At 72.5% G+C, this 113,748-nt stretch carries 94 protein-coding genes, 1 tRNA gene, 1 pseudogene and 2 riboswitches (2 of these 98 only partly in view); of the genes and pseudogenes, 46 read left to right on the plus strand and 50 right to left on the minus strand.

Translation table 11 applies throughout. The features are described 5' to 3' along the window. The 4 genes from J5Y04_RS08175 to J5Y04_RS08190 form a co-directional block, all read left to right on the plus strand. Positions 1–1,001, plus strand: the 3' portion of a protein-coding gene (locus tag J5Y04_RS08175) for an NAD-dependent epimerase/dehydratase family protein (protein ID WP_374105968.1). Its footprint begins 148 nt before the window's first position; only the last 1,001 of its 1,149 coding nucleotides appear in the window; its start codon lies off the left edge, out of view; its stop codon occupies positions 999–1,001. A 190-nt stretch (positions 1,002–1,191) separates the two neighbouring features. Next, on the plus strand, positions 1,192–1,632 hold the full coding sequence (locus J5Y04_RS08180) for a molybdenum cofactor biosynthesis protein MoaE (protein ID WP_241002573.1): 441 nt from the start codon (positions 1,192–1,194) through the stop codon (positions 1,630–1,632). Positions 1,633–1,814: 182 nt separating this feature from the next. Beyond that, entirely contained in the window at positions 1,815–1,997 is a 183-nt protein-coding gene (locus J5Y04_RS08185) for a hypothetical protein (RefSeq protein ID WP_209411189.1), read from the plus strand. Positions 1,998–2,039: 42 nt separating this feature from the next. Continuing rightward, a complete protein-coding gene (locus J5Y04_RS08190) occupies positions 2,040–3,122 on the plus strand; it encodes a PDZ domain-containing protein (protein ID WP_209411190.1) in 1,083 nt (360 codons plus the stop codon). A 62-nt stretch (positions 3,123–3,184) separates the two neighbouring features. Here the strand turns inward: J5Y04_RS08190 and J5Y04_RS08195 are convergent, their stop codons facing one another. After that, positions 3,185–3,748 carry a PPA1309 family protein gene (locus J5Y04_RS08195; RefSeq protein ID WP_209411191.1) on the minus strand — a complete coding sequence of 188 codons (564 nt, stop codon included), beginning with the start codon at positions 3,746–3,748 and terminating at the stop codon, positions 3,185–3,187. A gap of 187 nt (positions 3,749–3,935) precedes the next feature. Between J5Y04_RS08195 and J5Y04_RS08200 the strand changes: the two genes are divergently transcribed. The 3 genes from J5Y04_RS08200 (at position 3,936) to J5Y04_RS08210 (ending at position 9,402) form a co-directional block, all read left to right on the plus strand. Continuing rightward, the gene (locus J5Y04_RS08200; RefSeq protein WP_209411192.1) at positions 3,936–6,917 is read left to right on the plus strand and encodes a UPF0182 family protein; all 2,982 of its coding nucleotides are present in this window, start codon (positions 3,936–3,938) and stop codon (positions 6,915–6,917) included. 56 nt (positions 6,918–6,973) lie between these two features. Continuing rightward, positions 6,974–7,047: transfer RNA gene (locus tag J5Y04_RS08205), tRNA-Met, on the plus strand. Positions 7,048–7,626: 579 nt separating this feature from the next. Next, a complete protein-coding gene (locus tag J5Y04_RS08210) occupies positions 7,627–9,402 on the plus strand; it encodes a tetratricopeptide repeat protein (protein WP_209411502.1) in 1,776 nt (591 codons plus the stop codon). 19 nt (positions 9,403–9,421) lie between these two features. Here J5Y04_RS08210 and J5Y04_RS08215 read toward each other — a convergent pair whose 3' ends face one another. Continuing rightward, positions 9,422–9,841, minus strand: coding sequence for a Fur family transcriptional regulator (locus tag J5Y04_RS08215; RefSeq protein ID WP_209411193.1), 420 nt, complete (start codon positions 9,839–9,841; stop codon positions 9,422–9,424). 106 nt (positions 9,842–9,947) lie between these two features. Between J5Y04_RS08215 and J5Y04_RS08220 the strand changes: the two genes are divergently transcribed. After that, on the plus strand, positions 9,948–11,426 hold the full coding sequence (locus J5Y04_RS08220) for a catalase (RefSeq protein ID WP_209411194.1): 1,479 nt from the start codon (positions 9,948–9,950) through the stop codon (positions 11,424–11,426). A 96-nt stretch (positions 11,427–11,522) separates the two neighbouring features. Here J5Y04_RS08220 and hisN read toward each other — a convergent pair whose 3' ends face one another. The 5 genes from hisN to J5Y04_RS08245 form a co-directional block, all read right to left on the minus strand. Continuing rightward, on the minus strand, positions 11,523–12,320 hold the full coding sequence (gene hisN, locus J5Y04_RS08225) for a histidinol-phosphatase (RefSeq protein WP_209411195.1): 798 nt from the start codon (positions 12,318–12,320) through the stop codon (positions 11,523–11,525). Between the two features lie 166 nt (positions 12,321–12,486). After that, positions 12,487–12,810: a multidrug efflux SMR transporter gene (locus J5Y04_RS08230; RefSeq protein WP_209411196.1), complete on the minus strand. Its 324-nt coding sequence runs from the start codon at positions 12,808–12,810 to the stop codon at positions 12,487–12,489. A 119-nt stretch (positions 12,811–12,929) separates the two neighbouring features. Further along, positions 12,930–13,985 carry a ribosome small subunit-dependent GTPase A gene (gene rsgA / locus J5Y04_RS08235; protein WP_209411197.1) on the minus strand — a complete coding sequence of 352 codons (1,056 nt, stop codon included), beginning with the start codon at positions 13,983–13,985 and terminating at the stop codon, positions 12,930–12,932. Between the two features lie 16 nt (positions 13,986–14,001). Beyond that, positions 14,002–15,333 (minus strand): 3-phosphoshikimate 1-carboxyvinyltransferase, encoded by a 1,332-nt coding sequence (gene aroA / locus J5Y04_RS08240; protein ID WP_209411198.1) that lies wholly within the window; start codon positions 15,331–15,333, stop codon positions 14,002–14,004. A 184-nt stretch (positions 15,334–15,517) separates the two neighbouring features. Beyond that, entirely contained in the window at positions 15,518–16,234 is a 717-nt protein-coding gene (locus J5Y04_RS08245; protein WP_209411199.1) for a M50 family metallopeptidase, read from the minus strand. A 156-nt stretch (positions 16,235–16,390) separates the two neighbouring features. Here J5Y04_RS08245 and J5Y04_RS08250 point away from each other — a divergent pair, with 156 nt between their 5' ends. From J5Y04_RS08250 to def, 8 genes are all read left to right on the plus strand, one after another. Continuing rightward, positions 16,391–17,143 carry an SOS response-associated peptidase gene (locus J5Y04_RS08250; protein WP_209411200.1) on the plus strand — a complete coding sequence of 251 codons (753 nt, stop codon included), beginning with the start codon at positions 16,391–16,393 and terminating at the stop codon, positions 17,141–17,143. 28 nt (positions 17,144–17,171) lie between these two features. After that, on the plus strand, positions 17,172–17,807 hold the full coding sequence (locus J5Y04_RS08255; protein ID WP_209411201.1) for an alpha/beta family hydrolase: 636 nt from the start codon (positions 17,172–17,174) through the stop codon (positions 17,805–17,807). Between the two features lie 335 nt (positions 17,808–18,142). Further along, positions 18,143–18,886, plus strand: coding sequence for a sigma-70 family RNA polymerase sigma factor (locus J5Y04_RS08260; RefSeq protein ID WP_374105976.1), 744 nt, complete (start codon positions 18,143–18,145; stop codon positions 18,884–18,886). Beyond that, positions 18,883–19,290, plus strand: a complete 408-nt coding sequence (gene rsrA, locus J5Y04_RS08265; RefSeq protein WP_209411202.1) for a mycothiol system anti-sigma-R factor — start codon at positions 18,883–18,885, stop codon at positions 19,288–19,290. Before J5Y04_RS08260 ends, rsrA begins: the two co-directional genes overlap by 4 nt. Positions 19,291–19,601: 311 nt before the next feature. Further along, positions 19,602–21,032, plus strand: a complete 1,431-nt coding sequence (locus J5Y04_RS08270) for an HD-GYP domain-containing protein (RefSeq protein ID WP_307853000.1) — start codon at positions 19,602–19,604, stop codon at positions 21,030–21,032. Positions 21,033–21,130: 98 nt separating this feature from the next. Continuing rightward, on the plus strand, positions 21,131–22,429 hold the full coding sequence (locus tag J5Y04_RS08275; protein WP_307853001.1) for an HD domain-containing phosphohydrolase: 1,299 nt from the start codon (positions 21,131–21,133) through the stop codon (positions 22,427–22,429). Positions 22,430–22,675: 246 nt separating this feature from the next. Continuing rightward, positions 22,676–23,665 carry a hypothetical protein gene (locus J5Y04_RS08280; protein ID WP_209411203.1) on the plus strand — a complete coding sequence of 330 codons (990 nt, stop codon included), beginning with the start codon at positions 22,676–22,678 and terminating at the stop codon, positions 23,663–23,665. A gap of 88 nt (positions 23,666–23,753) precedes the next feature. Further along, positions 23,754–24,395 (plus strand): peptide deformylase, encoded by a 642-nt coding sequence (gene def, locus J5Y04_RS08285; RefSeq protein ID WP_148642991.1) that lies wholly within the window; start codon positions 23,754–23,756, stop codon positions 24,393–24,395. Positions 24,396–24,464: 69 nt separating this feature from the next. On the opposite strand, the gene J5Y04_RS08290 is transcribed toward def, so the two are convergent. Next, positions 24,465–25,520, minus strand: coding sequence for a ferritin-like protein (locus tag J5Y04_RS08290; protein ID WP_209411204.1), 1,056 nt, complete (start codon positions 25,518–25,520; stop codon positions 24,465–24,467). A 190-nt stretch (positions 25,521–25,710) separates the two neighbouring features. Then, positions 25,711–26,595: a prohibitin family protein gene (locus J5Y04_RS08295; RefSeq protein WP_209411205.1), complete on the minus strand. Its 885-nt coding sequence runs from the start codon at positions 26,593–26,595 to the stop codon at positions 25,711–25,713. Positions 26,596–26,916: 321 nt separating this feature from the next. Here J5Y04_RS08295 and J5Y04_RS43480 point away from each other — a divergent pair. Next, positions 26,917–27,000 (plus strand): annotated as a pseudogene (locus tag J5Y04_RS43480) (DUF397 domain-containing protein); the annotation flags it as partial. A 53-nt stretch (positions 27,001–27,053) separates the two neighbouring features. Here J5Y04_RS43480 and J5Y04_RS08305 read toward each other — a convergent pair. The 6 genes from J5Y04_RS08305 to J5Y04_RS08330 all read right to left on the minus strand — a co-directional run bounded on the left by J5Y04_RS08305 (position 27,054) and on the right by J5Y04_RS08330 (position 36,164). Then, positions 27,054–27,530, minus strand: coding sequence for a hypothetical protein (locus J5Y04_RS08305; RefSeq protein ID WP_209411206.1), 477 nt, complete (start codon positions 27,528–27,530; stop codon positions 27,054–27,056). Between the two features lie 82 nt (positions 27,531–27,612). Continuing rightward, on the minus strand, positions 27,613–28,608 hold the full coding sequence (locus tag J5Y04_RS08310) for a ribonucleotide-diphosphate reductase subunit beta (protein ID WP_148644778.1): 996 nt from the start codon (positions 28,606–28,608) through the stop codon (positions 27,613–27,615). Positions 28,609–28,628: 20 nt separating this feature from the next. Beyond that, a complete protein-coding gene (locus J5Y04_RS08315; protein ID WP_209411507.1) occupies positions 28,629–31,034 on the minus strand; it encodes a ribonucleoside-diphosphate reductase subunit alpha in 2,406 nt (801 codons plus the stop codon). Between the two features lie 187 nt (positions 31,035–31,221). Further along, a riboswitch (cobalamin riboswitch) is annotated at positions 31,222–31,363 on the minus strand. 63 nt (positions 31,364–31,426) lie between these two features. Beyond that, positions 31,427–33,664: a glycosyltransferase family 39 protein gene (locus J5Y04_RS08320; protein ID WP_209411207.1), complete on the minus strand. Its 2,238-nt coding sequence runs from the start codon at positions 33,662–33,664 to the stop codon at positions 31,427–31,429. Then, positions 33,661–34,749, minus strand: coding sequence for a glycosyl hydrolase (locus tag J5Y04_RS08325; protein ID WP_307853002.1), 1,089 nt, complete (start codon positions 34,747–34,749; stop codon positions 33,661–33,663). The genes J5Y04_RS08320 and J5Y04_RS08325 overlap by 4 nt, the downstream gene beginning before the upstream one ends. Further along, positions 34,746–36,164: a glycosyltransferase family 2 protein gene (locus J5Y04_RS08330; RefSeq protein WP_245204518.1), complete on the minus strand. Its 1,419-nt coding sequence runs from the start codon at positions 36,162–36,164 to the stop codon at positions 34,746–34,748. The genes J5Y04_RS08325 and J5Y04_RS08330 overlap by 4 nt, the downstream gene beginning before the upstream one ends. A 488-nt stretch (positions 36,165–36,652) precedes the next feature. Between J5Y04_RS08330 and J5Y04_RS08335 the strand changes: the two genes are divergently transcribed. After that, positions 36,653–37,834, plus strand: a complete 1,182-nt coding sequence (locus J5Y04_RS08335) for a ricin-type beta-trefoil lectin domain protein (protein WP_209411209.1) — start codon at positions 36,653–36,655, stop codon at positions 37,832–37,834. Positions 37,835–38,138: 304 nt separating this feature from the next. Here J5Y04_RS08335 and J5Y04_RS08340 read toward each other — a convergent pair whose 3' ends face one another. Then, the gene (locus tag J5Y04_RS08340; RefSeq protein WP_209411210.1) at positions 38,139–38,408 is read right to left on the minus strand and encodes a hypothetical protein; all 270 of its coding nucleotides are present in this window, start codon (positions 38,406–38,408) and stop codon (positions 38,139–38,141) included. Between J5Y04_RS08340 and J5Y04_RS08345 the strand changes: the two genes are divergently transcribed. Beyond that, entirely contained in the window at positions 38,398–39,429 is a 1,032-nt protein-coding gene (locus J5Y04_RS08345; RefSeq protein WP_209411211.1) for a LamG domain-containing protein, read from the plus strand. The genes J5Y04_RS08340 and J5Y04_RS08345 overlap by 11 nt on opposite strands. 144 nt (positions 39,430–39,573) lie before the next feature. After that, the gene (locus tag J5Y04_RS08350) at positions 39,574–41,292 is read left to right on the plus strand and encodes a hypothetical protein (protein WP_209411212.1); all 1,719 of its coding nucleotides are present in this window, start codon (positions 39,574–39,576) and stop codon (positions 41,290–41,292) included. 67 nt (positions 41,293–41,359) lie between these two features. Here the strand turns inward: J5Y04_RS08350 and J5Y04_RS08355 are convergent, their stop codons facing one another. After that, positions 41,360–41,854 (minus strand): GNAT family N-acetyltransferase, encoded by a 495-nt coding sequence (locus tag J5Y04_RS08355; protein WP_209411213.1) that lies wholly within the window; start codon positions 41,852–41,854, stop codon positions 41,360–41,362. Between the two features lie 419 nt (positions 41,855–42,273). Between J5Y04_RS08355 and J5Y04_RS08360 the strand changes: the two genes are divergently transcribed. Then, positions 42,274–43,230, plus strand: coding sequence for a helix-turn-helix domain-containing protein (locus J5Y04_RS08360; protein ID WP_148642978.1), 957 nt, complete (start codon positions 42,274–42,276; stop codon positions 43,228–43,230). Between the two features lie 93 nt (positions 43,231–43,323). Here the strand turns inward: J5Y04_RS08360 and J5Y04_RS08365 are convergent, their stop codons facing one another. The 4 genes from J5Y04_RS08365 to J5Y04_RS08380 all read right to left on the minus strand — a co-directional run bounded on the left by J5Y04_RS08365 (position 43,324) and on the right by J5Y04_RS08380 (position 47,263). Further along, positions 43,324–44,130, minus strand: a complete 807-nt coding sequence (locus J5Y04_RS08365) for a histidine phosphatase family protein (RefSeq protein WP_209411214.1) — start codon at positions 44,128–44,130, stop codon at positions 43,324–43,326. A gap of 166 nt (positions 44,131–44,296) precedes the next feature. Continuing rightward, on the minus strand, positions 44,297–45,910 hold the full coding sequence (mctP, locus tag J5Y04_RS08370; protein WP_209411215.1) for a monocarboxylate uptake permease MctP: 1,614 nt from the start codon (positions 45,908–45,910) through the stop codon (positions 44,297–44,299). Beyond that, entirely contained in the window at positions 45,907–46,176 is a 270-nt protein-coding gene (locus tag J5Y04_RS08375; RefSeq protein WP_209411216.1) for a DUF3311 domain-containing protein, read from the minus strand. Before J5Y04_RS08375 ends, mctP begins: the two co-directional genes overlap by 4 nt. 295 nt (positions 46,177–46,471) lie before the next feature. After that, positions 46,472–47,263: a GntR family transcriptional regulator gene (locus J5Y04_RS08380; RefSeq protein ID WP_241002571.1), complete on the minus strand. Its 792-nt coding sequence runs from the start codon at positions 47,261–47,263 to the stop codon at positions 46,472–46,474. Positions 47,264–47,599: 336 nt separating this feature from the next. Here J5Y04_RS08380 and J5Y04_RS08385 point away from each other — a divergent pair, with 336 nt between their 5' ends. From J5Y04_RS08385 to J5Y04_RS08415, 7 genes are all read left to right on the plus strand, one after another. After that, positions 47,600–48,883, plus strand: coding sequence for an extracellular solute-binding protein (locus J5Y04_RS08385; protein WP_209411217.1), 1,284 nt, complete (start codon positions 47,600–47,602; stop codon positions 48,881–48,883). A gap of 89 nt (positions 48,884–48,972) precedes the next feature. Further along, the gene (locus J5Y04_RS08390) at positions 48,973–49,995 is read left to right on the plus strand and encodes a carbohydrate ABC transporter permease (RefSeq protein WP_209411218.1); all 1,023 of its coding nucleotides are present in this window, start codon (positions 48,973–48,975) and stop codon (positions 49,993–49,995) included. Beyond that, positions 49,992–50,822 carry a carbohydrate ABC transporter permease gene (locus J5Y04_RS08395; RefSeq protein ID WP_209411219.1) on the plus strand — a complete coding sequence of 277 codons (831 nt, stop codon included), beginning with the start codon at positions 49,992–49,994 and terminating at the stop codon, positions 50,820–50,822. The genes J5Y04_RS08390 and J5Y04_RS08395 overlap by 4 nt, the downstream gene beginning before the upstream one ends. Before the next feature lie 6 nt (positions 50,823–50,828). Beyond that, positions 50,829–52,382 (plus strand): glycoside hydrolase family 3 protein, encoded by a 1,554-nt coding sequence (locus J5Y04_RS08400; protein WP_209411220.1) that lies wholly within the window; start codon positions 50,829–50,831, stop codon positions 52,380–52,382. A 434-nt stretch (positions 52,383–52,816) separates the two neighbouring features. Next, positions 52,817–54,115, plus strand: coding sequence for an extracellular solute-binding protein (locus tag J5Y04_RS08405; RefSeq protein WP_209411510.1), 1,299 nt, complete (start codon positions 52,817–52,819; stop codon positions 54,113–54,115). A gap of 203 nt (positions 54,116–54,318) precedes the next feature. After that, positions 54,319–55,377, plus strand: coding sequence for an SIS domain-containing protein (locus J5Y04_RS08410; protein WP_209411221.1), 1,059 nt, complete (start codon positions 54,319–54,321; stop codon positions 55,375–55,377). Positions 55,378–55,825: 448 nt separating this feature from the next. Then, on the plus strand, positions 55,826–57,346 hold the full coding sequence (locus tag J5Y04_RS08415; protein ID WP_307853004.1) for a PAS domain-containing sensor histidine kinase: 1,521 nt from the start codon (positions 55,826–55,828) through the stop codon (positions 57,344–57,346). Between the two features lie 506 nt (positions 57,347–57,852). Here J5Y04_RS08415 and J5Y04_RS08420 read toward each other — a convergent pair. Both J5Y04_RS08420 and J5Y04_RS08425 read right to left on the minus strand, forming a co-directional pair. Further along, positions 57,853–58,104 carry a WhiB family transcriptional regulator gene (locus J5Y04_RS08420; RefSeq protein WP_014138019.1) on the minus strand — a complete coding sequence of 84 codons (252 nt, stop codon included), beginning with the start codon at positions 58,102–58,104 and terminating at the stop codon, positions 57,853–57,855. Positions 58,105–58,472: 368 nt separating this feature from the next. Further along, positions 58,473–59,444, minus strand: coding sequence for a diacylglycerol kinase family protein (locus tag J5Y04_RS08425; protein ID WP_209411222.1), 972 nt, complete (start codon positions 59,442–59,444; stop codon positions 58,473–58,475). Between the two features lie 50 nt (positions 59,445–59,494). On the opposite strand from J5Y04_RS08425, the gene J5Y04_RS08430 reads away from it, so the two are divergent. After that, on the plus strand, positions 59,495–59,923 hold the full coding sequence (locus tag J5Y04_RS08430; protein ID WP_209411223.1) for a hypothetical protein: 429 nt from the start codon (positions 59,495–59,497) through the stop codon (positions 59,921–59,923). Positions 59,924–59,970: 47 nt separating this feature from the next. Here the strand turns inward: J5Y04_RS08430 and J5Y04_RS08435 are convergent, their stop codons facing one another. The 8 genes from J5Y04_RS08435 to sodN all read right to left on the minus strand — a co-directional run bounded on the left by J5Y04_RS08435 (position 59,971) and on the right by sodN (position 66,527). Beyond that, entirely contained in the window at positions 59,971–60,975 is a 1,005-nt protein-coding gene (locus J5Y04_RS08435; protein ID WP_209411224.1) for an RNA polymerase sigma factor SigF, read from the minus strand. 152 nt (positions 60,976–61,127) lie between these two features. Beyond that, positions 61,128–61,538, minus strand: a complete 411-nt coding sequence (locus J5Y04_RS08440; RefSeq protein ID WP_209411225.1) for an anti-sigma regulatory factor — start codon at positions 61,536–61,538, stop codon at positions 61,128–61,130. Positions 61,539–61,832: 294 nt separating this feature from the next. Beyond that, positions 61,833–62,309 carry a GNAT family N-acetyltransferase gene (locus J5Y04_RS08445; protein ID WP_209411226.1) on the minus strand — a complete coding sequence of 159 codons (477 nt, stop codon included), beginning with the start codon at positions 62,307–62,309 and terminating at the stop codon, positions 61,833–61,835. A gap of 9 nt (positions 62,310–62,318) precedes the next feature. Then, complete coding sequence (locus J5Y04_RS08450; protein WP_209411227.1) at positions 62,319–62,702, minus strand: nuclear transport factor 2 family protein; 384 nt, start codon at positions 62,700–62,702, stop codon at positions 62,319–62,321. Positions 62,703–62,791: 89 nt separating this feature from the next. Next, positions 62,792–63,802 (minus strand): ABC transporter substrate-binding protein, encoded by a 1,011-nt coding sequence (locus tag J5Y04_RS08455; RefSeq protein WP_209411228.1) that lies wholly within the window; start codon positions 63,800–63,802, stop codon positions 62,792–62,794. Positions 63,803–63,823: 21 nt separating this feature from the next. Then, positions 63,824–64,591, minus strand: a complete 768-nt coding sequence (locus J5Y04_RS08460; RefSeq protein WP_209411229.1) for an ABC transporter ATP-binding protein — start codon at positions 64,589–64,591, stop codon at positions 63,824–63,826. Next, positions 64,591–65,619: an iron ABC transporter permease gene (locus J5Y04_RS08465; RefSeq protein ID WP_307853027.1), complete on the minus strand. Its 1,029-nt coding sequence runs from the start codon at positions 65,617–65,619 to the stop codon at positions 64,591–64,593. Before J5Y04_RS08465 ends, J5Y04_RS08460 begins: the two co-directional genes overlap by 1 nt. A 260-nt stretch (positions 65,620–65,879) precedes the next feature. Continuing rightward, positions 65,880–65,998, minus strand: a riboswitch (cobalamin riboswitch). A gap of 133 nt (positions 65,999–66,131) precedes the next feature. After that, a complete protein-coding gene (sodN, locus tag J5Y04_RS08470; protein ID WP_063347853.1) occupies positions 66,132–66,527 on the minus strand; it encodes a superoxide dismutase, Ni in 396 nt (131 codons plus the stop codon). Between the two features lie 185 nt (positions 66,528–66,712). Between sodN and sodX the strand changes: the two genes are divergently transcribed. Continuing rightward, the gene (gene sodX / locus J5Y04_RS08475) at positions 66,713–67,153 is read left to right on the plus strand and encodes a nickel-type superoxide dismutase maturation protease (protein ID WP_209411231.1); all 441 of its coding nucleotides are present in this window, start codon (positions 66,713–66,715) and stop codon (positions 67,151–67,153) included. A 19-nt stretch (positions 67,154–67,172) separates the two neighbouring features. Here the strand turns inward: sodX and J5Y04_RS08480 are convergent, their stop codons facing one another. From J5Y04_RS08480 to J5Y04_RS08500, 5 genes are all read right to left on the minus strand, one after another. Continuing rightward, entirely contained in the window at positions 67,173–67,766 is a 594-nt protein-coding gene (locus J5Y04_RS08480; protein ID WP_209411232.1) for an ABATE domain-containing protein, read from the minus strand. A 112-nt stretch (positions 67,767–67,878) separates the two neighbouring features. Next, positions 67,879–68,670, minus strand: coding sequence for an amino acid ABC transporter ATP-binding protein (locus tag J5Y04_RS08485; protein WP_305852822.1), 792 nt, complete (start codon positions 68,668–68,670; stop codon positions 67,879–67,881). After that, the gene (locus J5Y04_RS08490; protein WP_307853005.1) at positions 68,667–69,635 is read right to left on the minus strand and encodes an amino acid ABC transporter permease; all 969 of its coding nucleotides are present in this window, start codon (positions 69,633–69,635) and stop codon (positions 68,667–68,669) included. Before J5Y04_RS08490 ends, J5Y04_RS08485 begins: the two co-directional genes overlap by 4 nt. Positions 69,636–69,693: 58 nt before the next feature. Then, on the minus strand, positions 69,694–70,620 hold the full coding sequence (locus J5Y04_RS08495; RefSeq protein ID WP_209411233.1) for an ABC transporter substrate-binding protein: 927 nt from the start codon (positions 70,618–70,620) through the stop codon (positions 69,694–69,696). Between the two features lie 489 nt (positions 70,621–71,109). Continuing rightward, positions 71,110–72,042, minus strand: a complete 933-nt coding sequence (locus J5Y04_RS08500) for an ABC transporter substrate-binding protein (protein ID WP_209411234.1) — start codon at positions 72,040–72,042, stop codon at positions 71,110–71,112. 584 nt (positions 72,043–72,626) lie between these two features. On the opposite strand from J5Y04_RS08500, the gene J5Y04_RS08505 reads away from it, so the two are divergent. After that, on the plus strand, positions 72,627–73,823 hold the full coding sequence (locus J5Y04_RS08505) for an NADP-dependent malic enzyme (protein ID WP_209411235.1): 1,197 nt from the start codon (positions 72,627–72,629) through the stop codon (positions 73,821–73,823). 84 nt (positions 73,824–73,907) lie between these two features. Continuing rightward, entirely contained in the window at positions 73,908–74,870 is a 963-nt protein-coding gene (locus tag J5Y04_RS08510) for a zinc-binding dehydrogenase (RefSeq protein WP_209411236.1), read from the plus strand. Positions 74,871–74,954: 84 nt separating this feature from the next. Here the strand turns inward: J5Y04_RS08510 and J5Y04_RS08515 are convergent, their stop codons facing one another. From J5Y04_RS08515 to J5Y04_RS08545, 7 genes are all read right to left on the minus strand, one after another. Then, a complete protein-coding gene (locus tag J5Y04_RS08515) occupies positions 74,955–76,004 on the minus strand; it encodes a PadR family transcriptional regulator (RefSeq protein WP_209411237.1) in 1,050 nt (349 codons plus the stop codon). A gap of 1 nt (position 76,005) precedes the next feature. Then, positions 76,006–76,923: a DUF4097 family beta strand repeat-containing protein gene (locus J5Y04_RS08520; protein ID WP_209411238.1), complete on the minus strand. Its 918-nt coding sequence runs from the start codon at positions 76,921–76,923 to the stop codon at positions 76,006–76,008. 201 nt (positions 76,924–77,124) lie between these two features. Beyond that, positions 77,125–77,304 carry a DUF6104 family protein gene (locus J5Y04_RS08525; protein WP_030235677.1) on the minus strand — a complete coding sequence of 60 codons (180 nt, stop codon included), beginning with the start codon at positions 77,302–77,304 and terminating at the stop codon, positions 77,125–77,127. Positions 77,305–77,356: 52 nt separating this feature from the next. Next, positions 77,357–79,309, minus strand: coding sequence for a protein kinase (locus J5Y04_RS41480; protein WP_245204471.1), 1,953 nt, complete (start codon positions 79,307–79,309; stop codon positions 77,357–77,359). A gap of 265 nt (positions 79,310–79,574) precedes the next feature. Continuing rightward, positions 79,575–83,324: a multifunctional oxoglutarate decarboxylase/oxoglutarate dehydrogenase thiamine pyrophosphate-binding subunit/dihydrolipoyllysine-residue succinyltransferase subunit gene (locus tag J5Y04_RS08535; protein WP_209411239.1), complete on the minus strand. Its 3,750-nt coding sequence runs from the start codon at positions 83,322–83,324 to the stop codon at positions 79,575–79,577. 280 nt (positions 83,325–83,604) lie between these two features. After that, the gene (locus J5Y04_RS08540; protein WP_209411240.1) at positions 83,605–84,735 is read right to left on the minus strand and encodes an ATP-binding protein; all 1,131 of its coding nucleotides are present in this window, start codon (positions 84,733–84,735) and stop codon (positions 83,605–83,607) included. A gap of 114 nt (positions 84,736–84,849) precedes the next feature. Next, positions 84,850–85,587: a response regulator transcription factor gene (locus J5Y04_RS08545; protein WP_209411241.1), complete on the minus strand. Its 738-nt coding sequence runs from the start codon at positions 85,585–85,587 to the stop codon at positions 84,850–84,852. A 562-nt stretch (positions 85,588–86,149) separates the two neighbouring features. Here J5Y04_RS08545 and J5Y04_RS08550 point away from each other — a divergent pair. From J5Y04_RS08550 to J5Y04_RS08570, 5 genes are all read left to right on the plus strand, one after another. Continuing rightward, positions 86,150–86,953, plus strand: coding sequence for a rhomboid-like protein (locus J5Y04_RS08550; protein ID WP_209411242.1), 804 nt, complete (start codon positions 86,150–86,152; stop codon positions 86,951–86,953). A 154-nt stretch (positions 86,954–87,107) separates the two neighbouring features. Beyond that, positions 87,108–89,501: an endopeptidase La gene (gene lon / locus J5Y04_RS08555; RefSeq protein ID WP_209411243.1), complete on the plus strand. Its 2,394-nt coding sequence runs from the start codon at positions 87,108–87,110 to the stop codon at positions 89,499–89,501. Positions 89,502–89,792: 291 nt separating this feature from the next. After that, positions 89,793–91,238 carry a hypothetical protein gene (locus J5Y04_RS08560; RefSeq protein ID WP_209411244.1) on the plus strand — a complete coding sequence of 482 codons (1,446 nt, stop codon included), beginning with the start codon at positions 89,793–89,795 and terminating at the stop codon, positions 91,236–91,238. Between the two features lie 66 nt (positions 91,239–91,304). Then, positions 91,305–91,826: a GtrA family protein gene (locus J5Y04_RS08565; RefSeq protein ID WP_209411245.1), complete on the plus strand. Its 522-nt coding sequence runs from the start codon at positions 91,305–91,307 to the stop codon at positions 91,824–91,826. A 112-nt stretch (positions 91,827–91,938) separates the two neighbouring features. Further along, complete coding sequence (locus J5Y04_RS08570; RefSeq protein WP_209411246.1) at positions 91,939–93,153, plus strand: ROK family transcriptional regulator; 1,215 nt, start codon at positions 91,939–91,941, stop codon at positions 93,151–93,153. A gap of 64 nt (positions 93,154–93,217) precedes the next feature. Here the strand turns inward: J5Y04_RS08570 and J5Y04_RS08575 are convergent, their stop codons facing one another. Continuing rightward, positions 93,218–94,261: an ABC transporter permease gene (locus J5Y04_RS08575; RefSeq protein WP_209411247.1), complete on the minus strand. Its 1,044-nt coding sequence runs from the start codon at positions 94,259–94,261 to the stop codon at positions 93,218–93,220. Positions 94,262–94,380: 119 nt separating this feature from the next. On the opposite strand from J5Y04_RS08575, the gene J5Y04_RS08580 reads away from it, so the two are divergent. Both J5Y04_RS08580 and J5Y04_RS08585 read left to right on the plus strand, forming a co-directional pair. Next, a complete protein-coding gene (locus J5Y04_RS08580; protein WP_307853006.1) occupies positions 94,381–94,839 on the plus strand; it encodes a MarR family transcriptional regulator in 459 nt (152 codons plus the stop codon). 157 nt (positions 94,840–94,996) lie between these two features. Further along, positions 94,997–96,547, plus strand: a complete 1,551-nt coding sequence (locus J5Y04_RS08585) for an MDR family MFS transporter (RefSeq protein ID WP_209411248.1) — start codon at positions 94,997–94,999, stop codon at positions 96,545–96,547. 88 nt (positions 96,548–96,635) lie between these two features. Here J5Y04_RS08585 and J5Y04_RS08590 read toward each other — a convergent pair whose 3' ends face one another. Together J5Y04_RS08590 and J5Y04_RS08595 are read right to left on the minus strand one after the other, a co-directional pair. After that, complete coding sequence (locus tag J5Y04_RS08590) at positions 96,636–96,893, minus strand: hypothetical protein (protein WP_209411249.1); 258 nt, start codon at positions 96,891–96,893, stop codon at positions 96,636–96,638. Between the two features lie 26 nt (positions 96,894–96,919). Beyond that, positions 96,920–98,110, minus strand: coding sequence for an inorganic phosphate transporter (locus tag J5Y04_RS08595; protein WP_209411250.1), 1,191 nt, complete (start codon positions 98,108–98,110; stop codon positions 96,920–96,922). 345 nt (positions 98,111–98,455) lie between these two features. On the opposite strand from J5Y04_RS08595, the gene J5Y04_RS08600 reads away from it, so the two are divergent. Next, a complete protein-coding gene (locus tag J5Y04_RS08600) occupies positions 98,456–100,072 on the plus strand; it encodes an NlpC/P60 family protein (protein WP_209411251.1) in 1,617 nt (538 codons plus the stop codon). A 64-nt stretch (positions 100,073–100,136) separates the two neighbouring features. Here J5Y04_RS08600 and J5Y04_RS08605 read toward each other — a convergent pair whose 3' ends face one another. Beyond that, positions 100,137–102,419 (minus strand): FdhF/YdeP family oxidoreductase, encoded by a 2,283-nt coding sequence (locus J5Y04_RS08605; protein WP_209411252.1) that lies wholly within the window; start codon positions 102,417–102,419, stop codon positions 100,137–100,139. Between the two features lie 153 nt (positions 102,420–102,572). On the opposite strand from J5Y04_RS08605, the gene J5Y04_RS43170 reads away from it, so the two are divergent. Then, the gene (locus J5Y04_RS43170; protein ID WP_209411253.1) at positions 102,573–104,489 is read left to right on the plus strand and encodes a serine/threonine-protein kinase; all 1,917 of its coding nucleotides are present in this window, start codon (positions 102,573–102,575) and stop codon (positions 104,487–104,489) included. A 77-nt stretch (positions 104,490–104,566) separates the two neighbouring features. Here the strand turns inward: J5Y04_RS43170 and J5Y04_RS08615 are convergent, their stop codons facing one another. Beyond that, positions 104,567–106,486: an FAD/NAD(P)-binding domain-containing protein gene (locus J5Y04_RS08615; RefSeq protein ID WP_209411254.1), complete on the minus strand. Its 1,920-nt coding sequence runs from the start codon at positions 106,484–106,486 to the stop codon at positions 104,567–104,569. Positions 106,487–106,637: 151 nt separating this feature from the next. Beyond that, positions 106,638–107,645 (minus strand): amino acid ABC transporter permease, encoded by a 1,008-nt coding sequence (locus J5Y04_RS08620; protein WP_209411255.1) that lies wholly within the window; start codon positions 107,643–107,645, stop codon positions 106,638–106,640. Positions 107,646–108,311: 666 nt separating this feature from the next. On the opposite strand from J5Y04_RS08620, the gene J5Y04_RS08625 reads away from it, so the two are divergent. The 5 genes from J5Y04_RS08625 (at position 108,312) to J5Y04_RS43175 (ending at position 113,424) form a co-directional block, all read left to right on the plus strand. Beyond that, complete coding sequence (locus J5Y04_RS08625; RefSeq protein WP_209411256.1) at positions 108,312–109,259, plus strand: ABC transporter substrate-binding protein; 948 nt, start codon at positions 108,312–108,314, stop codon at positions 109,257–109,259. Positions 109,260–109,299: 40 nt separating this feature from the next. Continuing rightward, a complete protein-coding gene (locus J5Y04_RS08630) occupies positions 109,300–110,331 on the plus strand; it encodes an amino acid ABC transporter permease (RefSeq protein WP_209411257.1) in 1,032 nt (343 codons plus the stop codon). A 26-nt stretch (positions 110,332–110,357) separates the two neighbouring features. Then, a complete protein-coding gene (locus J5Y04_RS08635; protein WP_209411518.1) occupies positions 110,358–111,110 on the plus strand; it encodes an amino acid ABC transporter ATP-binding protein in 753 nt (250 codons plus the stop codon). 46 nt (positions 111,111–111,156) lie between these two features. Beyond that, complete coding sequence (locus J5Y04_RS08640; RefSeq protein ID WP_209411258.1) at positions 111,157–112,143, plus strand: ABC transporter substrate-binding protein; 987 nt, start codon at positions 111,157–111,159, stop codon at positions 112,141–112,143. A gap of 93 nt (positions 112,144–112,236) precedes the next feature. Next, positions 112,237–113,424: a serine/threonine-protein kinase gene (locus J5Y04_RS43175; RefSeq protein WP_209411259.1), complete on the plus strand. Its 1,188-nt coding sequence runs from the start codon at positions 112,237–112,239 to the stop codon at positions 113,422–113,424. Here the strand turns inward: J5Y04_RS43175 and J5Y04_RS08650 are convergent. Next, positions 113,395–113,748, minus strand: partial view of an MBL fold metallo-hydrolase gene (locus tag J5Y04_RS08650; RefSeq protein WP_209411260.1) — the final stretch only. 363 nt of this gene lie beyond the right edge of the window; 354 of the gene's 717 nt are visible here — the last part of the coding sequence; the start codon falls outside the window, past its right edge — the gene reads right to left on this strand; it ends in the stop codon at positions 113,395–113,397. The two genes, J5Y04_RS43175 and J5Y04_RS08650, sit on opposite strands and share 30 nt — an antisense overlap.

Below are 113,748 nucleotides of genomic sequence, written 5' to 3' on the forward strand. Positions count from 1 at the left end.
CGGCCCGCCTGGTGGCCTCGCCGGGGGTGAAGAAGGTCCTCGCGGTCGACGACCGCCGGGGCGAGGTGCCGGGCGTGCAGTGGCGCGTCCTGGACGTCCGCGATCCGGCGGTGGCCGAGCGGCTGGCCGGGGTGGACGTGGTCGTCCACCTCGCGATGGACCTCGGCATGGAGTCCGACCCGCGGGCCCGCAGCGCCTACAACGTGCGCGGCGCGCAGACCGTGCTGACCGCGGCCGCGGCGGCCGGCGTGCACCGGGTGGTGCTCTGCACCTCGGCGATGGTCTACGGAGCGCTGGCCGACAACGAGGTGCCGCTGGCCGAGGACTCGGAGCTGCGGGCCACCGAGGAGGCCTCGCTGGTCGGGGACCTCCTGGAGATCGAGCGCCTGGCCCGGCGGGCCCCGCGCGCCCACCCCGGGCTCCAGGTGACGGTGCTGCGCCCGGCCGTGGTGGTCGGTCCCGGCGTCGACACCGTGCTGACCCGGCACTTCGAGGCGCCCCGGCTGCTGGTGGTGGCCGGCTCCCGGCCGTGCTGGCAGTTCTGCCACGTGGACGACCTCGCGGCGGCGCTGGAGTACGCGGCGCTGGGCCTGGTCGAGGGAGAGGTGACGGTCGGCTGCGACGGCTGGCTGGAGCAGGAGGACGTGGAGCGGCTGTCGGGGATCCGGCGGATGGAGCTGCCGGCCGCGCTGGCGCTGGGCACCGCGGCCCGGCTGCACCGCCTCGGCCTGACCCCGGCCCCGGCAGGGGACCTCGCCTACACGATGTACCCGTGGGTGGTCTCCGGCAGCCGGCTGCACGAGGCCGGGTGGCGGCCGGCCCACACCAACGAGCAGGTGCTGGGCGAGCTGCTGTCGCAGGTCTCCGGCAAGCACGCGGTGGCGGGGCGGCGGCTGGGCGGCAAGGAGGCCGCCACCAGCCTGGGCGCGGCCGGGGCGACGGTGGCGCTGGTCGGTACCGCGGCGCTGGTCCGGCGGGCGCGCAAGCGGCGCCGCTTCTGACGGGCCGGGGTTTTGGGTGCCGAGCGCCCGGGTTCTGAAGCCCCGGGGTCCTGAGCGCCCGGGTTCCGAGGTCCCGGGCTCTGAGGGCCTGGCGCGTCGAACCCCCTCTCATTCTCACGATGCGAAATTTCGCAATCGTGATGCGGAAGCCCCTTGCCCGAAACCACTCGGGATGGGGAATCATGGGGTCATGTCCGAGAACCACGACCCCATCCGCCTGCTCGCCATCCGCGACACCCCGCTCTCGCTCGACGAGGTGTACGAGGCGGTCGGCGACGACGCGGCCGGCGGTACGACCGTCTTCGTCGGGACGGTCCGTGACCACGACGGTGGCAAGTCGGTCGCCGCGCTGGAGTACAGCTGCCACCCCACGGCCGAGGCGGAGATGCGCCGGATCGCCGAGAAGATCGTCGCGGACTTCCCCGTCCGCGCGCTCGCGGCCGTCCACCGGATCGGCCGGCTGGAGATCACCGACAAGGCCGTGATCGTCGCGGTCTCCTGCGCCCACCGCGGTGAGGCGTTCACCGCCGCCCGCCGACTGATCGACGACCTCAAGCACGAGGTGCCGATCTGGAAGCACCAGGTGTTCGCCGACGGCGAGGAGGAGTGGGTGGGCGCGGGCAACTGCTGACCTGCTACAACTCTCCTGACACGCAGGCGCGCCGGGTCCTCACTCGAACGGGTGCGGGCCGGTACGCCGAATACTCCCTGGCAGTGAGCCGATCGGCCGTCCCGTAACCCGGACAGCGCCACCCGCGTTGTCCGCCGGGGTGGTTAATCTGCTCATAGACACGACGAGCTGGGAGTACTGACATGGCTGCGCTCGCCTGGTTGATCATTCCGGTTGTCGCCGCCCTGCTCGCCACGGTGTGGGCGGGCTGGGCCCAGCGGGCCCCGAGAGCCACGGGGGACCCCGCCTCGCTCGCCGAGCACCGCCGCTTCATGGCCGCGATGGAACGGACCACCGCGGGCCCCGGCGAGGGCTCCGGCCGGTAGCCCGGGCGGCGCCCCGTCACCGGCGTCCCGTACTGTCGAGGCATGCCACGCCGCTCTGCGACGATGCTCGCCGCCACCCTGCTGCTCATAGCGCTGCTCTGCGCCTCGGTGCTGATGAAGGTGCCGTACACCGAGATGAGCCCGGGGCCGACGTACAACACGCTCGGCGTGCAGGACAAGACGGGCACGCCGGTGATCACCATCACCGGCCACGAGTCGTACCCGGTCAGCGGGCACCTCAACATGACGACCGTCCAGGTCACCGGGGCCCGGTACGAGCCGAGCCTGGTCAACGCGGTGGTCGGCTGGCTCCGCGACGACGTCCTGGTGGTGCCGCACGACAACGTGTACCCGCGGGGGCAGAGCGACGCGGAGGCCAAGAAGCAGAACGCCGAGGAGTTCACCCTCTCCGAGGACCACGCGCGGACGGCGGCGCTCACCCAGCTCGGCATCCCGATCGGCAGCGAGCTGATCGTCCAGTCGGTCACCGCCGGCGCCCCGGCCGAGGGCCGGCTGCACGCGGGCGACCGGATCATCGCGGTCGACGGCACCCCGGTCACCGACGCGGACGGTGTGGCCAAGGCGGTCACCAAGCACCAGCCGGGCGAGTCGGCGGTCTTCACCGTGCTGCCGATGGTCAAGGACGGCGGCAAGGCCGACCCGGCGGCGGCCCGGACCGACATCACCGTCCCGACCGTGAAGTCGCCGGACACCGGCAGTGCCATGGTCGGCATCCGCCCCGGCGTCCGGCACACCTACCCGTTCCAGATCGACATCGGCCTGCAGGACGTCGGCGGGCCGAGCGCCGGGCTGATGTTCTCGCTCGGCATCATCGACAAGCTGACGCCCGAGGACCTCACCGGCGGCAGGTTCGTGGCCGGGACCGGCACCATCGACGACGGCGGCAAGGTCGGCCCGATCGGCGGGATATCGATGAAGCTGATCGCCGCCCGGGACGCCGGCGCCGAGTTCTTCCTCACCCCGGCCGCCAACTGCGCCGAGGCGGGGAAGAACACCCCGTCCGGGCTGAGGCTGGTCAAGACCGAGACGCTGGACGGCGCGCTGAAGTCGTTGGAGCAGATCCGCTCCGGGCAGACCTCCGCGCTGCCGTCCTGCGCCGGGTAGCACCGCCCCGCGCCGGGTAGCACCGCCCCGCGCCACGGAGGGGCGGGGCGGGGGGCGAGCGGCTAGGAGAAGGTCGCGAGCAGGGCGTCGGTCAGGCCCGGGACGAGGTCGGGGCCGGTCAGCACCTCGCGCGCGACGTCCTTGGAACGCAGCCGCAGGGCGATCTCCTTCTTGCCGTTGCGCAGCACGGCGGCGGTGATCCGCACCTCCTCGCGCTTGGGGTGGTTGGCCACCCACTCGGCGAGCTGGGCGTCGGAGGCGTTGCGCGGGCGGGACTGCTCGGAGCCCGGCGGCAGCATCAGCCGCTCGACCACCAGGGCGCAGCCGGCCACGGCGTCGGGCCAGGCGATCGTGCCGAGGAACTTGTCCAGCTCCATGCCGGCCGGCAGTTCGTCCTGCTCGACCGGGGTGAGGCCGGGCTCCTCGCTGTCGCCGAGGCCGAGCTGCTCGGCGATCCGGGGGTCGGCCTTGCGCAGCGCGGCGCTGTCCACCAGGGCGAACAGCCGGGCCGGGAGGTCCCAGCCGAGGGTGGCGGCGTACTCGTCGATCTCCAGGGCGGCCCGGGTCAGCGGGGTCGCGGCCGGGAGCTTGGAGACGTCGTCGGGGGAATTGGTGGCATCGGACATGCCTCAATCCTCACACGCCGGGCGCCCCGGGCGGTGCCACCGGCGGGCGCGGGCGGCGGGCCGGTGCGCCGGGGGAAGGTTGTCGTAACCGTCTGCTAACGGCGGGAACTCGGCTAAAGCCTGGTTAAGTTGCACTGACGACCGACCGATTCCAGACGACACAGCTGAGGTGCCCGTGGTATTCCAGATGCCGGAACGCTCAGGGCCGGGATTCCGGCGCAGGGTAGGCCCGCCCTCCCGGCGCGCGCGGGTGCTCCTGCTGACCCTGGGCGTACTCGCGGTGCTCTTCCTGCTGTTCGTCATGTTCGCCGGGTTCTGGACGGACTGGCTCTGGTTCAAGTCGGTCCACTACTCCTCGGTGTTCACCACCCAGCTCTGGACGAAGATCGGCCTGTTCGCCGTCTTCGGCCTGCTGATGGCGGTGATCGTCGGCTTCAACGTCTGGCTGGCGCACCGGCTCAGGCCGCCGCTGTCGGCGATGTCGGTGGAGCAGCAGAGCCTGGACCGCTACCGGGCCGGGCTCGCGCCGTTCAAGCGCTGGGCGCTGGTCGGCGTCTCGCTGGTGATCGGTCTGGTCGCGGGCGCCGCGGCGTCCGGCCAGTGGCGGACGTGGCTGCTCTGGACCAACGAGACGTCCTTCGGCGTCAAGGACGCGCAGTTCGGCCTGGACGTCTCGTTCTACGCCTTCGAGCTGCCGTTCTACGAGTTCCTGCTCGGCTTCGCGTTCAGCGCGGTGATCGTCTCGCTGCTGGCCTCGGTGCTGGTGCACTACCTGTACGGGGGCCTGCGGCTGCAGGGCCCGGGCCGCCGGGCCAGCGCCGGTGCGCAGGGCCACCTGGCGGTGCTGCTCGGCGTGTTCGTGCTGCTGAAGGCGGTGGCGTACTGGCTGGACCGGTACGCGCTGGCGGTGAAGACCGGCTCGTACAAGGGCGTCACCGGCTGGACCGGCCTGCGCTACGTGGACGCCAACGCGTTCCTGCCGGCCAAGACCATCCTGTTCTTCGTCGCGATCATCTGCGCGGTGCTGTTCTTCCTGACCCCGGTCCGCCGCACCTGGGCCCCGGCCCTGATCGGCCTCGGGCTGATGGTGCTCTCGGCGGTGCTGATCGGCGGGGTGTACCCGGCGATCGTGCAGCAGTTCCAGGTCAAGCCGAACGAGCAGGCCAAGGAGACGCCGTACATCCAGAAGAACATCGACGCGACGCGGAAGGCGTACGGGATCGCGGACAGCGAGGTCACCACCTACGAGCCGGGGAACGCGACCAACGCGGACGCGTTGAAGCCGGACGCCCAGACCATCGCGGACATCCGCCTGCTGGACCCGAACGTGGTCGGCCCGACCTTCCAGCAGAACCAGGCGCTGCGGAAGTACTACGCCTTCCCCAAGTCGCTGGACGTGGACCGGTACGGCTCGCAGGACACCGTGCTGGGCGTGCGCGAGCTGGACCTCAACGGCATCCAGCGGAACTGGATCAACGACCACTTCAACTACACCCACGGCTACGGCCTGATCGCCGCCAAGGGCAACCAGGTCGACGCCAACGGCAACCCGGTCTACACCGAGTCCGCGCTGCCGACCAAGGGCGCGTTCGGCCCGTACGAGCAGCGCGTCTACTACGGCGAGAAGACGTCGACGTACTCGATCGTCGGCGGCGGGTACCAGGACATCGACTACACGGCGGAGGACGGCACCCCGGTGCACTTCTCCTACACCGGCGACAGCGGTGTCTCGCTGGGCAACCCGCTCACCCGGGCCGCGTACGCGGTGAAGTTCGCCGAGCCGCAGATCCTCTACTCGGACGCCATCAAGGACGGCGCCAAGGTCATCTACGACCGCACCCCCAAGGAGCGGGTCGAGAAGGTCGCCCCCTGGCTGTCCATCGACGCCGACCCGTACCCGGTGGTGCAGGACAACAAGCTGGTCTGGGTGCTGGACGGCTACACCACCTCGGACGGCTACCCGTTCTCGTCCAAGACGACCCTGGGCGACGTCACCAAGGACTCGCTGACCAACCAGCGCGGTGAGCTGCTGACCGCCGCCAACAAGGTCAACTACATCCGCAACTCGGTCAAGGCGACCGTGGACGCGTACACCGGTGAGGTGACGCTCTACCAGTGGGACGAGAGCGACCCGGTCCTGAAGACCTGGATGAAGGCGTTCCCCGGCACCGTCAAGGCGAAGGCCGAGATCCCGTCCACGCTGATGCCGCACCTGCGGTACCCGCAGGACATGTTCAAGGTGCAGCGCGACCTGCTCGCCGAGTACCACATGACCGACGCCGGCGGCTTCTTCAACGGCACCGACATCTGGCAGGTGCCGGCCGACCCGACCACCAACACCAACGAGGTGCAGCCGCCGTACTACCTGACGGTGCGGATGCCCGAGGCGCAGGCGGCGACCTTCTCGCTCACCACCAGCTTCGCGCCGAGCGGGCGTGACAACCTGGCCGCCTTCATGTCGGCCAGTGCGGACCCGGGCCCGGACTACGGGAAGATCCGGATCGCCAAGATGCCGACCGGCTCCGGGGCGCTCGGCCCGAAGCAGGTGCAGGCGAAGTTCAACTCGGACCCGACGGTCGCCAACCAGCTCACGCTGCTGAAGACCGGCACCGACTCCGACATCGAGTACGGCAACCTGCTGACCCTGCCGGTCGGCGGGGGCCTGCTCAACGTCGAGCCGGTCTACCTGATCGGCCGCAGCGCCAAGGTGCCGGTGCTGAAGAAGGTGCTGGCGACGTACGGGAACGAGAACGCCGTCGTGGCCGTGGAGGACAACCTGGAGAAGGCGCTGGCCAAGGTCCTCGGCGGCGCGGTGACCGGTGCACCGGTCACGCCCACCGTTCCCGGCACCTCGCCGACCACGCCCGTCACGCCGACGACCCCGGTCACGCCGACCACGCCGACCACGCCGGGCGCCGGCGTCCCGACGGACCTGCAGAAGGCGATCGCGGACGTGCTGAAGGCGCAGAACGACGTCGACAACGCCCTCAAGGCCGGCGACTGGGTGGCCCTCGGCCAGGCGCAGAAGGCGCAGAGCGAGGCGGCCAAGGCGCTGGCCGCGGCCCAGCAGAAGGCGGGCCTCGCCCCGGCGGCCACGCCGTCGCCGTCGGCGGCCGCGACCGGCTCGCCGGGTGCCACGCCGTCGCCTGGGGCGAGCACCGGCCCCTGAGCTGCGGTAACCGATTGCTGTTCCGCCCCGCGACCGTGCTATGGTTCAACTACCGACGCGGGGTGGAGCAGCTCGGTAGCTCGCTGGGCTCATAACCCAGAGGTCGCAGGTTCAAATCCTGTCCCCGCTACTTAGTAGCAACCAGAGGCCCGGAGGATCATCCTCCGGGCCTCTGGCGTTTTCCCCGGGGGTGTGTGGGTCCGCTCCGGTACTATCGACCGTCGCCAATGACGCCGGCATTGGGGTTTGTGGTGCCGAAGTGTCGGGAAATCGACAAAGCGTCGAAGCAATTTCGTCGGCTTCGGATCCGCCTCGCCGAAATCGGCCGGGGCAGGTGTACGCGGGTTGCGGGTGATGCGACGATGGGACACATGGGGGACGCCGACCGGCTGCTGACCGGTCGTCCGATCCGACGCGTCCCCTGGGGGTCCCCCCGGCCGAAGGCTGGGGGCAAATGCCGCGACACTCTGGGGGAGCGGGAGTCGGCATGAGGCTGATCGGCAGGAACGGACCAGGGGCCAAGCCCGCTGCGGCCGCCGAGGCGGACACCGACGCCTGGGCGGAGAGCCCCGAGAACCACCCCGGCGCGCTTCCCGCCCAGCGCACCAGCGGCCTGACGGAGCGCCGCCCCTCCGGCGGCTACGGCCCCGACAGCCTGGTGCACGTCTCCGCCCGCCAGTTCGCCGCCTCCATCGGCCCCTACGGCGCCATGACGGAGGTCGCCGACGGGGAGGACGGGCGCGACCCCGCCCGCCGCTACGACGACGGCGACGAGGCCGGCTTCGACTCCGCCAGCTTCGAGACCGCGCTCGCCGCCCGGGAGCAGGCCGCCCTGGAGTCCCGGCACCGCCAGGCCGCCGACGACGGCGACCCGGACGCCGCCGGCCGGCTCGGCACCCTGCTGCTGCGCCGCGGCGACCTGGAGGACGCCGAACCGTACCTGCGCAGCGCCGCGGCCGCCGGGCTGCGCTCCGCCGCCAACAACCTCGGGGTCCTGCTGCACCAGCAGGGCCACCGGGCCGAGGCCGCCCAGTGGTGGCGGCAGGCGGCGGTCGCCGGCAGCGCGCCCGCCGCGCACGCGCTCGGCCTCCAACTGCGCGACCAGGGCGAGGAGGAGGCCGCCGAGTACTGGCTGCACTTCGCCGCCGACCACGGCCACCCGCTCGGCGCCTACGCGCTGGGCGACCTGATGGAGCACAGGCGCGACGTCCGCGCCGAGCGCTGGTTCAAGGTGTCCGCCGACGCCGGGCACCGGGAGGCCGCCTACCGGCTGGCCCGGATGCGCGAGGCCGCCGGGGACAAGGAGACCGCCGAGACCTGGTACCGCACCGCCGCCGCCCGCAGCCACGCCCGCGCCGCGCTGCGGCTGGGCGTGCTGCTGGAGGAGCGCGCCCGCACCGACCAGTCGCTGCTGGACGAGGCCGCCCGCTGGTACCGGCAGTCGGCGCAGAACGGCGAACCGCGCGCCGCCTGCGCGCTGGGCTTCCTGCTGCGCGACTCCGGGGACGTCACGGCCGCCGCCGAGTGGTGGCAGGAGGCCGCCGAGGCCGGCGACGGCAATGCCGCCAACGCCCTCGGCGCACTGCACGCCTCCCGCGGCGAGGCCGCCGAGGCCGAGCGCTGGTACCGCGGCGCGCTGGACGCCGGCGACCAGAACGGCGCCTTCAACCTGGGCCTGCTCTGCGCCGGCACCGGCCGCGACCAGCAGGCCGAGCAGTGGTACCGCCGGGCCGCGTACGCCGGGCACCGGGAGGCCTGCAACGCGCTGGCCGTGGTCCTGCTCCAGCGCGGGGACGAGTCCGGCGCCGAGCCGTGGTTCTCCAAGGCGGCCGAGGCCGGCAGCGTGGACGGCGCCTTCAACCTGGGCGTCCTGCACGCCGGGCGCGGCGAGAACCGCCAGGCGCAGGAGTGGTACGCGCGCGCCGCCGCGGAGGGGCACGGCGAGGCGGCGCTCCAGCTGGCCGTCGTCCAGGAGCAGCGCGGCAACCTGGCGGGCGCGCTGGAGCGCTACCGGCAGGCGGCCGCGGGCGGTTCGGCGGAGGGCGCCTTCCGGCTGGCCTCGGTGCTGGACCGGCGCGGCGACGCCGACGCGGAGGCCGAGCACTGGTACGCCCTCGCGGCCGACGCCGGCCACCGGCGGGCGCAGGTGCGGATGGGCGTGCGGGCGGCGGAGCGCGGGGCGCTGGAGATCGCGGAGAGCTGGTACCGGCGGGCTGCCGAGGCGGGCAGCCGCAGTGCGGCGTTCAACCTGGGCCTGCTGCTGGCCCGGCAGGACAGCGAGGCGGAGGCGATGCTCTGGTACACCCGGGCCGCCGATGCCGGCCACGGCCGGGCCGCGCTGCGACTGGCCCTGCTGGCGCTGCGCCGGGGCGAGCCGGTGCAGGCGGAGAACTGGTGCCGGCGGGCCGCGGACTACGGGCCGGCGGAGGTCGCGGAGCGCGCCGGGCGCCTGCTGGGCGCGCTGCACGCGGAGTTGAGCGCGTAGACGGGCGTCGGCGGCCCGGTCAGGGTCTGTTGGTACAGGCCGGACAGAGGCCCCGGTAGGTGATCTCGGCGCCGGAGACGGTGAAGCCGAAGCGCTCGGAGGCGGGCAGGGCGGCTAGTGGGTCGCCCTGCGGGTGGACGTCGCGGATCGCGCCGCAGCCGGAGCAGACCAGGTGCTGGTGGGCGTGGTGCGCGTTGGGGTCGTACCGCTTGGCCCGGCCGTCGGTGGCGACCTCCAGGACCTCGCCGAGGCCGACCAGTTCGCCGAGCGTGTTGTAGACCGTCGCGCGGCTGATCTCGGGCAGCAGGGCCACGGCGCGGGCGTGCACCTCGTCGGCCGTGAGGTGGACGTGTTCACCGTCGAGGACCTCGGCGACGACCCGGCGCTGCGAGGTCAGCCGCCACCCACGTCCGCGAAGTCGTTCCAGCAGGTCACTCATGCGTACAGGGTAGGTGAGACTCCGAGTCTGGTTCCAGTGTTGACTTAGACAAAGTCCAAGTTAGGATCGAGTCCGTCACGATCGGAACCCGCGGAGGCACCCTCTTATGACTACCCAGGACGAGCTGCGCCCCACCCTCACCACGGAGGCGGGTGCCCCCGTCGCCGACAACCAGAACACCGAGACCGCCGGCCTCGGCGGTCCGGCGCTGATCCAGGACCAGCAGCTGTTCGAGAAGCTCGCGCACTTCAACCGGGAGCGCATCCCGGAGCGCGTGGTGCACGCCCGCGGCGCGGCGGCGTACGGCACCTTCACGGTGACCGCCGACGTCACCGCCTACACCCGGGCGGCCTTCCTCGGCGAGGTCGGGAAGCAGACCGAGACCTTCCTGCGGTTCTCCACCGTGGCCGGCAACCTCGGCTCCGCCGACGCCGTCCGCGACCCGCGCGGTTTCGCGCTGAAGTTCTACACCGAGGAGGGCAACTACGACCTCGTCGGCAACAACACCCCGGTGTTCTTCATCAAGGACGCCACCAAGTTCCCCGACTTCATCCACACCCAGAAGCGGGACCCCTACACCGGCTCGCAGGAGGCGGACAACGTCTGGGACTTCTGGGGCCTGTCGCCCGAGTCGACCCACCAGGTGACCTGGCTCTTCGGTGACCGCGGCATCCCGGCCACCTACCGCCACCTCAACGGCTACGGCTCGCACACCTACCAGTGGCAGAACGAGGCCGGCGAGCACTTCTGGGTCAAGTACCACTTCAAGACCGACCAGGGCATCAGGAACCTGACGGCCGAGGAGGCGGCGAAGCTCGCGGGCGAGGACCCGGACAGCCACCAGCGCGACCTGCGCGAGGCGATCGAGCGCGGCGAGTTCCCGACCTGGACGGTGCAGGTCCAGATCATGCCGGCGGCGGACGCGGCCCAGTACCGCTTCAACCCGTTCGACCTGACCAAGGTCTGGCCGCACGAGGACTACCCGCCGATCGAGATCGGCAAGCTGGAGCTGAACCGCAACCCCGACAACATCTTCGCCGAGGTCGAGCAGTCGATCTTCTCCCCGGCGCACTTCGTGCCCGGCATCGGCCCGTCCCCGGACAAGATGCTGCAGGGCCGCCTGTTCGCCTACGCGGACGCCCACCGCTACCGCGTCGGCATCAACGCCGACCACCTGCCGGTGAACCGCCCGCACGCCACCGAGGCGCGCAACAACAGCCGCGACGGCTACCTGTACGACGGCCGCCACGGCCGCCAGAAGAACTACGAGCCCAACAGCTTCGGCGGCCCGGTGCAGACCGGCCGTCCGCTCTGGGCCCCGACCGCCGTCACCGGCGCCACCGGCACCCACGAGGCGCCCTCGCACAGCGAGGACAACGACTTCGTGCAGGCCGGCAACCTGTACCGGCTGTTCTCCGAGGACGAGAAGCAGCGGTTGATCGCCAACCTGGCCGGCTTCATCGCCAAGGTCTCGGCCGACCGTGACGACATCGTCGAGCGGGCGGTCGAGAACTTCCGCAAGGCCGACGCCGACTACGGCCGGCGGCTGGACGCGGCGGTGCGGGAGCTGCGCAAGCAGCAGTAGCGGCACCCCCGATGAGCAGCGGGCCCGTCCCGGCCGGAAGACCGGTCGGAACGGGCCCGCACCCATGTCCGGACGAGACGCCCGGGGCCCTGCGGCTCAGACGCTGAGACGGCGCAGGGTCTCCTCGTGCAGCAGGCCGTTGGAGGCGACCGCGTCGGCGCCGCCCGGGCCCGGGATGCCGTCCAGGCCGGTGAAGCGGCCGCCGGCCTCCTCGACGATGACGCAGTTGGCGGCCATGTCCCAGAGGGAGAGCTCGGGCTCGGCGGCGATGTCCACCGCGCCCTCGGCGACCATCATGTACGACCAGAAGTCGCCGTAGGCGCGGGTGCGCCAGCAGGCCCGGGTGAGGTCCAGGAACGGGTCGAGCCGGCCGCGGTCCTCCCACCCGGTGAGCGAGGAGTACGAGAACGAGGCGTCCTCGATCCGGGAGACGCCGGAGACGTGGATCCGGCTCGCTTTTGCCAGGCTGCGGCCGGCGAAGGCGCCGAGGTCCTTGGCCGCCCACCAGCGGCGGTTCAGCGCGGGGGCGGAGACGATGCCGACCACCGGGCGCTCGACGCCGTCCGGGCCGTCCTCCAGCAACGCGATCAGGGTGGCCCAGACCGGCACGCCGCGGATGTAGTTCTTGGTGCCGTCGATCGGGTCGATCACCCAGCGGCGCGGGCCGGAGCCCTGGAGGCCGAACTCCTCGCCGAGCACCGCGTCGCGCGGCCGGGCGCGCTGGAGCACGCTGCGCACCAGCTCCTCGGCGGCCTTGTCGGCGTCGCTGACGGGGGTGAGGTCGGGCTTGGTCTCGACCTTCAGGTCGAGGGCCCGGAAGCGCTCCAGGGTGACCGAGTCGGCCGAGTCGGCGAGGACGTGGGCGAGTCGGAGATCGTCGTGGTAATCGGCCATGGCCAAGACCCTAGCGAGCCCGCCCTGATCGGGACAGTCGGGCTCGCGGAGCGGACAGGAACGTTCCGGCCGGTGTGCAGCCCCCTCGGGCCGGCCCGGGGCGGGCCCGGCGCGTGCGGGCTCAGTGCGTGCGGGCCCGGCGCGTGCGGGCCCGGCGCGTGCGGGCTCAGTGGGCGGAGCCGCTGAGCTGGAGGCCGATCACCCCGGCGATCACCAGGGAGATCGACACCAGCTTGAGCACCGAGGTGGCCTCTTCCAGGAAGAGCATGCCGTAGATCGCGGTGCCGGCCGCGCCGATGCCGGTCCAGACCGCGTACGCGGGGCCGACCGGCAGGCTCTTGAGGGAGAGGGTCAGCAGGCCGAAGCTGCTGAGCGCGAAGACGCAGAAGCTGATGGTGGGCCAGAGCTTGGTGAAACCTTCACTGAGCTTGAGGTTGATCGCGAAGCCGGTCTCCAGGAGGCCGGCCAGGATCACCAGGGCCCATGCCATCGCGTGCTCTCCCTGTCGATCGACGGGTCGGGCGGTGATCCGGCCCGACTTTCCTATGATCACCAGGCAGGGGCGCTCCGACACCTCGAATGCCCGAAATCGGCCGGGGCCGCCCGTCGTCAGTCGTCCTCGCGGGCCTCCTTGCTGGAGAGCAGGCGGCGCAGCGAGTAGAGCCGGGCGGGATCGGCGTGGCCGTCCGCGACCCACGCGTCCAGCGCGCAGTCCTGCTCGTCGTGGCTGCACGCGCGCGGGCAGCCCTCGGTTCCCGGCTCCAGGTCGGGGAAGGCGTGGATCACCCGGGACGGGTCGATGTGCGAGAGGCCGAAGGAGCGGAAGCCCGGGGTGTCGATCACCCAGCCCGGGTCGAGCGCCTTCTTCGAGCCCGGCTTGGCCCCCGGGGGCGGCGGGAGCCGCAGCGCCAGCGCCGAGACGGTGGTGTGCCGCCCGCGGCCGGTCACCGCGTTGACGTGCCCGGTGGTCCGCTGGTGCAGCGGCACCAGGGCGTTGACCAGCGTGGTCTTGCCGACGCCGGAGTGGCCGATGAAGACCGTCGAGCGGCCGCGCAGGTGCGCCCGGACCGCCTCGGCGCCCTCGGTGGCCAGCTCGTCCCGCCGGGTCACCACGTAGTTGATGCCGAGTGGGGCGTAGGACTCCAGCAGCGGTTCGGCCGGGGCCAGGTCGGACTTGGTGAGCACCAGCAGCGGCTCCATGCCGGCGTCGTACGCGGCCACCAGGCAGCGGTCGATCAGCCGGGGCCGGGGCTCCGGGTCGGCCAGCGCGGTGACGATGGCGAGCTGCTGCGCGTTGGCGACGACGATCCGCTCGTACGGGTCGTCGTCGTCCGCGGTGCGGCGCAGCACCGAGGTGCGCTCCTCGACCCGGACGATCCTGGCCAGGGTGTCGGCGTCCCCGGAGAGGTCGCCGACGATGTTGACGACGTCACCGACGACGACGCCCTTGCGGCCCAGCTCACGGGCCTTCATGGCGACGATCTCGCGCTCGTGCTTAGTCCCCGCGTCGAGCAGGCAGGTCAGCCGGCCGCGGTCGACGGTGAGCACCATCGCCTCGGCCGCGTCCTCGTGCTTGGGGCGGATCCGGGTCCGCGGCCGGGAGCCCCGGCGCGCGGGGCGGTTGCGGATGTCGTCCTCGTCGGCGTCCTTGCCGTAGCGGCGCATGTGCCCAGTCTCCCGCTCAGCCGCCCGCCACTGTCCCGGTGAGGAGCTCGTCCCACATCTTCGGGAAGTCCGGCAGGGTCTTGGCCGTGGTGGCCACGTTCTCCACCTGGACGCCCTCGACGGCAAGGCCGATCACCGCGGCGGCGGTGGCCAGGCGGTGGTCCTCGTAGGTGTGGAAGACGCCGCCGTGCAGCGTGCGGGGGCGGATCCGCAGGCCGTCCTCGGTCTCGGTGACGTCGCCGCCGAGGTCGTTGATCTCCTTGGCGAGTGCGGCCAGCCGGTCGGTCTCGTGCAGCCGCAGGTGGGCGATGCCGTAGAGGTGGGACTCGGAGTCGGCGAGCGCGGCGACGGCCGCGATCACCGGGGTCAGCTCGCCCACGTCGTGCAGGTCGGCCTCGATGCCGTGGATCCGGCCGGTGCCGGTGAACTGCAGGCCCTCGTCCGTGAACTCGCAGGCGCCGCCCATCCGCGTGTAGATCTCGCGGAGCTGGTCGCCGGGCTGGGTGGTGTGCTTCGGCCAGTCGCGGACGGTGACCCGGCCGCCGGTGACCAGGGCGGCGGCGAAGAACGGCGCGGCGTTGGAGAGGTCCGGCTCGACCACCATGTCGCGGCCGATCAGGGCGCCGGGGGTGACCCGCCAGACGTCCTTCTCGCCGCCGTCCTCGGGGGCGTCGACCTGGACGCCGGCCAGTCGCAGCATCTCGACCGTCATCCGGATGTGCGGCAGCGAGGGGACCGGGCCGCCGACGTGGCGGACCTCCACGCCCTGGTTGTAGCGGGCGCCGGAGAGCAGCAGGGCGGAGACGAACTGGGAGGAGGACGAGGCGTCCAGCTCGACCGGGCCGCCGTCCAGCCCGCCGGTGCCGTGCACGGTGAGCGGGAATGCGCCGCGGCCGTCGTCGTCGATCCGGGCGCCGAGCGCGCGCAGGGCGTTGATCACGCCGTGCTGCGGGCGCTCGTAGCTGCGCGGGTCGCCGTCGAAGTGCACCGGGCCGTCGGCGAGGACGGCCAGCGGGGGCAGGAAGCGCATGACCGTGCCGGCATTGCCGACATCGACCGAGGCCGGGCCGCGCAGCGCGGGCGCGGGGATGATCCGCCAGGCCTCGCCGCCGCCGGTGCCACCGGCGTCGTTGTTGACCTGCTCCTCGATGCCGACACCGAGTGCGCGCAGGCCGTCGGCCATCAGCTGGGAGTCGCGGCTGCGCAGCGGGCGCCGCACCCAGCCGGGCTCGGTGGCGAGTGCCGCCAGCACCAGGGCCCGGTTGGTGACCGACTTGGAGCCGGGGATGGTGACGGTGGCGTCAACGGGGGTGGTCGCGACGGGGGCGGGCCACAGGGTCTCGGTCATGGGGCAAGTTTAGGGGCCGTACGGGAACCGCCCGCGCGGTGGCCGGATGGCGGAACGGGGCTGTGACCCGCCCGCTCGCCTCCGGGCGCTCGGGCCCGGCGCCGACGCTCTTCGTTGCGGCGCTCGTTCCTCGCTCGTCGCGCATCACTTTCGGCACCGGCGCGCCCTTCGGCTCGGGTCGGGCCTAGCCCGCGGGCAGCAGCCAGCTCGCGCCGAGGGCCAGACAGGCGAGTGCGGTGATCAGGAAGAGGGCGATCCAGGCGAGGCCGGGGATGCCGGTGAGCCGGGCCAGCTGGTCGGCGTCGGAGTCCTGGGCCTGGCCGCGGCGGCGCTGGTGCTGGAGCTCCAGGACCGGCCGGACGGCGCCGAGCAGCAGGAACCAGGTGCCGAGGTAGGCGAAGCCGGCCTGCACCTCGGGGGTGCCGAACCAGGAGACCAGGAAGAACGCGCCGCCGGCCAGCAGGACGGACAGGAGGCCGAAGGCGTTGCGGATCCGGACCAGCAGGGCCAGCAGCAGGGCGATGGACAGCCAGAGCAGCAGGGTGATCCGGTCGGCGGCGAGCAGCGCGGCGCCGCCGAGGCCGAGCAGGGCCGGGGTGGTGTAGCCGGCGGCGGCGGTGAGCACCATGCCGGGCCCGGTGGGGCGGCCGTAGGAGAGGGTGAGGCCGGAGGTGTCGGAGTGCAGCCGGATCCCGGCCAGTCTGCGCCGGGTGGCGCGCGCGGCGAGGCCGTGGCCGCCCTCGTGGGCGATGGTCACGGCGTTGCGTCCGATCCGCCAGAGCGGCCGCACGAGGACCAGGAGCAGGGCGGTCGCGCCGGTGGCCAGGACGAGCCAGCCGGGCGGTGCGGGCTGGGTGCCGGTGACCCGGTCCCAGACCTCGCCGATGTTCTGTGCGTCCATGTCCGTCTCCGCCTCCGTCCGGCCGTGCCCCGGCCGGGCGCGGGTCGCGGCCGCCGGGGTGGCAGCCTCCCATGCGGGGACGGCCGGGCGGGAGGCGGTGGTTCGTTCCGTGGAATGAGGAAGTGGTGAGAACGGCGGCCGTGGCAAGCTGACGGCATGTGTGGTCGCTTCGCCGCCGGCACCAGGCCGGAGGACATCGTGGAGCTCTTCGGCGTCCGGCAGTGGGACCCGGCCGAGACGCTGGCCCCCAGCTGGAACGTCGCCCCCACCGACAGCGCCTTCGTGGTGCTGGACCGGGTGCCCAAGGGGGAGTCGGCGCCGGTGCGGCAGCTGCGGGTGCTGCGCTGGGGCCTGGTGCCGGCCTGGGCGAAGTCGCCGGAGACGGCGGTGAAGATGATCAACGCCCGCTCGGACACGGTGCACGAGAAGCCCTCGTACCGGCAGGCCTTCGCGTCCCGCCGGTGCATCCTGCCGGTCGACGGCTACTACGAGTGGCAGACGCTGCCCGGCGAGCGGGGCAGGGCGAGGAAGAAGCCGTTCTTCGTCTCCAGGGCGGACGGCGGCCCGCTGGCGCTGGCCGGGCTGTACGAGTTCTGGCGCAACCGGACGGTGCCCGCCGGCCACCCCGAGGCCTGGCTGGTGACCTTCACGATCGTCACCACCGAGGCCGAGGAGCTCCTCGCCCCGATCCACGAGCGGATGCCGCTCTTCCTGGACCGGGAGTCGTACGACGACTGGCTGGACCCGGGGCAGGCCGACCCGGACGAGCTGCGCCGGCTGCTGATACCCCCGCCGCCCGGCGCCCTGCGGGCCACCCCGGTCTCGCCCGCGGTGGGCAGCATCCGCAACAACGGCCCCGAGCTGACCCGGCCGTGGGACGAGGCCGAGTACGAGACCACGCTGTTCTGACCCCCCTTTCCCCTGGAGCCCCTGCACGATGACCACCGAACTCGTCCCGACGCCCGCCGGGGACGCCCGGATCACCTGGCACCGCGCGGCCGCCCCGAAGGCGGTGCTGGCGCTCGGGCACGGCGCCGGCGGCGGGACCGCGGCGCGCGACCTGGTCGCGCTGGCCGCCGCCCTGCCGGCCCGGGGGGTCACCGTGGCGCTGGTCGAGCAGCCCTGGCGGGTGGCCGGGAAGCGGCTCGGGCCGGCGCCGAAGACCCTGGACGCGGGCTGGACCCCGGTCGCCGAGCTGCTGGCGGGCGGGGGCCTGCCGCTGGTGGTCGGCGGGCGCAGCGCCGGGGCCCGGGTGGCCTGCCGGACGGGCGCGGCGACCGGCGCCGCCGGGGTGGTGGCGCTGGCGTTCCCGCTGCACCCGCCGGGCAGGCCGGAGAAGAGCCGGGCGGCGGAGCTGCTGGAGTCCGGGCTGCCGACGCTGGTGGTGCAGAGCGCGGCGGATCCGTTCGGGGGCCCGGCGGAGTTCCCGGAGCTCCCGGCCGGGCACACGCTGGTGCCGGTGCCGTACGGGAGCCACGGCTTCGAGGTGCCGAAGCGGGCGCCGATGGGGCAGGACGAGGTGCTGGAGCTGATCACCGGGGCGGTCGGGGACTGGGTGCTCGGGCTGCTCTGAGCGGGCTGCCGCGGGGTGGGCGGTGCCGCTCCCGGCCGTTCCCGGCCGCCGTGGACGGGCTGTCGCCGCCCGCTCACCCGTGCGGGTGAAAAGCCGCCCGGGGCCGGGAATGCGGGCGCCGTCGGCGTGGTTGGAACCCCTGTCAGCTTGAGTCCCGGTGGAAGGCAGCACAGATGGGTTCGATCGCGTGCCCCGAGCGGCCGGAGGAGCGCGAGGCCGCCGCGGCCTTCGCCCCTGCGTGGTCCGACTGGATTGTCGCGGGCGAGAAGCCCGTCAGCCCGATATCCTCCATTTCGGGGCGGCCCGCGGTGGGTCGTGCCCGCCATGGCGAGGAGGTGGGTCCGGTCGTCGGGACCGAGCACGAGGCCGAGCCGGGCCGGGGCCCGGAGGAGAGCCTGCCCGCGGGGGAGGCGCTCACCGGTGAGGAGCTGGCCGAGGCGATCGGTGAGGACACCTTCCGAGTGTCGGCGGAGGAGAGCGAGGAGGCCCGGCGGGAGCGTTTCGAGCGCGACGCCCTGGGCTACCTGGATCCGATGTACTCGGCGGCGCTGCGGATGACCCGCAACCCGGCCGACGCGGAGGACCTCCTCCAGGAGGCGTTCGCCAAGGCGTACGCGTCCTTCCACCAGTTCCGCGAGGGCACCAACCTCAAGGCCTGGCTGTACCGGATCCTCACCAACACGTTCATCAACTCGTACCGCAAGAAGCAGCGGGAGCCCCAGCGCACCGCCGCCGAGGAGATCGAGGACTGGCAGCTGGCCCGGGCCGAGTCGCACATGTCGACCGGTCTGCGTTCGGCCGAGACCCAGGCGCTCGACCACCTCCCGGACAGCGATGTGAAGGACGCCCTCCAGGCCATCCCGGAGGAATTCCGCATCGCCGTCTATCTCGCGGACGTCGAGGGCTTTGCGTACAAGGAGATCGCGGACATCATGGGTACTCCCATCGGTACGGTGATGTCCCGACTGCACCGCGGCCGCCGGCAGCTGCGCGGCATGTTGGAGGACTACGCCCGTGAGCGCGGGCTGGTCCCGGCCGGCAGCGGGGCAGGGCAGGAAGCGAAGGGCTCGGGTTCATGAGCTGCGGCGATCCGCACGACACCGAGTGTGGCGAGGTCCTCGACCACCTCTATGAATTCCTCGACAACGAGATGGCCGAGGGTGACTACGCCAAGTTGCGGGTGCACTTCGAGGAGTGCTCGCCGTGCCTGGAGAAGTACGGGCTGGAGCAGGCCATCAAGGCACTGATCAAGCGCTGCTGCGGGTGTGACGACACCCCGGCCGACCTCCGCGGCAAGGTGCTGGCCCGGATCGACTCGATCCGGGCCGGGCAGCGGTCCGGCGAGGCGGTGGTCGCCGTCGACCCCACGGCCGAGGGGCACGGCGAGGTCGCCGTGCAGGGCCGCACGGCCCCGGCCGGTGAGGCCGTCGAGGCCGCGGCCAGGCCGGGTACCCCGGTCGAGGCGGGCGCCCCGGCGGAGTGAGCGGGCCGGCCCGCCGTACGGCGGACGGTCCGGCGCGAGGACGAGGCGGCCCCCGGAGCAGGTGCTCCGGGGGCCGCCCCCTTTTTGCTTGCGTGCGCCGTCACTCGTTCGAGTGAGTTGGCGGTGCGCCAACTGCGGCATTCCGCGATCATGCGTCCCCGTGCCGGAACGGCGGCCTATCCTCCTGACGGACGCTCACCGCCGGTCGCCCCGGCGCGCCGAGCGCGAGACCGGGCCAGGACGGCGGGGAGGTCGAGATCGCTACCGACAGTGGAGACCCGGACCTGCCACCGGGCGCGGCGCGCTACCTCGTGGCCGTCCCCGTGGCGGCGCTCTGCTGCCTGCTGCCGCTGCTGGCGGCGCCGCTCCCGCTGGGCGTGCCGCGCTGGCTCGGCGCACCCGTCGACTGGCCCAAGGTCGGACTGCTGGCCTTCCTGCACGGGTGCTGGGGATCGCTCGCCCAGGGGATGCCGACGCCCTGCCTGCGACTTGTCCGCGCCCTGCTGCGCCGTCCGCTGCCCGACCGGGCACCGGCCCGGCCCTGCGCCAACGCCTTCTTCCCGGTGCTCTTCGCCGGGGTGCTGATGCTGCCGCCGGCCGCCGCCGCCCTGGTCGCGGTGGTGCCCGCGCTGCTCGGCCCCGGCGAGCCGGAGGGCCGGCGGCGGCAGCTGTGGAACGGCGCCCAGCTCGCGCTCTCCGCGTTCGCCTCCTCCGTGGTCTTCCACCTGCTCGCCGGGCCGCAGCTGCTGCTCGGCTCCCGGTTCCCGGCCGCGCTGCTTCCCGGCTTCGCCTCCCTCGCCGTGTTCTGCCTGGTCAACGGCGTGCTGGTGAGCGCCATGCTGCTGCTGGCCGAGGGCCGGCGCCCGACCCTGCTGCGGCGCGGCCAGGCCGCCGCGGTCGGACTGCCGGTCCTGGTGCACGCGGCCGGCGGGCTGATGGTCGCGGTGCTCTGGCAGGGGCCGTACGGGGCCTTCGCGGCGCTGCTGGCGCTGCTGCCGCTCTCCATCTCGGCCTGGGTGTTCGCCCAGGGCCACCGCGAGCGGGACGCCCACCAGGCCACCGTCCAGGCGCTGGTGCAGGCCGTGGAGATCAAGGACGCCTACACCCGCGGGCACAGCGAACGGGTCGGCAAGGCCGCGGTGCTGATCGCAGGTCAGCTCGGCATGGAGTACGAGCGGCTGCGCACCCTGCGGTTCGCCGGCATCCTGCACGACGTCGGCAAGCTCGGCGTCGCCACCGAGCTGCTGCGCAGAAACGGTCCCCTCACCAACGCCGAACGGCGGGCCGTCGAGGTGCACCCGGTGCACGGGTACGAGCTGGTGCGCGGGATCGCCTTCCTCGGCGAGGCGCACGCGGGGATCCTGCACCACCACGAGCGGATGGACGGCCGCGGCTACCCGAGCGGGCTGGTGGGCGAGCAGATCCCCGAGTTCGCCCGGATCATCTCGGTCGCCGACGCCTTCGACTCGATGACCTCCACCCGCTCGTACCGGCGCGGCCGGCCGGTCGCCGAGGCGGTGGCCGAGCTGGAGCGCTGCTCGGGCAGCCAGTTCGACCCGGTGATGGTCCGGGCCCTGGTCGACGCGCTGGCCGTGCACGACTGGCAACCGGTGCTGCCGCCGCCCGGCGACTGCATCCGGGCGGTGCCGGACATCCCGCTCGGCGTCCCCGAGCCGGCCCGGGCGGCCCCCCGCCGGGTGCCCGCCCAGGGCGGCACCGCGCCGACGGCCGGTCCGTCGTGATCGCGGCGACCGGGGGCGCGCGGCCGCACCGGCGGGCCCACCGGCGACCGGGCGCGCACCGGCCGTCGCGGCCCGGCGGGCCCCGGCCGGGGGCGGCGGTGCACGGGGGCACGCTGGCGGTGCACGGAGGGGCGCTCGCGCTGCTGGCCCTCGCGTTCGGCGCGGTGGCGGTCCGGGGGATCGCCGAGCCCGGGGTCGCCCTGGCCTTCACGGTGCTGGTCGCGCTCGGCGAGTGCGTCCGGATCACCCTCCCGGGCGACCGCGAGCAGGCGCCGATCGGAGCGGCCGGCGCGCTCGCCTACGCGCTGCTCGGGCCGCTGCGCGGGCTGCCGACGGGGCACGGGGTGCTCCAGACGGTCGCGGTGACCGGTGTCGGCCTGCTGCTCTCCCTGCTTCCGGCCCTCGTCCTGCCGCACCGCGTCCGGCACCACCGGCGGGCGCCCTGGCGCGACCGGGCCCGGCGCGACGGCGCCGCCCGGCGGCTGCTCGGCGCGGGCTTCGCCGCCGCCGTCTTCCAGCCGCTCTACAACAGCGGACTGGTGGACCGGATCTCGGCGGACGGCCCGGCGTACGGGGTGTTCCTGGCCCTGGTGGCCGCACTGGCCGCGCTCTGCGACGCCACCCTGGCGGCGGTGCTGCGCCGAGACCGGAGCGGGCTGCGGTTCCCGGCGGCGCTGGAGGACGAGCTGCGGTCGCTGTTCGGGATCGGCACGGCGATCACGGCGACGGGGCTGCTGGTCAGCCTGGCCGCGGGCGAGGTCGGGCTCTGGGCCCTGCCGCTGTTCTGCACGCCGCTGCTGCTGGCCCAGGTCTCGTTCCGGCGGGCCGCCGCCGTCCGGGCCACCACCGGGCAGACCATCGCCAGCCTGGCCCGGGCCACCGAGGTGGCCGGCTACACCCCGCCCGGCCACGCCCGGCGGGTCGCCGACACGGCGTGCGCGGTCGGGCGCGAGCTGGGGCTGGGCACCCGTGAGCTCGCCCTGCTGGAGTACGCGGCGCTGATGCACGACATCGGACAGCTGTCACTGGTCGAACCGGTGCCGGACGGGGCGACGGCGCTGCTGCCGGAGGAGGAGCAGCAGCGGATCGCCCGGCTGGGGAGCGAGGTGATCAGGCGGACGGGGGTGCCGCGGCAGGTGGCCGAGCAGGTCGCCCGGCTGGCGGATCCGCCGGGCGGGCGGCCGGACGGCGGGCCGGACGGGGGCGGGCCCCAGGTGCCGCTGGCGGCGCGGATCATCCGGGTGGCCAACGCCCACGACGACCTCCTGACGGCGGCGCGCGGCCGTGGGGTGGGCGAGGCGGTGGGGCGGCTGGAGGTGCTGGAGGTGCTGCGGCTCGGGCGGGGGCGGGTCTACGACCCCCGGGTGGTCGACGCGTTGGTCCGCGTCCGGGGCTAGCCCCGGACGGGGCGGGGTGGAGGGGACGGGGAGTTCGGCCCGCTGGGGTTGAGGTGGGGCGGCGGGGCGGGCAGGCTGGGTAGGGGCAGGAGCCCGATGGCTGCGGCAACCGTGGGCGGTGGGGAGCGCGGGCGGTGGCGGGCGTGGTTGGATGCGGTCGTAGCGTGGAACACCGACCCGGGGTACCGGGCCCGTGACGCGGGAGCGGATGCGGGACTTGAGCGGACGACGACGGCAGGGACGAACGTGAGGATCTTCCACCGGGCACGGCACCGGCCGTCCGCCACCTGGCGGCAGACGACCGACCGGGCTTTCACGCTGATCGGCGACGGCCGGTTCGAGGACGCGGGTGCCCTGCTGGTGATGGCGGCCGATCTGGAGCCGTGGCTGTCCGACTCCTGGTTCAACCTGGCGCTGCTGCACAAGTTCCGCCGGGACTGGGAGCAGGCGCGTGCGGCCGGGCTGCGCGCGGTGGCGCTGCTGGACCGCGAGCACGGTGCCCCCGACTGGTGGAACCTCGGGATCACCGCGACGGCGCTCCAGGACTGGCCGCTGGCGCGGCGGGCCTGGCAGGCGTACGGGCTGCGGCTGCCGGGCGGGCCCGGGGCGCAGCCGGAGGGTCCGGTGAGCCTGGACCTGGGGACGACACCGGTGCGGCTCTCGCCGGAGGGCGAGTCCGAGGTGGTCTGGGGCCGGCGGCTGGACCCGGCCCGGATCGAGGTGCTGTCGATCCCGCTGCCGTCGTCGGGCCGCCGCTGGGGCGAGGTGGTGCTGCACGACGGCGCCCCGCACGGCGAGCGGGTCGCGGACGGGGTCGCGTACCCGGTGTTCGACGAGATCGAACTGTGGGCGCCGTCCCCGGTGCCGACGTACGTGGTGCTGCTGCAGGCGGCCACCGCGGCGGACCGGGACGCGCTGGAGCGGCTGGTCGCCGAGGCGGGGTACGCGGCGGAGGACTGGACGTCCTCGGTGCGGCTGCTCTGCCGGGCCTGTTCGGAGAGCCGGATGGCCTCGGACGACGGGCACACCGCGCACCACGATCCGCACGACGACGGGGACGCGGCCCACCCGGGGCACCTGAGCCATCTGAGCCAGGGCGCGGGCGGGATGTCCTGGCTGGTGGAGCGCGAGTGCGGGATCGCTGCCCCGGCCGCCCTGGTGCGGACGCTGCTGGACCGCTGGGTGGCGGCCTCCCCGGGGAGCCGCGCATATCGTGATCTTGAGGAGGTCTGCTGAGCGAATCCTGAGGAGTCTGCTGAGCGAGCCGCTTACCCTTGAGCGGTACACCTCGACAGTTCTCGGATTCGGAAGCGAAAAGGCAGCGATGGCGGAGCAGCACGACCACCAGCACGACCACGACCACGAGCCCGCTGGGGACGCGGCCCAGCCGGTGAAGGTGGTCGGCGAGGAGCCGGACCTCTCGAAGGGCACCGCACGGCCGATCACCGTGTTCGGCAACCCGGTGCTGCACCGGGAGGTCAAGGACGTCACCGCGTTCGACGGTGAGCTGTCCGCGCTGATCGACGACATGTTCCAGTCGATGTACGCCGCCGAGGGCGTCGGCCTGGCCGCCAACCAGATCGGCGTGGACCTCAAGGTCTTCGTCTACGACTGCCCGGACGACGAGGGCGTGCGCCACATCGGCCACGTCATCAACCCGGTGCTGGAGGAGCTGCCGGCCGGGAGCAGGCGGGTGCTGGACGACGGCAACGAGGGCTGCCTCTCGGTGCCGACCGCCTACGCCGAGCTGCCCCGCCCGGACTACGCCGCGGTGACCGGCGTCGACAAGGACGGCAACCCGATCCGCGTCGAGGGCACCGGCTTCTTCGCCCGCTGCCTCCAGCACGAGACCGACCACCTGTACGGGTTCCTCTACATCGACAAGCTGTCGAAGCGGGACCGCAAGGACGCGCTGCGGCAGATGGCCGAGGGCACGCCGCGCTACGCGACCGTGCCGAACGCGTAACGGCCGAAGGCCTGTTGAAGGCCGGTGCGGGGGCTCCGTACCGGCCTTCGGGCTGTTCGGGGCTACGGGCTACGGGAGGAAGAGCCATTCCGGGCCGTAGGTGAAGCGGTGGTCGAGGGGGAGCTCGACGGCGTTGATCTTCTGGGCGGCCTTGCGCATCTTCCCCATCAGAGTGGGGGCCGAGCCGACCGTGCCGTCCCCGGCATCGCTCCAGGCGGTTTCGAGGTCGCGCAGCATCTGGCTGTAGAGCTGGTTGAAGTCGTGCAGCAGCCCGGCGGTGTTCGCGTCGGGCTCGTTGCCGGGGGAGTTGATCCAGCCGCCCCCGGGGATCCGGGCGATCGAGGAGGTGTCCGGCAGCGGGATGTCAGGACCGACGAAGTCGAAACCTCCGTTCTGGCCGACGGGGACGAACTTCTTGCCGACCGCGATCTCCTTGAAGGCGTAGTAGTGGGCGAGTTCGTCCGGGACACCGGGAAAGGGGTTGTCCGGGGAGGCGTCGGTGCCCTCGCCCTGGGTCTGGATGATGTGGATGGCGGTGAGCACGTCGTCGATGTGGTTCATCTTGACGATGTCGTTGCCGGCGCCGTGGCTGGTGAGCGTGGCCTCCACCTGGCGCTGCCCGTTGATGAGGCCGGCGAACCTGGGGAAGACGTTGGCGATGCGCTGGTAGAACGCGCCGATGGTGTTGCCGTCGGCCGCGAAGCCGAGCGGGTGCTCGGGCTTCTCGATGGCGGCGAACAGGGCGGCCGACTCGCGGCTCAGCCCGCTGAGATACACCTCCAGGTCGGGGTTGACGCCGCCGGGCAGCTGGCCGGGGTACTTCGGCACGGTGGCGGGGTCGGTGAGGACGACCGTGCCGCCGATGGTGGTGAGCATGTTGCAGACCAGCCCGAAGTGCGACATCTCGTCGAAGATGATCTCGCGGATGGTGTGGCGGACCGGCTTGTTGTTGTCCGGGTCGGTGATCGACCAGAGGGCGGTGGCGTAGGGCGGGATGGTGGAGAGCTCCAGCATGATCGCGCGCTGGAGCGCGTCCTTGAGCTCCTGTTCGGTCCAGTCCTCCTCCGCGACGTTCATGAGCTGGACGATCGCGTCGCTCTGGTAGTCGAGGATTCCGGTCGTCACGGTGGGCCCCTTTCGTTCGGCTGTGCGCCGGACCGTAACCGGGGGCGGATCGTGTGCGGAGGTCCGGCGCCGGTGCGGCCCGGGAGTTCATCCGGACGGGCGGTGTGAAGTCCTTCCCTGCCACGCCCGGCGGGGCAGGGGCCTTCGGGCGGGTGCGCGAGTGCTGCCGCCGGGCGGTCGCCGTCCGGACTCAGCGCTTGGTGCCGTCCACGATGACCGGTGTGCCGTTGGCGCCGCAGGGGCTGGCGTAGACGGGGTTCTTCTCGGCGGCGGCCTTGAAGGCCTCGATGCACTGGCTCAGCAGGATCTTGTCGGTGAGCGAGTTGGCGATCGCGGCGTTGGCGGCGGCGGTGCTGTCGGCCTCGATCTTGCGCTTCTCGGCCTCGGCCTTGGCCGTGCGCACGGCCGCCTCCGCCTGGGCGGTGGTCTGATCCTGCTGGATCTTCTGGTCGATGGCCTTCTGCAGGCCGTCGCTCGGCCGGACGTTGCGCAGGTTGACGCCGTTGACGAGGATGCCGCGCGGGGCGAGCCGGGCGGTGATCAGCTTGTCGATCTCGGAGGCGATCGCCTCCCGCTGCGAGCTGTAGCCCTCGACGCTGGTGTGGCGGGCGAAGACGTTGCGGACGATCTCCCGGCTGTCCGGGTAGACCAGGCGTTGCTGGACGGCGTCGGCGCTGCCGGCCAGTTTGAACAGGTCGGCGGTGTGCTGGGGGTCGATCGACCACTTCACCGTGAGGTCGGCGAACAGCACCCCGCCCTCGGAGGAGCGGACCTCGACGGTGGAGTCACCGGTCAGGTCGAGATCGGCGGGGCGGGTCGAGAAGGTGGTCACGTCGGTCAGCGGCGACTTGAAGTGGAGCCCCGGCTGCCAGGTGCGGCCGACCTTGCCGAGGCTGGTGGGCACCGCGACCTCGGTCGGCTCGACCACGTGGACGAAGGTCGTGAGCCCCAGCAGCAGCCCGAGACCGCCGGCGAGGATGCCGCCGAGGGTGACCGGCCAGGAGCCGATCTTGCGCCACCGCAGTATGAGCAGGCCGAGGCCGACGGCCAGGAACAGCAGGGACAGGATGAGCATGGTGAGGTCCCTCGGGCTGGAGTGATCAGGACGGACGGCCGCAGCCTAGGCAGCCGGCCCACGCCCCGAGGCTGCTTCAGATGATGTTCATACGATCAACCCTGCGCGTTGGCCGTCGGCGCCCGTACGGGCCTCGCCGGTGCACCCCCGGTCGGGAGGTGCCGCGCTTCGAGGTCAGCCCAACCCTGGTGGCGCCTCTGCTCCGGCGGGTCGTGGCTGGAACCTCCGCATGGCAGAAGAGCACGTACAGCGCGCGGGGCGGGAACTGTGGTGAGACGCAGGTCGGGTTGATGACGACGGCGTCCGGGACTCCGGGCCCCGGGCGGACCCGCTCTGCTCTTCCCGGCCGAGGCCTGGTCGTCCTTCCTCGCAGGGGTCAAGTCCGGCGACTTTCCGACCGACTGAAACAACAGTGGTGCCCCGCACGGGCTGTGGCCGTGCGGGGCACCACTGTTGTTTCAGGTGAGGTTGTCGACCCAGAAGAAGACGGTTCGCAGGATCACACCCGGGGCGCCGGCGCCGAAGCCGAGGACCATGGCCTGGCCGATCGCGACGTCCGTCGGGTCGATGCCCTGGGACCAGGTGATCCCCGCGTCGCGGCCGGGGATGGTGCTCCCCGGGGCGTACGAACGGAACGATCCGCGGGCGTGGGCGATGAGGGTGCCGTTGCGGCGCAGTTCGGCGCGGCGGAGGCTGGTGGGCCTCAGCTCGTAGCTCCGGTCGCCGACGACGGCGGTCCGAGTACGGTTGCGGGTCCGGCTGGTCGGGATGTTGTGGCCGTTGATGTTCATCGCGCCGTGGTCGCGGTCGGGCACCACCGTGACGGTGGGTATCCCCGCCCCCTGGATCCGCGCCACGACGGACGGCCGGCGGTCGTAGTTGATCTGTATCGGCCCGAAGGGGCCTTCGATCACACGCTGTTGGAGCTTGGTCATGCCTGGGCTACTCCTGAACACCGGGTACCAAACAGCGGAGCCGCCAGGACGGCGGCTCCGCTGCTTGCTGAACGATATCGACTTAGAAGTCGTCGTCGAAGGCGACCGAGCCCTCGACGGCGACCTGGTACGCCGAGACCCGACGCTCGAAGAAGTTGGTCAGCTCCTGGACGTTCTGCAGCTCCATGAAGCCGAACGGGTTCGTCGAGCCGTACCGGATCGGCATGCCCAGGCGGGCGAGGCGCTGGTCGGCCACGGCCTGGAGGTACTCGCGCATCGACGCGGTGTTCATGCCGGGCAGGCCGTCACCGCAGAGGTCCTGGGCGAACTGGAGCTCGGCCTCGACGGCCTCCTCCAGCATCTCCGTGACCTGCTTGGCCATCTCGTCGTCGAAGAGGTCGGGCTCCTCCTCGCGGACGGTGTCCACCACCGAGAACGCGAAGTCCATGTGCATGGACTCGTCGCGGAACACCCAGTTGGTGCCCGTCGCGAGACCGTGCAGCAGGCCCCGGCTCCGGAACCAGTACACGTACGCGAACGCGCCGTAGAAGAACAGGCCCTCGACGCACGCCGCGAAGCAGATCAGGTTCAGGAGGAACGCGCGGCGGTCCTCCTTGGTCTGCAGCGAGTCGATGTGGTCGACGGCGTTCATGTACTTGAAGCAGAACTGCGCCTTCTGGTGGATGGAGGGGATGTTCTCCACCGCGGCGAAGGCCGCGTTGCGGTCCTCCGGGTCGGGAAGGTAGGTGTCCAGCAGCGTCAGGTAGAACTGGACGTGCACGGCCTCCTCGAACAGCTGGCGCGACAGGTACAGGCGCGCCTCCGGGGAGTTGATGTGCTTGTAGAGGCTCAGCACCACGTTGTTCGCGACGATCGAGTCACCCGTCGCGAAGAAGGCGACCAGTCGGCCGATCATGTGCCGCTCGCCCTCGCTCAGCTTGGCGAGGTCGGCGACGTCGGAGTGCAGGTCCACCTCCTCCACGGTCCAGGTGTTCTTGATCGCGTCCCGGTACCGGTCGTAGAACGACGGGTAGCGCATCGGGCGCAGGGTCAGCTCGAAGCCGGGGTCGAGCAGCATCTTGCGGTCGTCGGGGGTGCTCACTGGCAGGCCTCGCAGGACTCGGGGTTCTCCAGGGAGCAGGCGATGGCGTCCTGCTCGGCCTGGGTCATGGTGGGGGCGGGAACCGGCACGGGCGCGGCGGTGCGGGCGGCACCGGACGCGGCCTGGGCGATCCGGGTCGCCGGGCGCGAGCGCAGGTAGTAGGTGGTCTTCAGACCGACCTTCCACGCGTACGCGTACATCGAGCTGAGCTTGCCGATGGTCGGCGCCGCCATGAACAGGTTCAGCGACTGGCTCTGGTCGAGGTACGGCATGCGGGCCGCGGCCAGGTCGATCAGCGCGCGCTGGGGCAGCTCCCAGGCGGTGCGGTAGAGCGAGCGGACCTCGGCGGGCAGCCAGTTCAGCTCCTGCACCGAGCCGTTGGCGTCGCGCAGCGCGTCCCGGGTCTGCTGGTCCCAGACGCCGAGCTCCTTGAGCTCACGGACCAGGTACGGGTTGACCTGGAGGAACTCGCCGCTCAGCGTCTCGCGCTTGAACAGGTTGGACACCTGCGGCTCGATGCACTCGTACACGCCGGCGATGGAGGCGATGGTCGCGGTCGGCGCGATGGCCAGCAGCAGCGAGTTGCGCAGGCCGGTCTCGGCGATCCGGGCGCGCAGCGCCGTCCAGCGGTCGGCCCAGGCGGGCGCGGCCGACGGGAAGTGGTCGATGTGCAGCTCGCCGCGGGCGGCGCGGGTCTCGCCGTACGCCTCGTGGCGGCCCAGCTGCTCGGCCAGGTCGGCGGAGCGCTCGTACGCGGTGAGCATGATGCGCTCGGCGATCAGCGTGGAGAGCTGCTTCGCCTCCGCGGAGTCGAAGTCGATCCGCAGCTGGAAGAAGACGTCCTGGAGGCCCATCACGCCCAGGCCCACCGGCCGCCAGCGGGAGTTGGAGGTGCCGGCCTCGGTGGTCGGGTAGAAGTTGATGTCCACCACGCGGTCGAGGAACGTGACGGCGGTGCGCACGGTGGCGTCCAGCCGCTCCCAGTCCATGGCGTTGAGGAGGTCCTCGACGGACGCGCCCGGGGCCACGTGGGCGCCGAGGTTGACCGAGCCGAGGTTGCAGACGGCGGTCTCGGAGTCGTCCGTGACCTCCAGGATCTCGGTGCAGAGGTTGGAGCTGTGCACCGTCCGGCCGGGCAGCGCGGTCTGGTTGGCGGCGCGGTTGGAGGCGTCCTTGAAGGTCATCCAGCCGTTGCCGGTCTGCGCCAGGGTGCGCATCATCCGGGCGTAGAGGGTCTGCGCGGGGATGGTGCGGACGGCCTTGCCGGCCAGCTCGGCCTTGCGGTACGCCTCGTCGAAGTCGGCGCCCCAGAGGTCGACCAGCTCGGGCACGTCGGCCGGGGAGAACAGCGACCAGTCCTCGTTGGCGTTGACCCGGCGCATGAACTCGTCCGGGATCCAGTGCGCCAGGTTGAGGTTGTGGGTGCGCCGCGCCTCCTCGCCGGTGTTGTCGCGCAGCTCCAGGAACTCCTCGATGTCCGCGTGCCAGGTCTCCAGGTAGACGCAGGCCGCGCCCTTGCGGCGGCCGCCCTGGTTGACGGCGGCGACCGAGGAGTCGAGGGTGCGCAGGAACGGGACGATGCCGTTGGACTTGCCGTTGGTGCCCCGGATCAGGCTGCCGCGCGAGCGGATCCGCGAGTACGAGAGGCCGATGCCGCCGGCGTGCTTGGAGAGGCGCGCGATCTGGGCGTACCGGGAGTAGATCGAGTCCAGGTTGTCCAGCGGCGAGTCGAGCAGGTAGCAGCTCGACATCTGCGGGTGCCGGGTGCCGGAGTTGAAGAGGGTCGGCGAGGAGGTCAGGTACTCCAGCCGGCTCATCAGGCCGTACAGCTCGGCGACCTCGCGCACCGACTGCTCGCTGTCGCCGACCGCCAGGCCGCAGGCGACGCGGAGCAGGAAGTGCTGCGGGGTCTCGACCACCTTGCGGGTGATCGGGTGGCGCAGCAGGTAGCGGGACTGCACGGTGCGCAGGCCGAAGTACTCGAAGCGGTCGTCGCCCTTGGCGTCGACCAGCGCGTCGAGCGCGGCGGCGTGCTTGGCGACGAAGGCGGCGGTGACGTCGCCGATCAGGCCCTCGGCGTGGCCGACGGCGATCGAGGCGGAGAAGGAGACCGAGCCCTGGGAGACCGCCTCGTCGACGATCTCCAGCGCGAGCAGCCGGGCCGCCAGCTTCGAGTACTGCGGGTCCTCGGCGATCATCGACGCTGCGGCGTCCACGGCCAGCCCGCGCAGCTCGGCGAAGTCCGAGCCGGCGTGGCGGCCGCGCAGCGCGGCGGCGGCGACATGGCCGGGGTCCACCTGGGGAAGGTCGACGCTGCGGTCGGTCAGCAGCCGGAGCAGCGCACCGCCGGGGTCGGAGACCGTCGGGTCGGCGGGGGCGGAGCTGGAACCCTGGGCGGGCAGGGTGGCTGAGGCAGCGGTGGTCAAGGCGCTCTCTCCTGGCGGCGATCGGCGGCGGTGGATCGGGGCACCGGGCCGTTCGGGGCAGGGGAGCACGGCGCGGCGGCCGGACGGCTCCGCGCGACGGTGTCATCCCCGGCCCGCCCGCGAGGCCCGGAAGTACTGCTGTGCTGGAGGCCTCTGCGGGGAGGCCGGGCGGCACGCCGTCGGCAGGTACTCGGACTCGCGGACTCTGGTCGGAGCCGCCCGCACACCGCTGCGGGGCAGTCCCGGATTCGCACCGGGTTCCCCTGCGTCGACAGCAGGGACGAGCATACATCTAGTGGCGGCTGACTTTCGCGGCACCATATGTAGTAGCCGGTGTGTCGCGGGGCGTGGCCCGGCGCCCCGGGCTCTCAGTGCAGCAGGAACACTTTGTACGTGCCGGAATCGCCGGTCGGGGAGCTGAACTGAGCGATGAGTCGGTAGCGTCCGCCGGCCTTGACCGCCTCGCTGACGGCCCGGTCCGTGGCGGTGGGCGCGGTGCTGTCGAGGACGATCATGGTGAACCAGGCGTTGCGGATCGCGGCGACCGTGCCCTCGTCCCCGTGGTGCATCACCCCGGCGGGATCCCGGTAGTCGGTCCCCTTGCGGGCCGAGACCCACTGCTCGGGCTTGCTGACGGCGCCCAGGTAGTACTCGGGCAGTCCGTCGACCTCGGTGAGGTAGCGGCCCTGCGGGGTGGTGTGCAGGCGCAGCACGCCGAGCAGCCGGCCCGAGTCGGGCCCGTCCTGGTACCGCAGGGCCGACTGCTCCAGCCCGAGGGCGAGCAGCACCACCCAGACCAGGATGCCCAGCTGGGGGTTGCGGAAGTGCGCGCCGACCAGCCTGGTGATGCCCACGCCGGCCAGCGGTGCGGCGAAGAGCATGCCGAAGCCGAGGTGGCGGAACATCACGCCGGAGGTGCCCAGGCACGCGTACACGACCGGGATCAGCAGCGCCGTCGCGCACAGCGTCACGCTCAGCGTCGTGCGGCGCAGCCGGGACGCCGTGATCGCGGCGTCCTCGGGCGACTCGTTCAGCCGCTCGCGGAGCGAGTAGGCGATCCCGCCCGCGCAGGCCAGCACGGTGAACAGGCCGCTCCACTGGACCGCGGAGAGGAGGACCGAGCCGGCCGGGCGGGCCTCGTGGCCGGCCGCGGGGGACCAGGCCCAGACGTCGTCCAGCAGGCCGGACACCAGGAGCCCCGCGAGGGCGCCCGCGGCCAGGAGGAGGGCGCGCCCGGCGGCGGGCCCGCGGCCCCGGTAGGGCCAGGAGGTGATCAGTGCGAGGGCGGCCAGGACGGGCACCGCGATCACCGCGGCGTACTCCACGGCGGCCGCCAGCGCAGCCGTCGGTACGGCCAGCAGGACGGTGGCCACGGGGGCGCGGGCGGTCCTCACGACGATCCAGGTGGCGAGCGCCACCAGGGCCACCGCGAGGGCGTCCGGAGCGGCGTAGAAGCCGACGACCACGGTGGACTGCAGGACGGCGTACGCGGCGGCGGTGCAGATGGCCACGCGCTCGTTGAAGAGCCGGCGGGTCAGCGAGTAGAGCAGGGCGGTGGTGGCCAGCGCGAGCACGAGGCTTACCAGCCGGGCCCCGAAGATCCCGCTCGCGTTGGCGGCGGCGCCGGCCAGCGGGGGGTAGAGCCAGGGCGACCCGGGGATCTGGCCGATCAGGTCGGTCGTCACCGGGGTGCCGTGGAGCAGGTTGTCCAGCTGCTGGCGGCCGACGATCATGGCGACGGCCTCGTCGGGGTGCGCGGCGCCCAGCAGGCGCAGCGAGAGCGCCGCCTGGACGGCCAGCACGCCGAAGAGCAGGCCGCGGCCGATCCAGCGGCGCCGGGGGCTGGAGGCGGGGTCCCAGCCGGTCGCGGGGACGGCGGGGATCGTGTACGGCGCCAGCTGGACGGCCGGGCCGTCCTCGCCGTCGCCGGGGTGGGCGCGGCCGTGGGTGTCGCCCTCGGCGTCGTCGTGCTCGTCGGCCGGGTCGTACGCGTGGTCCGCCGGGTGCCCGTCGGCGGGGTCGGGGTCGGCGGGGTCGGCGGGGTCGTACGGCCGGTCCGCCGCGTACCCGTCGGCGGGGTCGTACGGCTGGTCGGACACGTGCGCCTGGTCCGGGCCGTGCGCGTCGTACCCCTCGGCCGCGGCGGAGTCGTGGGTCGTGGCGGTCCGGCGGGCCCGACGGGAGCGTCTGGGCCCCTCGGCCACGGCGGCCTCCTCGGCCGTGCCGGCCTCGCGGGCCACGGCGGTCCCCTCGGCCGCGTCGGCGTCGAGGGTCGTGGCGGTCCGGCGGGCCCGACGGGAGCGTCTGGGCCCCTCGGCCACGGCGGCCTCCTCGGCCGCGCCGGCCTCGCGGGCCACGGCGGTCTCCTCGGCCGCGTCGGCGTCGAGGGTCGCGGCGGTGCCGTGGGCCGCGCCCGTGCCGTGGCTCGCGCCCGTGCCGTCGGCCGCGGCGGTCCGGCCGGCGCGCCGGGAGCGCCTGGTCCCCTCGGCCCCCGCGGCCGGCCCGTTCTCCCGCGGGCGGGGCGGACGGGCCCGGGAGCCTTCGTCGTCCGGGGTCCGGACCGGGGTCTGCGGGGTGAACCAGGAGTCGGTCTCTGAAGGCATCATGGGTTCCGGATGTCGAAGCCGTAGCGGGGATCGGACGCGCGCTGCTTGTAGTCCGCGAGCGTCTGCGGGGTGATCTCGATGCGCCAGTCCGCCCGCTTGACGATGTTGAACCAGACGAAGCCGACGAGGTCGTCGTGCGCCTCGATCCCGCTGAAGAGCTGGTCGATGTCCGCGCGCTGGCGCTTGCCCTGCTGGGAGGCCGTCTCGCTGATGAAGAACGGCTTCTGGCTGAAGGTGCGGATCTCCGCCATCGTCGGCCCGTAGAGCGCGTCGAAGGTCTTCGGCCCGGTGAGGGTGAAGTAGCCGGTCATGCCGGCCCAGTCCACGTAGGTGTCCCCGGGGTAGTAGGGCGCGAGGCGGGTGTTGGGCGCGGGGTCGGTGATGTTGGGGCTCCAGACCCAGATCACGTTGGTCGCGCCGGCCCGGTCGAAGATGTCGTGGACGCGGCGCCAGGCCGTGACGAAGTCCTCGGCGCTGGCGGCCTGCCGGCCCCACGGGTACCAGTCGCCGTTCATCTCGTGGGCGATGCTGATGGCGATGGGCAGGTTGAGCTTGGCGGCGGCCTTGGCCACGCTCTTCACGTAGTCGTCGGTCTCGCCGGCCGCGATCGCCGCCATCGAGGGGGAGTGCGGCTCCCACGCCATGTAGGGCAGCGCCCCGGCGTCGTAGATCCGGCGGACCCCGGCGGTGTCGAAGCCGTCGCCCCAGCCCGCGTAGTACTCGAGGACGTTCGGCTGCTTGCCGATCGCGGTGGTGTAGCCGCCCAGCGCGTCCATCTTCGCGGGGACGTCGGGCAGCGCGGCGCCCAGGTACTTGCGCTGCGGCTTGAGCAGGGGCGTGACGTCGTACGGGAGGTCGGCGGCCGGGCCCGCCGGTTTCCGGGCCGGGGCCGGGGCCGCGGTCGCGCCGCCGGTTGCGGCCGGCTGCGGCGCGGCGGCCTCGGGCACGGCGAACCCCGGGTCCGCGGGGCCGCAGGCGGTGGCCGGCAGCAGGGTGGCGGTCAGCAGCGCGAGCACGGCGAGCGGACGGCGCAGACCTGCCCGGCGGCGGGCGGACACGGCGGGTACGGCGGGCACGGCGATCACACAGCTTCCGTGGGACGCGGCTGGACGAGGACTCGGCCCACGATGACGGCGTAGAAGAGGCCGGAGGCGAGCACCAGGGCGAAGTTCAGCGGGCCCATGGTGAGCATCCGCCAGATGCCGGCGCCCACCCAGAGGGCGGCGGTCCCGCCACCCCAGACGATCATGCCCGTCCAGAACCGGCGGGTCTTGTTCTTCTTGGCGCCGCTGGAGCCGGTCGGCTGCCAGGCCATCCGGTTCTTCCGCAGGATGTCCCAGATGGCGAAGACGTGCGCCCAGCCGTACATCATGCGGGCGGCCCAGGCCTCCAGCCGGTACGGGTTGCGGTGCCAGAGCGGGAAGATGAGGGTGGCGTACACCAGGCCCGGGATCACCAGCATCGTGTTCTCCCACCGGATCAGGTCGGGACGCATGAGCAGCAGCACGATGGGCACGAGCGGGGAGACGATGGTGAACAGCGCGGTGTGGATGTAGTAGAAGAATCCGGACATGTAGCACATCCGGGTTATCAGCCGGAGCTTGGTGCCCCAGAACTTCCGGCTGCCCAGCAGGCTCATCGAGCCGGTGCACCACCGGTACTGCTGGTTGAAGAACCCGCCGACGTTGTCGGGGCAGACCCCGGCCGCCAGGGCTATCGGCACGTAGTGGAGGTTCCAGCCGAGCCGGCGCAGGTCGAAGCCGGTGTGCACGTCCTCGGAGTGCTCGATCAGCGTGGTGCCGCCGTTCTGCTCCAGCGCGGCCCGCCGGTAGAGGGCACAGCTCCCGACGCAGATCGCACCGTCGTTGCGCTGCCGGGAGACCTGGACCGTCCGGTAGAAGAGCTCCTGGACGGCGCCGGCGCCGCGCTCGATCCAGTTCTGGGAGTCGAGGATGCGGAAGAACTGCGGGGATTGAACGATTCCGAGCCCGGGGTCGTTCTCCATGTAGGGGAGGAGCTCGTCGAGCAGGTCGGAACGGGGTGCGAAGTCGGCGTCGAGGATGAGGATGTAGTCGCTGTCGGAGTTGCGGAAGCCGAACTGGAGGTTGCCGGCCTTCTTGAACCAGCCGCGGTTGTTGCGCGTGCCGTAGACGAACTCGAAGTCCACGGCCATCTGCGCGAGTTCGGGGCTGTCGCTGTCGTCCAGCACGTACGGGGTCACTTCGCCCGGGTACTGGTCGCGCAGCCTGGCGACGTGCGTCCAGGTGTTGTGCAGCACCTCGATGGGCTCGCCCGCGACGGGCAGGAACACGTCGACGGTCGGGTACCGCTCCGGGCGCCAGCCGCGCACCAGCGCGCGGTGGCCCTTGAGGTCGAAGGTCTCGTTGAACCCGTGCACCCAACGGGACATCAGGTAGTAGACGACGGTGAACGCCAGGAACGGGACGAAGAGCCAGAACCACGGCGTCGCCCGGAGCAGGCCGACCTCGCTGGCCACCATGGAGCCGAAGCTGAGGAGGGAGAAGCAGGTCAGCACCCAGAGGTGACTGCGCGTGTAGGAGTACTTCTCCACGTTGTCCGGAGGCTGCGGGAGCAGGCCGCTCGGCACGCGGGCGCTCGCGTCCTGTCGGGTTCTCCGGCGTGAGGTGGCTGCTCTCCTGCCGCCCGTGAGCTGCGTACTCTCGGTGACAGTCACTTGGCTCTCTCCCCCAGAAACCGTATCGAAGTGGACCAGAAGCGACGTGGGTCGTTCGTTCCACGGCCGCATGGACGTCAGGATCGTACGGGAAGCGGTCCGGTGAAGCTCCGCCCGGCCTTCCGCCTGGCTGCCCGGAACCGGGATTGAGCTCCGATCGTGATGTGGAGCGGGCGTATACGGTTGGCGCTCGCTACGGCCACGGGTCGGTTCAGCAGACACCGGATCAGGGGAGACGGAGGGGCATCGTGACGCGCACTGCCGCACGCTTGGCGCGGGGGATACGGGCCCTGGTGGCCCACGGCACCGTGGCCGTGCTGCTCATCGGCTGCACGAGCCAGCCCTCCGCGGCGCCCGCCCGGCCGGGCACGACGGTGTCCGCCGGACCGGTGGACAACGGCTCCGGCAGGCTCTGTTCGACCAAGGACGTCCCCTTCCCCAAGAAGCCGGTCGACGGCGGCACCAAGGTGATCGAGCCGAACCCCTGGAACACCGACGGCACGGTCTGCCTGGACGCCCCGGGGGACACCGGCTTCACGGTGACGGAGCTGCGCGACTTCACGGCCAAGACCCCGCTCGCCCCGGGCGCCTACCCCAACATCTCCACGGCCCCCGGCGCCAGCGGCCTGCCCGTCCCGGTCAGCGCACTGGGCGACGCGACCAGCGACTGGGACGCCACCGCCCGGGCGACCGGCTCGTACAACCTCTCCTACGACCTCTGGTACGGCCCCAGCCCCGACAACTGCGTCCCCGGGGAGAGCGCCGAGGTGATGGTCTGGCTGGACGCCACCGACAGCGTCAAGCCCGCGGGCAAGAAGGTGACGGACGCCCAGACCCTGGGCGACACCACCTACGACGTCTTCCAGGCGCCCATCACCGGCCCGCACAGCGTGATCAGCTACGTGCGGAAGGCGTCGACCCACAGCGCCCACGGCCTGAACCTGCGGCTGTTCACCGCCGACGCCATGATGCGCGGCTACGTCCCGCCGGGGTCGTACCTGTGCCGGGTGCAGGCGGGCTTCGAGATCTGGAGCGGCGGGGTGGGCCTGCGGAGCTGGTCGTTCGCCTTCCACAACCGGGTCGGCCTGCCCGCCGGCGAGGTGCCGGCCGGTGCGCCCGGGATCTGCCTGCGGCACGGCGGCGGCGGCCTCGCGGGCACGCCGGTGACCGTCGGATCCTGCGGCGACCAGGCCGTGTCGACGAGCTGGACGGTGGGCAACGACGGCTCGCTGCGGGGCGGCGCGGCCTGCCTGGCGCCGTCCGGGGACGGCAGCACCGCGGCGCTGGCCCGCTGCACCGGAGGGGCCCAGCAACGCTGGGCGGCCGGGGCCGGCCAGAGCCTGGTCCACCTGGAGTCCGGCCTGTGCCTCGGCACCGTCGGCGGCACCCTCGCGGACGGAACGGCGGTGAACCTCAAGCCGTGCAACGGCGGGGTCTCGCAGCGGTGGAAGCTCCCCTACAACGGCCTGCCGTAACGGACCGCCACAAGGGCGGGCCCGTCAGCCGAAGCACCCTCCATGGGCGTTGGGCGAACCATGCCTTACCATTCCGACACATGAGCGATCGACCGGTACCGACTGGCGAGCCGGAGCAGAACCAGGGGTGGTCCCCGCAGCAGCCGCCGATCGGCGCGTTCGGGCCGCCGCCCCCGGACCCGGCCTCCCCACAGCCGCCGGTCTCAGCGCAGCCCCCGGCCGGCCCGATACCTCCGGGTCAGGTGCCGCCGCCCGGTGCCGTGCCGCCCGGTCAGGTGCCGCCGCCCGGTGCCGTGCCGCCCGGTCAGGTGCCGCCGCCCGCTCCGGTGAACCCGGGGCCGGTGCCGCCTGCCCCGGTGCCGCCGGTGGCCGGTGTGCCGCAGCAGCAGCAGCCGGGCGGTGCGTTCGGCCCGCCGCCGGGTGCGCCCGCCGCGCCCGCCTCGCCTGCCGCGCCGACCGGGCCGACGTCGCCGCTCGCGTCGACCGTGCCGATGACGCCCACGTCGCCGCTCGCGTCCACCGTGCCGATGACGCCCACGCCGCCGCTCGCGTCGACCGTGCCGATGACGCCCACCGCGCCCACCGGCCCCGCCAACCCCGGCGCGCCCGCCCAGCCCTGGCAGCAGGGCGGCTTCCCGGCGCAGGCCTCCAGCACGCCCGACTGGGAGGCGCTGGCGACCCGGAACGAGGAACAGGCCAAGCGCAAGCGCCGGTTCCGGCTGATCGGTGCCGCCGTGGCCGTCGTGGTCATCGGCGCCGCCGGCGCCGGCGTCATGGTGATGCGTCAGGGGGACAAGACCCCGTCCGCCGACGGCACCCCCAGCGCGACGGCCGAGGCGCCCAAGTCCCCCGACGCCACGTCCAGCGGGACCCCTGGCGCGAGCTCGACGGGCGGCGGAACGCCCAGCGGGCCGCCGCGCGCCATCCCGGGCCCGACGACCGTCGGCTCACTGCCGGCGACCAAGGGAACGGCCGCGCTGGGCCTGGGTTCCGACGCGAAGACGGGCTCGGTCGCCGGGTTCGCCGGACAGGTGCTCAAGCTGCCCAGCGGGCAGAACTCCTTCGCCCAGAGCGCCCAGCCGGTCGTCGACACCGGCAAGAGCTTCACCGTGTCCACCCGGGTGTTCGTCGACGTGCCGGCGGGTGTCCGCTGCGCGGTCAGCCAGGGCGACGGCGCCTACTACTCCTACGCGCTCGGGCGCGCGACCAAGGACGGCCGCAACCTCTGGTACTTCAAGGTGCAGCTCCCCGGGGGCGGTTCCGTGGTCGTCTACTCCAAGGGCGACGCGACGGTCAACCAGTGGGCCCTGCTGACCGGCGTCTACGACGCGTCGAGCAAGCAGATCACGCTCTACGTCAACGGCGCGGCGCAGGCCTCGGCCCCGGCGGCCGGCGTGCAGAGCAGCGGCACCAACGCGCTCCAGCTGGGCCGGCTCAGCTCGAACTCGCAGTGGAGCGACCCCTGGCACGGGGCCGTCGCCGACATCCAGGCCTGGGACCAGGTGCTGCCGGAGGCCGACATCGTGAAGATCGTCGCAGGCCCCAGCTCGCCGCCGGCCGTCCCGCCGACGGCCGCCTGGCTCACCGGCGGCTGAGCAGCTCCCGTACGGGCCGGCCGTCCGTCGTAAGACACCCGTCATGGCGCCGGGGCGAAGGACCGCCCCGGCGCCTCATGGCGCACCGAGCCCCGGTACCCGGCGTACCGGGCGCGTCGTCCCGAAGTTGAGGAGCAGTACCTGATGAGCGCGGACGGCCGTTGGATCCGGCCCGAGTCCACCCGGCGGCCCGTACTCGCCTCCGCGGGTGCCGTCCGGCCCGGTGCGGTCGGCGCGGCCGGTCCCGGCTCCGGCCCCGGCCCCGCGTCCGGCCCCGGCGGAGCGGCGGGCCCCGACGGCGGGCCGTCGTCCCCGCGCGGGCGCCGGAGACGGACGGCGGTGCCGGTGGTCAAGGTGCCCCGGCCCGGGCTCCGGACGGACCTGCTGCCGCTGCTCGCCGTCCTCCTGGTCCAGGGCGCGCTCTCCTTCCACCTGCTCCGCAGCAACACCGCCTTCGTGGACGAGGGCACCTACATCTACGCGGGCTACCAGGAGATCGCCAACCTCGCGCACGGCACCCCGGTCGCGACGTACGAGACCTTCTTCTCGGGCTCCCCGCTGATCTACCCGGTGGTCGTGGCGGTGGCCGACATGCTCGGCGGGCTGACCACCGCGCGGCTGCTGAGCATGGCCTTCATGCTCTCCGCGACGGTGGCGGTCCACCTGGCCACCCGGCGGCTGCACGGGTCGCTCGCGGCGTTCTGCGCGGCGGCGGCGTTCGCCGCGCTCGGTCCGACCCAGTTCCTGGGCGGGCTGGCCACCTACGACTCGATGGCGCTGGCGCTGCTCGCCTGGGCCGGCTACCTCGCGGTGCGGCTGACCACCGGCGGCGGCTATCCGAGCATGGTCCTGTCCGCCCTGCTGCTGGCGCTGGCCGGCTGCACCAAGTACGCCGCGCTGCTCTGGGTCCCGGTCGTGTGCGGGGTCGCGGTCTTCGCCGGCTCCGGCGGCGCCCCCGGCGCGTGGGTGCGGTGGAAGCGCGGGCTCCAGCTCCTGGCCGCGTTCGTGGCGGCGATGGCCGTGGCGGCCCTGCTGGCGGGTAAGCGCTACATCGACGGCTTCAACCACACCACCCTGAAGCGCGCCCCCGGCCACGACGCCTACTCGTACGTGGCCGAGGAGGCCGCCAAGTGGGTGGGCCCCCTGCTGCTGGTGGCCCTGGTGGGCGTGGTGGTGCAGCTGGTGGCGGCGCGCAGGCGCGGCGGGAGCGCGTGGTCCGAGGCCTGCCTCGCCGGCGTCCTGCTGGTCGCCGGGATGCTCGCGCCGGCGAACCAGATCCGCATCCACACCTGGCTCTCGCTGCAGAAGCACGTCGACTTCGGTGCCTGGTTCGCCTGCATCGTGGTGGGCGCACTGCTGGCCCGGGTCGTGGTCGCGCTGAAGAAGCGCGTCCACGTCACGGCCGGTGTCGTGGTCGCCGCCCTGGTGGTCGGCCCGCTCGGCTGGGCGGGAGCGGCCCAGGGCCGGGAGATGTTCGGCGAGTGGTCGAACACGGAGTCCTTCGTGGCCGCCCTCAAGCCGTACATCGCCAAGGGCGACGACAGGTACCTGGTCGAGAACTACAACGTGCCCGCCTACTACCTGCGCGAGCAGAGCAACTGGCAGCAGTGGCACGACCTGGTGGCGGTCTACCGCCGGGACCCCGCCACCGGCAAGCAGCAGGTCGGGGTGCCCGCCATCCAGGCCGGCATCGAGGCGCACGAGTGGAAGGTGGTGGTGCTGGACTTCACCCAGACCGGCGCCACCGACAAGGCGATCCAGCCGACGCTCAAGAGCGCGGGGTACCGGGTGGTCACCGTGGTCAAGAGCGGGGAGCACGGCCGGTACACCATCTACGTGGCGCCCGGCTACGACAAGAAGTGACCCCGGCCCCGCCGGTGGTCCGTCACCGTCGGGGCTTCGTGGGGGCCTTCGTCCGGGGCGGCGCCGCTCAGAAGGCCATCGTGTAGACCAGCAGCGGGACGCCGGGGCGCACCTCCCAGTCGCGCTCCGGCGTCCGCCGGAAGCCCAGTCGCTCGTAGAGCCGGTGCGCGGAGGTCATCGACGGCCGGGTGGAGAACGCCATCCCCTCCAGGCCCAGCTCCCGGCTGCGCGCGATGCAGGCCCGGACCAGCGCCTCGCCGACCCCCCGGCCCCGGGCCGCGCCGCCGACCGCGAGCATCCGGATCTCGCCCTCGTGCGGCCGCGCGATGTCGGCGAAGGCCGTCCCGCCGACCGCGAAGGTCACGCAGCCGAGCAGCAGTCCGCCGGCCGGGTCGACCGCGACGAGGAGTTCGGCCTGCTCGAAGCGGGGGCGGGCGTCGACGAGCTGCGCGGCGTAGGGACCGTCGGCGGGGCTGTGACCGTCGCCGACGAAGGCCTCGTGGGTGACGGCTCCGACTGCTTCGAGATCGGCCTCGACGGCCCGGCGGATGACGATGTCCATGCGGCAAGTGTGGCGGAGCGCCCGGAAGCGGACGGCACCGGGGCAGCGGCGGCGGCGTGCGGTGCGGCGACGCGCGGCGCGGTGGCCGGGTCCGCGGACGGGCGGAGCGAGGCGGCGGGCATCGTGCCGTAGAGCCGGTCGGGCAGGGCCGGGTCGACCGGGTGGCCGCCGGGCCGGTGCCAGTTGTCGCGGCCGTTGGCGGCGCCCCGGGCGACGTCCCGCCCGATCAGGGTGCCGAGCAGTCCGAAGCCGCCGACGATGCCGGCGAAGGCGAGCGCGCTCGCGAGAGTGTCGGAGTCCATGGCTCCACTCTCCCGGCGCCGCCGGACGGCCACGAGTGGCAGGAACGCCCGATCACATCGAAATACTGCCACCGCGACCCTTCCCCCCGGCCCGCTCGCGGGGGCATGCTGGGCGGCATGCTCAAGAACGTGGTCGCGGTGGTGCTGGAGGAGGTCCACCCCTTCGAACTCGGGGTGGCCAGCGAGGTGTTCGGCCTGGACCGGACCGCCGACGGCCTGCCCGGCTACGACTTCGCCCTCGCCGGGGCCCGCCCGGGCCTGCACCGCACGCACGCCGGTTTCTCCGTCGACGTCCCGTACGGCCCGGAGCGCCTCGCCGAGGCCGACCTGGTGGTGGTCACGGCGGTCGGGGCGCTCCAGGAGTTCCCGGCGCCGCTGGTGGACGCCGTCCGCGCGGCCGTGGACCGCGGCGCCCGGGCGCTCTCCATCTGCAGCGGCGCCTTCGTCCTCGGCGCCGCCGGGCTGCTGGACGGCCGACGCTCCACCACGCACTGGCGCCACACCGCCGAGCTGGCCGCGCGCTTCCCCCGGACCACCGTCGAGCCCGACGTGCTCTACGTGGACGACGACCCGGTGATCACCTCGGCCGGCACGGCCGCCGGCATCGACGCCTGCCTGCACCTGGTACGCAGGCTGCAGGGCGCGGAGGTGGCCCGGGGGATCGCCCGCCGGATGGTGGTGGCCCCGCACCGGGAGGGCGGGCAGGCGCAGTTCGTCGCCCGCCCGCTGCCGGAGGGGACCGGCGAGTCGCTCGCCCCGCTGCTGGACTGGATGCGTCACCACCTGGACGAGGAGTCCACCGTCGAGCAGTTGGCGGCCCGGGCCCACATGTCGCCGCGCACCTTCGCCCGCCGGTTCCAGCAGGAGACGGGTACGACGCCGCACCGCTGGCTGATCGGGCAGCGGCTGCTGCTCGCCCAGCGGCTGCTGGAGTCGACCGCCGAGCCGGTGGACGCGATCGCCGCCCGCTGCGGCTTCGGCAACGCGGCGACGTTGCGCCACCACTTCGGCCGCCGGCTGGGGACGACCCCGTTGGCCTACCGCCGCTGCTTCGCCGAGCCGATGGCGGGCTGACGGGCCGACGGGCTGACGGGCCGACAGACCGGCGCACGGGCGGGCCGGCCGCCCAGCCGTCGGTCGCCCAGCCGCCGGCCCGGCCCGGTGCGGTCAGCCGACAGCCAGGTGCCCGGTCTCGTTCCAGTGCGCCGGCCGCAGCCGTCCGCCCTCGGCGCGCCAGAGGCTGGTGGAGCAGTTGCGCACCGGCTCCAGCGCGGTCAGCTGCTCCTCGGTGAGCCGGTCCAGCGCGTAGCGGAGCATCAGTACCGTGCAGTCGTGCGCGACCACCAGGACGGGCCGGCCGGCCTCCTCGGCGCAGAGGTCGCGGAGCAGGCTGCGCACCCGCAGCGCCACGTCCGCCCAGGACTCGCCGCCGGGCGGGCGGTAGTACAGCTCGCCCATCTTGCGGCGTCTGGCGGCCTCCTCCGGGTGCTTGGCCTCGATCGCGGCCCGGGGCAGCATCTCCAGGACGCCCAGCTCGCGGTCGCGCAGCCGCTCGTCGTGGCGGACGGCCAGCGAGACCGGTACGGCGCCGAGCCCGGCCGCCTGGGCGAGGGCGATCCGCGCCGTCTCGGCGGTGCGCACGTACGGCGAGCACCAGACGCTGCGCGGCCGGTCGGCGCTGGGCAGGCCGGCCCACCAGCGGCCGAGGGCCTGGGCCTGCTGCCGGCCGTGCAGCGAGAGCGGGATGTCGGCGTCCCGGCAGCTGATCGGGACGCTCAGCGCGCCGGACGCCTCGGCCAGCTGGAACTCCACGTTGGCGGTGGACTCGCCGTGCCGGGTGGCGATCAGCACGGACGGCAGCCGGACGGCCGGCGCCGCGTCGGCGGGCGGTGCGGCGGGCGGTGTGCCGGGCGCGTGGGCGTGCTGGTGGGCGTGCTGGTGCTGGCCGTTGAGTGTGGTGCCGAGTTCTGCCATCGACGCTGCTCCCCGTGGGTCGATCCGTGGGTTCGGTCGGTGCCGGCCGGCTGCCGGCCCGGTCCGGTGGTTCCCTGCACGTGCGGCCGTTCATACATATGATCGCGCCGCCTCCTCCAGTGTTCACGGAGGAGACGGCGCGGTCACAGGGCGCGCGCAGGGGGAATCAGTGCGCCGCCACGGGCTCCGGCGCGTTCTTCAGCTCTTCGTCGCCGGTTTCGGCGCTGTAGTCGCCGGGCCGGGTCTCGTCCGGGCTCTCCGGGGCCTTGAAGGCCTTCAGCGCCAGCGTGAGGACCACCGAGACCGCCAGGTTGAGCACGAAGGCGGTCAGGCCGATGTATCCCAGCTCGCCGATGCCGGGGATCTCGGCCGCGTTGCCGCCGAAGTGCTTGGTGGCGGGGCTGGCGATGTCGTACGCCTCCCAGGTGCCGTAGATCATGCCGACCGCCCAGCCGGCGAACAGCGCCCAGTGGTGGAACCAGCGGGTGAACAGGCCGCCGACGATGGAGACGAAGGTCTGCAGGATCCAGAGGCCGCCCAGCAGCTGGAGGTTGATCGCGGCCTGCTTGTCCATGGTCATCACGAAGGCCAGCGCGCCGACCTTCACCAGCAGCGAGGCGAGCTTGGCGACCCTGGTCTCGTCGGCCGGGGTGGCCGACGGCTTCAGGAACTCCTTGTAGACGTTGCGGGTGAACAGGTTGGCCGCGGCGATCGACATGATGGCGGCCGGCACCAGCGCGCCGATCCCGATCGCCGCGAAGGCCACCCCGGTGAACCAGTCCGGGAACATGTTCTCGAACAGCTGCGGGACGGACAGCTGGGCGTTGAACTTCTTGTCGCCCTTGCCGATGCCGGCCGCGATCGCCATGAAGCCGAGCAGCGCCAGCAGGCCCAGCATCAGCGAGTACGCGGGCATGATCGCCATGTTGCGGCGCACCGTGTTGCGGGACTTCGAGGCCAGCACGCCGGTCACCGAGTGCGGGTACATGAAGAGCGCCATCGCCGAGCCGAGCGCCAGCGTGGCGTACGTCCACTGCTTGTTCTCCGGCACGGTCAGCGAGCCCGCCGCCTTGGGCGCGCTGAACTTCTGGCCGACCGCGTCGAAGATGTGGCCGTAGCCGCCGAGCCGCATCGGGATGTAGATCACCGCGACGATGATCACGATGTAGATGAGCGTGTCCTTGACGAACGCGATCAACGCCGGGGCCCGCAGGCCGGACGAGTAGGTGTACGCGGCCAGCACGCCGAAGGCGATGAACAGCGGCAGGTCCTTGACGAACCAGTTGGCGTTCTCGCCGCCGCCGACGCCCAGCACGTCCAGCACCGCCTGGATGCCGACCAGCTGGAGCGCGATGTACGGCATGGTGGCGAGGATGCCGGTGAGCGCGACCACCAGCGCGAGCGGCTTGGAGCCGTACCGCCCGCGCACGAAGTCGGCCGGGGTGACGTAGCCGTGCACCCGGGAGACCGACCAGAGCCGGGGCAGGAAGAGGAAGACCAGCGGGTAGGCGATGATCGTGTACGGCACCGCGAAGAACCCGGCCGCGCCGGTCGCGTACACGGCGGCCGGGACGGCCACGAAGGTGTACGCGGTGTAGAGGTCGCCGCCGAGCAGGAACCAGGTGATCCAGGTCCCGAAGCTGCGGCCGCCGAGGCCCCACTCGTCCAGGTGCTGGGCGTCGTCGGCCCGGCGCCAGCGCGAGGCGAGGAAGCCCATCACGGTGACCAGGACGAAGAAGAGCACGAACACCGTCAGGGCCGGGACGTTGACACCGCTCATCGCGCGCCCCCGGTCGTCCGGACGGCCTTGCGGGCCTTCTCGTCCCGGGTGATCAGCAGGTAGGCGGCCACCGTGAAGACGGCCGACACCGGCACCCAGAGCAGCTGGTACCAGTAGAAGAACGGCACCCCGCCGACCTCGGGGTCGGTCTTGTCGTAGGAGGACACCCAGAGCATCGCGACGATCGGCACGAGGAGGGCGAGCCCGGCCAGCACCCGTTCCGGTGTCACGGCGGGAACGGACGCGGGGTCCGGTGGCTCGGGCATGACAGATTCGTTGGGTTCGAGGTCTGACGACATTTATCGGCTCCGCTCGGAGGGCTCACCCCCTGGGGCCGCAACCCAGAGGAGCCGCACAACCCCCGTGAGCCCGCCGAGCAGCACCGGTGGTGATCAGCAGTCAGTACGGTCGCGAAATCTAGAGCATGAAGTGATCTGTGTCACCGGAATTGACAGAACTTCCCGCTATCCGGACGCCCGCACCCGGGCCGGACGCGAACGGGCACCGGCGTACGCGCCCGCGTACGCCGGTGCCCGTGGAGCACTCGGGGGAGTGGCCGCCCTACTCGGGGCGCTTGAGGCGGGTGATGAACTTGTAGCGGTCGCCGCGGTAGATGGAGCGGACCCACTCGACCGGGGCGCCGTCGGCGTCGAAGGAGTGCCGGGCGAGCTGGAGCATCGGCAGCCCGAGGTCGGAGCCGAGCAGGCCGGCCTCGCGCGGGGTGGCGAGGGTGGTCTCGATGGTCTCCTCGGCCTCGGCGACGGTGACGCCGTAGACCTCGCGCAGGGCGGTGTACAGGGAGTTGTGCTTGGCCAGGTTGCGGCGCAGGGCGGGGAAGCGCTTGGCGGAGAGGTGGGCGACCTCGATGGCCATCGGGTCGCCGTTGGCCAGCCGGAGGCGCTCGATCCGCAGCACGCGGCCGCCGGGCTTGATGTCCAGCAGCGGGGCGAGCCGGTCGTCGGCGGTGATGTAGCCGATCTCGATCAGCCGGGAGGTCGGCTCCAGGCCCTGGGCGCGCATGTCCTCGGTGTAGGAGGTCAGCTGGAGGGCCTGGGCGACCTTGGGCTTGGCGACGAAGGTGCCTTTGCCCTGGATGCGCTCCAGCCGGCCCTCGACCACCAGCTCCTGGAGGGCCTGGCGGACGGTGGTGCGCGAGGTGTCGAACTGGGCGGCGAGCGCCCTCTCGGGCGGGACGGGGGTGCCGGCGGGCTGGGTCTCCGTGAGCTGGAGGAGGTGGCGCTTGAGGCCGTAGTACTTCGGCACCCGCGCGGTCGGGTCTGCGCCGGCCTGCGTCGGGAGGTTCTTCACCTGGGGGTCGTTGACCTGGGCCGTGCTGCCCCCGTCGCTGCTCATCGGACCTGTCTCCCGCTTCTCGCGCGGCCCTTGAGGGTCGCGCCACTTCGTTAACAGCTCACATCGTTGCATGTATGGCTACGGAACGAATACCTCATCACGCGATGAACGATGTGCGGTGTCGGCTTGATAACGGGTGGTCCAGATCGCTTGAACAGCCGTTGACAGGCCCATTGGTCTAGGCCAAGCTCCAGGCATCTGGTCTACACCACTAGGCCGGTCACTATGAATCCCCCCACCCGTTCGCTGGGGTCCGCGGCGCCTTTCCTCCCGCTTTACGTGGGTCTGCCGCTGCCACCCGACGGGGGTAACCCAGGCATCCCTCAGGAGGATGGCGTGAAGCGTCAGCTCATCGCGGCGGTCGGCGTCGCAGCAATGGTCGTCGGCCTGGCGGCCTGTGGCTCGGACGGCAAGAAGGACAACGACGCCAGCGGCTCGACCTCTGCTGCAGCCAAGGACTACAACGGCAAGACCCTGACCGTCTGGCTGATGGACGGCTCCGCCCCCAAGGGCTGGGAGGACAGCGTCAAGGCCGACTTCGCCACCGCGTACCCGGGTGCCAAGCTCGACATCCAGACCCAGAAGTGGAACGGCATCGGCCAGAAGGTCACCGCCGCCCTGTCCGAGGGTTCGGTCGACGTCCTGGAGATCGGCAACACCCAGACCTCGGGTTACGCGGCCACCGGTGGCCTGCTGGACATCACCAAGGACAAGAACGACCTCGGCGGCGCCGACTGGGCCGCCAACCTGAACGAGTCCTCGATCTTCGAGGGCAAGCAGTACGCCGCCCCGTGGTACTTCACCAACCGCGTGGTCACGTACAACAAGGACATCTGGACCAAGGCCGGCATCACCACCCCGCCGAAGACGCTGGACGAGTTCTACGCCGACCTGGACAAGGTCAAGGCCGTCGCGGGCGTCAAGGACGCGCTCTACATGCCCGGCCAGGAGTGGTACGCCTACTTCGGCCTGCTGACCAGCGAGGGCGGCAAGCTCGCCAAGAAGGACGGCGACAAGTGGGCGGGCGGCCTGTCCTCCCCCGAGGCGCAGAAGGCCTTCGAGACCTACAAGAAGCTGCAGAGCTACTCGGCCACCGCCCCGAAGGACAAGGACGAGGCCACCCCGCAGCAGAAGGACGTCTTCGCCAAGGGTGACATCGGCACCATCATCGGCCTCGGCTGGGAGCTCCCGAAGCCCGAGGAGCTGGCCGCAGAGAAGATCGGCTTCTTCCCGCTCCCCGGCAAGACCGCCGACAAGCCGAGCGGCGTCTTCCTGGGCGGCTCGAACCTGGCCATCGCCCAGCAGAGCAAGAACCCGGAGCTCGCCAAGGGCTTCCTGAAGATCGCCATGAACGAGAAGAACGAGGGCCTGGTCGCCTCGTCCGGCTCGATCCCGAACAAGACCGCGCTGAACAGCAAGGTCACCGGCGACTTCGCCAAGGCCGCCCTGCCGGCCTCCGCCAACGGTGCGGTCACCCCGAACGTCCCGACCTGGACCAACGTCGAGAACGAGCCCAACCCGATCAAGGACTTCCTGACCTCCGCCCTGACCGGCGACTACGCCGCGGCGGCCAAGAAGGCCGACGACGAGATCGCGAAGCGTCTCAACCAGAAGCAGTAGGCAGTTGAGCGGCGTCGCTCACCGACTCCCGGCGGGGAGCCGGTGAGCGGCGCCTGTCCGTCGTGGTCGGTTGTCAGGAAGAGAGAACGATGGCTGTGCATTCGGAGCGGGTGCAGACACAGTCCCGGGAATCAGGGAAGGCCGCCGTGGCCATTACCGAGGAGATCACCGGCGTCGGCGCCGGCGCCCCGAAGAAGAGCGGCAGACGCGCGGACGGCCCCGGCCTGGCGGCCAGGTCCACGCCGTACCTGCTACTGCTGCCGGCCATCGCCGCGACACTCGTGCTGCTGGGCTGGCCGCTGCTGAAGACGGTTGTGGTCTCGTTCCAGAACCTCAACAAGCGGCAGTTCATCCAGCACCTGACCGAGTGGAACGGGTTCGAGAACTACACCGACCAGCTCGGCAACTCCGAGTTCTGGACGATCACCCTGCGCACGGTGGTCTTCACCGTGGTCAACGTCGTCCTGATCATGGTGATCGGCTCGCTGATCGGCCTGCTGCTCGAACGCCTGGGCAAGCGGATGCGGCTGATGCTGTCGATCTCGCTGATCCTGGCCTGGGCCATGCCGGTGGTCGCCGCGACCACCGTCTACCAGTGGCTCTTCGACCAGAACTTCGGCGTCGTCAACTGGTTCCTCGACCAGCTGGGCTGGCACTCGATGGCCCACTTCAACTGGACCAGCGGCCAGTACTCGACCTTCTTCGTGATCATCCTGCTGATCGTCTGGCAGTCGGTCCCGTTCGTGGCGTTCAACATGTACGCGGGCCTGACCACGATCCCGAAGGAGCTCTACGAGGCGGCCCGGATGGACGGCGCCGGCTCCACCAAGATCTTCGGCGCGGTGATCTTCCCGATCATGAAGCCGTTCTTCCTGGCCACGACCTTCCTCGAGGTCATCTGGGTCTTCAAGGCCTTCACCCAGGTCTACCTGATCAACAAGGGCGGCCCGGACGGCCTCACCCGCACCCTGCCGGTCCACGCCTTCCTGGAGGGCATCGGCGCCCAGCGCTTCGGCGCCGGCTCCGCGATCGCGGTACTCACCATCCTGATGCTGGGGGCGCTGATGGCGTACTACTTCCGCATCATTCTGAAGCAGGAGGACGAGCTGTGAGGCGCTCGCTCATCGGACGCACCTGGCCGAACGCGATCGCGGTCGTCCTCTTCGTCTTCTTCCTGTTCCCCGTCTACTGGATGTTCGCGACCGCCTTCAAGCAGGACAAGGACATCATCAGCCGGACGCCGGTCTTCCTGCCGCTGGACGGCACCCTGGAGCACTTCGACCGGGCCGTGCACGTCCCGCACTTCTGGACGTACGTCACCAACAGCCTCATCGTCACCGTCGGCGCGGTGCTGATCTCCCTGGCGATCGCCACCCTGGCCTCCTTCGCGATCGCGCGGATGCGCTTCCGCGGCCGCAAGGGCTTCGTCCTGGTGGTCATGGCCGCCCAGATGGCGCCCTGGGAGGTGATGGTCATCGCGGCCTACCTCATCGTGCGCGACAACGACATGCTGAACAGCCTGGTCCCGCTGACCGCGCTGTACATGATGATGGTCCTGCCCTTCACCATCTGGACGCTGCGCGGCTTCATCGCCGCGGTGCCGAAGGAGCTGGAGGAGTCGGCGATGGTCGACGGCTGCACCCGGGCCCAGGCCTTCATGAAGGTGATCTTCCCGCTGCTCGCCCCCGGCCTGATGTCGACCTCCCTGTTCGGCTTCATCACCGCGTGGAACGAGTTCCCGCTGGTGAACATGCTGAGCAAGAAGGACTCGGCGCAGACCCTCCCCCTCTGGCTCTCCTCCTTCCAGACCAACTTCGGCACCGACTGGGGCGCCACCATGGCGGCGTCGTCGCTCTTCGCGATCCCGATCCTGGTCCTGTTCGTGTTCCTCCAGCGCAAGGCCGTCGGCGGCTTGACCGACGGTGCAGTGAAGGGCTGATCCCACGTGAGCATCCTCATCCCCACTCTGCCCGCCAGTGACCAGCTGCACCGTGACGCGCTGACCGTCCTCCAGCCCGGCTTCGTCGGCACCGAGCCGCCGGAGTGGGTCCGCCGCCACCTGGCGGCCGGGCTCGGCTCGGTCGCCCTGTTCGACCGCAACGTCACCGACCTGGACCAGCTCGCCGCCCTCACCAAGGCGCTGCGCGAGGAGAACCCCGACCTCCTGATCGCGATCGACGAGGAGAGCGGCGACGTCACCCGCCTGGAGGCGGGCTCCGGCTCGTCCTGGCCGGGCAACTTCGCCCTCGGCGCGATCGACGACCCGGCGCTCACCCGGGACGTCGCCCGCGAGCTGGGCCGTGCGCTGGCCGCGGCCGGCGTCAACTACAACTGGGCGCCCACCGCGGACGTCAACTCCAACCCGCGCAACCCGGTGATCGGCGTCCGCTCGTTCGGCGCCGACCCGGAGCTGTGCGCCCGGCACACCGCCGCCTGGGTGGAGGGCCTGCAGTCGGCCGGCGTGGCCGCCTGCTCCAAGCACTTCCCCGGGCACGGCGACACGGCCGTCGACTCGCACCACGGCCTGCCGGTGATCGACGTCGACCTGGACGTGCTGCGCGCCCGCGACCTGATCCCGTTCGAGGCCGCGATCGCCGCCGGGACCAAGGCCGTGATGACGGCCCACATCATGATCCCCGCGCTCGACCCTGAGCTGCCGGCCACGCTCAGCCCCCGGGTGCTGCGCGACCTGCTGCGCGCCGCCCCGGCCGACGGCGGCCTGGGATACCAGGGCCTGATCGTCAGCGACGCCATCGAGATGGGCGCCATCGCCGACACCTTCGGGATGGGCGAGGGCACCGTGCTGGCCCTGGCGGCGGGCGCGGACGCGATCTGCGTCGGCGGCGGCCTGGCCGACGAGGAGACCGTGCTGATGCTGCGCGACGCCATCGTGGCGGGCGTGCAGTCCGGCAGGCTGCCGGAGGAGCGGCTGGCGGACGCCGCCGGCCGGGTCCGCGCGCTCGGCAGCTGGGGCCGGATCGCGGCCCAGGGCGAGCGGCTGGAGCCGGACCTCGCGGTCGGCCTGCGGGCCGCCCGCCGCGCGCTGCGGGTGGTCCGGGCGCCGGGCCGCGAGGTGCTGCCGGTGACGGAACGCCCGTACGTGGCCTCGTTCTCCGACGAGCCCAACATCGCCGTCGGCGACGTGACCCCGTGGGGCGTGGCCGGCATGCTGGCCGACCGCTTCCCCGGCACCCGCACCCGCGAGGTGGGCCCGCAGGACGCCGCCCCGGAGCAGCTGGACGAGCTGGTCGCCGGGGTGCTGGCCGGGGCGGAGGGCCGCCGCCTGGTGCTGGTGGTCCGGGACGCGCACCGGCACGCGTGGATGGCCGCAGCGCTGTCCCGCCTGGTGGCGGCCCGGCCGGACGCCGCGGTGGTCGAGATGGGCCTGCCGCAGTCCGAGCCGGTCGGCGCGCTGCACATCGCCACCCACGGTGCCGCCCGCGTCTGCGGCCTGGCGGCGGTGGAGGTGCTCACCGGGCAGCCGGGAGCGATCGGCTGACCCACTGTCGGACAGTGACCCGGGGTGCCGGGAGGGCATCCACGAGCGGGCCCGTCATGCGCATGTCGCATGGCGGGCCCGCTTCGTCTTTCCCACGTTGACCTGCGGTTTCGCCACCTGTCGATGTTCCCTCAAATCCCCCTTAAGGCAGCCTTAAGTTCTACTTAGGGTGATGGCGCCACGACTGATCGCCACGCGGTACAACAGGTCTGCAACGTCCTTTGCGGGTAGGCCATTTCACGTTGACACCGCAAGTGGTCTAGGCCAGGCTCCACCCATCCGGTTCGAACTCAAACCTCACCGGATGTGGTATCGGCCCTTCCCGAAGCACTTCGCCGCCCCTTTCCGGAGATCCCTCCCGACGGGCGCCGGCGCTGCCGGCGGGCACCCAGGCTCTAGCACCCTCGGAGGATGACGTGAACAAGCGTCAGCTCATGGCGGCAATCGGGATCACGGCGCTGGCCGCCGGACTGACGGCCTGTTCCTCGACGGCCTCGCCGTCGGCCGACGGCAAGGCCGGACCGGCGGACCCGAAGTCGGCGACCGGGACGGTGACGGTCTGGCTGATGGAGGACGCCCAGAAGAACTGGCCGGACCTCGTCCAGCGGGTCAACGACGAGTTCGCCGCCAAGTACCCGAACGTCACCCTGAGGCTCGCCTACCAGGGCTGGGCCGACAAGGTCACCCGGCTGGACAAGGCGCTCGCCGAGGGCACCGCCCCGGACGTGGTGGAGCTCGGCAACACCGAGACGATGAAGTACGTGCTCTCCGGCGCGCTCGCCCCGGTGGAGCGGAGCAGCTTCGAGAACTCCGACGCCTGGATCAAGGCGCTCGCCAACACCTGCACCTACCAGGACAAGCTCTGGTGCGTGCCCTACTACGCGGGCGCCCGGGTCGCCGTCTACAACTCGGCCGCCTTCCAGACGGCCACCGGCAGCGCGGACTTCCCCAAGACCGAGGACGAGCTGCGGACGGCGCTGGACAGACTGGCCGACAAGAACAAGTCCGACAAGACGTACTCGGCGCTCTACCTGCCCGGCCCGTACTGGTACGCCGCGATGAGCTACGTCTCCGCGTACGGCGGCGCCATCGCCCGCTTCGACGGCAGCGGCAACTGGCACGGGACGCTCAGCGACCCCAAGTCCGTGCAGGGGCTCAACCACTTCGTCGACCTGGTGCGCAAGTACAACAAGGGCGACCTCGCGGTGAACGAGCTGAACCAGTACGAGGCGATGGCCCGCGGGCGCGCCGGCGCCTTCTACGGCAACGGCTACGAGGCGGCCAGCGTGACCGCACCGGTCACCGGCGACCCGACCCTCAAGGACGCCGTCAAGGTGGCGACCATGCCCGGCCCCGGTGGCAAGCCGCTGCCGACCTTCATCGGCGGCTCGGACCTCGCCGTCACCGCCAAGTCGAACGTCGCCCCGCTGGCCGCCGACTGGATCCGGATGTTCACCAGCGGCAAGTCCGAGCAGGCGCTGGCCGACAGGGACATCCTGCCGAACAACCTGACCCAGCTGAACCCGCTGAAGAGCAAGCCGGCCACGGCCGCCGCGGCCAACGCGGTGCCGGACGCCTGGTTCACCCCGCTGGCGCCGGGCTGGGGCGCGATCGAGAAGCAGAAGATCCTGCCCGACATGCTGACCGCCATCCTCAAGAACAACAAGCCCGTGGAGCAGGCCGCCAAGGAGGCGGACGCCGCGATCGACCAGCTGATCAACAAGCAGGGCTGATCCGGGGCCGCGGGGCCCCACCGTCCGACGAGGGGCCCTCCCGCAGTGCCGGGAGGGGCTCTCGAATGTGCTCCACGGGGACCGCCCCCGTAGGATTGCCGCAGGAATCACCGCAGCGAGTGTGCGGACTCGCCGCCGTAGAGGTCCCCGCCGGGCATCCCCGCCCGCGTGGGGTCGAACCATCTCATCGGAGGCACATCCAGATGTCCGACACGCAGACTGTCCCCGTCCCCGGCCGGATCATGGCGGCGGAGATGGCCGAGCAGCCGGCCGTCCTCCAGCGCATCCTCGACGAGGGTGCCCCGAAGATCTTCGAGATCGCGGCCGAGATCGCCGCCCGCAACCCGCGCTTCGTCCTGCTGACCGCGCGCGGCACGTCCGACAACGCGGCGCTCTACGCCAAGTACCTGATCGAGATCCTGCTCGGCAAGCCGGCCGGTCTGACCTCGATGTCGACCACCACCGCGTACGGTGCCAAGCCGGATCTCACCGACGTGCTGGTGATCACCGTCAGCCAGTCCGGCGGCTCGCCGGACCTGGTGGCCTCCACCAAGGCGGCCCGCGAGGCCGGTGCCATCACCCTGGCGGTGACCAACAACGCCGCGTCGCCGCTGGCCGAGGTCTCCGAGTTCCACATCGACGTGCTGGCCGGCCCGGAGAAGGCGCTGCCCGCCACCAAGACCTACACGGCCGAGCTGCTGGCGCTCTACCTGCTGGTGGAGGGCCTGCGCGGCGGCGACGGCGCGGCCGCCAAGGAGCTGCCGTCGCTGGCCGCCGGCATCCTGGCCCGCCAGGCCGAGGTGAAGGCCCTGGCGGAGCGCTACCGCTTCGCCCAGCGCCTGGTCATCACCTCGCGCGGCTACGGCTACCCGACCGCCCGTGAGGCGGCGCTGAAGCTGATGGAGACCACCTACATCCCGGCCTCCCCGTTCTCCGGCGCCGACCTGCTGCACGGCCCGCTGGCCATGGTGGACAACGTCTCCCCGGTCATCGCGATCGTCCCGGACGGCAAGGGCGGCGAGGCCCTGCAGCCGGTTCTGGACCGCCTGCGCGGCCGCGGCGCGGACCTGGTCGTCATCGGCCAGCGGGCGCAGGTGGACGCCGCTTCCGCGGGCTTCGCGCTGCCGGCCGGCGTGCCCGAGGAGGTCCAGACCATTCTGGAGATCCTGCCGCTCCAGCAGCTGGCCTACGAGGTCACCATCGCCCGCGGCCAGGACCCGGACGCCCCGCGCGCCCTGGCGAAGGTCACCGAGACGCACTGACGCCGCACCGGCGCCGAACGCGCAACGCCGAACCCCCGTCCACAGGTTGTGGACGGGGGTTCGGCGTTTGAGCGGCGGAGAAGGGTCCTGGTCGCACCACCCGCCCGGAGCTGTCGTCGGGTGCGGAAAGCACTACGGGCCACGGCGCCGACACGGGACCCTCAACCCGTGCGGCACCGCAGCCCGGAGCTGTCGTCGGGCACCGTGGTCGACCGAGAACTGTGCGGGGTCCTCGCTCGGCGGCGTCCGACCGAGGAGGGGCCTCGCGCGGGTCAGGGCAGTTGCGCGGGGGGCCTCTCCTTGGTGCCCTTTCATTGTGGACTAGACCAATCTGGCTTGTCCAGGGGGCTCCGAAAATTGGTCTGGACAACTTCGGGAGGGCGTGCGGACCGGCGGCACGGGCGGGTGCGACAGGCCCGCGCGCCCGGCCTGGAGCTACCCTCGCCATGTGCCCTCGCTGAACGAACTCGTCCGCCGCCACACCACCCTGACCGGTGCCGATGTGGAGTGGCTCCACATGCTGGTCTCGGAGTGGCAGCTGCTCTCCGACCTGTCCTTCGCCGACCTGGTGCTGTGGATCCCCACCTGGGACGGCATCCGGTACGTTTCGGTCGCCCAGATGCGGCCCAACACCGGCCCCACCTCCTACCAGGACGACATGGTCGGCCACCTCGTCCCGCGCGGCCGCCGCCCGCTGCTGGACGCCGCCTTCGACGAGGGCCGGATCGTCCGCGAGGGCGACCCGGAGTGGCGCGAGGAGGTGCCCGTCCGGGTCGAGTCGATCCCGGTGCGCCGCGAGGGCAAGGTGCTCGGCGTGATCGCCCGCAACACCAACCTGCTGACCGTCCGCACCCCCAGCCGGCTCGAACTCACGTACCTGCAGAGCGCCTCCGACCTGGCGCAGATGATCGCCGCCGGCGCCTTCCCGTACCCCGGCGTCGAGCAGACCGACATGGACGCCGCGCCCCGGGTCGGCGACGGCCTCATCCGGCTGGACGCCGACGGCATCGTCACCTACGCCAGCCCCAACGCGCTCTCCGCCTACCACCGCCTCGGCCTCACCACCGACCTGGTCGGCAGCCACCTCGGCCGCGCCACCGCGGAGCTGGTCCCGCCCTCGCGCTCGGCCGTGCACGAGGCGCTGGTGAAGCTGGCGAGCGGCTGGGCGCCCCGGCAGACCGAGGTCGAGGTGCAGGGCGGGGTGGTGACCCTGCGGGCCATCCCGCTGAAGCCCAAGGGCACCCTGACCGGCTCCCTGGTGCTCTGCCGGGACGTCACTGAGCTGCGCCGGCGCGACCGCGAGCTGATGACCAAGGACGCCACCATCCGGGAGATCCACCACCGGGTGAAGAACAACCTCCAGACGGTGGCCGCGCTGCTGCGGCTGCAGTCCCGCCGGATGGACTCGGATGCCGGCCGGGCCGCGCTGGACGAGGCGGTCCGCCGGGTCGGCTCGATCGCGATCGTGCACGAGACGCTCTCGCAGGCGCTGGACGAGCAGGTCGCCTTCGACGAGATCGCCGACCGGGTGCTGGCGATGGTGATGGAGCTGTCCCAGGACGGCCGGGTGGCGACCCGCCGCAGCGGCAGCTTCGGGATCCTCTCCGCCGAGGTGGCGACGCCGCTGGCCATGGTGCTGACCGAGCTGCTGCAGAACGCCCTGGAGCACGCCTTCGGCCCGACCGCCTCCGGGAACCTGGAGGTCTCCGCGCTGCGCGGGCGGGCGCCGGCCACCGGCATGGGCTGGTCGGACAGCTGGAACGGCGGGGCCAGGCCGGAGGAGTACCTGCTGATCACCGTGCAGGACGACGGGAAGGGCATGCCGGAGGGGTTCGACCCGCAGCAGGCGGGCAACCTCGGGCTGCAGATCGTCCGGACGCTCGCCACCGGCGAGCTGGGCGGCACCTTCGACATGGTGGCGGGGCCGGACGGTGGCACCAAGGTGGTCCTGGAGATCCCGGTCCGCTGAGGTCCAAGGGGTCCACCGGGGTCCGCCGGGGGCCACCGGGGTGGGCCGGGCCCGTCGGCCGCGGTGGGCCCGCGGTGGGCCCGGGGCCGACGCGGTCCTCGGTGAACCGTCGGGGTGCGTCGAAGTGTGCGAGGGGCGTGTGTCCGGTGAAAGCGCCGGTCCCGCACCCTCGCACAACCATCACGGCCGGAAAACAGAAACGAGGCCCTGTCGACCGGGGGGGGGTGGGTCGACAGGGCCTCTCAACCCGTTCCGGCCGTCGGGGGGAGTCGGCCGGAACGGGGGCTCTGGGTGGTGCGACACCTCACCGGTGCGTTGCACACGGTGAGCGCCTCAGCTCCACAATATTGCTCTCCGTGAACAGTATCAAGTGCCTGGGCGGCTCGGTGTCGCGGGACCGTGTCGAGCAAGGTCCTTTGTACGGAAGGCTTCACCAGGAAGTGCAGGGAAGCCCTTGATCATGTGTTGATCGGCACTGCGGTCACTGCTGGTGCTACGGCGTGTGATCAGGCGGTGCGGGCGCGGTTGCGGGCGGCACGGCGCTTCATCGCGCGACGCTCGTCCTCGCTCATACCGCCCCAGACGCCGGCGTCCTGGCCGGTCTCGAGCGCCCACTGCAGGCACTGCTCCATGACCGGACAACGGCGGCACACGGCCTTGGCTTCCTCGATCTGCAGCAGAGCAGGACCGGTGTTCCCGATCGGGAAGAACAGCTCCGGGTCCTCTTCGCGGCAGACAGCGCGGTGGCGCCAGTCCATGGTCGTCCAACTCCTCCTGCCGCGGGGGTTGCCCGGTCGGCACAATCGATGGCTTGTGAATGTGAACGCTTTCACGAATCCCGCAACAGCAAAAGAGACCAAAGGCCCGCTGGGCCCGGGTGGTCTGTGCTGGGGAGGGATTCGGCGATTCGAGGGACACTCCGCGGTCGGCCCCCGTCAGGGTCTGAGGTTGCCGTCGCTGCGATGTGTCCCGATCGCCATGTAGAGGTTCGCAAACCTCGGGCCCGGATACAACCCCCTTCAGGGAGGAATTTTTGATTCTTCGGTGTCGCCTAGCTCACAGCCAGTACTTCTATGGAGTGAAGGGGGCTTGTGCGTTCGAGAAGAAGGGTGAACCCCTCTTCCGGTCACACAATCACACGCAGTGCCCGCCGTACGCCTGTGAAACTGACGCGACTCCTGTCTCCAAGGTGGTCCCCATCGACCTGGAATGGGGCCGGTTCCTGTGAAACCAAGGTGAAGTGGCGGGCGTCGTGATAGGAGACGACGTGCTTGCCGGACGGGCCGGCAGGTGCCGTGCCATCGCTCGAAGGGCTGTGCGACCGCAGGATCTGACGGACCGTTCGAGCCGTGCCGAACGCCGTCATCCGGGTGATGCCGAAGACGTCGAGGTCCGTGTCGAAGGAGGCGAGCGGCGAGGGGTAGACGGGGCGGTTGCCCAGGAACGTCCACGGCGACGTGTTGCTGACTATGGCCATCACCAGGCCCGGCACGGGCTCGCGGCCCGGCAGTTGCAGGGTGACCGGGCCCGACCGGCGCTGCTCACGCTGGGTGATGTAGTGCCGGAGCGCCTGCCCGACGTAGAGCGCGTGGGTGGACTTGCGCCCCGCTCTGCGCTGCTCCTCCACCCGTCCGACCACACCGGCGTCGAAGCCCAGGCCGGCCGTGAAGGTGAACCACCGGTCCGGCAGTCCCTCGGTCATCGCCTTGCCCAGGCCGATCGGCCGCTCGCGGCGGTTGTCCAGGGCGTCCAGCAGGGCGCCGGTGGCCTCCACCGGGTCGTTGGGCAGGCCCAGCGCGCGGGCGAACACGTTGGTCGACCCGCCGGGCACCACGGCCAGCCGGGGGAGCTTCTCGCCCGGGCCGTGCGCCAGGAGTCCGTTGACGACCTCGTTGACCGTGCCGTCGCCGCCGAGTGCCACCACCAGGTCGACGGTGCCGTCCTCGGCCGCCTCGCGGGCCAGGTCGCGGGCGTGGCCGCGGTACTCCGTCTGCGCCACCTCCAGCTTGAGGTCGCTGCGCAGGGCGTGGATCAGGACATCCCTGGTGCGGCCACTGGTGGTGGTCGCTTTCGGGTTGACGACCAGGAGAGCGCGCATGTGCTCAGCCTACGGGTCGGTACGGACCAACCGGCGGCTACCCTGCTGGAGTGACCGCAGAATCCTCCGCACCCGCACCCGTGCCCGGCTCCGGGCGGCCGACGGCCCTGACCGTGGGCGCCGCCATCACCGCCCTGGAGGGCGCCGCGCTGGCCGTCACCGGCGTCTGGGACATGGTGGCCGCGCTGTCCGGCCAGTCCAAGCAGCTCGCCCTCAACGAGTTCGGCGGCCTGGTGATCGTGCTCCTCGGCGTGCTGCCGCTGCTCGCCTCCCGCGCGCTGCTCCGGGGCCGGCGCTGGGGCCGCAGCCCGGCGGTGCTGACCAACTCGCTCTGCCTGCCGGTCGCGTACTACATGCTGAAGAGCGGCGGCGTGATGATCGGGGTGGGCACCCTGGTCGGCCTGCTCGGGCTGGCCGGCATCGGCGCCCTGCTCAGCCCGAAGTCGACGACGGCCCTCTACGCTCCGCACGAGGGCTGAGCACAGAGGGCCGGGGCCGGGGACGGCCGCCCGGGCGGCCGTCGGTCCTACTCCTCCACCAGGAGCTTCTCGCGCAGCTGGGCCAGCGTGCGGGCGAGCAGCCGGGAGACGTGCATCTGTGAGATGCCCACCTCGGCGGCGATCTGGGACTGCGTCATGTTCCGGAAGAACCGCAGCACCAGGATCTTCTGCTCCCGGGGCGGGAGTTGGGCCAGCAGCGGCTTGAGGGACTCGCGGTACTCGACGCCCTCCAGCGCCTCGTCGGTGGCGCCCAGGGTGTCCGCGACGGCCGGCGACTCGTCGTCGCTGTCCGGCACGTCCAGCGACAGCGTGGAGTACGCGTTGGCGGACTCCAGGCCCTCCAGGACGTCCTCCTCGGAGATCCCCAGGTGTTCTGCCAGCTCGTGCACCGTGGGGGAGCGGCCGTGCCGCTGGGAGAGCTCGCTGGTCGCCGTGGTCAGCGACAGCCGCAGCTCCTGGAGCCGGCGCGGGACCCGGACCGCCCAGCCCTTGTCGCGGAAGTGCCGCTTGATCTCGCCGACGATGGTCGGCGTCGCGTAGGTGGAGAACTCGACCCCGCGCTCGTGGTCGAACCGGTCCACCGACTTGATCAGCCCGATGGTGGCGACCTGGGTCAGGTCGTCCAGCGGCTCGCCGCGGTTGCGGAACCGCCGGGCCAGGTGCTCGACCAGCGGGATGTGCATGCGCACCAGCTGGTTGCGCAGCTCGACGCGCTCCGGGGAGCCCTCGGGCAGCGCGGACAGCCGGACGAACAGTGCCCGGGCCGCCTCGCGGTCCGGCGCACCCGATCGGTGCGGGGCCTGGGCCGGCACCGCACCGCGCAGCGCCTCGCCGGCCGCCTGGTCCTCGGGGGACGGCGGGGGCGGGGGCGTCTGCGACGGGTCGGACGTCGGCTCGGTCGGCTGGCTCATCCGGTGGGCGTCCTTCGGGTGCGCTTCGTCGTTGGAGGCGAGGCCGGGAACGCTCGCCTGGGTCGGTACGGCAGGGCCCGCCGTCGCGAGGCCGGTACGGTCCAGATCACTCACGGCCATTCCCCCGTTCCGTTCCGGGAGCACCGGGACCTTGGGGCGGTCCCGGTTCCGTCATGTCGGTCGTACCGCGTGTAGGGCGGTACCGGGAGCCGCCCGCCGGCCCGGGTGGGGTGCCGGGCGGACGGCCCTTGTTCGGTGCTGCTGTGGCGGACCTAATGGGCGGCGGACCCGCCGCGCTTCTTGTGCAGGCTGATCGACACGGTCTTGTCCTCGCCGACGGAGGACTCCACCTCGCCGGCCAGCGCGGAGAGCACCGTCCAGGCGAAGGTGTCCCGCTCCGGGGCCCGGCCGTCCGTGGTCGGGGCGGAGACGATGACCTTCAGCGAGTCGCCCACCAGCCGGAACTCGCAGGAGAGGACCGAGCCGGGCACCGCCTGCTGGAGCAGGATGGCGCACGCCTCGTCCACCGCGATGCGGAGGTCCTCGATCTCGTCCAGCGTGAAGTCCAGCCGGGCCGCCAGCCCCGCCGTCGCTGTTCGCAGCACCGAGAGGTAGGCCCCCGCCGCGGGCAGCCGGACCTCCACGAAGTCCTGCACTCCGGGCTCGCCGTCGATCTGGGACACCCTCACCTCCTGGGTGACGCGCTGTGCTTCCGGGCCGGTGGCCGCGGCACTGTCTGTTGCTTGGCTCAACTGCTTCGCCCCAACTGTCCAGAGGGGTGGTGCGGTACGTACCGGTCATACCCCTCCGAGGGTGGCCGGACGCCGCGCATCCGCACGAGACGTTACCGCTTTTGTCCCCGGTGCGGGAGTCACTCATGGTAGGCCCTCGCGACACAGGGTGTCAGCGGCCTGACGCCAACGTCCGGAATCAGCGGCCGGATCCACGGCCGGACTCCCGGACGTGCGCCCCGGGGGTCAGCGGGTGCCGACGGCGGTGAGCGCCTCGTCGGTCAGCCGGAAGACGCTCCAGCCGTGCATCGGCACCGCGCCGAGCGACTTGTAGAAGTTGATCGAGGGCTCGTTCCAGTCCAGCACCGACCACTCCACCCGCGAGTAGCCGCGCTCGACGGCGATCCGCGCCAGCTCCAGCAGCAGCGCCTTGCCGTGGCCGCCGCCACGGGCCTCCGGGCGGACGTAGAGGTCCTCCAGGTAGATCCCGTGAGTCCCGCGCCAGGTCGAGAAGTTGAGGAACCAGACCGCGAAGCCGACCGGCTCGCCGGTGGTGTCGTCCTCGGCGATCAGGCCGAACAGCGCCGGGTTGGCGCCGAACAGCGCGTCGCGCAGCTGTTCCTCGGTGGCCACCGCCTCGTGGAGGGCCTTCTCGTACTCCGCGAGCTCGCGGATCATGGCGTGGATGACCGGGACATCGGTGACCAGTGCTGTGCGGATCATGCTACGAGCCTACTTGGACTGCTCGTTCTCGTCCCAGGCCTGGATCGAGGTCTGGTCGACGATGCGGCCGTCCCGCAGGTCGGCCACCGAGCTGACCAGCACCCGGACACCGTCGGGGTACTGGCAGGACTCCAGGAAGGCCACGTGGTCGTCCTGGAGCACCACCTGCTCCAGCCGGTGGGTCATCTCCCGGCCGTAGACGTCGGCCAGCATCGCGCCGATCTCGTCCCGGCCGTGCATCACCAGGGGGTGGCTGGGCTGGGTCTTGCGGTCGACCATGCGCAGTTCGGCGTCGTCCGCGTACAGCGCCAGCAGGGCGTCGGCGTCGGCGCGCTCGATGCCCTCGCGCAGCGCCGCGGTGTCGAAGGCGGACGACGCGGCCATGGTGGTCATCTTTCGCTCCTCCGGTCGGTTCCGTCGGCTCGTACCTCCGAGCCTACGCCCGCCGGGCGCCGCCGCCCGGCGGTGTCCCGTGGCCGTCCTCAGCCGGCCGTGACGCCGCGCAGGTACGCCGCGAGGGCGGTGATCGCGGCCGGGTTGCGCGGGCTCTCCACCAGGTCGACGTAGTCCAGGACGAAGATCCGGTCGTTGCGGACCGCGGAGACGCCCGCGAGCGGCGGGAAGGACTTCAGGAACCTCGCCTTCGCCCCGGCGTCGGGGGCGCCGTAGTTGTTGATCACGATCACCTCGGGGTCGCGCTGCACGACGCTCTCCCAGCCGACGGTCGTCCAGGAGTCGGCGATGTCGCCCATCACGTTGGTCCCGCCGGCCTTGGCGATGATCTCCTCCGGCGCGGCGAACCTCCCAGAGGTGTACGGCTTGTCCTCGCCGCTGTCGTAGAGGAAGACCCGCGGCCGGCGCTCGGGCTGCGGCACGGCCGCGACCTGCGCCCTGAACCCGTCGATCAGCCGGTCGGCCCGGTCGCGGACGTCGAAGATCTCGCCCAGGTTGGCCAGGTCGGTGTAGAGCGCGTCCAGCGGGGACATCACGCCGCGCTCCTGGCCCTTGCCGCTGCGGCAGGACTCGGTGAGCACGTAGGAGCCGATGCCGAGGCCGGCCAGCGCCTGCGGGGTGAAGCCGTCGGCCTCGCTGAAGCCGTAGTGCCAGCCGGCGAAGACCAGGTCGGCCCTGGCCTCCAGCACGATCTCCTTGGTGATCTGCTGCTTGGAGAGCCACTTCGTCTGCTGGTAGCCGTCCTTCCAGGCCACCTGGTCGACCCGGCCCTTGTCGTCGGGCATCACGTAGCCGGCCATCCGGTCGGCGACGCCGAGCGCCAGCAGCAGCTCGGTGATGCCGACGTCGTTGCTCACCGCCCGGGCCGGCTTCTGCCGGTAGGTGACCTTGGTGCCGCAGTTGTCGACGGTCACCGGGTAGTGGGCCTGGCCGGCGGCCGCCGCCCCGGTGGCGGCGTCCCCGGCGGGGGCGATCTCGGCGCCGCAGGCGGTCAGCGCGAGGGTGAGCAGGGCGGCGGGGGCAACGGCCTTGGTACGCACGGGGGATCCTCGGAGGTCGGGTCAGCGGAGTCGGTCGAAGAGCAGCTGGACGGCACCGGTGTCCGGGTGCCGCACCGGGGTCGCGCGGACGCCGAACACCTCGGCCAGCAGCGCGGGCCGGAGCACCTCGGCGGGTGCCCCGGAGGTGACGATCCGGCCGGCCGCGATGACGTACAGCAGGTCGCAGTGGCCGGCCGCCAGGTTGAGGTCGTGCAGCGCGGTGAGCACCGTCGGCCCGGCCTCCCGGACCAGCGCCAGCACCTCCAGCTGGTGGGCGATGTCCAGGTGGTTGGTGGGCTCGTCCAGCACCAGCAGCCGGGGCTCCTGGACCAGTGCGCGGGCGATCAGCACCCGCTGCTTCTCGCCGCCGGACAGGCTCAGGAAGCCGCGCTGCGCCAGGTGTCCGGCGCCCACCCGGTGCAGCGCGGCGGCGCACCGCGCGTCGTCCCCGTCGGCGGGGCGGGCGAAGCCGCCGCGGTGCGGCAGCCGGCCCATGCCGACCACCTCGGCCACCGTGAAGTCGAACTCGGCGGAGTGCTCCTGGGGCAGCGCGGCCACCCGCCTGGCGGCCTCGCGCGGGGTCAGTGCGTACAGGTCCGCGCCGTCCAGCCGGACGGCGCCGGCGGCCGGCCGAAGCGCCCGGTAGACGCAGCGCAGCAGGGTGGACTTGCCGCTGCCGTTCGGCCCGACCAGGCCGACCACCTGTCCGGCGGCGGCGTGCAGCGTGATGTCGCGGACCAGCCGGGTGCCGGCCGGACCGGCCGAGACGTCGTCGAGGTCGAGGTCCATCAGCGGCCTCCGAAGGTGTAGCCGCGACGGCGCATCAGCAGCAGGAAGCAGGGCACCCCGAGCACCGCGGTGACCACCCCGACCGGCAGTTCGGCCGGGGCCAGCAGGGTGCGCGAGACGATGTCCACCCAGATCAGCAGCAGCGCGCCGGCGAGCGGGGCGACCAGCAGCACCCGGCGGTGCCCGGCCCCGACCAGCATCCGGGTCAGGTGGGGCACCATCAGCCCGACGAAGCCGATCGCCCCGCTGGCCGCGACCACGGTGCCGGTGACCGCCGCCGTCACCACGAAGAGCTCGCGGCGCAGCCGGTCGCCGTCGACACCGAGCGAGGCGGCCGTCTCGTCGCCCATCGCGAGCGCGTCCAACCGCCCGGCGGAGCAGGCCAGGTGGGCCAGGCCGGCCAGCACGGTGACGGCCACGATCGGCACCGATCCCCAGGTGGCCCCGCCGAGGCTGCCGAGCAGCCACATCATCGCGCTGCGGGCCGCCTCGCCGCGGGCGGCGGCGAACACCATCAGGGCCGTGACCGCCGAGAAGCCGTAGGACATCGCGGTGCCGGTGAGCACCAGCCGCAGCGGGGTGAGGCCGAAGGCCGTCCGGGCGGCGGCGTACACCAGCACCATGGCCAGCAGCGCCCCGCCGAACGCGGAGACCGAGATCGCCCAGACCCCGAGCGAGGCGAAGGCGCCGAGGAGGAGCACCGCGTTGGCGCCGACCGCCGCGCCGGAGGAGATGCCGAGGACGAACGGGTCGGCCAGCGCGTTGCGGACCATCGCCTGTACGGCGACCCCGGTGGCCGCGAGCCCGGCGCCGACCACGGCGGCCAGCACGGTGCGCGGGAGCCGGATCTCCCAGACGATCGCGTAGGCGGCGGCCTCGTCGGCGTCCAGCCGGCCACCCGTCAGCCCGGCGCCGAGCAGGCGCAGCACCTGTGACCAGGCGAGCCCGGAGGAGCCCAGGGCGACCCCGCAGAGCAGCGAGAGCAGCAGTGCCACGGTCAGGGCGGCGGCGGTGGCGGTGACGGGTATTCGGCGGGCGGCGGGGGCCGGGGGTGTTCCGTCAGGGGGCGCTGCGGGAGGTGCTGCGGGGGCCGGCGCGGGGGTCGCGGCGGTGCTCACGCGCCCGCCCCGGTCCGCCCGGCAGGGGCGTCCGCCCTCGTGCACCGCTCGGTCGTTCGCTCGCTCACGAGGGCGCGCCTTCGCCTCGGGCCGCGGGCGTCGCGGGGCGGCGCGCCGGGGCCGCAGGGGATGCCGGAGCGCCATCCCCTCGCAGTCCGCGGCGAGTTGTCGGGAGGTCAGCGTCCCGGGGCGATCGGGCTCGCGGGCACGGGGCTCCGCTTACCGTTGCGGGTCAGCGCCGGATTCGCACCGGCTTCCCCCGCGGGACGCCCTGGCAGCATAACAGGCAGTTAGGCGAGGCAATCCTTACCCGGCTGGGTCCGGGCCGGGCCTGGTCCGGTCAGGGACGGGTCGGGCCGGGAAACGCGACCGCCCCCGTCCGGCGGTGCGGACGGGGGCGGTCGGCGGAGGCTGACCGGGGATCAGGCCTGCTTGGTCTCCCAGAAGATCTTGTCGACCTCGGCGATGAGGTCGAGCAGGGCCTGGCCGGTGGCCGGGTCCGTCGACGCCTTGGCGGCCGAGGCGGCCTTCAGGGTGTCGTTGATCAGCTGGTGCAGCTGCGGGTACTTCTCGAAGTGCGGGGCCTTGAAGTAGTCGCTCCACAGCACGGAGATGTGGTGCTTGACCGCCTCGGCGCGCTGCTCCTTGATGATCAGGGCACGGGTGCGGAACGCCGGGTCCTCGTTGGCCTGGTACTTCTCCTGGGTGCCCTTCACCGACTCGGCCTCGATCCGGGCCTGAGCGGGGTCGTACACGCCGCAGGGCAGGTCGCAGTGGGCGTGGGCGGTGGCGCGCGGTGCAAACAGACGAGAGAACATGGGAGTCCTTCCTTAGATCGTCTTCCCGCGGCTGAGATTACCCTTCCGGCCTCGGGGTTTCGCGATCGGGCGGTGGGCCTAGGGCAAAAGGCGGAGCCGGAAACGGGCCAATCCGGACATCGGCGGGTGACGGTCCGTACGGCAGACTGGGACCGGGCGGGCCGGGAGGAGGAGTCGTGGCGCGGATGGCGGAACCGGAGGGCGGCACCCCGGGGGGTGGCGCACCGTTCGGGCTGATCGACGTGGCGGGGCCCTCGATGGTGCCGACCCTGCGCGAGGGCGACCAGCTGCTGGTCCGTTACGGCGCCCGGATCCGGCCCGGTGCGGTGGTGGTCTTCCGCCACCCCTTCCAGCAGAACCTGCTGGTGGTGAAGCGGGCCGCCGAGCGGCGTCCGCAGGGCTGGTGGCTGCTCTCCGACAACCGGCCGGTCGACAGTGACAGCCGCAGCTACGGCGCCGTCCCGGACGAGCTGGTGCTCGGTCGGGTGCTGCTGCGGCTGCGCCCGCGCCCGGCCTGGCTGGCCCCGGGTCCACGGCTGGAGCGGCTGCTGCTCGCCGCCCCGCTGGCCCGGGTGCCGGGATTGGCGCGCCGGCTCGGCGTCTGGGCCGATCCGGACGCCCTCTAGCTTCGGGGCCGGCCCGCGGCTAGCCCTGTCCGGCGAGCGTCGCCGCGTCCTGGGCCTCCTGCCGCTTGCGGGCCCGGTACGCGGCGACGTTGGCGCGGGTGGCGCAGCGGTCGGAGCAGTACCGCCGCGAGCGGTTGGTGGAGGTGTCCAGGTAGGCGTTGCGGCAGGGCGCGGCCTGGCAGATGCCGAGCCGGTCGGCGCCGAGCTCGGTCAGGTGGACCGCCAGTCCCATGCAGGCGACGGCGCTGAAGTGCGCGGTGGCGGTCGGCGAGTTCTCGGCGAGGTGCAGGTGCCAGCGCGGCCGCCCGGCGTCGTCCAGGTAGTCGTGCCCGGAGACCAGCGGGCTGACCGGGTACTCCATCAGCAGGCTGTTCAGCAGGTCAACGCCGCGGACTTCGTCGCCCTCGGCGGCGGCCTCGAACACCCCGCGCAGCCGGGTGCGGACGGCCCGCAGCCGGGGCAGGTCCGACTCGTCGGCGAGCCCGGCGGCCCGGGACGAGTCCGAGAACAGTGCGCGCACCGCGTCCACCGAGGTCAGCGAATCGGTGCCGCGCTCGGGCTCCTCGGTGTTCACCAGCCGGACGGCCAGATCGGCGTACGAGGCGAGCTCCACGGTGGTCCTTCCAGAGTCGGTAACGGGCTGAATGCTTCCAGCCTATTACCCGGATGGGGAAAACGTCGGCGCCCGGCAGGACGGGCCTGCCGGGCGCCGACTGGAGGTGCGCTCAGAGCACCTTGGACAGGAAAGCGCGGGTGCGCTCGTGCTGCGGGTCGGTGAGGACGTCGCGCGGGTTGCCGGACTCGACCACCACACCGCCGTCCATGAACACCAGGGCGTCGCCGACCTCGCGGGCGAAGCCCATCTCGTGGGTGACCACGATCATCGTCATGCCCTCGTCGGCGAGGCCGCGCATGACGTCCAGCACCTCGCCGACCAGCTCCGGGTCGAGTGCCGAGGTGGGCTCGTCGAAGAGCATCAGCTTGGGCTTCATGGCCAGCGCGCGGGCGATCGCGACGCGCTGCTGCTGGCCGCCGGAGAGCTGGGACGGGTAGCTCTTCGCCTTCTCGGCGAGGCCCACGCGCTCCAGCAGGGCCATGCCGCGCTCCCGCGCGTCCGCCTTGCTCTCGCCCTTGACCTGCACCGGAGCCTCGGTGATGTTCTCTATGGCGGTCATGTGCGGGAACAGGTTGAAGCGCTGGAAGACCATGCCGATGTCGCGGCGCTTGAGGGCGACCTCGCGGTCCTTGAGCTCGTAGAGCTTGTCGCCCTTGCGCCGGTAGCCGACCAGCTCGCCGTCGACGGACAGCAGCCCGCCGTTGATCTTCTCCAGGTGGTTGATGCACCTCAGGAAGGTCGACTTGCCGGAGCCGGACGGCCCGACGAGGACGAACACCTCGTTCTGCTTGACCTCAAGGTCGATGCCCTTGAGCACCTCGACGAGGCCGTACGACTTGCGAACGCCTTCGGCCTGCACCATCGGGTGCCCGGGGACCGGGGGCTTGCTCAGGTCGGTCATCCCAGACCACCTCCTACTCCGCCGCCCTGTTCGTGTCCGCTGGCCGTGGTCACCGGCGGCGCCGGCGGCAGCTTCTTGCCGCGGAAGAGGCCGCGCAGCCGCTCCAGCGGAGTCGGCGGCAGCGTCCGGGTGGTACCTCGAGCGTAGTGCCGCTCGACGTAGTACTGGCCGATGGTCAGCACGGAGGTCAGGAAGAGGTACCAGAGGCTGACGGTGATCAGCAGCGGGATGGTCTGGAAGGTGCGGGAGTAGATGTTCTGCCCGGCCCGGAAGAGCTCCTCCAGGGCGATGACGCTGACCAGGGAGGTGGTCTTGAGCATCGAGATGGTCTCGTTGCCGGTCGGCGGGATGATCACCCGCATGGCCTGCGGCAGCACGATCCGGCGCATGGTCGCGAACCGGCTCATGCCGAGCGCGTGGGACGCCTCGGACTGCCCCTCGTCCACCGACTGGATGCCGCCGCGGACGATCTCCGCCATGTAGGCGGCCTCGTTGAGGCCGAGGCCGAGCAGGGCCGCCGTGAAGACGGGGATCAGCTTGTTGGTCGACTCGGACCAGAACTCCGGCCCGAACGGGATGCCGATCGACAGCGTCGGCCAGAGCGCGCCCAGGAAGTTCCAGAAGACCAGCTGGACCAGCACGGGGGTGCCGCGGAAGATCCAGATGTAGAACCAGGCGGTGCCGGACAGCAGCGGGTTCGGCGACAGCCGCATCACCGCGAGGATGATGCCGCCGACCACACCCATCACCATCGAGAGCGCGGTGAGCTCCAGGGTGACGACGAGGCCGTGCAGGATGCTGGAGTCGAAGAGGTAGGTGTTGACGACATCCCACTGGAACGCGGGATTGAAGATCAGGGCGTGGAGCAGCATCGCCGCGAGGACCGCGACGACGACGGCTCCCGCCCACCGGCCGGGGTGGCGGACCGGGACGGCCTTGAAGGACTCAGGCCGTCCCGGGCTCACCTTCCCCTGATCGGAAGTGTTCACAGTGGCCTCAGGGGGGTGGGGAACTGGTGAGGGGTCAGCTGGTGGCGCCGTTGACGACCGACTTGTCGATCGCCCCGGCCTGGACGCCCCACTTGTCCAGGATCGCCTTGTAGGTCCCGTCGTTCATCAGCGACTGGACGGCGCCCTGGACGGCCGGGGTGAGCGCGGCGCCCTTGGCCAGCACGATGCCGTAGGGGGCCTTGCCCTCGACCGAGCCGAGCTGCTGCAGCTGGCCGTTGGTCTGCTTGATCGCGTAGTCGATGACCGGGGAGTCGGCCAGCATGACCTGGTCGCGGCCGGAGACCACGGCCTGGGTCACGTCGGTCTGCAGGTCGAACTTGTCGCCGTCGTTCGGCACCGGGGGCTTGCCGGCCGCGACGCAGGCCGGGTTGATGACGTCCTTGATGGAGTCGGCCTGGGTGGTGCCGGTCTGGACGGCGACCTTCTTGCCGCACAGGTTGTTGATGTCGATGTTGTCCGGGTTGCCCTTCTTGACCGCCGCGCTGGTGCCCGCCAGGAAGTAGGTCACCATGTCGACGGTGGCCTCGCGCTCCTTGGTGTCGGTGAAGGAGCTCATGCCCAGCTGGAACTTGTTGGCCGCGATGCCCGGAATGATCGCGGTGAACGGCGAGTTCTGGACGTCGACGGCCAGGCCCAGCTTCTGGCCGATGGCGTTGGCCAGGTCCACGTCCATGCCGATGATCTTGCCCGAGGCGTCCTGGAACTCGTTGGGCGCGTACGAGGCGTCGGCGGCGACGACCAGCTTGCCGGCGGACTTGGCGTCGGCAGGCACCAGCGCGGCGAGCGACGGGTCGGCGCTGACCGCGGGCACGGTGCCGGTCGCGGAGCCGGAGGCGCCGGAGGAGGACTTGCTGCTGCCGCAGGCGGTCAGGACGAGGGAGACGGACGCGACTACCGCGCCGGCCGCGAGGAGGCGGGTGCGCTGGGTACGGGCGGTCATGAGGGGGATCTCCTCCTGAGGGAGAGGTCGGGCGGAGCGCGCCGCGGGGGAGCGGCACACCGGGACAGCAGGCCGTACGGCGCTGTACGGGTGGTATTTCGCTGTACGTCGTCGTACGGGCAGAGCCGGTCTTGCATGGCCTGGGCAGGGGGCGCGCAGGGTGGTGCCAGGTACTGCTTCCGCCACCCTCCGCCGAGGTGGACGTCGATCGAACCGCCTCGACCAGTGGCCGGCTCGATCCGAGATGGGGGGAATCCTGCCATCTGATGACGGTCGGGTGGCCCTCATTCAGATCAAAATCGGATAACGAGGGGTCACACTGTCCGCTATTCGGACGAATACCGTGCCCCTGTCACCCTGCGTATAAGTATGCAGATCCCCCCGCGCTCCGCCCGGAGGCCCGCCCGAGGAGCCGGGGGGATTGGTCCGCCCGCGCGGGCCGGGGCCGGATCCCGCCCGGATCCGCCCGGCCCGCCCGGTTCGCGGGGCTCAGATCCCGCCGTTCACCACGGCGTTCTGGGCCGCGCCCGCACTGACGTTCCACTTGGCGAGGATCTTGTCGTACTCGCCGCTGCGGATCAGCTCGTCCACCGCCTTGGAGAGCGCGTCCCGCAGGTCGGTGTCGCTCTTGCGCAGCGCGATCCCGTACGGGTTGGACTTGGACTGCGCGCCGGTGACCTCGAAGCGGTTGCCGCCGTCGGTCGTCTTCGCCGCGTAGGCCGCCACGGGGAAGTCGTTGAGACCGGCCACCGCCGCGCCGGAGGCGACCTCGGCCAGCGCCTTGGCGTCGCTGTCGAACTTGTGCACGGTGAGCGGCTTGTTCAACCGGGAGCAGGCCGTGACCTGGCGGGCGACGATCTCGTCCTGGGTGGTGCCCTGCTGCACCGCGACGGTCCGGCCGCAGAGGTCGTCCAGGGTGTGGATGCCCTTGGGGTTGCCCTTCGGGACGGTGATCGAGGAGCCAGCGATGAAGTAGTCCACGAAGTCGACGCCCGGGTCGGTCTGCTTGCCCCCGTCGTCGACGCCCTCGCGGCGCGCCCGGATGTCGCTCAGCGCGGACATCGCCACGTCGAACTGCTTGGCGTGCAGGTCCGGTATCAGCTTGTCGAACGGGGTGTCGACGATCTCGATCCGCAGGCCGAGGATCTTGCCGAGGCCGTTGGCGATGTCCGGGTCGAGACCGTCCGGCTTGCCGTCGGCGCCGCGGAAGTCCACCGGCGCGTAGTTGAGGTCCGAGCCGACCCGGAGCACGCCGGCGGAGCGCTGGGCCTTCGGGACCTTGGCGCGGACCATCTGCACCGGGTCCTTCGAGGCCTGCTCGTCTGCGCCGCCGCTGCCGCAGCCGGTCAGCAGCAGGGCTGCGGCGGTTGCCAGGGTGAGGGCGGCGGTGGCCGTTCGTCGCGGGTGGGCACGGTGGTGCATGAGGTGCTCCTGTGGGAGGGACGTGGTGTCGCCGCAGCATCGCGGAGGTGTACGCGAGATGGCGGAACAAGGGATCCTCCCATCCCGCCCTGCCAGGCCCGGCGGCGGGTGTGTCAGAATCTGGTACCGGGTGACCCCCGACGATCGAACCCAGACCGCCGAGTCGAGACAGGCTCGGGGTGCACAGGAACGGAAGTCCACGACGCGGACTCCGTATCCGGGGCACCGGCTCCCCTCCGTGTCTGCGTTCACTCCTGCGGGTGCGTGTGCGCGCACGACTGCCGCCACCGGGGCCAGGTGCTTCCGACGCCAGGTGCCGTCAAGGTGCAACACAGTCAATGAAAAAAAGCGCATGACGTTGGACGAAAAGGCATAGGTGCGATGCCGTCGTCCGACCTACGCTCAGCCCGGAAGCACAGCGCAGACAACTGGAAAGAAAATCCCTCATCCCGAGGGCGCGGGCCCGACGGCAGCGCCCCGACCCCGCTCTCCCCGGGTCCGCTTCGGCGTACCCGGTTTCGAGTTTCCGCCGGGTCGTCCGCCCGTCGGCCTCGTCCTCGCTGATCAATGACGAAGAGGTCATCGTGGCAGCGGAGATCATCCACAGCAGCACTCAGGAAACCGACGATCCGGTCGACGCCGTTTTCGCGCTCCACCGCGGCGGCAAGATGGAGATCCGGGCGACCGTCCCGGTGCGCGACGCGGACGACCTGTCCCTCGCCTACACCCCCGGTGTCGCCAAGGTCTGCACGGCCATCGCCGAGCAGCCCGAGCTGGTGAACGACTACACCTGGAAGTCCAACACGGTGGCCGTCGTCACCGACGGTACCGCCGTGCTGGGCCTCGGGGACATCGGCCCGGAGGCCTCGCTGCCCGTCATGGAGGGCAAGGCCATCCTGTTCAAGCAGTTCGGCGGGGTCGACGCCGTCCCGATCGCGCTCGCCTGCACCGAGGTGGACGAGATCGTCGAGACCGTCGTCCGCCTGGCGCCCTCCTTCGGCGGCGTCAACCTGGAGGACATCTCCGCCCCGCGCTGCTTCGAGATCGAGCGCCGGCTCCAGGACGCCCTGGACATCCCGATCTTCCACGACGACCAGCACGGCACCGCGATCGTCACCACCGCGGCGCTCTGGAACGCCGCCAAGGTGACCGGCCGCGAGATCGGCGCGCTGCGCGCCGTCATCTCGGGCGCCGGCGCGGCCGGCATCGCCATCGCCAAGATGCTGGTGGCCGCCGGCATCGGCGACGTCGCCGTCTGCGACCGCCGCGGCGTGGTCCACGAGGGCCGCGAGGACCTCACGGACGTCAAGGCCGAGATCGCCGCGCAGACCAACCGGACCGGCGTCAAGGGCTCGCTGGCCGACGCACTGGCCGGCGCCGACGTCTTCATCGGCGTCTCCGGCGGCACCGTGCCGGAGGACGTCGTGGCGACCATGGCCGAGGGCGCGTTCATCTTCGCGATGGCCAACCCGAACCCGGAGATCCACCCCGAGGTCGCGCACAAGTACGCGGCGGTCGTCGCCACCGGGCGCAGCGACTTCCCGAACCAGATCAACAACGTGCTGGCCTTCCCCGGCATCTTCGCCGGCGCCCTGCAGGTCCGGGCCACCCGGATCACCGAGGGCATGAAGCTCGCCGCCGCCAAGGCGCTGGCCGGCGTGGTCGCCGACGAGCTGACGCCGCAGAAGGTGATCCCCTCCCCGTTCGACGAGCGGGTCGCCCCGGCGGTCACCAAGGCCGTCGCCGAGGCCGCCCGCGCCGAGGGCGTCGCCCGCCGCTGAGCACCCGTACGGCTTCGGGCCCGGGACGCGCGTCACACCGACGCGTGGTTCCGGGCCCGCGTCGTCGCGGCTATCGTCCGGATCATGTTTGCTGCCTACGCCGCACGAATCGACGCCGACGACCCGCTGAGCGGGCTGGAGTTGGGCGAACTCCCCGAACCGCAGGCGCGCCCCGGGTGGAGCGTGGTCACGGTCCGGGCCGCCAGCCTCAACCACCACGACCTCTGGTCGCTGCGGGGGGTCGGCCTGCCCGCCGAGAAGCTGCCGATGATCCTCGGCTGCGACGCCGCCGGCATCGACGAGCACGGCAACGAGGTGGTGATCCACTCGGTGATCGGCCAGACCGGTCACGGGGTCGGACCGGCCGAGCCGCGCTCCATCCTCACCGAGCGGTACCAGGGCACCTTCGCCCAGCGGGTGGCCGTCCCCACCTGGAACCTGCTGCCCAAGCCGGCCGAGCTCTCCTTCGAGGAGGCCGCCTGCCTGCCCACGGCCTGGCTGACGGCGTACCGGATGCTCTTCACCAACGCCGGGGTCAGGCCCGGTGACACCGTCCTGGTGCAGGGCGCCGGCGGCGGGGTGGCGACCGCGCTGATCGTCCTCGGCAAGGCCGCCGGCCTGCGGGTCTGGGTCACCGGGCGGGACGAGGCCAAGCGCGCCCGGGCCGTCGCACTCGGTGCCGACGCCGCCTTCGAGAGCGGCGCCCGGCTGCCCGAGCGGGTGGACGCGGTCATGGAGACGGTCGGCGCGGCCACCTGGTCGCACTCGGTGAAGTCGCTGCGCCCCGGCGGCACCATCGTCATCTCCGGCGCCACCTCGGGGCCCAGCCCGAAGGCCGCCGAACTGAACCGGATCTTCTTCCTGGAGCTCAAGGTGGTCGGCTCGACCATGGGCAGCAAGGAGGAGCTGGCCGGGCTGCTCTCGCTCTGCGCCACCGCCGGGGTCCGGCCGGTGATCGACTCGGTGCTGCCGCTGGCCGAGGCCCGGGAGGGGTTCGCCCGGATCGCCAAGGGCGACGTCTTCGGGAAGATCGTCCTCACGCCGTGAGCCCGGGCCGGGTGCGCCGGTGACCCGCCGACGCGTTCGGGCCCGGTACCCCTGCGCCGAGGGGTACCGGGCCCGTACGGGCACTCAGCCCAGCAGGCGCCGCAGCCGCTCGCCGGCCGCGCCCAGCACCGAGCGGGCCTCGGCCAGCCCGGCGGCCGTCACGCCGCCGTCCCGGGCCGCGTCACGGACCTGGTCGCGGAAGCGGTCCAGCAGCCGCTCCAGCTCGCGCGCCGGGTCGCCGGCCGGGTCGGTGGCCGTCCACGTCGGCAGGTCGGCCGGGGCGGTACCGGCCGGCTCGTCCTTGTCCAGGTCGATCCGGGTGACGGTGATCCTCTCGGCGGACGGCGCCGCGTCCTCCGCCGGGTGGCCCCAGCGGGCCGCGTCGGCCAGCCCGGCCAGGCCCTTGGTCAGCTCCGAGAGTCCCTCGGCCAGCCCGGTCGGCCAGTCCCCGCGGGCCGCGTGGTCGCGCACCTGCTGCTCGACCCGGCGCTTGATCCGCAGCGCCTCCTGCTGGGCCGCCGTCCGCGCCGCCCGGGACTGCTCGCGCAGCCGGCGGGCCTCCTCCTCGGCGGCCTTCGCCTTGGCCTTGGCCGCCTTCTCCTGCTCCTTGGCGCGCTTGGCCTGTTCCTTGGCCTGCCGCTTGAACTGGGTGAACTCCTCCTTGGCGCGCTGCCAGGCGTCCTTGTCCCCCCAGGGGCCCGCCCACGGGTCCCCGCCCTCGGCCGGCTCCGGCTTCGGCGCCGCCTCCCGGGCCTTCTGCGCCGCGCCCCACAGCTCCTCGCGGAGGTCCTTGGCGCTGTCCCGGACGTCCTCGCGGATCGCCCCGGCGAGCTGGGCCACCGAGTCGCGGATCTCCAGCTCCAGCTCGTCCAGCTCGCCCCGGCGGTCCGCCAGCTCGGCGCGGCCGGCGTCGGTGAGCCGGTAGACCTTGCGGCCGCCCTCGGTGCTGTGGGCGACCAGGCCCTCCTGCTCCAGCTTGGCGAGCCTCGGGTAGACGGTGCCGGCGGAGGGCGCGTACAGGCCCTGGAAGCGCTCCTCCAGGAGGCGGATCACCTCGTAGCCGTGCCGCGGGGCCTCGTCGAGCAGCTTCAGCAGGTAGAGCCGGAGCCGGCCGTGGCCGAAGACCGGGCTCATGTCAGGCCTCCTTGGTGAGGTCGGGGCCCTTGGTGAGGTCCGGGGCGGCCGGCAGCTCCTTGACGACCGCCGGGCCGTCCTCCTCCGCGTCGGGGCGGTGCAGCACGGTGACGGCGCCGGAGACGGTGGTCACCGCGAGGCTGCCCTTGCCGTCGCCGAGCTGGCCGGAGAGCCGCTTGGCGCCCCAGGTGCCGCTGACCTTCAGCTGCTCGAAGGTGCTGGAGATGTCGCCGCTGTTGGTGCCGGCCTCGACCTTGGTGTCGGCCAGCGAGGGGATCCGGACGCCGACCGCGCCGCTGACCGTGCTGACCTTGATGTCGGTCGGGGTGGCCACGTCGAGGTCCAGGGTGACCGCGCCGGTGACGGCGTTGGCCTGCACCTTGTCGGCGGTGCCGGCGACCACGGTGAGCCGGCCGGAGACGGTGTTCAGCTTGAGCTGCCCGGCCACCGACTGGGCGTCGACGTCGCCGGTGACGGTGTTGGCGGACGTCCGGCCCGCCAGGCCGACCAGGGTGACGTCGCCGTTGGCCGTCTGCGCCGAGACGTGCTCGGAGAAGCCGGAGACGGTGGTGTCGGCCGAGACGGTGCCGACCTTGACCTCGGTGGCGGCCGGCACGGTCAGGGTGACCGCGGCGACCCGCTTGTGCTTGAACGAGGAGAGGAAGCCCTTCACGGAGTTCACCGACTTCAGCACGTCGCCGAAGTCGCTCCAGCTGCTGAGGTCCTGGTAGGTGACCGTCAGCACGCCGTCGACCAGGGTGACGTGGAGCGGTTCGCCCTTCAGCTCGGTGACCTCCAGGTGGGCCGGCCCCTCGGCGGCGACCACGTTCACCGTGCCGTCGACGGTCCGCACCTGGAGCGTCCGGACCTCCTCGTCGATGGTGATCCGGTCGGGCCCCTCAAGCGTCCACTGGCTCATCTCTGCCGCCTCCCGTTGTGACTCGCGATGTATCGCGTCCTCTTCCAAAGACGATATATCGCGTGACGGCGAAGTCAAGGGAATCCGGCCCCGAGGGGAACCCGGAGACGACCCGGAGTCGCCCCCTACGGGGAGCACGCGGACGGGCCCGGGAGGCATCGCCTCCCGGGCCCGTCGTCGGTGCGTCGTTGGTCTACCGCGTCACTCGTCGTCCTCGTCGTCGAGCCGGGCCAGCCAGGTGGCCAGCCGCTCGACCGGGATCTCGAAGTCGGGGTTGAGGTCGACGAACTCGCGCAGGCGCTCGGCCAGCCACTCGAAGGTGACCTCCTCGTCGCCGCGCCGGCTCTCCAGCTCCTCGATGCCGCGGTCGGTGAAGTACACGGTTCGCTCCGGTCCGGTGGGGATTCGACCTGGTCAGGATAGTCCGGGGCGGTCAGCCGTCGTTGCGGTAGTAGGTGAGCGAGCAGGTCGCCGTCCCGTCGACGGCTCCGAGCTTGACCACCTTCAGCACGACGATCGAGCCGCTGGCCCGCTGGCGGACGCAGAACTGGCGGTCCACCGGGAGGTTGTCGAACTTGAAGTTGGCGGCCGGCTCGCGGTCGATGCCGTTCGCGCAGGACTCCGGGGTGATCGGGCTGTTGTCCTTGGCGATGTAGGCGTCGCTCTTGTCGCTCAGCCGGAACTCGGCGCCGTAGGTGCCGACCTTCCAGTCCGCGGTGCCGGTGGGGACGACCTTGCCGTTCTTGAGGTCGAACTCGTAGTTGGCGTTCGGCGGGATGGTGAGCACCTGGTCCTTGTAGACCTCCACGTACTTGGGCGGCCGGGCCGCCGGGGAGGTGGGCGAGGAGGTGGGCGAGGCGGACTTCGTCGAGCCGGTGCTCGTGGCCGCGGCCGGCGAGGGGGACGGCTCCTCGGTCTGCGACGGTGCGGTCGTGGCGGGCGTGCTCTGGGTGGGCGCGGGCTGGGGCTGGTTCGCCGGGCTCTGCTGGGCGGTGTTCGCCTTGTCGTCGCCCTTCTTGTCGTCCAGCTGCTTCACCAGCACCACCCCGCCGACGGTGCCGCCGACCGCCATCACCAGGGCGACGCTCAGCAGGACCTTCCAGGAGACGCCCTTGCGCCTGGGCTCGGGCGCGGCCGCCGGGGTGTCCGTCACCACCGGACCGGGCGGCGGGGTGTCGTAGGACGGCGGCTCCTGGCGCAGCTGCACGGTCGGCGGCGAGGGCAGCACCGGCCCGGTCGGGGCCTCGGTGGCGGGCTGCGGGGCGCCGTACGCGCCGAGCGGCGGCGGGGTGAAGCCGGCCGGCGGGGTGACCGGCGGCTGCGGGGCAGGGTACGAGACGGCGGTCGCCGGGTGGGTCGGCTGCGGGGGAGCGGTGGGCGGCCCGGCCGGGGCCGGGGGAGCGGCCGGCGCGGTGGCCGGGGCGGCCGGCAGCGGGGTGGGCGGGGTCTTCGGCAGGTCCGAGCGGCGGGTGATCTCGGTGTTGACCTGCTTGGGCAGCCAGTCGTCGGTGAACCGCAGCTGACCGCCGACCGACGGGTGGTTGCGGGCGATCTCGATGATCTCGGCGGGCTTGGGCCGGTCCTCGGGGGACTTGGCCAGGCAGCGCAGGATCAGCTCGCGCAGGTCGGCCGGGACGGCGTCCAGCTCGGGCTGCTCGTGCACCACCCGGTAGAGCACCGCGGTGTCCGGGCCGTCGCCGAACGGTGCGGCGCCGCCGGCCACGTACGCGGCCAGCGCGCCGAGCGCGAAGACGTCGGTGGCCGGGGTGACCGTGCGGCCCTGGGCCTGCTCCGGGGACATGAAGGCGGGCGAGCCGATCCGGTAGCCGGTGCCGGTCAGCGCGGTGGCGTCGGCGGCCCGGGCGATGCCGAAGTCGATCACGCGCGGGCCGTCGCCGGCCACCAGCACGTTGGCCGGCTTGAGGTCGCGGTGTACCACCTCGACGCTGTGGATCGCCTGGAGCGCCTCGGCGATGCCGCCCATCAGCAGCAGCACGGTGCGGACCGGCAGCGCGCCGTTCTCCCGCACCACCTGCTGGAGGGACGGGCCCGGCACGTACGCGGTGACCAGCCAGGGGGCGTCCGCGTCCAGGCCGGAGTCGATCACCTGCGCGGTGTAGAGCCCGTGGATGCGCTGGGCGTTGGTGACCTCCTGGGCGAACCGGCGGCGGAACTCGCCGTCCTCGGCGAACTCCGGGCGGACCACCTTGAGCGCCACCGGCCGGCCGCCGGGGGTGTACGAGAGGTAGACCCGGCCCATGCCGCCGGCGCCGAGCCGGGCGAACAGCCGGTAGCCGCCGACCTCCCGCGGGTCGTCCGGGTGGAGCGGCTGGAAGACCGGCGGGAGCGGTGCGGAGGCGGCGTCCCGTGGTGCGTCGGCGGTCATGCGGTGATCCCCCTGGGAGAGCGGTGAGGTCGTTCGGCCGGCCGACGGGCACGATGACGGTTGCCCGGGCGGCGGTCTGGCGAGGCATAACCTATCGACCCGTCAGGCGAACGCGCATTTCCGCGCCGTTTTGGTTGCAGAGCTGCGACCTTGGCATGGCGTCATCGTGGAGCCCGGGGCAGCGCGAAGGCCCGGCCCCCCGCGCGGTGTGCACGGGGGGCCGGGGCCTTGGAGCGGGGCGCCGGAGCGCCGGGACGCCGGGGCGTCAGATCGTGAAGATCTCCTCCAGCAGCGCCTGCTGCTCGGCGGCGTGGCGCTTGGCCGAGCCGACCGCCGGGGCCGAGGAGGCCGTGCGGGCGACGCGGCGCAGCCGCGAGCCGTTGGCGCTGCGGCCGACGACGACCTGCAGGTGGTCGACCAGGTTCATCGCGATGAACGGCCAGGCACCCTGGTTGGCCGGCTCCTCCTGCGCCCAGACGAACTGGACGTCGTCGCCGTACTTGGCCAGCTCCTCCTGGAGCTCGGCCACCGGCAGCGGGTAGAGCCGCTCGACCCGGACGATCGCGGTGTCGGTGACGCCGCGCTCGGTGCGGGCCGCCTCCACGTCGTAGTAGAACTTGCCGGCGGTGATGACGACCTTGCGGACGTTCGCCGGGTCGACGGTGCTGTCACCGATGACCGGGCGGAACGAGCCGGACAGGAACTCCTCGGTCGCACTCGCCGCGGCCTTCAGACGCAGCATCGACTTCGGGGTGAAGACGATCAGCGGCTTGTGGTGCGGGTTGTGCGCCTGCCAGCGCAGCAGGTGGAAGTAGTTCGACGGCAGGGTCGGCATCGCGACCGTCATGTTGTCCTGCGCGCACATCTGCAGGAAGCGCTCCGGGCGGGCGGACGAGTGGTCCGGGCCCTGGCCCTCGTAGCCGTGCGGCAGCAGCAGGGTGACGCCGGAGTGCTGGCCCCACTTCTGCTCGGCGGAGGCGATGTACTCGTCCACCATGGTCTGCGCGCCGTTGACGAAGTCGCCGAACTGCGCCTCCCACATGACCAGCGCGTTCGGGCGGGTCAGCGAGTAGCCGTACTCGAAGCCCATCGCCGCGTACTCGGACAGCAGGCTGTCGTACACGGTGTAGCGGGCCTGGTCCTCGGTCAGGTACAGCAGCGGGGTGTAGTCCTCGCCGCTGTTGCGGTCGATCAGGACGGCGTGCCGCTGGCCGAAGGTGCCGCGGCGGCTGTCCTGGCCGGCCAGGCGGACCGGGTGGCCCTCCATCAGCAGCGAGCCGATGGCGAGGGTCTCGCCCATGGCCCAGTCGATGGTGTTGTCCTCGACCGAGGAGGCGCGGCGCTGGAGCTGCGGCAGCAGACGCGGGTGGACGGTCAGCCAGTCCGGCAGGTTGACCTGCGAGGCGGCGATCCGCTTGACCATCTCCTGGGAGATGCCGGTCTGGATGTTGACCGGGAAGTCGGCCTGCGGCTTGCCGTTGGCGGTCGGCGCCGGCGCCTGGGCGGCGTCGCGGACCTCGGCGAAGACCTTCTCCAGCTGGCCCTGGAAGTCCTGGAGCGCCTGCTCCGCCTCTTCCATGGTGATGTCGCCGCGACCGATCAGGCCCTCGGTGTACAGCTTGCGCACCGAGCGCTTCTTGTCGATCAGGTCGTACATCAGCGGCTGGGTGAACGACGGGTTGTCGGCCTCGTTGTGACCGCGGCGGCGGTAGCAGATGAGGTCGATCACGACGTCCTTGTGGAACGCCTGGCGGAACTCGAAGGCGAGCCGCGCGACGCGGACCACGGCCTCCGGGTCGTCGCCGTTCACGTGGAAGATCGGGGCCTCGATCATCCGGGCCACGTCGGTGCAGTACATCGAGGAGCGCGAGGACGCCGGGGCGGCGGTGAAGCCGACCTGGTTGTTCACCACGACGTGCACGGTGCCGCCGGTGCGGTAGCCGCGCAGCTGCGACATGTTCAGGGTCTCCGCGACGACGCCCTGGCCGGCGAAGGCCGCGTCGCCGTGGATCTGGATCGGCAGGACCGGGAAGGTCGTGCCGCCCTGGTCCAGGATGTCCTGCTTGGCGCGGGCGATGCCCTCGACGACCGGGTCCACGGCCTCCAGGTGGGAGGGGTTCGCGGCGAGCGAGACCTTGATGGTCTCGCCGTCCAGGCCGGTGAAGGTGCCCTCGGAGCCGAGGTGGTACTTCACGTCGCCGGAGCCGTGCATCGACTTCGGGTCGAGGTTGCCCTCGAACTCGCCGAAGATCTTGCCGTACGGCTTGCCGACGATGTTGGCCAGCACGTTGAGGCGGCCGCGGTGGGCCATGCCGATGACGGCCTCGTCCAGGCGGTGCTCGGCCGCCGAGTCGATGGTGGCGTCCAGCAGCGGGATGAGGGACTCGCCGCCCTCCAGCGAGAAGCGCTTCTGCCCGACGTACTTGGTCTGCAGGAAGGTCTCGAAGGCCTCGGCCGAGTTCAGGCGGCGGAGGATCCGCAGCTGCTCCTCGCGCTCCGGCTTGGTGTACGGCTTCTCCAGGCGCTCCTGCAGCCACTTGCGCTGCTTCGGGTCCTGGATGTGCATGTACTCGATGCCGACGGTGCGGCAGTACGTGTTGCGCAGCAGGCCGAGGATGTCGCGCAGCTTCATCATCCGCTGGCCGCCGAAGCCGCCGACCGCGAACTCGCGCTCCAGGTCCCACAGGGTGAGGCCGTGCGTGGTGACGTCCAGGTCGGGGTGCTTGCGCTGCTTGTACTCCAGCGGGTCGGTGTCGGCCATGAGGTGGCCGCGGACCCGGTAGGAGTGGATCAGCTCGATGACGCGCGCGGTCTTGTTGACCTCGTCGTCGTGGGTGGTGGCGACGTCGGTGGCCCAGCGGACCGGCTCGTACGGGATCCGCAGGGACTCGAAGATCTCGTCGTAGAAGCCGTTCTCGCCGAGCAGCAGACGGTGGATCTCGCGCAGGAACTCGCCGGACGCCGCGCCCTGGATGACGCGGTGGTCGTAGGTCGAGGTCAGCGTCATGATCTTGGAGACGCCCAGGCGGGACAGGGTCTCCGGGGCGGAGCCCTGGAACTCGGCCGGGTACTCCATGGCGCCGACGCCGACGATGGTGCCCTGGTTCTGCATCAGGCGCGGCACGGAGTGCACGGTGCCGATGCCGCCGGGGTTGGTCAGCGAGACCGTGACGCCGGTGAAGTCGTCCATGGTCAGCTTGTTGGCGCGGGCCCGGCGGACGATGTCCTCGTAGGCCTGCCAGAAGCCGAAGAAGTCGAGCGTCTCGGCCTTCTTGATGGCCGCGACGACGAGCTGGCGGTCGCCGTTGGGCTTCACCAGGTCGATGGCCAGGCCCAGGTTCACGTGCTCGGGCTTGACCAGGTAGGACTTGCCGTCCTTCACCTGGTAGCTGTGGTTCATGCCCGGCGAGGCCTTGATGGCCTGGACCAGGGCGTACCCGATCAGGTGCGTGAAGGAGACCTTGCCACCGCGGGCGCGCTGCAGGTGGTTGTTGATGACAATGCGGTTGTCGATCAGCAGCTTGGCGGGCACCGCGCGGACGGACGTCGCGGTCGGCACCTCCAGCGAGGCGTCCATGTTGGTGGCGACGGCCTTGGCCGGGCCGCGGAGCTGGATCAGCTCGGGGCCGGTCCCGTCGGCGGGCGCGGCAGGCGCCGGGGCGGCGGCCTTGGGCGCCGGGGGCGCGGCGGGGGCTGCGGCGAGCGGCGCGGCCGCCGGGGCCGCGGGGGCCGCTGGCGCGGCCGGTGCGGCGGGGGCGGGTGCGGCCGGAGCGGCAGCGGCGGGCGCGGGGGCGGCAACGGTGGTCGGCGTGGGGCCGACCTGGGTCGCGGCCTGGGTCACTGGGGTCACCTCGGTACCGGGCTTGTAGTCGGCGAAAAAGTCCCACCAGGCTCGGTCGACCGAGTTCGGGTCCTGGAGGTACTGCTGGTAGATCTCGTCGACGAGCCACTCATTGGGGCCGAAGCCAGTGGAACTTGCCGAGCTGTTGGGGGTTTCTTGGGACTGTGGCGACACGGCGGCAACCGCCCTCTTCCGCTTCCTTTTGGGATGTTTGGACAGCGGGGATTAAGGCTACGCCCCTGACCAGTGATCGCGCAGTCCCCAGGGCTCAGGCGTCGCCCAGATCACAGTCCTGACCTGCAGTTTGGCTGAAAATGTGCGTTAGAAAGCCGCTTCGGATGGGAAGCGATCACCCCCGATCAGGCCCCATAATGGGGCGAAACCGGACATAATCGCTTCCCGAGATCCGTATACGTCTGTGTCGGATCTGTGACATGCAGCTCTGAACCGGGGGTCAGCGCGGACCGGGCAGCCGTACCTCGATCCGGCAGCCCCGGGCGGCCTCGGCCACCTCGATCCGCCCGCCGTGCAGGTCCACCGCCCAGCGGGCGATGGCCAGCCCCAGCCCGGTGCCGCCGTCGGAGCCGGGCCCCTGGGCGGTGGCGGTGCCGCTGCGGCTGAACCGCTCGAAGACCCGGCCGCGGTCGGCCGGCGGGATGCCCGGCCCCTCGTCCTCGACCTCCAGCAGCAGGGCGCCGGGGGCCTCCCCCGGGCGCGCGCGGACCGTGACGGTGCCGCCGGGCGGGGAGTGCTTGCAGGCGTTGTCGACCAGGTTGGCGACCACCTGGTGGAGCCGCTCCGGGTCCGCGACGCCGGTCAGGCCGGCCGGGCTGACCTCCAGGGCCAGTCGGACGTCCCCGCGCCGGGAGAACGCCCCGCCGGCGGTCGCGCCGTCCACGGTGACCCCGCGCAGCACGCCGTCCAGGAACTCGCGGACCTCGAAGGGCCGGGCGTCCAGGTCGACCACGCCGTCGTCGATCTTGGAGAGGTCGAGCAGGTGGGTGACCAGCCGGCCGAGCCGTTCGGTCTGCTCCAGCGCGGCACCCAGGGTCGCCGGGTTCGGCTGGACCACGCCGTCGACCACGTTCTCCAGGACGGCGCGCAGCGCGGCGATGGGCGTGCGCAGCTCGTGCGAGACGTTGGCGACCAGCTCGCGGCGGTGCCGGTCGGCGGCCTCCAGGTCGGCCGCCATCTGGTTGAAGGTGGCCGCCAGCTCGCCGATCTCGTCGCGCGAGTTCACCTCGACGCGGCGGCTGTAGTCGCCGGAGGCCATCGCGCGGGCGGCGGCGGTCATGTCGCGCAGCGGGGCGGTCAGCCCGTGCGCGAGGAACTGCATGAAGAGCAGTGACGCGATCATCGAGAAGATCATGATGATCCGGATCTGCGTCTCGGAACGGATCGCCACGACCACCATGCCGGTGGCCAGGAAGACCGAGACGATCACCAGGAGGGCGAGTTTGCCCTTGATGGAACGGACCGGGTCCAGCGGCCGGATGTCGGCCCAGACCCGGCGGGCGGCGCGGGCGGCCAGGGTGGGCCGCCGGGTGCCGTCGGCGTCCCCGTTGCGTTGCTGTGGAAAGGTCATTGGTTCCCTGTGATCCCCGCGTGCTGTGGTTCCCCGCGTGCGGTGCTCGCCCGCGCGGGTGGGCACGGCGGTTCGGGACACGGGCCCCCCGGAGGCCCGTCGCCCGAGGCGCCGCTAGGAGAGCGGGGCTTCCAGCGCGTAGCCGACGCCGTGGACGGTGCGGATCCAGCTGGCGCCGATCTTCCGGCGCAGCGCCTTGACGTGGCTGTCGACGGTGCGGGTGCCGGACGCGTCCGTCCAGTCCCACACCTCGGCCAGCAGCTGTTCGCGGGTGAGCACCGCGCGCGGCTGGGCGGCCAGGCAGGCGAGCAGGTCGAACTCGGTCGGCGTCAGGTGGACGTCGCCCGAGGCCAGCCGGACCCGGCGCTGCACGTGGTCGATCTCCAGCTCGCCGAAGCGCAGCGAGCCGAGCGCCGGTGTGCGGGCCGCCTGCTGGGCGCGCTCGACGCGGCGCAGCAGCACGTTGACCCGGGCCGCCAGCTCGCGCATGGAGAAGGGCTTGGTCATGTAGTCGTCCGCACCGACGCCGAGGCCGACCAGCAGGTCCGTCTCGTCGTCGCGCGCGGTCAGCATCAGGACCGGTACCGGGCGCTGCGCCTGGATCCGGCGGCACACTTCGAGGCCGTCGAAGCCGGGCAGCATGATGTCGAGCACGACCAGGTCGGGCTGCCAGGTGTGGAAGCCGTCGACGGCACCGGGGCCGTCGTGGGCCACGGCGACCTTGAAGCCCTCCGCACCCAGCCGGGCCGCGATCGACTCGGCGATCGTGGGCTCGTCCTCCACCACCAGCACTCTGCGCTGGCTGCTCACCGTGCCGCCGCTGTTCTGGTTGTCCTGCTGAATTTCTGTCACGGTCACGCCACCGCCCCCAGGGCTGCGGGCCGGCCACCTGTGGGGATGGCGGGGCTCCGCTCGTAGTCTTGTTCCGTCGTGGACTGTGCCGGGTCCGCCGTCCCGTTACCTCGTGTGCGCGGACCGGAGGGCAGGTGTGGACTGCCCGCCGTTTCCGCACACTTCGCAGCGTACGGACCGCGGATGCTTCCCGGCAGGTGGACCGGTCGTTTCCGGCCCGTGGGCCGGCTTTCGGGCCGCCCTCCGACCCACTCGGGAGTGGGCACGGGCCGCTACCTTACCCGGCGATTTTTCACTCCGTGACGATACGTACGCAGACTTTTTGACATCAACCCGCCGGTCAGGACAGCTACTCGTGCGTAAGCAGAGTGAAGGTCTGGACCAAATCCGGGTGTTCCCGCCGTCCGGCCGTCAGAGGGTCTTCACGGGGATTTCCCAGCGGGCTCCCAGGAGCCCGACGTAACGTGGTCACGACAAGAGTCATGGGGGTGGGATCTGCGGCGCGCGCCGGTACGTTGAGCACCGGACGGGGCCGGATGCAGCGGGTCGGAGCGGAGGCGGCATGGCGGGTCTGCGCAGTGGTGCCGGCCGGGCCGGGCCGCCCTACGGGATGCTCCGGCACGGCCTGAGGGTCTGGGTGGTCGACTGGCTGCTGGCCCGGGTGCCGACGCCCCGGCGCAACCCCTTCGCGCTCGGCTACCTCGCGGTGGTCTGCGCCACCACCACCTTCGCCAAGCTCGCCGACCCGGGGCTGGTGCTGCGGCTCCAGCAGGCGTCCAGCTCGGACGCGCACAACCTGTTGCAGCACCCGCTGCGCGCGCTGCTGTTCAGCGGGTTCTGGGTGGCCGGGACGATCTGGATGCCCTACCTGTGGGCCTTCGCCTTCACGGTCGCGCCGCTGGAGCGGCGGGTCGGTCCGGGCCGGGCGGCGGCCGTCTTCGCGGCCGGGCACGTCGGCGCGACGCTGCTCTCCCAGGCGGTGGTGATCGCCGCCGTGGCCGACGGGCGGCTGGCGTCCGGGGCGCTGGACCACCTGGACATCGGGGTCAGCTACGGCGTCCTGGCCAGCCTCGGCGCGCTGGCCGGGCTGTTGCGGCCGCGCGGGCGGCTGCTGGCGCTCGGCCTGGCGGTCACGCTGATCGTCCAGCAGATCGCGGGCGACCGGGACCTGGTGACCGGCATCGGCCACCCGGCGGCGCTGCTGGCCGGGGTGGCGCTCTGGGGACGGCTGCGGCGCACCGCCGACCGCCGCCTGTGCCGCCCGGAGCCGGGCCGCCGCGCGGGGAGGCGCCGGTCCGAGCCCGCCGGGCCGGCCGGGACGTCCGCCCCGGCCTCGGGCCGGGCCGCCCTGCTGGACCGGATGTGACGCCGCCCGGGCGTTTTTGACGGGCCCTCCCGCGGTCTTCCCCGTGCCGTTCCCGCCCGCTCCCGTTCGCTCACGGCGAACGCGCCGTGGGGAACAACCGGTGCCCGCCAAACCTTAGTCAGGTCAACTCAACTTCACTGACTGGGGAGAGATCATGGCATCGACGTCCACACCGCTCACCCTGCCCGTGCTGCCGCTCGACGACGAGGTCGTGCTCCCGGGCATGGTCGTCCCGCTGGACCTCAAGGACACCGAGGTGCGGGCCGCGGTCGAGGCCGCGCGCGCCGCGGCCACCGGCACCGGGAAGCCCCAGGTCCTGCTGGTCCCGCGGGTGGACGGCTCCTACGCGCCGGCCGGCACCCTCGCCACCGTCGAGCAGGTCGGCCGGCTGGCCGACGGCGACCCTGCGGCGCTGGTGCGTGCCGTGCGCCGGGTCCGGATCGGCGTCGGCACCACCGGGCCCGGCGCCGCCCTCTGGGTGGAGACCACGGGTTTCCGGGAGTCCTCGGTCGGCACCCCGGTGGCCGGGCGCGCCGCCGAGCTGGTCAAGGAGTACAAGTCGCTCTCCACCCAGTGGCTGCGCAGGCGCGGCGCCTGGCAGGTCGTCGACCGGGTGGCCCAGATCGAGGGCGTCGGCGAGCTCGCCGACAACATCGGCTACGCCCCCTTCGTCACCGCCGAGCAGAAGCTCAAGGTGCTGCTGGAGGCCGACCAGGTGGCCCGGCTGGAGTACGCGCTGACGCTGCTGCGCGAGCACCTCGCCGAGGAGGAGGTCAACGACACCATCCGCAAGGACGTCGAGGAGGGGGTGGCCAAGCAGCAGAAGGAGTTCCTGCTCAGGCGCCAGCTGGAGGCCGTCCGCAAGGAGCTGGCCGAGCTGAACGGCGACCCGGCCGACGAGGAGGGCGACTACCGCGCCCGGGTCGAGGCGGCCGACCTGCCGGAGAAGGTGCGCGAGGCGGCGCTCAAGGAGGTCGACAAGCTGGAGCGCGCCTCCGACCAGTCGCCCGAGGGCTCCTGGATCCGCACCTGGCTGGACACCGTCCTGGAGCTGCCCTGGAGCGAGCGGACCGAGGACGCCTACGACATCGCCGGCGCCCGCGCGGTGCTGGACGCCGACCACTCCGGCCTGGCCGACGTGAAGGACCGCATCGTCGAGTACCTCGCGGTGCGCAAGCGCCGGGCCGACCAGGGGCTCGGCCTGGTCGGCGGCCGGCGCGGAGGGGCGGTGCTGGCACTGGTCGGCCCGCCTGGCGTCGGCAAGACCTCGCTCGGCGAGTCGGTGGCCCGCGCGATGGGCCGCAAGTTCGTCCGGGTCGCGTTGGGCGGCGTCCGGGACGAGGCGGAGATCCGCGGCCACCGGCGCACCTACGTCGGCGCGCTCCCCGGCCGGCTGGTGCGGGCGATCAAGGAGGCCGGCTCGATGAACCCGGTCGTCCTGCTCGACGAGATCGACAAGGTCGGCTCCGACTACCGGGGGGACCCTGCAGCGGCGCTGCTGGAGGTCCTGGACCCGGCGCAGAACCACACCTTCCGCGACCACTACCTGGAGGTCGAGCTGGACCTCTCCGACGTGGTCTTCCTCGCCACCGCCAACGTGCTGGAGGCCATCCCCGAGCCGCTGCTCGACCGGATGGAGCTGGTCCGCCTGGACGGTTACACCGAGGACGAGAAGGTCGTCATCGCCCGCGACCACCTGCTCCCGCGCCAGCTGGAGAAGGCCGGCCTGAAGGGCGGGGAGGTGGCGGTCGACGAGGAGGCGCTGCGCAGGCTGGCGGGCGAGTACACCCGCGAGGCCGGCGTCCGCAACCTCGAACGCTCGATCGCCCGGGTGCTGCGCAAGATCGCCGCGCAGAGCGAGCTGGGCGAGCGCGAGCTGCCCGCCGCGATCGGCGCCGACGACCTGCGCGCCCTGATCGGCCGGCCGCACCACGTCCCCGAGGCGGCCCAGGAGCCGGCCGAGCGGCGCACCGCCGTCCCCGGCGTGGCGACGGGCCTCGCGGTGACCGGCGCCGGCGGCGACGTCCTCTACATCGAGGCCTCGCTCGCCGACGCGGAGACCGGCGGCACCGGGCTCACCCTCACCGGGCAGCTGGGCGACGTGATGAAGGAGTCCGCGCACATCGCGCTCTCCTTCCTCCGCTCGCGCGGCGCCGAGCTGGAGCTGCCGGTCACCTCGCTGCGGGACCGCGGCGTGCACCTGCACGTCCCCGCCGGGGCCGTCCCCAAGGACGGGCCGAGCGCCGGCATCACCATGACGACCGCGCTGGCCTCGCTGCTCTCGGGCCGCAAGGTGCGCACCGACGTGGCGATGACCGGTGAGGTGTCGCTGACCGGGCGGGTGCTGCCGATCGGCGGGGTGAAGCAGAAGCTGCTCGCCGCCGACCGGGCGGGCGTCACCACGGTGATCATCCCCAAGCGGAACGAGGCCGACCTGGACGACGTCCCGGCCGAGGTGCTGGAGCGGCTCACCGTCCACCCGGTCGCGGACGTCCGGGAGGTGCTGAAGCTGGCCCTGGAGCCGGCCGAGGTGCTGGTCGCCGCCTGACGGTTGTTCAGGGGCCCGGCGGGGCAGGGGGACTGCCCGCCGGGCCCTTTCCCGTACCGTGAGACGCGCCTTGTGAGACGGACCGTCAGTGCGGCAGTCTGACGGTGTGAATCGCCATGCGCACCTGAGCCGTCGACTGGACGTCGACCTGGCCCGCGCATGTTCGGCGATCTGTCACCGCGTCCTCTGACGCGCGGTGACCCGCCCGGCGCCCCCGCCGGGAACCCCCGATCCGGGTGGAGTGCACCGTCACGCCCGTTCGCTCCTCTCACCCGATGGGACAGGACCCCTATGCGCCTCGCGCTGCCCACGCGCGCCGCCGTACTCCCGGTGGCCCTCCTGCTGGCCCTCGCCGGCGGCACCCCGGCCCACGCCGACACCCCGTACGCGCCGCTGCCGCCGCACAACCCGTACGCGGGACCGGACGGCACCGCCACCATGCACGGCGACACCGGCTCCTCGGACGCGACCCCGCTGCCCGGCCCGAAGGCCGGACCGCTCGCCTCCGACCGGGTGGCGCTGCAGTCCGCCTGCCCGACCGTGCTGGTGGGCTCGGACGGGTACCCCGTCGCGCTCTGCACCACGATCTTCGGCCTCACCCCGACCGTCCACCTGCTCGACCCGGCCGACGGCGGCTCGGTCGCCGAGCTGCCGCTCGCCAAGGGCTCCCTGCTCGGTGGCGTCTACGCCTACCTGGACGACGAGAACCGCCTGGTCGCCGTCGACGGCGACCGCAACCTGCTGCGGATCGGCCACCGCCGGGACGCGGCCGGGCGGTGGGAGCTGTACGTCGACCGGTCGCTGTCGCTGGCCGGCGCGGTGCCCGCCGGAGACGCGGTCACCGGCGTCTCGCCGGACTGGCAGGGCCGGGTGTGGTTCGCCACCGGCGGCGGCGTGGTCGGCACCGCCGACGACCGCACCGGCACCGTCCGCGCCCTGGCGCTGCCCGCCGGGGAGAAGGTCGCCAACTCGATCTCCACCGCCCCCGAGGGCACCGCCGTCGCCACCACCCACGCCACGTACCTGCTCACGGCGGGGGCCGACGGCACGCCGCGGATCGCCTGGCGCCGCCCGTACGACCGCGGGCCCGGCCGCAAGCCCGGCCAGCTCAGCTGGGGCACCGGCTCGACGCCCACCTTCTTCGGGCCGCGCACCGGCACCGACTACGTCACCGTCGTCGACAACGCCGCGCCCACTGTGAACCTCCTGGTCTACCGGGCCTCGGACGGCTCGCAGGTCTGCTCGGTGCCGGTGCTGAAGGCGGGCGGCAGCGGCAGTGAGAACTCCCCGGTCGCGGCCGGCAACACCGTCCTCGTCGCCTCCACCTACGGGTACCCGTACCCGAAGCTGCCCGACGACGCCGGGCCGAGCGTGCCGTCGTCCGACCGGTTCCGCGGCGGGCTCAGCCGGGTCGACGTCCGCGCCGACGGCTCCGGCTGCGATCTCGCCTGGGACAACAGGGTGCGCTCCGCGGCCGTCCCCCGGCTCTCCACCGCCGACGGGCTGATCCACACCGTGCTGCGCAACCCCGTGATCCCGGGCACCGATGCCACCTCGGTGCTCGACCCCTACTACTACGCGGAGGTCGACCCGCGCACCGGCGCCGTGGTGCGCACCAAGTACACCGGGGCCGGCTTCGTCTTCGACACCCTCCAGATGGTCGGCTCGATCGCCCCCGGCGGGGTCGTCTACCAGGGGACCACCACCGGGGTGCTGCGGATCACCGCGGACGAGTAGCCCGCGCGCGGGGCGGGCGGCGGCCGACGAGTAGCGGCCCGCGGCCACCGTGGTCAGACTGCGAAGATGCCGTCCCCCACGCAGCGCGCCCTGGCCAGAGTGCCGGCCGGGCTGCGCCCGTTCCTGCTCAGGCACCGCCGGCTGGTGAAGTTCCTGCTGGTCGGCGGTGTCTGCTTCGCGCTGACCACGGTGCTCAACCTCTCGCTGAAATTCACCGTGCTGCAGCAGAAGCCGGTGGTGGCGCTGACCGTCGCGACGGTGGTCGGCACCGCGGTCTCGTACGTGCTCAACCGCCAGTGGTCCTTCCGCGCGGCCGGCCGCCGCCGGGAGGCGCTGCTGTTCGCGCTGGTCAGCGTGGTGGCGATCGGCGTCAACGACATCCCGCTGATCATTTCGCGCTACCTGCTCGACCTGCGCGAGCCCCAGGTGACCGCCTTCACCCAGGAGGTGGCCGACTTCCTCAGCGGGATGGTCGTGGGCACGTTCATCGCGATGCTCTTCCGCTACTGGGCCATGCAGCGCTGGGTCTTCACCCGCCTCGCCGAACCCGCCGCCACCCCCGCGGAGCAGCCGCAGCGCATCCCGTGAGGCTCGGCGGGCCCGCCCTCCCGAGGCCGCCGGGAGCGGGCGGCCGAACGCGGTTAGGCTGCAGACGACCGGTCTCGACGACGGTGTCCGGCAGTCGAGCGGGGTGAGGGCGATGCGCGAGACGGACGGCCTCCGGGCCGGGCCCGCCAGCCAGCAGGGCATGCGCCGGGCCAACCTGGCGCTGGTGCTCGGCGTGATCGCGCGTGCCCCGCGCTCCCGGGCCGAGGTGGCCGCAGACACCGGCCTCACCAGGGCGGCCGTCTCCTCGCTCGCCGAGGAGCTGATCGCCGCCGGCCTGGTGGTCGAGGAGGGCCCGGCCGCACCGAGCGGCAAGGTCGGCCGGCCCGGCACCGCGCTGGGCCTCAACCCGCAGGGGCCGGGCGGCCTCGGCGCCGAGATCGGGGTGGAGCACCTCGGCGCCTGCGTCGTCGACCTGCGCGGGGAGGTCCGCGCCTGGCGCCGCCAGGAGATCCGCAACCGGGGCAGGCGGCCCGCCGCCGTCCTGGCCGACCTGGCCGAGCTGCTGCGCGCGGCCGCCGTGGAGGCGGGGCTGCGCCCGGCCGGGCTGACCCTGGCCGTCCCCGGGCTGGTCGGCGACGGCGGCGGGCAGCTCCAGCGGGCCGCCAACCTGGGCTGGCAGGACGTGCCGGTCACCGCCGAGCTGCGGCTCGCGCTGCGCGCCGCCGGTGCCGGGCAGCTGGCCGAGCTGCCGATCGCCGCCGACAACGAGGCCAACCTGGGCGGGCTGGCCGAACTCTGGCTGGGCGGGGCGCCGGACCACTTCCTGCACGTCTCCGCCGAGGCCGGGGTCGGCGCGGCGATCGTGATCGGCGGCCGGCTGCTGCGCGGGGCCCGCGGCTACGCCGGCGAGCTGGGCCACGTGCCGGTCCGCCCGGACGGCCCGCTCTGTGCCTGCGGGTCGCACGGCTGCCTGGAGCAGTACGCGGGGGAGGCGGCGGTGCTGCGGGAGGCGGGCCTGGAGGGGATCCGCGGCGACTGGGTGGCGCTGCTCGCCGAGCGGGCCGGGGCCGGTGACGAGGAGGTCCGTGCGGCGCTGGCCGGGGCCGGCTCGGCGCTGGGCATCGCCTCGGCCGGGGCGGTCAACCTGCTCGACCCGGCCGAGGTGGTGCTGGGCGGCGGCTACGCCCGGCTGGCGCCCTGGCTGCTCGGGGCGATGCGGGCCGAGCTGGCGGCCCGGGTGACCGTCCGCCCCTGGACGGACGAGCGGCTGACGGTCTCCCGGCTGGGCCGCCGCGGCCCGCTGCTCGGGGCCGCGGTCGGCGTGGTCCGGGCGATCGTCGCGGACCCGGGCCGGCTGGACGTGTAGCGCGGCCGGGGCCCGTGCCCGGCGGTTCGCGCCGCCGCCGGCGCGAACCGTCCGGGCGCGTGTCCTACGGGTGCACGAGCTCGCGGCCGCCGCGCGGCCCGCGCAGGACGGCGGCGAAGGTGACCCCGACGCCGACCAGTGCCCAGACCACCAGGACCACCAGCGGCATGCCGAGGTTGGTGGCGTCGAAGTAGGCGATCGAGCGGGTCGCCTCCGTCCCGGCGCCGTTCGGGATCCAGGCGCCGATCGCCCGCCAGAACGGCGGCATCAGCGGCGGCGGAAAGACCCCGCCCGCGCTCGGGTTGCCGAGCACCACGAAGATCAGCACCGCGATGCCGATGCCGATGATGTCGAACAGGCACTGCAGCGCCATGGTGAACGCGCCGACCGCGAAGACCACCAGCGCGCCGACGCCGGCCAGGCCCCAGAACGAGCCGGGCAGCGCGTCGAGGACCGGGCCGACGATGATCGCGCCGCCGATGCCGGCCGCGACCGAGTACAACGCCAGCGTGCCGAGCCGGATCACCGCCCGGTTGGTGTTGGCGGGCTTGGCGCCGGCGCTGACGCCCAGGATCGAGGCGACCAGGTAGCCGCCGACGCAGAAGCCGATCACCAGGTAGAAGGAGGTGAGGCCGTTGGGGTCGCCCTTGGCCAGCGGCACCACGTCGACGGTCTTCACCGTCCGGCCCTGCGTCTTCTCCAGCGCGGTGACGATGGTGTCCGCCGCCCTGGCCGCGGACGGGCCGCGGGCGCCGCCGACCAGCAGGGTGTCCTCGGTGCCGGCCGGGTTGAGGACCAGCGCGGCGTAGATCTTCTGGTCCTTGATCTGCGCGGTGGCGGTCTCGGCGTCCGGCGCGGTGACGGCCTTGACGGCGTCGTCCGGCACCGACTCCAGCGCCGCGACCAGCTTGGGGGAGACCTGCGGCGGGGCGACCACCGCGATCGACAGCTCGTGCGGGGTCGGGTGGTGGAGGGCTCCGACGTAGGACGTGATGAAGCCGAACTGGAGCAGGAGCACGGCGATCACCAGCAGCGCCGTGCGCGGGGTGACCGCTCCCTTCAGTTCGGCGACGAGGCCCGGTCCCGGTACCTGTCCTGGGGCGGTCATGCACATCTCCTTGCCTATCGGCGGATAGAGGACAAACGGATACTTCATACCATCAACTAGTTGGGCGGCGTCCTCCCCGCGCCGCTTCCGGGTCCGGTGGGCTGCGGGATACTGGCGCCGTGAGTGCGGAGAGTGACGACGAGTCCCTGATGGCGGTGGAGCGCGAGGTCTCGCTGCTGTTCCGGCGCGGCCGGGCCCGGGTGGCGGAGATGTCCCGCCGGGTGCATCCCCAGCTGGAGGGCATGGCGTACAGCATGCTCGCCCACATCGAGCAGGCCGGGCGGGTGCGGGTGACCGACATCGGCGTGCACTTCGCGGTGGGCAAGGCCACGGTGAGCCGGCAGATCCGGGCGCTGGAGGAGCTGGGCCTGGTGGACCGGGAAGCGGACCCGTTGGACCGCAGGGCGGCGCTGGTCTCGCTCACCGAGGACGGCCGGCGGCGTTTCCTGGGGGCGCGGGACGCCCGGATGGAGCGGGTGCGCGCGCTGATGGCCGACTGGCCCAAGGAGGACGTGGCCCGCTTCGCGGAGCTGCTGCACCGCTTCAACGACGTGGTCGGGGAGGGCATGGGGGTCTGAGGCGCAAGGCCCGGGGCCGGGCCGGCGGCAGATTTTACTTGGGCTTGAAGAAAGTTGCCCTAGTCAACCATTCGTCCTATGGTTGCGTAAGGCAACGATTCCCTGCCCTTCGTCCGCCGTCTCCCGCTTCCGCCCCGCACCCCGCCGAAGGACCCAGATGACCGTCACCACCCAAGCCGCGACCGGGGCCGCCACCGCCGACGACCAACCCATGACGCACCGGCAGGTGATGGAGGCGCTGTCCGGCCTCCTGCTCGGCCTCTTCGTGGCCGTGCTGTCGTCGACGGTCGTCTCCAACGCGCTGCCCCGCATCCTCACCGACCTGCACGGCGGCCAGTCCGCCTACACCTGGGTGATCACCGCCACCCTGCTCACCCTGACCGCCTCCACCCCGATCTGGGGCAAGCTCTCCGACCTCGCCAGCAAGAAGCTGCTGCTGCAGATAGCCCTGGTCATCTACATCGCCTCCTCGGCGCTGGCCGGCCTCTCCCAGAACACCGGCCAGCTGATCGCCTGCCGCGCCCTCCAGGGCATCGGCGCCGGCGGTGTCACCGCCCTCGCCCAGATCTGCCTGGCGGCGATGGTCCCGCCGCGCGAGCGCGGCCGGTACAGCGGCTACTTCGGCGCCGTCTTCGCCCTGGCCACCATCGGCGGCCCGCTGATCGGCGGCGTCATCGTGGACACCTCCTGGCTGGGCTGGCGCTGGTGCTTCTACGTCGGCATCCCGTTCGCGCTGGCCGCGATCGCGGTGCTCCAGCGCACGCTCAAGCTGCCGGTGGTCAGGCGCAAGGTGAAGATCGACTACCTGGGCGCGCTGGTCATCACCGGTGCCGTCAGCCTGCTGATGATCTGGATCACCCTGGCCGGCAAGAACTACGCCTGGCTCTCCTGGCAGACCGCGGCCATGGTCGGCGGCGGCCTGGTGCTCGGCGCCCTCGCCGTGGTGGTCGAGAAGCGCGCCGCCGAGCCGATCATCCCGCCGGACCTCTTCCGCCACCGCACCGTCGCCCTGGCCGCGCTCGCCAGCGTCCTGGTCGGCGTCGGGATGTACGGCGCGACCACCTTCCTCAGCCAGTACTTCCAGCTGGCCAGGGAGAAGTCCCCGACCATCGCCGGCCTGATGACCCTGCCGATGATCCTCGGCCTGGCCGTCTCCTCCACCGTGGCCGGGAAGCTGATCACCAAGTACGGCAAGTGGAAGGTCTACCTGGTCTCCGGCACCCTCATGCTGGCCATCGGCTTCGGCCTGCTCGGCACCGCCCGGGCCGACACCCCCTACGGGCTGCTCTGCGTCTACATGGCGATCACCGGCATCGGCCTCGGCCTGACCATGCAGAACCTCGTCCTCGCCGTGCAGAACACCGTGCCGCGCCACGAGCTCGGCGCGGCCAGCTCGGTGGTCACCTTCTTCCGCACCATGGGCGGCGCGATGGGCGTCTCCGCGCTCGGTGCCCTGATGAGCAACAAGGTCGGCCACTACCTGGCGGAGAACCTGGCCGCCGCGCACATCCCGGCCACCGGCGCCGCGGCCGGCGGCGGCATCCCGGACCTGCACAAGCTGCCCGCCCCGATCGTCCCGCTGGTGACGGACGCCTTCGGGCACGGCGTGGGCGTGGTCTTCCTGATGGCGGCGCCGTTCGCGCTGCTGGCCTTCGTCACGGTGCTGTTCATCCGCGAGACCGCGCTGCGCACCACCCAGCAGGACTGACCGGGCGCCCGCGGGAACGCCGAAGGGCTGGGGAGCGGATGCTCCCCAGCCCTTCGGCGTGTGCGGCCGGTGGCCGCTGCCGTACCGGCTAGTGGCCGGCGATCAGCGACAGGCCGTAGAGGACGGCCGCGCCGCAGACCGCGAAGCAGGCGTACGCGCCGGCCAGGGCCAGCCGGCCGGCGCCCGCGGACGGGGCGCCGGTGCCTGCCGCCGAGCGCTGCGCGGTCAGCGCGGCCTCGCGGCGGGAGAGGGCCAGGATGCCGAGCGCGAAGACGGCGACCACGGCGACGGTGATGCCGAAGCTGAAGCCGGCGGTCTGCGCCAGGGCGTTCCACTTGATGTGCATGGTGTGTGCTCCTCAGCCGGCGGCGCTCAGGCCGCGACCGTGGTCGAGGCGGCGGTGGGGGCGGCGGGGGTGCCGGCCGGGCCCACCTCCACCGGGGTGACGTTCTCGACCGGGTTGACGTCGTTGACGTTGTCCGCGCCGACCGGCTGGCGGCGCGAGATGATCCACATCGCGCCGGAGCCGGCCACCAGGGCGGCGCCGACCAGTGCCACGCCCCAGGGGCCCTGCTGGGCGAGGAACGCCGCGGCGCCGGAGACCACGGCGGCGGCCGGGAGGGTCAGGCCCCAGGTGTAGACCATGCGGCGGACCAGGCTCCAGCGCAGCTCGGCCTTCGGGCCGCCGAGGCCGGCGCCCATGATGCCGCCGGAGCAGACCTGGGTGGTGGAGAGGCCGAAGCCCATGTGCGACGAGGTCAGGATGACGGTCGCGGCGGCCGACTCGGAGGCGAAGCCCTGCGGAGCCTGGATGTCCGCCAGGCCCTTGCCCATCGAGCGGATGATCCGCCAGCCGCCCATGTAGGTGCCGAGCGCGATCGCCGCACCGGCCGAGACGATCACCCAGGTGGGGGGCAGCGCGCCCTTGGGCAGGGCGCCGACCGAGACCAGGGTCAGGGTGATGATGCCCATCGTCTTCTGGGCGTCGTTGGTGCCGTGGGCCAGCGAGATCAGCGAGGAGGAGAACATCTGGCCGGTCTTGAAGCCCTTGGTGACGGTCTCGCCGTTGCTCCTGCGGGTGATCGCGTAGGCCAGCTTGGTGGCGCCCCACGAGGCCAGGCCGGCGACCAGCGGGGAGGCGACCGCGGGGATGAGGATCTTGGTGACGACGGTGTCGAAGTTGACGCCGTTGACGCCGACGCCGACGACGGTGGCACCGATCAGGCCGCCGTAGAGCGCGTGCGAGGAACTGGACGGCAGGCCTCTCAGCCAGGTGAGCAGGTTCCACAGGATCGCGCCGACCAGTGCGGCGAAGATGATCTCGGGGTGGATGCCGGTCTTCTCGTTGACGATGCCGCCGGAGATGGTGGTGGCGACCTTCACGGACAGGAACGCGCCCGCGAAGTTGAGGACGGCCGCGATGGTGACCGCGACCTTGGGCCGGAGGGCTCCCGTCGCGATGGAGGTGGCCATCGCATTGGCGGTGTCGTGGAACCCGTTGGTGAAGTCGAAGGCGAGCGCCGTGATGATCACGACGGCAACCAGGAACGAGATGTGTTCCATACCCAAACAATCGTCGTAGTTGTCGCACTGACGTTGGTGTCGCTCGCGACGGTAGGGACGTTCGGTGAACGGAAGATGAACTGGGCCGGGATTCGTGGTTCCGACAGTGTCGGAGGGGTTGCCGGCACCTTTCCCCGAGGTGTCCACGACCGTGCTGAGCTGGGCATTGGCGCAGAACGTCCTGGTTCGGTCCGGTTTGGTGAGACCCGGCTCACAGTCGGACCGGCCCCCGGACCTGAGAATTCACCGACCCGTGCGGGCGCGGTCTGTTTCTGACGGGTAACCCATGACAGGATCTGCGTGGATCCGGACACCCCGGACCGTCGGGTCGGGGAGGACACACCCATGGGCGGGGCTGCACAGCGGACGGAGACGGCCGGACTGCGACCGTGGGTACGGGCGGCCCTGCGCTGCGGGGCGGTGCTCGCGGCCGCCGCGCTCGCCCTGCCGCTGGCCACCCAGGCAGCCTACGCCGCACCGGACCCGGGCACGCCCGGCGTCACCGCCCCGACCGCCGCGCCCGGGGCCGACCCGCTCGCCGACGCCAAGGCCACCCTCGGCCCGCTGCTCGACAAGCTGCACGAGCTGTACAAGGGCGCCGAGGCCGCCACCGAGCAGTACAACGCCACCGTCGCCAAGGTCGCCGAGCAGCAGGCCGCGCTCGCCGACCTCAAGGACAGGCTGGAGCGCCAGCAGAAGCTGGTCGACGCCGGCACCGACATCGCCGCCCAGCTCGCCGCGGCCCAGTACCGCAACGGCGCCGCGTCCGCCTACGCCGAACTGCTGCTCTCCAAGGACCCGTACGAGGCGGTCACCATCGCCGAGCTGCTCGCCGCCGCGAGCCGCTCGCAGTCCGAGTTCCTGGGCCGGCTGAAGAACGACCGCGACGCGCTCACCGGTCTGCAGAAGCAGAACGAGGAGGCGCTGAAGAGCTCGCAGGTGCTGGTCGGCCAGCAGGACGCCGCCAAGGCCAAGGTCGCCACCGACCTCACCTCCGTCGAGCAGCTGGTCTCCTCGCTCACCGGCGCCCAGCGCACCGAGCTGGAGAAGCTGGAGAAGGCCAAGGCCGACGAGGCCCAGCTCGCCTTCCTCGCCTCCGGCGCGCTCGGCAAGGGCGAGCGCACCCCCTCGCTGGCCGGCCGGGCCGCCGTCGCGTACGCGCTGGCGCAGCTGGGCAAGCCGTACGTGTGGGGCGGCGCCGGCCCCGACACCTTCGACTGCTCCGGCCTCACCTCGCAGGCCTGGCTGCACGCCGGCAAGCCGATCCCGCGCACCAGCCAGGAGCAGTGGGCCCAGCTCCAGCACGTCGCGCTGAACCAGCTGCGCCCCGGCGACCTGGTCATCTACTTCGAGGGCGCCACCCACGTCGCGATGTACATCGGCGGCGGGCTGGTCGTGCAGGCGCCGCGGCCGGGGGCCGTGATCAAGGTGTCGCCGATCGGCTCGATGCCGATCCTCGGCGCCGTCCGGCCGGACCCGGAGACCGCTTCGGACGAGGCGGGAGGCGCCTGGAAGGTGCCGGACCTCCCGGCCGGCTGGGACACCGTCACCCCGATCGCGCCGAGCCCGGCCAACCAGGTGCCGGTGACGCCCGCCCCGGACGCGCCGGCCCCGGGGACGCCCGCACCCGGGACCCCCGCACCGGGGACGCCGACCACCACGCCCACGGGCACCCCGACCACCACGCCGACCGGCACCCCCACGGGGACGCCGACCACCACGCCCACGGGCACCCCGACCGGCACGCCCACGGGGACGCCGACCGGTACGCCGACCGGTACCCCGACGGGGACGCCCACGGGAACGCCGACCACCACGCCGACCGGCACCCCGACGGGCACCCCCACCGGGACGCCCACGGGGACGCCGACCTCGTCCGCCTCGGCCACCGGCACCGGCTCCGCGAGTGCCTCGGCCCCGGGCACCACCTCGGCCACGCCGCTGCCGACCGGGCAGAACTGACGCGAACGCCCGAGGGGGCCTGCCGACCTTTCGCGGTCCGCAGGCCCCCTCGGGCGTTCCGTGCTCAGCTCGCGCCGCTGTCCGGTTCGAAGCGGACCACCACGGCCTTGGAGGTCGGGGTGTTGCTGATGTCGGCGGTGGAGTCCAGCGGCACCAGCACGTTGGTCTCCGGGTAGTACGCGGCGGCGCCGCCGCGGGCCACCGGGTAGTGCACCACCTTGAAGTGCGGGGCGCGGCGCTCCACACCGTCCTTCCACTCGCCCACCAGGTCGACGTACACCCCCTCGGCCAGGCCCAGCTCGGCCGCGTCGGCCGGGTTCACCAGGACGACGCGGCGGCCGCCGGTGATGCCGCGGTAGCGGTCGTCCAAGCCGTAGATCGTGGTGTTGTACTGGTCGTGCGAGCGGAGCGTCTGCAGCAGCAGGCGGCCGGCCGGCACCTCCGGCGCGGTGAGCGGGTTGACCGTGAAGTTGGCCTTGCCGGTCGCGGTCGGGAAGGTCCGGGAGTCGCGCGGGCCGTGCGGCAGCGTGAAGCCGCCGGGGCGGCGGACCTTCTCGTTGAAGTCGGCGAAGCCCGGGACCACCCGGGCGATCCGGTCCCGCAGGGTGTCGTAGTCGACGGCGAACTCCTCCCACGGCACGCCGTCCTGCGGGCCGAGGGCGGCGCGGGCCAGCCGGCAGACGATCGCCACCTCGGAGAGCAGTCCCGGCGCGGGCGGGCGCAGGCCGCCGCGGGAGGAGTGCACCTGGCCCATCGAGTCCTCGACGGAGACGAACTGGGCGCCCTTGGCGGTGACGTCCCGGTCGGTGCGGCCCAGGGTGGGCAGGATCAGCGCGCGGGCGCCGGTCACCACGTGCGAGCGGTTGAGCTTGGTGGAGACGTGCACCGTGAGCCGGCAACGGCGCATCGCCGCCTCGGTGACCGCGGTGTCCGGGGTCGCCGCGACGAAGTTGCCGCCCATCGCGAAGAACACCCGGACCTTGCCGTCGCGCATCGCCCGGATGGTGTCCACCGAGTCGTAGCCGTGCGCGCGCGGCGGCTCGAAGCCGAACTCGCCGCCCAGCGCGTCCAGGAAGGCCTCCGACGGGCGCTCGAAGATGCCCATCGTCCGGTCGCCCTGCACGTTGCTGTGCCCGCGCACCGGGCAGACGCCGGCGCCCGGACGGCCCACGTTGCCGCGCAGCAGCAGGAAGTTGACCACCTCGCGGATGGTCGGCACGGCGTGCTTGTGCTGGGTGAGGCCCATCGCCCAGCACACGATGACCTTCTCCGACGCCAGCACCATCCGGGCCAGCTCCTCGATCTGCTCCCAGGGCAGGCCGGTGGCGGCGAGCACCTCCTCCCGGGTGGTCTCGCGGGCCTCGGCGGCGAACTCCTCGAAGCCGTGGCAGTGCTCGGCGACGAACGCGTGGTCGACGGCGTCCTTGTCGAGGATCAGCTGGTTGAGCGCGCGGAACAGGGCGAGGTCGCCGCCCAGCCGGATCTGGAGGAAGAGGTCGGTCAGCTTGGTGCCGTGGCCGACCAGGCCGCGCGCGTTCTGCGGGTTCTTGAACCGCTCCAGGCCGGCCTCCGGCAGCGGGTTGACGCTGACGACGGTGGCTCCGGCGCGCTTGGCCCGCTCCAGGGCGGAGAGCATCCGCGGGTGGTTGGTGCCCGGGTTCTGGCCGGCCACGATGATCAGGTCGGCCTGGTAGAGGTCCTTCAGGCTGACGCTGCCCTTGCCGACCCCGAGCGTCTCGGTGAGGGCCGAGCCGGACGACTCGTGGCACATGTTGGAGCAGTCGGGCAGGTTGTTGGTGCCCAGCCGGCGGGCGAACAGCTGGTAGGCGAAGGCGGCCTCGTTGCTGGTCCGGCCGGAGGTGTAGAACGCGGCGCCGTCCGGGGTGTCCAGCGCGCGCAGCTCCTCGGCGATCAGCGCGAAGGCCTCGTCCCAGCCGATCGGCGTGTAGTGGGTCGCGCCCTCGTCCAGCAGCATCGGTGCGGTGAGGCGGCCCTGCTGGCCGAGCCAGTAGCCGGAGCGCTCCGCGAGCTCCGCCACCGGGTGGGCGGCGAAGAACTCGGCGTGGATCCTGCGCTCGGTGGCCTCCTCGGCGACGGCCTTCGCCCCGTTCTCGCAGAACTCGGCGGTGTGCGTCTTGCCCGGCTCGGGCCAGGCGCAGCCGGGGCAGTCGAAGCCGTCGGGCTGGTTGACCTTGCGCAGGGTGGCCAGGGTGCGGCGGGCGCCCATCTGCTCGGTGGCCATCCGGAGGCTGTGGCCGACGGCGGGCAGCCCGGCGGCAGCGTGCTGGGGCGCGGACACCTCGGGGGCGTCCTGCGCCGGGTCGCTCTGCGGGGCCTGCTTGGCCATGACTGCGCTCCTCGGCTGATCGTCGGCCCCTCGCACCGTTGCGGGAGCCGGTACCCATCCTTCCACCTGGGAAGGGACGGGGGCAGGGGCCCCGGGCGGGCCCTGCGGCGTCGGTAGAGTGTGACGGCTTTCGAGAGGCGGGGGGTGGGGCGGGTGACGGTCGGGGATGTCCTCGACGGCCGGTACGAGCTGCTGGAGCGGCTCGGCCAGGGCGGCTTCGGCGTGGTGTGGCGGGCCTTCGACACCCGGATGCAGCGGCAGGTGGCGGTCAAGGTCATCGGCCACCACGGCGAGGACCAGCAGAAGGCCGCGCTGCGGTTCGTCCGGGAGGCCTGCGCGGCGGGGAACCTCTCGCACCCGCACATCGTCACCGTGCACGACCTCGGGGAGGGCGAGCTCGGCGGCCGGCAGGTGACGTACCTGGTGATGGAGCTGCTCACCGGCCGCACCCTGACCGACGTGCTCCGGTCCGGCCTGCCCGACCCGGTGCAGAGCCTGCGCTGGGGGCGGCAGATCTGCTCCGCGCTGGCCGCCGCCCACGACGCGGGCATGGTGCACCGCGACATCAAGCCGGACAACATCATGGTCACCGCGGCCGGCGTGCTGAAGGTGCTGGACTTCGGGATCGCCCAACTCGACGTCGGGGCGGGCGGGCTCACCACCACCGGGACGGTCATCGGCAGCCCCGCGTACATGGCGCCGGAGCGCTGGACCGGCGGCCGGGTGGACGGCCGGGCGGACCTCTACGCGTTCGGCTGCGTGCTGGTCGAACTCTGCACCGGAGCGCGGCCGTTCAGCGGCGACTCGACGCCGGTACTGATGTACCAGCACCTCAACGAGCCGCCGCCGGCGCTGGACCCGGCGCAGTTCGGGCTGCCGGACGAGGTGGCCGCGCTGGTCACCGAGCTGCTGGCGAAGGACCCGGCGGACCGCCCGGCCGACGCGAGGACGGTCGAGCGGCGGCTCGCGGACCTGGCGGAGCGGCGCGCGGCGCAGGGGGTGGCCGCCCCGTCGGCCCCGGCCGCGACGGTGCTGGACCGGCCGGCGCCGCTTCCGCCGGCTGTTCCGTCGTCCGTTCCGCCGGCTGCCGTTCCGGCTGTTCCGCCGGCTGCCGCTCCGGCTGTTCCGCCGGTCGCGCCGCCGGCCGTTGCTCCGGCCGTCGCTCCGGCCGTTCCGCCGGTGCCGCCCGTCCGGCCCGTGGCGCCACCGCGGGCCGAGGCGCCGCCCGTCCTGTCGCCGCTCACCACGCCGCCGGTGACCGCCCCGCCCGCCGCGGCCGGCGACGCCGTCCGGGCGGCGCTGCGCGAGCGCCGGAACGCGGCCTTCCGGGCGTCCACCGCGGGGGGGTCCGCCATCCAGCTCCAGGCGGTCGCCCAGGACTGCGTCGTCGCACTCGGCGCCACCGACCGGGACACGCTCTGCGCCTGGCGGGACTTCACCTGGTACCTCAGCCGGGCCGGCGACCTCGACGGGGCGATCCGGCTGCTCTCCACGGTGGTCGAGGACATGCGGCTCGCGCTCGGTCTGACCGACCCGGACACCCTGGGTGCCCGGTACCACCTGACCTGGTGCATCGGCGAGAGCGGCGAGACCGTCACCGCGATCCGCCAGCTCTCCCAGCTGCTGCCGGACATGCACGCCGCCTGGGGCGGCCACGACGCCCGGGTGCTGAAGGCCCGGCACGACCTGGCGGTCTACGCGGCCAACCGCGGTGACCTGGACGGCGCCGTGCGCCAGTTGCACACCCTGCTGCCGGAGCTCGCCCGGGCGCTCGGCGAGCAGCACCCGACCACCGTCCAGGCCTGGCACGACCTCTCCGGCTACCAGCAGCGGCTGGCGCAGCCGGCCCGCCGCTCCCGCCCCGTGCGGCGGCCGCGGATCAGCCCGCTGGAGGCCGTGGTGCTGATCCGGCGCCTCCTGGCCTGGGACTTCGCCTCGGACCAGGAGGCCAACGCCTGCCTGAACGCGCTGGAGCGCGGGACCGGCATCAAGGGGGTCGGGGACTGGATCCTCTCCGCACCGGACCACGTCACGGCCGAGGACCTGGTGGAGGAGCTCTTCGGCCCGTGACGGACCGGTGAGGGGGCGTCACGGCGTGCGGCCCCGCGCGGGGCGGGGGCCGGCCGCCCGTCCACCCCGCACGCCGCCTAACGGCAGCCCGTGAGGGCCGCCGCCGGAACGCCGGCCAGCGCGCGCAGGAGCGCCCGCGCCGCGGCGTCGTTCTGCCGGAACCCGGGCGCGTCGGTGCGCGGCCGGGCGAAGGCCGCCGCCGCGCGGAGGCTGGTGTGCGGGCCGAGGGCGGTGCGGCGCGGGTGCGCCCCGCCGTCCAGGGCGGGGTCGAGCACGCGACTGTCGGCGGGGCGGATGGTGAGCAGCCCGGACCGGTGGGTGTGCTCCGCGTCGGTGACCACCTCCTCCACGATCCGCCCGGAGCGGTGCAGTTCGCGCAGCAGCGGGTCACGGGTGCGGGCCAGCGCGTGCTTGGGCAGGTACGCCTCGACCAGCGCGGTGGCGGTCACGTCGTGCCCGGGCACGGTGGCGCCCGACGCCCGCCAGGTGCCGGTGGCCTCGTCCCGGTCGACCCGGATCCCGGCGCCGAGGAAGCGGACCACCCCGGCCTCGGAGAGCGCGAGCAACTGGCGAAGCCGGAAGCCGGGCGGGCCGGAGGCGAGGTAGCTGAAGTAGCCGAAGAACCACTCGTCGACCTCCTCGCCGACCGAGCGGGCGGAGAGCCGGCCGGAGGCGAGCACGCGCGGCAGCTGGCCGAAGAGCGAGAGCAGGGCGAGGAAGGCGCCGAGGTCGGCACTGTGGGCGGGGTCTGCGCGCCGGTCGGCGTCGGTGGTGATGTAGTCGCGCAGGTGGCGCTGGAGTTCGTCGTCGGAGCCGAGTTCGAGGCCGGCCAGCGGGTGGTCGAGCCGTTCGAGGTCGAGCCGGTCCGCCGGGTCGGGGACGGCCGCGGCGACCAGCCGGGCGAGTCCGGGGGAGTGCCAGTCGTGCGCGTCGTAGCCGGCCAGGAACTCCTCCCACGGCAGCGTGGTGCGTCCGGGGTGGGCGTGGAACAGCTCGTGGTAGTGGCCGAAGCCGATGTCCTTGGCCATCAACGGCCAGAAGTCGCGCCGAAGTTCGAGCGGCCCCGGCCGGTCGAGGACGGCGTCGACGGCAGCCGCGTCGAAGTAGCGGGGGAGCGGCGCGGGCGGGCCCTGGAGCCGGTAGCCGGTCTTGGAGCGGTACGGCACCCCGCGGCGGGAACCGACGTGGATCACCGGCTCGCGGCCGGACGGGCGGTAGGCCAGGCCGTCCGGGGTCTCCTCGAAGCGGCCGCCGCGCCCCTCGGTGAGCAGGGCGACCAGGTCGACGAAGGCGAGGCCGAAGCCGCGCAGCACGAGCTGCTCGCCGGGGGCGATGCCGGCGAGGTCGGCGTCGGCGGAGAAGGCCGGCGGCAGGTGGAAGCGGCCGTGCCGGGCGGCGAACTCCGCGTCGGCGGCGTACCGGGGGTGCGGGCCGGAGTCGAGATGGCCGAGGGTCAGGGCGACGTGGTCGGCGGTGAGCACGCGGTCGCCGAGGTGGACGAGCTGCGGGCCGTCGTCCGGGCCCTCGATCCGGCGGACGGTGTCCCGGTGCACGGTGACGGTGACGTGCGGCGGCAGGTCGGCGACGGCGCGCCGGAACACCCAGTCGAGGTAGGCGCTCTGAGCCCGGCGGGTGGGGAAGTCGGTCGGCGCGAGGGTGCGCAGCTCCGCCCGGACGGCCGGGTCGGCCACCTCCCGGTAGGGCGCGAACTCCTCGCTGCGGGCGGCCCATTCGGCCAGCGAGGGGCCGGGGCGGACCGGCCCCTCGATGGTGGACCGCTCGTCGGTGAACATCGTGACGTCCTCGGCCATCGAGTTCATCCGCAGCAGCGGGGACTGGTCGTAGCGCCAGATCCGGCCGGCGCCGGGCGGGTAGGGGTCGACCAGGTGGATGTCCAACGGCAGCCCGGCGGGCAGCAGTTCGGGGCCGTTGGCGGCGATCCGCTCCAGCAGCCCGGTGCCGCGGGGGCCGGCGCCGACGATCACCAGGGTGCTCATGCTCCCCCCTCGCTTCGCTCGGCGGGTGCTGAGCACGATGCGCGCCTTCTGGTGGTTCGCTCGCTGCGCTCGTTCACGGTGCCCCCCTCGCTTCGCTCGGCGGGTGCTGAGCACGATGCGCGCCCTCGGACGGTTCGCTCGCTGCGCCCTCTCACCGTGCCTCCCCTGGGGCGGAGCCGGCGTCGGCGGCGGTGCGCAGCCGGCGGTAGGCGGCCCGGGCCTTCTGCAGCGGGGTGGGTGGCAGTCCCTCGCGGGTGGCGCCCTTGGCGTAGTGCCGTTCGACGTAGTACTGCCCGATCGACAGGATCGTGGTGATGACGATGTACCAGATGGTGGCGACCATCAGCATCGGGATGACCTGGTAGGACTGCAGGTAGACCAGCTGGACCGAGTAGAGCAGGTCGGAGACGGCCAGCACGCTGATGATGCTGGTGCCCTTGAGTGCGCTGATCAGCATGTTGCCCGCGGTCGGGACGATCGAGCGCATCGCCTGCGGGACGACGATCCGGCGCAGCACCCGCCGTCGGCTCAGCCCGAGCGCCGAGGCGGCCTCCAGCTGGCCGCGGTCGACGGAGAGGATGCCGCCGCGCACCACCTCGGCGGCGTACGCGGCCTCCAGCAGGGTGAGGCCGATGACGGCGGTGAGGGTGGGCCCGAAGAGGTTGACCGTCCTGACGGTGACGAACTCCGGGCCGAACGGGATGCCCAGGCCCAGGGTCGGGTAGAGCGCGCCGATGTTGAAGAAGAGCAGCAGCTGCACCAGTGCGGGGGTGGAGCGGAAGATCCAGATGTAGATCCACGCGAGCGTGCGCAGCACCGGGTTGCCGGAGAGCCGCATGGTGGCGAGCACGGTGCCGAGGACGAAGCCGAGCCCGAGGGTGACGGCGGTCAGCCAGAGGGTGAGGGTGAGGCCGTTCAGGACGGACGTGGCCGTGAACCAGTCGGCCACCACGTCCCACTGGAAGGCCTTGTTGCGGATCACCGAGTTGAGCACCATCGCGAAGAGCAGCAGGGCGACGGCGGCGGAGATCCACTGCCCGGGCCGGCGGCGGGCGACCAGCCGGGCGCCGGGGTCGGCGGGGCCGGCGTCCGGCCGGCCGGGGGTGCGGTTCTTCGTGAGGGTGGCGGGCGCGGGCAGGACGTCCTGCGGGGTGGCCATGAGGGGGCTCCAGGCGGCGCGGGTGCGGGCGGGCGGGAGGTACGGGGGCGGTCACGTACGGCCGTCTCGCCGGTCCGCGTCCCTCAACACGGCCGGCCTTGCACTGCGCTCCGCCGTGATCGTACGCACGGTCGATCGTCGCCTGTCAAGGGTGGTGCGGCCGTTCGTCCGGCGTGGTCGTGCGGCGACAGACGATCGCAACAGAGCGGTAATGGAGGGTGGTTGACGCCGTGCGGCTGCGACTGCTCAACTTGTGGCCATGTACGCCGAGCAGCCCCTGGTCACCCGCGACCACATCGACTTCGGTCGGGTGTGGTCCGCGGCGTGTCGCGGCTGACCCGGCAGCGGGCCGCCCAGCCGGCCCTGTCCTCCTAGGAGCCTCCCCCGCCCGGGGCCGCTCCTGCGGAGTGCCCTCCCTCGGTGCCCCGTCGCGGGCCGGGAGAGCCGTCAGCGTGTGACGGCTCGTCAGGCGCACGCTGCCGCCGCTTCCCCTCCCTTCCCCTCCCCGTCGCTGCGCTCCGGCAGTCCTCCCCGGCCACCGCCACGTACCGGTGCCGTCGTACCCCTCGGCCGGGCCCCGCCACGGCCTCCTCCGGCCTGCCCGTCCGCAGTCCGGGCCCGCCGCCGCTCCAGAAGCACCTGCCCAGCTGAAAGGCGTCAACTCCCGTGAGAACCACCACCGTCCGCCGCCGCCTGCTCGCCGCCGCCGCCCTGCTGCCGGTCCTGGCGCTGGCCGCGTGCGGTTCGGACCCGAAGACCGCCGGGCCGGGGGCCGCGGGCCCGGCGGCCACCGCCGCCGGGCAGGACCTCGTCTCCGGCATCGCCAGGTCGGAGGCGGCCGCCGCGCTGCTGCCCGAGGACGTCCGCGCGTCGGGCACGGTGAGGTTCGGCTCGTCGTTCGGCTACCCGCCGAGCGCCTTCTACGCCGACCAGGCCACCAAGAAGCCGGCCGGCGTGGACATCGACTTCACCGACGCGGTGGCCAAGGTGCTCGGCCTGACCGTGCAGCGCGAGGAGGCGGCCTTCGAGACCATCCTGCCCGCGCTCGGCAGCGGCAAGTACGACGTCGGCACCGGCAACTTCGGTGTCACCACGGCCCGGTTGAAGACCATCGACTTCGTCACCTACATCGACGACGGCCAGGGCTTCGCGGTCAAGAAGGACAACACCGCGATCCAGCCGGTCACCGACCTGGCGCAGCTCTGCGGGCTGACCATCGGCACCGGCGCCGGCACCACCTTCGAGACCACCCTCAACGCGAAGAAGAACGTCTGCACCGACGCGGGGAAGAAGCCGTACGAGGTGAAGGCGTTCAGCGACAGCGGCGCCGTCCTCACCGGCCTCCAGCAGGGCCGGGTGGACATCACGATGTCCACCATCAACGGCCTGCGCTACCAGGCCTCCCAGGAGGCGTCCGGGACGCGGTTCCTCGGCGAGTTCCACCGGCTGGACGTCGGTTTCGCGTTCAGGAAGGGCTCCCCGCTCGCCCCCGCGTTCCAGGCGGCGGTCAACCAGCTGATCAAGGACGGGACGTACGACAAGATCCTCAAGAAGTGGGGGGTCGCCGATTCGGCGATCAAGGAGTCCCAGATCAGCCCGCCCGAGCACGCGTGACCCCCTGTCCGGGCCCCGGGCCCCTTGGAGGAACCCCACCATGACCGTCACCACCACCGCCGCCGGTGCCCCGGCGGAGTCCGAGAAGGTCCGCAAGCCGGAGAGACCGGCGGCGGGACCGCCCGGCCGGATCGACCTGGACGGGCTGGCCGGGCTGCGGACCGTCCGCGCCCGGCACCCCTGGCGCTGGGCGGCGGGCGCCGCCGCCCTCGTCGTCCTCGCCCAGTTCGCCCACGGGCTGGCCACCAACCCCGCCTGGGACTGGCCGACCTTCCGGATCTTCTTCTCCGCCGACACCATCCTGCGCGCCGTCGGCCGCACCGTCGAACTCACCTTCTACGGAACCGTGCTGGGCTTCCTGCTGGGTGCCGTGGTGGCCGCGATGCGGCTGTCGCGCAGCGCGGTCCTGCAGTCCATCGCCTGGGCCTACGTCTGGGTGTTCCGCTCGATCCCGCTGATCGTCCAGCTGGTCTTCTGGTTCAACCTCTCCTACCTCTACAAGCGGTTCGGCTTCGGCATCCCGTTCGGCCCGACCTTCGCGGACTTCGAGACGGTCGGTGTCCTGGGTGCGATCGGGGCCGCGGTGCTGGGCCTCGGCCTGCACCAGGCCGCCTTCGCCGCCGAGATCATCCGCGGCGGCGTCATCGCCGTGGACGCCGGCCAGCGCGAGGCCGCCGCCGCCCTGGGCGTACCGCGCCGGCGCCAGGCCTGGCGGATCGTGCTGCCGCAGGCGATGCGCGGCATCCTGCCCGCCGCCGCCAACGAGGTGATCTCGCTCTTCAAGGGCACCTCGGTGGTCTACGTGATGGCCATCGGCGAGCTCTTCTACCAGGTGCAGGTCGTCTACGGCCGCACCGGCCGGGTCGTGCCGCTGCTGATGGTCGCCACCGTCTGGTACGTGCTGCTGACCACGGTGCTGTCGATCGGCCAGTACTACGTCGAGCGCTACTTCGCCCGCGGCGCCGAGCGCACCCCGCCGCCCACCCCGCTCCAGCGCGCCCGGGCCCGCGTCCAGGGCCTGCGCGCCGCCCGTACCCCTGCTCCCGCCCCCGCCACCGGAGGACGCTCGTGACCGCCGCCCTTGCCGCCGCAGAACCCATGGTGCAGGTCAGGGGCCTGCACAAGAGCTTCGGGCAGCTCGCCGTGCTGCGCGGGGTCGACCTCGACGTGCCGGCCGGCTCGGTGACGGTGGTGCTCGGCCCGTCCGGCTCCGGCAAGTCCACCCTGCTGCGCTCGATCAACCACCTGGAGAAGCTGGACCGGGGCTTCGTCGCGATCGACGGCGAGCTGATCGGCTACCGGCGCTCCGGGGACCGGCTGCACGAGCTCCGGGAGCGGGAGGTCCTGCGCCAGCGCACCAACATCGGCTTCGTCTTCCAGAACTTCAACCTGTTCCCGCACCTCACCGTGGTGGAGAACATCATCGAGGCGCCGGTCAGCGCGCTGCGCCGGCCCAAGGCCGAGGCCCGGGCGGCGGCGCTGGAACTGCTGGAGCGGGTCGGCCTGGCCGACAAGGCCGGCGCCTACCCCCGCCAGCTCTCCGGCGGCCAGCAGCAGCGCGTGGCGATCGCCCGGGCGCTGGCCCTGGAGCCGAAGGTGCTCCTCTTCGACGAGCCCACCTCGGCGCTCGACCCCGAGCTGGTCGGCGAGGTGCTGGACGTCGTCAAGGACCTCGCCCGGGCCGGCACCACCATGATCGTGGTCACCCACGAGATCGGCTTCGCCCGCGAGGTCGCGGACACCGTCGTCTTCATGGACGGCGGCGTGGTGGTCGAGCAGGGCCCGCCGGAGGCGGTCCTGGACGACCCGCAGCACGAGCGCACCCGGGCCTTCCTGGCCAAGGTCCTCTGACCCTCCCCCTTCTCGCACGACCCCTTCACCCCGCAGGAGTTCCGCCATGTCCCTATCCCGTCGCGCCCTCGTGACCGCCGCCGCCCTCGCCGCCACGCTCACTCTGGGCGCCTGCGGCAGCGCCACGGACGCCTCGGCGGAACTCGCCCCGGCCAAGGGCGGCACCGCGCCGAACGGCGTCACGGTCAACCTGACGCCGAACCAGAACCGGGTCACCACGGGCAAGGTCGACGCGGTCGCGGCGCTGGTCCCGGAGGAGATCAGGAAGAGGGGCACGCTGACCGTCGTCGACTCGCTGGGCACCACGCCGCCGCTGGACTTCTACGCCAACGACGACAAGACCATCATCGGCGTCGAGCCCGACCTCGCCACGCTGATCGGCAACGTCCTCGGCCTGAAGGTGGAGTTCAACCCGGTCTCCTGGGAGAACATCTTCGTCGGCCTGGACAGCGGCAAGTACGACGTCGGCATCTCCAACATCACCGTCACCGAGGCCCGCAAGGAGAAGTACGACTTCGCCACCTACCGCCTGGACGTCCTCGGCTTCGAGGCGAAGAAGGGCAGCGGCTGGAAGGTCACCGGGCCCAAGGACATCGCCGGGAGGACCATCGGGGTCTCCTCCGGCACCAACCAGGAGAAGCTGCTGATCGCCTGGAACGAGGAGAACGCCGGGAAGGGTCTCAAGCCGGCCGAGATCAAGTACTTCCAGAACTCCTCCGACTACTACCTCGCACTCTCCTCCGGCCGGATCGACGCCTACGTCGGCCCCAACCCGAGCCTCGCCTTCCACGCCGTGCAGACCGGCGAGAGCGAGGTGATCGGCACCTACTCGGGCGGCGGCGCCGAGGTCCTCGGCAAGATCGCGGCGACCACCAGGAAGGACGGCGGGCTGGTCCAGGCACTCAACGGCGCGATCAACGAGGTGATCAGGAACGGCACCTACGCCCAGGTGCTGAAGCGCTGGGGACTGGACGGCGAGGCCGTGACGGCCTCCGAGATCAACCCCCCGGGTCTGCCGAAGCCGAAGCCGTAGCCCGTTCACCCTCCGGTCTCCCCCCACCGCTATGGTGGCCCCGGTCACGGTGAACACCGTTCGGAACCGGCGTACTTGGGGGTTGGGGGAGACATGGGGCCTGGGGAGGTGCTGGACGGCCGCTACCGGCTGGAGCGCAAGCTCGGCGAGGGCGGCTTCGGGGTGGTCTGGGCGGCCCACGACAGCAACATGGACCGACCGGTGGCGGTCAAGGTGCTCTCGGAGGACCAGGCGCGCGACGAGGAGGCCGTCGAGCGCTTCAACCGGGAGGCCAAGACCGCGGGCGGCCTCTCCAACCCGCACATCGTCACGGTCTACGACTACGGCCGGTGGCAGCGGGGCGGCTGGTCCACCAACTACCTGGTCATGGAACTCGTGTCCGGCCGGCCGCTGTCCGCGCTGCTCAGGGAGGGCACGCCCGACCTCACGCTCTCGCTGAAGTGGGTCCGGCAGGTCTGCAAGGCGCTGGACGCGGCCCACCGTTCGGGTGTGGTGCACCGGGACATCAAGCCCGAGAACATCATGATCGCCGACAGCGGCGAGGCCAAGGTGCTGGACTTCGGCATCGCCCGGCTGCTCACCCAGGCCGCGGGCGGCGGGCTCACCTCCACCGGTGTGGTCATCGGGACCCCGCCCTACCTGGCGCCCGAGTGCTGGGCCGGCGCCCCCATGGACGGCCGCGCCGACCTGTACGCGCTCGGTGTGGTGCTCTTCCAACTCTGCACCGGGCAGCGCCCGTTCAACGCCGGCACCCCGGTCACCATGATGTACCAGCACCTCCACGACCCGCCGCCGCCGTTCCACACCCCGGATCCGGCGCTCGCCGTGCTGATCCGCCAGTTGCTCGCCAAGGACCCGGTCGACCGGCCCGCCGACGCCGCCGAGGTGCGGCGCCGGCTGCGCGAGGTCCGCCTCGGTCCGGAGGAGCCCAGCGCCGAGGCGCTGCGCAAGCGGGCCGACCAGGCCTGGCAGCACGGGGTGGACGGCCGGCCGGGGGAGGCCGTCCAGATCCTCACGCCGCTGATCCCGAAGCTCGCGCGGGTCTGCGGCCCGCACGACGTCCGCACCCTGCGCACCTGCCACGACCTGGCCCTCTGGCTGGCGCGCGACGGCAGCCCGGGCGCCGCCGTCGCCCTGCTGGCCGAGCTGGCCGAGGCCCTCGGCGAGCCGCAGGCCCGTGCCGACGTGGCGCGCGACCTGGACCGCTGGCGGCGTGCGTGCGAGCGCGGCGGCCCGGGCCGGCCGAGGCCGCTATCCCTGCGGCAGTTGCTCGACGGCTGACCGCAGCGCGGCCGAGGCCCCGGCGGCGACCGGGTCGCCGTGGCCGAACACCGCCGTCTCCACCGGCAGCGAGGCCAGCCGGCGCAGGGCGTCCGCGGCCCGCGCGGGGTCCGTGTTGAAGACGCCCAGCATGGTCCGCCCGCCGACGTTGGCCACCGTGTCCCCGGTGAAGAGCACGCCGGGCCCGGGAAGGTGGAGGGCGATGCTGCCGTCGGTGTGGCCCGGCACGTGCACCACCACCGCGCCGCCGCCGAAGCCGAGCACCTCCCCGTCCTCGACCTCCCGGTCCACCGGGCAGGGCGGGGCCGGGGGCAGCGGCGGCAG

Origin of the sequence: Kitasatospora sp. RG8, assembly GCF_017813315.1 — a bacterium.
Lineage (GTDB): Bacteria > Actinomycetota > Actinomycetes > Streptomycetales > Streptomycetaceae > Kitasatospora.

Bases quoted from the DNA above. Each gene is read 5' to 3' on its own strand.
- J5Y04_RS08195 (WP_209411191.1), bottom strand. From the start codon at position 3,748: ATGTCCGATGCCACCAATTCCCCCGACGACGTCTCCAAGCTCCCGGCC.
- J5Y04_RS08230 (WP_209411196.1), bottom strand. From the start codon at position 12,810: ATGGCATGGGCCCTGGTGATCCTGGCCGGCCTCCTGGAGACCGGCTTC.
- J5Y04_RS08500 (WP_209411234.1), bottom strand. From the start codon at position 72,042: ATGCACCACCGTGCCCACCCGCGACGAACGGCCACCGCCGCCCTCACC.
- J5Y04_RS08375 (WP_209411216.1), bottom strand. From the start codon at position 46,176: ATGCCCGAGCCACCGGACCCCGCGTCCGTTCCCGCCGTGACACCGGAA.
- J5Y04_RS08190 (WP_209411190.1), top strand. From the start codon at position 2,040: ATGCCACGCCGCTCTGCGACGATGCTCGCCGCCACCCTGCTGCTCATA.
- J5Y04_RS43175 (WP_209411259.1), top strand. From the start codon at position 112,237: ATGGGGCCTGGGGAGGTGCTGGACGGCCGCTACCGGCTGGAGCGCAAG.
- J5Y04_RS08435 (WP_209411224.1), bottom strand. From the start codon at position 60,975: ATGGCCGTGAGTGATCTGGACCGTACCGGCCTCGCGACGGCGGGCCCT.
- J5Y04_RS08510 (WP_209411236.1), top strand. From the start codon at position 73,908: ATGTTTGCTGCCTACGCCGCACGAATCGACGCCGACGACCCGCTGAGC.
- J5Y04_RS08210 (WP_209411502.1), top strand. From the start codon at position 7,627: ATGACGGAGGTCGCCGACGGGGAGGACGGGCGCGACCCCGCCCGCCGC.
- J5Y04_RS08345 (WP_209411211.1), top strand. From the start codon at position 38,398: ATGACGCCCACCGCGCCCACCGGCCCCGCCAACCCCGGCGCGCCCGCC.
- J5Y04_RS08310 (WP_148644778.1), bottom strand. From the start codon at position 28,608: ATGCTGCTCGACCCCGGCTTCGAGCTGACCCTGCGCCCGATGCGCTAC.
- J5Y04_RS08255 (WP_209411201.1), top strand. From the start codon at position 17,172: ATGACCACCGAACTCGTCCCGACGCCCGCCGGGGACGCCCGGATCACC.
- J5Y04_RS08185 (WP_209411189.1), top strand. From the start codon at position 1,815: ATGGCTGCGCTCGCCTGGTTGATCATTCCGGTTGTCGCCGCCCTGCTC.
- J5Y04_RS08450 (WP_209411227.1), bottom strand. From the start codon at position 62,702: ATGACCACCATGGCCGCGTCGTCCGCCTTCGACACCGCGGCGCTGCGC.
- J5Y04_RS08590 (WP_209411249.1), bottom strand. From the start codon at position 96,893: ATGCACATCAAGTGGAACGCCCTGGCGCAGACCGCCGGCTTCAGCTTC.
- rsgA (WP_209411197.1), bottom strand. From the start codon at position 13,985: ATGCGCCGCTACGGCAAGGACGCCGACGAGGACGACATCCGCAACCGC.
- sodX (WP_209411231.1), top strand. From the start codon at position 66,713: ATGGCGGAACCGGAGGGCGGCACCCCGGGGGGTGGCGCACCGTTCGGG.
- J5Y04_RS08360 (WP_148642978.1), top strand. From the start codon at position 42,274: ATGCTCAAGAACGTGGTCGCGGTGGTGCTGGAGGAGGTCCACCCCTTC.
- J5Y04_RS08575 (WP_209411247.1), bottom strand. From the start codon at position 94,261: ATGACCGCCCCAGGACAGGTACCGGGACCGGGCCTCGTCGCCGAACTG.
- hisN (WP_209411195.1), bottom strand. From the start codon at position 12,320: ATGGCCGATTACCACGACGATCTCCGACTCGCCCACGTCCTCGCCGAC.
- J5Y04_RS08220 (WP_209411194.1), top strand. From the start codon at position 9,948: ATGACTACCCAGGACGAGCTGCGCCCCACCCTCACCACGGAGGCGGGT.
- J5Y04_RS08380 (WP_241002571.1), bottom strand. From the start codon at position 47,263: ATGAGCAGCGACGGGGGCAGCACGGCCCAGGTCAACGACCCCCAGGTG.
- J5Y04_RS08520 (WP_209411238.1), bottom strand. From the start codon at position 76,923: ATGAGCCAGTGGACGCTTGAGGGGCCCGACCGGATCACCATCGACGAG.
- lon (WP_209411243.1), top strand. From the start codon at position 87,108: ATGGCATCGACGTCCACACCGCTCACCCTGCCCGTGCTGCCGCTCGAC.
- J5Y04_RS08215 (WP_209411193.1), bottom strand. From the start codon at position 9,841: ATGAGTGACCTGCTGGAACGACTTCGCGGACGTGGGTGGCGGCTGACC.
- J5Y04_RS08355 (WP_209411213.1), bottom strand. From the start codon at position 41,854: ATGGACATCGTCATCCGCCGGGCCGTCGAGGCCGATCTCGAAGCAGTC.
- J5Y04_RS08405 (WP_209411510.1), top strand. From the start codon at position 52,817: ATGGCGGCAATCGGGATCACGGCGCTGGCCGCCGGACTGACGGCCTGT.
- J5Y04_RS08620 (WP_209411255.1), bottom strand. From the start codon at position 107,645: ATGGCCACCCCGCAGGACGTCCTGCCCGCGCCCGCCACCCTCACGAAG.
- J5Y04_RS08550 (WP_209411242.1), top strand. From the start codon at position 86,150: ATGGCGGGTCTGCGCAGTGGTGCCGGCCGGGCCGGGCCGCCCTACGGG.
- J5Y04_RS08560 (WP_209411244.1), top strand. From the start codon at position 89,793: ATGCGCCTCGCGCTGCCCACGCGCGCCGCCGTACTCCCGGTGGCCCTC.
- J5Y04_RS08640 (WP_209411258.1), top strand. From the start codon at position 111,157: ATGTCCCTATCCCGTCGCGCCCTCGTGACCGCCGCCGCCCTCGCCGCC.
- J5Y04_RS08445 (WP_209411226.1), bottom strand. From the start codon at position 62,309: ATGATCCGCACAGCACTGGTCACCGATGTCCCGGTCATCCACGCCATG.
- J5Y04_RS08410 (WP_209411221.1), top strand. From the start codon at position 54,319: ATGTCCGACACGCAGACTGTCCCCGTCCCCGGCCGGATCATGGCGGCG.
- J5Y04_RS08420 (WP_014138019.1), bottom strand. From the start codon at position 58,104: ATGGACTGGCGCCACCGCGCTGTCTGCCGCGAAGAGGACCCGGAGCTG.
- mctP (WP_209411215.1), bottom strand. From the start codon at position 45,910: ATGAGCGGTGTCAACGTCCCGGCCCTGACGGTGTTCGTGCTCTTCTTC.
- J5Y04_RS08495 (WP_209411233.1), bottom strand. From the start codon at position 70,620: ATGACCGCCCGTACCCAGCGCACCCGCCTCCTCGCGGCCGGCGCGGTA.
- J5Y04_RS08425 (WP_209411222.1), bottom strand. From the start codon at position 59,444: ATGCGCGCTCTCCTGGTCGTCAACCCGAAAGCGACCACCACCAGTGGC.
- J5Y04_RS08305 (WP_209411206.1), bottom strand. From the start codon at position 27,530: ATGACCAAGCTCCAACAGCGTGTGATCGAAGGCCCCTTCGGGCCGATA.
- rsrA (WP_209411202.1), top strand. From the start codon at position 18,883: ATGAGCTGCGGCGATCCGCACGACACCGAGTGTGGCGAGGTCCTCGAC.
- J5Y04_RS08595 (WP_209411250.1), bottom strand. From the start codon at position 98,110: ATGGAACACATCTCGTTCCTGGTTGCCGTCGTGATCATCACGGCGCTC.
- J5Y04_RS08295 (WP_209411205.1), bottom strand. From the start codon at position 26,595: ATGCTCATCCTGTCCCTGCTGTTCCTGGCCGTCGGCCTCGGCCTGCTC.
- aroA (WP_209411198.1), bottom strand. From the start codon at position 15,333: ATGACCGAGACCCTGTGGCCCGCCCCCGTCGCGACCACCCCCGTTGAC.
- J5Y04_RS08565 (WP_209411245.1), top strand. From the start codon at position 91,305: ATGCCGTCCCCCACGCAGCGCGCCCTGGCCAGAGTGCCGGCCGGGCTG.
- J5Y04_RS08630 (WP_209411257.1), top strand. From the start codon at position 109,300: ATGACCGTCACCACCACCGCCGCCGGTGCCCCGGCGGAGTCCGAGAAG.
- J5Y04_RS08245 (WP_209411199.1), bottom strand. From the start codon at position 16,234: ATGGACGCACAGAACATCGGCGAGGTCTGGGACCGGGTCACCGGCACC.
- J5Y04_RS08605 (WP_209411252.1), bottom strand. From the start codon at position 102,419: ATGGCCAAGCAGGCCCCGCAGAGCGACCCGGCGCAGGACGCCCCCGAG.
- J5Y04_RS08615 (WP_209411254.1), bottom strand. From the start codon at position 106,486: ATGAGCACCCTGGTGATCGTCGGCGCCGGCCCCCGCGGCACCGGGCTG.
- J5Y04_RS08320 (WP_209411207.1), bottom strand. From the start codon at position 33,664: ATGATGCCTTCAGAGACCGACTCCTGGTTCACCCCGCAGACCCCGGTC.
- J5Y04_RS08485 (WP_305852822.1), bottom strand. From the start codon at position 68,670: ATGACCGACCTGAGCAAGCCCCCGGTCCCCGGGCACCCGATGGTGCAG.
- J5Y04_RS08635 (WP_209411518.1), top strand. From the start codon at position 110,358: ATGGTGCAGGTCAGGGGCCTGCACAAGAGCTTCGGGCAGCTCGCCGTG.
- J5Y04_RS08350 (WP_209411212.1), top strand. From the start codon at position 39,574: ATGAGCGCGGACGGCCGTTGGATCCGGCCCGAGTCCACCCGGCGGCCC.
- J5Y04_RS08390 (WP_209411218.1), top strand. From the start codon at position 48,973: ATGGCTGTGCATTCGGAGCGGGTGCAGACACAGTCCCGGGAATCAGGG.
- J5Y04_RS08600 (WP_209411251.1), top strand. From the start codon at position 98,456: ATGGGCGGGGCTGCACAGCGGACGGAGACGGCCGGACTGCGACCGTGG.
- J5Y04_RS41480 (WP_245204471.1), bottom strand. From the start codon at position 79,309: ATGACCGCCGACGCACCACGGGACGCCGCCTCCGCACCGCTCCCGCCG.
- J5Y04_RS08180 (WP_241002573.1), top strand. From the start codon at position 1,192: ATGTCCGAGAACCACGACCCCATCCGCCTGCTCGCCATCCGCGACACC.
- sodN (WP_063347853.1), bottom strand. From the start codon at position 66,527: ATGTTCTCTCGTCTGTTTGCACCGCGCGCCACCGCCCACGCCCACTGC.
- J5Y04_RS08200 (WP_209411192.1), top strand. From the start codon at position 3,936: ATGCCGGAACGCTCAGGGCCGGGATTCCGGCGCAGGGTAGGCCCGCCC.
- J5Y04_RS08365 (WP_209411214.1), bottom strand. From the start codon at position 44,130: ATGGCAGAACTCGGCACCACACTCAACGGCCAGCACCAGCACGCCCAC.
- J5Y04_RS08570 (WP_209411246.1), top strand. From the start codon at position 91,939: ATGCGCGAGACGGACGGCCTCCGGGCCGGGCCCGCCAGCCAGCAGGGC.
- J5Y04_RS08540 (WP_209411240.1), bottom strand. From the start codon at position 84,735: ATGACCTTTCCACAGCAACGCAACGGGGACGCCGACGGCACCCGGCGG.
- J5Y04_RS08585 (WP_209411248.1), top strand. From the start codon at position 94,997: ATGACCGTCACCACCCAAGCCGCGACCGGGGCCGCCACCGCCGACGAC.
- J5Y04_RS08250 (WP_209411200.1), top strand. From the start codon at position 16,391: ATGTGTGGTCGCTTCGCCGCCGGCACCAGGCCGGAGGACATCGTGGAG.
- J5Y04_RS08330 (WP_245204518.1), bottom strand. From the start codon at position 36,164: ATGGTGGCCAGCGAGGTCGGCCTGCTCCGGGCGACGCCGTGGTTCTGG.
- J5Y04_RS08460 (WP_209411229.1), bottom strand. From the start codon at position 64,591: ATGGACCTCGACCTCGACGACGTCTCGGCCGGTCCGGCCGGCACCCGG.
- def (WP_148642991.1), top strand. From the start codon at position 23,754: ATGGCGGAGCAGCACGACCACCAGCACGACCACGACCACGAGCCCGCT.
- J5Y04_RS08515 (WP_209411237.1), bottom strand. From the start codon at position 76,004: ATGAGCCCGGTCTTCGGCCACGGCCGGCTCCGGCTCTACCTGCTGAAG.